Below are 111,601 nucleotides of genomic sequence, written 5' to 3'. Positions count from 1 at the left end.
GCGCTGGCTCCGGGCCACCAGGATGGCCCCCAGCGAGCACTGGCCCACCGCGAAGCGGATGACCGCACCGGCGCCGCCTGCCCGATAGTCCCTTGCGCGCATGCCCAGCAACTGCCCGGAAGCTTCGTAGAAGCGGCTGTTGGAGTTGAAACCCGCGCCATAGATGGCATCGGTGATCGAGGCGTCGGCGCTGCCCAGTTCCTCGCGCAGCCTCCGGGCGCGATAGGCCGAGCTGTAGGCCTTGGGCGTCAAGCCCGTTTCGGCCTTGAACAGGCGATGGAAATGGAACGGGCTCATCCCCACTTCGATGGCCAGATCGTCGAGCCGGGGTGGTGTTTCCGATGCCTCGATCACACGGCAGGCGCGGGCCACCAGGGCCGCGCGATCGACCGCCGCACCGGCCTGGCCGCCACGTGCGCGGCGGCGGCAGCGATAGCCCGCCGCCTCGGCGTCCCTGGCCGAATCGAAGAACTCCACGTTCTCGCGCTTCGGCAGCCGCGTCGTCGAGCCCGGCGGGCAGTAGACCCCCGTCGTGCGCACGGCGTAGACGAAGTGGCCAGCAGCGGCGGCATCGCGTGCCTGCACCGCCGCCCAGCGGTCGTCCTCGGTTTCGTAGGCGGGGGGCAGCGTCACGGCAGACGTCCATCCATCATCAGTCACACGCACAGGGTACGCAGCGCTTCCCCCGCAGGCACTCCGATTCTTGCGCGTGATGCCCGCTAGACCAAGCGGACGGACATGCCACCATCGACAATCATGGGGCTGCCGGTCATGAAGCTCGACCTGTCGGAAAGGAGGTAAAGGGCGCCCTGGGCGATCTCCTTCGCAGTCGCCATCCGCTTCACCGGGTGCAGGTTCGCGATGAACTCCATCGCGCCCGGGTCGCCTTCGCCTCCTGCCGGGGTGATCGTGCCTCCCGGCAACAGCGCATTGACGCGGATGCCTTCCGCCGCATGTCCGGAGGCCAGCGACTGCACCAGTCCCACCAGGCCGGCCTTGGATGCAGCATAGGCCGCCATGCCGGGCATCCCGCCATTGCTGTACCCCACGAAGGACGACGTGAAGACGATCGAACCGCCTCCCCGCTTCCTCAGGGCCGGTATCTGGGCCTTCGCGGCGAGAAAAGCGGCCGTCAGGTTGACCCGCATGACATCGTTCCAGTTGCCGATGTCCATATCCGGTACCGGAGCCATGGCGCCCACGATGCCGGCATTGTTGAACGCGCCGTCCAGGCCCCCGAACTCCCTTGTGGCGAGATCGACCAGGGCATCGGCATAGCCTTCATCCCTGACGTCGCCGGCCAGGCACACGGCCCTGCCAGTGCCGCTGTTGATCGTGTCCGCCAGCGCTTCCAGCTCCGCCGGGCGGCGCGCACCCAGCAGCACATTGGCGCCCTCGGCCGCGAACAGCAGCGCGGCTGCCGCACCGATGCCACTGCTTGCCCCGGTGATGATGATCGACTTGTTCTCCAGCTCCGTCCCGCTGCCGTTTTGTTTAGCCATTCGCCCATCCTCGATGCCTGTTCCGGAAGGGTCACCGGAACCATTCGATGACCATGGCGCAAGAATGGGCCGCTGGCTGCGCTTCGAAACTCCGATTCTTGCGGCTCGCACCAACCTGATGGACCGCTGGACATCCCCCTGCTTCCACGGCGGGCGGCAAACACTCCAACGGACTTGTTCCAGGGTGACGAACCAAAAGAAAAAGCGGGCCGAAGCCCGCTCATTCAATGCAACCCGGGCGCGACAGGCGCGCCGGTGCGGGCGCCGGCTTACTCGGCCTTGGCGCCCTCGCCTTCCTCCACGGCCTTCATCGACAGGCGGATGCGACCCTGCTTGTCGACTTCCAGCACCTTGACCTTGACCACGTCGCCTTCCTTGAGCACGTCGCTGACCTTCTCGACGCGATCGTTGGAGATCTGCGAAACGTGGACCAGGCCGTCCTTGCCGGGGGAGATCGTCACGAAGGCGCCGAAGTCCATCAGCTTGACGACCTTGCCCTCGTAGATGCGGCCCGGCTCGACGTCCGAGGTGATCTGCTCGATGCGGTCCTTGGCGGCCTTGCCGGCGGCGGCGTCGACGGAGGCGATGGTGATCGTGCCGTCGTCCTGGATGTCGATCTGGGTGCCGGTTTCCTTGGTGATCGCCTGGATGACCGAACCGCCCTTGCCGATGACCTCGCGGATCTTGTCGGGGTGGATCTTGATGGTGATCAGGCGCGGCGCGAAGTCGGACAGCTCCGAACGCGCGGTGGTCAGCGCCTTCGACATTTCGCCCAGGATGTGCAGGCGGCCCTGCTTCGCCTGCGCCAGCGCCACCTTCATGATCTCCTCGGTGATGCCCTGGATCTTGATGTCCATCTGCAGCGCGGTGATGCCGGCGTCGGTACCGGCCACCTTGAAGTCCATGTCGCCGAGGTGGTCCTCGTCGCCGAGGATGTCGGACAGCACCACGAACTCGTCGCCTTCCTTGACCAGGCCCATGGCGATGCCGGCGACCGGTGCCTTGACCGGCACGCCCGCGTCCATCAGCGCCAGCGAGGAGCCGCAGACCGAAGCCATCGACGAGGAACCGTTCGACTCGGTGATCTCCGACACCACGCGGATGGTGTACGGGAAGGCCTCCATCGTCGGCATCATCGCCAGCACGCCGCGCTTGGCGAGGCGGCCGTGGCCGATCTCGCGGCGCTTCGGGCCCATCATGCGGCCGGCTTCACCGACCGAATAGGGCGGGAAGTTGTAGTGGAACAGGAAGTGTTCCTTGTACTCGCCGGAGACGGCGTCGATGATCTGGCCGTCGCGGGCGGTGCCCAGCGTGACCGCCACGATCGCCTGGGTCTCGCCGCGGGTGAACAGCGCCGAGCCGTGCACGCGCGGCAGCACGCCGACCTTGCACTCGATCGGGCGCACGGTGTCGAGCGCGCGGCCGTCGATGCGCACCTTGGTCTTGAGGACCGACTGGCGCATCGTCTGGTATTCCTGCTCGCTGAACTCCTTGGAGAGGTCGCCCGCGCTCCAGGCCTTGGCCTCGGCCTCCGGGGCCAGCGCCTCGAGGATCGACTTCTTCAGCTTGGAGATCGCGTCCTTGCGCTCGAGCTTGTCGCGCACCTGGAAGGCGCCGGCCAGCTTGTCGCCAATGGCGGTGCGCAGGGCGCCGATGATGCCCTCGTCGGCTTCCGGCGCGGACCACTCCCACTTCGGCTTGCCGGCTTCGGCGACCAGCTCGTTGATGGCGCTGATCGCGACCTGCATCTGCTGGTGGCCGAACATCACGGCGCCGAGCATCACGTCTTCCGACAGCTCCTTGGCCTCGGACTCGACCATCAGCACCGCGTTGGCGGTACCGGCGACGACGAGTTCCAGGTCGGAATCCAGCAGCTCGGTCGCGGTCGGGTTCAGCAGGTACTGGCCGTCCTTGTAGCCGACCTTGGCGGCACCGATCGGGCCATCGAAGGGCGCGCCCGACAGGGACAGCGCGGCCGAGGCGCCGATCAGGGCGAGGATGTCGCCGTCGACCTCGGGGTTGAGCGACATCACGGTGGCGATGATCTGCACTTCGTTGCGGAAGCCGTCGGGGAACAGCGGACGGATCGGGCGGTCGATCAGGCGCGAGGTCAGCGTCTCCTTCTCGGTCGCGCGGCCTTCGCGCTTGAAGAAGCCACCGGGGATGCGGCCGCCGGCGTAGAACTTCTCCTGGTAGTCGACGGTCAGCGGGAAGAAGTCCTGCCCTTCGCGCGCGGTCTTGTTGGCGACCGCGCTGACCAGCAGCATGGTGCCCTCGCACGAGATCATGACTGCGCCGCCGGCCTGGCGGGCGATCTCACCGGTTTCGATGGTGACCGTACGGCTGCCGTACTGGAAGCTCTTGGTAACTTTCGCCACGTTGGTAATTCCTTGGAGTCTCTTGCGATGAACCGGCCGGGACCCATGCCCCTTGCCGGGTGGCATGCCCATGGCATGCCAGAAAAAAGCCGCGGCGCATTTCTGCGCCGCGGCGGGATACGTATCAGCGACGCAGGCCGAGCTTCTCGATCAGCGCCTTGTAGCGGGCAGCGTCCTTGCGGTGCAGGTAGTCGAGCAGGCTGCGACGGCGGTTGACCATCTTCAGCAGGCCGCGGCGGCTGTGGTGGTCCTGCTTGTGGACCTTGAAGTGGTCGGTGAGCTGCACGATGCGCGCGGTGAGCAGGGCGACCTGCACCTCGGTGGAGCCGGTGTCGTTGTCGCCGCGCTTGTTGTCTTCGATGATCTTGCCGGTATCGATGGTCATTGCCTTTTACCTTGTCTGGTGATGCGTGGACCGCAGGAACGCCGCCATGCCGGCAGGCATGGGACGCACCACGAGAACCGCCGCTTGCTGTGGACACGCCGGGCGCCCGGAGTTCCGGGCGCTGGATTGCTTGGGAATAAGCCGCGGAATTGTAACGTGCGGCCACCGGGCCGAACAAGGCGCGGCCTCAGCGCCGCGGCGGCGACTGCCCGGCCCCGGGCTGGGCGCAGGCCCAGCTGAACATGCGTCGGGGGCGCACGCCGCCCCCGCCGTCGGCGGTGCCCAGGCCCAGCACGCGGCCCTCCGGGCCGAAAATGGCGACCTCGCCAGCCGCGCCGGCCACGCCCTCGGCACCTTGGCCATGGGCCAGCCGGGCCGCGCCGGCGGCATCCACCTCCACCCGCGGCCAGGCGTCCATCCCCGCCTCGAGTGGCAGCAGGCAGGCCTCGAGGCTGCGTTCGCCGCGCTCGGCCAGGGCCTCGAGCTCGGCGAAGGTCCACATCCGCGGGTTCCTGAACGGGTCGACCCACAGCCGCCGCAGCACGGCCACGTGGGCGCCGCAGCCCAGGGCCTCGCCCAGGTCGCGGACCAGGCTGCGCACGTAGGTGCCCGAGCCGCACTCCACCCGCAGGCGGAGGATGTTCCCGGGCGCCTCGCCCTCGGCGACGTCGACCAGGTCGGCCGCCGACAGCAGGCTGAACCCGTGCACGTCGACCTCGCGCGGCTCGACCTCGACCTCCTCGCCCCGGCGCGCCTTGGCGTACAGCGGCTCGCCGCCGCGCTTGAGCGCGGAATAGATCGGCGGCCGCTGCAGGATGCGGCCGGTCAGCCGCTGCAGTGCGGCGTCAATTGTGGCGATGTCCAGCTGCGGCACCGGGCGCTCGCGCAGCACCTCGCCGTCGGCGTCGTCGGTGTCGGTGACCTGGCCCAGGCGGGCGACGGTGTCGTAGGCCTTGCGCGCGCCGAGCAGGCCGCCGGCGATCTTGGTCGCCTCGCCGAAGCACAGCGGCAGCAGGCCGGTGGCGAGCGGGTCCAGGCTGCCGGTGTGCCCACCCTTCTCAGCGCGGAACAGGTGCCTGGCGCGCTGCAGCGCCTGGTTGGAACTGGGGCCGCGCGGCTTGTCGAGCAGCAGGATGCCGTCGAGCTTGCGGAACTTCGTGCGCGGGCGGGCCTTCATCGGGTCATTCCAGCACTCTTTCGCCTGCCAGGCACCCGGGGGCGGTGCGGGCGCCGGCATGGCCGCGGCAGCGATCGCTCCCGCGCCAGGCGGTCAGTCCTGGCTCTCGGTGTCGGGCAGGTCGCGCAGGAGGTTGTCGATGCGCTCGCCGCGGTCAACCGAATCGTCGTAGTGGAAATGCAGCTCCGGCACGTGGCGCAGCTTCACCGCGCGCGCGAGCCGGTAGCGCACCTCAGGCGCCACCGCCTTCAGGCCCTTGACCGCCTCGGCGGCGCGCTCGGGCTGCAGGGCGGTGACGAACACCTTGGCGTGCGCCATGTCGCGGGTGACCTCGACGTCGGACACGCTCACCGACGGCAGGCCGTGCTCGGCCACCGCCTCGCGCACCAGGGTGCCCAGCTCCCTGCGGAGCTGGGCCGCCACGCGGTCGGTGCGATGGAAGGACTTCTGCGCCATCAGAGCGTGCGCTGCACTTCGACGCGCTCGAAGCACTCGATCTTGTCGCCCGGCTTGATGTCGTTGTAGGCCTTCACGCCGATGCCGCACTCGGTGTTGACGCGGACTTCGTCCACGTTCTCCTTGAAGCGGCGCAGCGATTCCAGCTCGCCCTCGAAGATGACCGTCTCGTCGCGCAGCACGCGGATCGGCTTGTTGCGGCGAACCACGCCCTCGATGACCATGCTGCCGGCCACGGCGCCGAACTTGGAGCTGCGGAACACCTCGCGGACCTCGGCGGTACCGATGATCTCCTCGCGGATCTCCACGCCCAGGATGCCCGAAGCCACCTGCTTCACCTGGTCGATCACGTCATAGATGATCGAGAAGTAGCGCAGGTCGAGGCCGTAGGTCTCCACGACCTTGCGGGCCGAGGCATCGGCGCGCACGTTGAAGCCGATGATGGTGGCCTTCGACGTCGCCGCGGCATTGGCGTCGGACTCGGTGATGCCGCCCACGCCCGAGCGGATGATGTTCACCCGGATCTCGTCGTTGGACAGCGCCGTCAGCGCCTGGCGCAGTGCTTCCACCGAACCCTGCACGTCGGCCTTGATCACCAGCGGCAGCTCGAGCTGCTGGCCGCCGCCCATCTGCGCCATGATGTCTTCCATGCGGTTGCCCGCGGCCTGCACCAGGCGCAGTTCGCGGCGCTTGGTCTCGCGCTGCTGGGCCACTTCCTTGGCCAGGCGCTCGTCGTCGACGACCACGAAGTCGTCGCCGGCGTCGGGCACGCCCGACAGGCCGAGCACCTGCACCGGGATCGAAGGACCGGCCGACGGCACCTGGCCGCCGGTCTCGTCGAACAGTGCGCGCACGCGGCCGTACTCCACGCCGCACACCAGGAAATCGCCCTTGTTGAGCGCGCCCTGCTGCACCAGCACGGTGGCGACCGGGCCACGGCCCTTGTCGAGCGAGGATTCGATGACCGTGCCGCTGGCGCGGCCTTCGGCCACGGCCTTGAGTTCGAGCACCTCGGCCTGCAGGTTGATCGCGTCGAGCAGGTCGTCGATGCCATCGCCGGTCTTGGCCGAAAGCTCCACCATCTGCGTATCGCCGCCGAAGTCCTCGGACACGATGTCGTGGCCGAGCAGCTCGTTCTTGATCCGCGAGGGATCGGCCTCGGACTTGTCGATCTTGTTGATCGCCACGATCAGCGGCACGTTCGCCGCCTTCGCGTGCTGGATCGCCTCGATCGTCTGCGGCATGACGCCGTCGTCGGCGGCCACCACCAGCACCACGATGTCGGTGATCTTCGCGCCGCGCGCGCGCATCGAAGTGAACGCGGCGTGGCCCGGGGTGTCGAGGAAGCTGATGACGCCCTTCGGCGTGTCCACGTGGTAGGCGCCGATGTGCTGGGTGATGCCGCCCGCCTCGCCGGTGGCGATGCGGGTGCGGCGGATGTAGTCCAGCAGCGAAGTCTTGCCGTGGTCGACGTGGCCCATGATGGTGACCACCGGCGGACGCGAAGTCGCATCGCCCTGCACGTCCTCGACGTGTGCCAGCAGCTCGCTCTCGGCGTCGTCGGCGGTGGCGCGCACGGCGGTATGGCCGAGTTCCTCGGTGACCAGCACCGCGGTGTCGTGGTCGATGGTCTGGGTGATGGTGGCCATCACGCCCATCTTGAACAGCGCCTTGACCACGTCGCCGCCCTTGAGCGCCAGCTTCTGGGCGAGGTCGGCCACGGTGATCGCGTCGCCGATCGCGACTTCGCGCACCACCGGGGCGGTGGGGCGGGTGAAGCCGGTGCCGGTGCGGGCCTGGTCGGGCTGGCGGCCACGCTGGGCACGCCCCTTCGAGCGCGAGGCGCCTGCGCCGCGGCGGGCACGATCGGCGGCGGACAGGTGCAGCTGGCCGGCGAAGCGCGCGGCGCTGTCGTCGTCCTCCACGCCGGCAACCATCGCGTGCGAGCCGCGGGTGGGCTTGCCCTTGCCGCCACTGCGGTCGTCGCGCGCCGGGGCCGGCTTCGGATGCCCGTGGCCGTGGGTCTTGCGCGCGGCGCCGTCCTCGACGGTGGCGACGGCCGAGGCGGCCGCCTCGGCCTCAAGGCGCAGGCGTTCGGCTTCCGCCTCCGCCTCGCGGCGCTTGGCGTCCTCGGCCTCTTCCACGCGACGGCGGTCGGCCTCGGCCAGGCGCTGCTGCTCGTCGAGGTTGCGCTGGCGCGACTCCTCGAGCTTGCGCAGGATCTCGGCGCGCTCGTCGTCCTCGCTCACCGCGCCCGCGGCGGCACCGCCTTCGGTCGGCTTCAGGGTGACCTTCTTGCGCACGACGACGTCGACGGTCGGCTTGTTGCGGCCGCCGCCCACGGTGAGCGTGCTCTTGCGCTGCAGGGTGATCTTCTTGGGCGCGACCGGATCCTCGGCGGCCTTTTCGGCACGACCGTGGGTGCGGCGCAGGAAGCCCAGGAGCTTCACCTTTTCGGTACTGGTCACGACCTGGTCGGGATCGTTGAACGGCATGCCCGCTTCGGACAGCTGTTCAAGCAGTTTCTCGACCGGCGTGTTCACCAGTGCGGCCAGCTTGCGGATGGTGGTTTGCTGCGACATTCGGATTCCGGTTCCTTTGGCGTCGGCACTCGCCGCGCTGTGGATGGATCAATTCTGGGTGCTTGCCATGCTCGGGGGCCGTGATGGCCCCGGCCTGTCAGCCCTCGGCCTCCAGGCGCGCGATCTCGCCCGCGCGCGCGGCCAGCACCAGAGCGACGGCGCGCTCCTGGTCCAGGCCCTCGATGCCGAACTCCAGCACCTCGTCGGCGGCCAGGTCGGACAGGTCCTCGGCGGTGCGCACGCCGTTCGCGGCCAGCGCGAAGGCGGTCTCGTCGTCCATGCCCTCGAGCGCCAGCAGGTCGTCGGCCGGCACGTTGTCGCCGATCTCCTCCTCGACCGCCAGGGCGTCGTTGAGCAGGGCGTCGCGGGCGCGGGCGCGCAGTTCCTCGACGATGTCCTCGTCGAAGCCTTCCACCGCGAGCAGCTCGCCGACCGGCACGTAGGCGATTTCCTCGACCGTGCTGAAGCCCTCGGCGACCAGGATGCCGGCGATCTCCTCGTCGACTTCGAGCTTCTCCTGGAACAGGGTCCGCGCCGCGGCCTGCTCGGCCTCGGTCTTGGCGGTGACCTGGTCCTGGGTCATCACGTTGAGCTGCCAGCCCGACAGGCGGCTGGCCAGGCGCACGTTCTGGCCGCCCTTGCCGATCGCCTGCGCCAGGCGGTCCTCGGCGACCGCGAGGTCCATCGAATGCTTGTCCTCGTCGACCACGATCGACTGCACTTCCGCCGGCGCCATGGCGTTGATCACGAACTGCGCCGGGTTGTCCGACCACAGCACGATGTCGACGCGCTCGCCGTTGAGCTCGTTCGACACCGCCTGCACGCGCGAGCCGCGCATGCCGATGCAGGCGCCGATGGGATCGGTGCGGGTGTCGTAGGCGACCACGGCGATCTTGGCGCGGTCGCCGGGATCGCGGGCACAGGCCTTGATCTCGACCAGGCCCTGGCCGACTTCCGGCACCTCGAGCTTGAACAGCTCCATCATGAATTCCGGCGCCGCGCGGCTGATGAACAGCTGCGGGCCGCGCGGCTCGGTGCGCACGTCGTACAGGTAGCCGCGGATGCGGTCGCCGGCGCGCACGACGTCGCGCGGGATGGCCTTGTCCTTGGGGATGAAGGCTTCGGCATTGCCGCCGAGGTCGACGAAGACGTTGCCGCGCTCGACGCGCTTGACCACGCCGGTCACCAGTTCGCCCACGCGGTCCTTCCAGGCGTCCACGACCTGCTGGCGCTCGGCCTCGCGCACGCGCTGGACGATCACCTGCTTGGCTGCCTGCGCCGCGATGCGGCCGAAGTCGACGTTCTCGATCTGCTCCTCGATGTAGTCGCCGATCTCGACGCCCTCGGCCTCGTCGACCGCGTCCATCATGCGGATCTGGCGATCCGGCGACTCCATCACCACGTCGTCGGCCACGACCTCCCAGCGGCGGAAGGTCTCGTAGCTGCCGTCCTTGGGATCGATCGCCACGCGGGTCAGCACGTCCTCTTCCAGGTAGCGCTTCTTGGCCGCAGTGGCCAGGGCCGCCTCGAGGGCTTCGAGGATCACCGATTCCGGGACGCCCTTCTCATTGGCGACCGCATCGACGACCAGCAGAAGTTCCTTGCTCATCTTCTCTATCACTCCGCACGGGACGGCTTCGAGGCCGCCGGCTTGTTGTTGGAATTCGTTTTCTTCCCGGGCTTGCCCTTGCCCGGGCGCGCGTCGCGCCCGGAGGCGTCCTTCGCGGGCCCGTAGCCGAGCGCCGCCCAGTCGGGCACCAGGCGCGCCTTGTCGATGTTGCCGGCGGCGACCGCGAGCGGCTGGCCGTCGACCTCGAACGTGATCGTGTCGCCCTCGACCGCGGCGATCCGGCCGGTCAACCGGCGGCGGCCGTCCTGCGGCAGCTTCAGCACGGCCTTGGCCTGCTCGCCGAGGAAGCGCTCGAAGTGCGCCGGCGTGAACAGCGGCCGGTCGACGCCGGGCGAGGACACTTCCAGCGTGTAGTTGCCGCTGATCGGATCCTCGACGTCGAGCTGGGCCGAGACCTCGCGGCTGACCGCCTCGCAGTCCTCGATGCCCACGCCCTGCCCTTCGGCGGACGGGTCGGCACCGGGGCGGTCGATGTACAGGCGCAGCGTCGCGCCGCCCGGTGCCGGGAGGTACTCCACGCCCAGCAGCTCCAGGCCCAGCGACTCGACGGTCGGGGAAAGGAGCTGCGCGATATCGGTGGACTTGTCCGTCACCTTGCCTCCCTGGTTCCTGGTGGATGCCCGGCACGGCCGGGGGCGTGAAAAACGACAAAGGGCCCGAAGGGCCCCTTGTCCGATGCTGCTGGATCCGGTGCCGGCGCGCCTCGATGCGCACCGCGCGAGCCCGACTCCCGCAATCGAAAAAAGCCTCCTGGGAGGCTCTCCGGCGACTGCGAAAAGCTTGCAGCGGGTGACGGATCCGGCGCCTGCTGCGCCTGAGCGATCCACACGGGTTCCGCTGAGCCGCTGGAGTATAGGCGCGGGGACCTTCTCCCGCAAGTCGTCAGGCCCGCTGCGGGCCCCGGCAGCGCGGCATCGGTTAACCTTGGCGGCTCCATGCATCCCGGTGCCCGGCCCCTGATGAAACGCTCACGCAAGACCGCCCTCGTGCTCATGGGCTCGGCCCCGCTGCTGCTGGCCGCCTGCGCGAAGCAGCCCGAGGTCCAGACCTCCGAAGGCCTGTTCACCTCGGTCGAGGCCTGCAGCACCGAGACCATGAATCCCGCACTGTGCCGCCAGGCCTTCGACGAGGCCCAGGCCCAGGCCCAGGCCGACGCCGTCGCCCCGCGCTACGCCTCCCGCGAGGCGTGCGAGGCCGAGTTCGGCGAAGGCCAGTGCGCGACCCGCCAGCACGCCGGCCACAGCTTCATCGGCCCGATGATGGCCGGCTTCGTGCTGTCGCAGATGATGAATACCCGCGGCGGCGCCATCGCCCCGGCACCGGGCGCGGGTCCGGCGGCCGCCACGCCGGGCGCCGCGCGCACCGCGCCGGCCTTCCTGTCGAACCAGTCCGGCTGGCTGCGCCCGCAGGCCGGCCCCGGCGGCGCCACCGCCCTGGCCCGCACCGGCCTGCAGCCCGACCGCGCGCCCACCGTCAGCCGCGGCGGCTTCGGCCGTTCCGGCGCGGGCCGCAGCGCCGGCGGCTGATGCGCCGGATCACGATCGAGGCGCGCCCCGACTGGCGCCAGCGCGCCGCGGACTGCGGCTTCGCCTTCCACACCATCGACGGCCAGCCCTACTGGGACGAAACCGCGTACTACGCCTTCGACCTGCGCCAGGTCGAGGACGACATCGAGGATCCCACCGCCGAACTGCACGCGATGGCGATGGACCTGGCCAACGAGGCCGCGGGCAGCCAGGAGCTGATGGAGCGACTGGCGATACCCGACCACGCCCGCGACCAGGTCGCCGAAAGCTGGCGGCGGCGCGACCCGCACCTGTACGGCCGTATCGACCTCGCCTACGACGGCCGCGGCCCGGCCAGGCTCTACGAGTTCAACTACGACACCCCGACCTCGCTGTACGAGGCCGCCTTCTTCCAGTGGGACTGGCTGGAGCGCCAGCGCGAAGCCGGCGTGCTGCCGGGCGACGCCGACCAGTTCAACGCGATCCATGAGGCCCTGGTCGCGCGCTTCGTCGAGATCGCCGGTCGCTTGCCGGCGCCGCTCTATTTCGCCGCCTCCGAAGGCAGCGCCGAGGACCAGGGCACCGTCGACTACCTGCGCGACTGCGCGGCGCAGGCGGGCATCGAATCGGGCGCGGTCACAGTCGAAGGCATCGGCCTGTCCGCCGACGGGCGCTTCACCGCCGACGACGACGCGGTGATCGCCAGCCTGTTCAAGCTCTACCCGCTGGAAGACCTGTTCGCCGACGAGTTCGCATCCGCCCTGCCCGGCTCCGGCCTGCGCCTGCTGGAACCGCCTTGGAAGCTGGTGCTCAGCAACAAGGGCGTGCTGCCGCTGCTGTGGGAGCGGCATCGCGGGCATCCGAACCTGCTGCCGGCGGAGTTCGACGATGGCGGCGAATTGCCGGGCGGATGGGTGCGGAAGCCCTTGTTCTCCCGCGAAGGCGCGAATATCGAGATGCGCTTTGAAGATGGGCGTCTGCTGCAGCAGCCGGGGCCCTATGGCGGGCCGGCGATACGGCAGGCGCTGCATCCGCTGCCCGACCACGGCGGCGCATATCCACTGGTCGGCAGCTGGGTCGTGGGCGACATGGCCTGCGGCATGGGCATCCGCGAGGACGACTCGCCGATCACGCGCGACAGCGCGCGCTTCGTGCCGCACGCGATCATCGGCGACGGCCGCAGGCGGATGGTGCTGGAAGCCTGAAAGGAGAACGGCGCGCCCTGGATCAGGACGCGCCGTTCGGACTGCTGCAATTTGGTAGCGGGGGCAGGATTTGAACCTGCGACCTTCGGGTTATGAGCCCGACGAGCTGCCAGACTGCTCCACCCCGCAGCAGAAGCGGAATTGTAACGGAGCTGATGATTTCTTACAAGCCCACCCGTGCATCGGGGTTCGGACACCGCGCCGCTACGCAGCCGTCAACGGCAGCTTCCCTTCCCCGGATCATGCTGCACGCTACCGTCATCCAGGCGCACCCGCAGCTCGCCCTCGTCCCAGGTCATCACGCGCAGGGCCTCGCCGCCATAGGTCAGTGTCGGCTTGCCACAGCGCCACCACAACGAGGACACCGAGGCCGGTGCCGCGGAGGCGCGCTTTCCGACCAGACCCGCCAGCGAGTGGCCGAACCGCAGCCCACCGTCGGCGTCGTAGACCCGCAGCACCGTGCCCTGGCCCATGCTGGCCCAGGCATCGAGCGTGACCAGCCCGCCGTCGTCGCCCAGCAGCACATCGACCGGGGCCCAGCCGTCCTGGAGTTCGTAGTCAGCCAGCTTGCGGTAGCCATCCCGCTCCGCGTCGTAGCGGTACAGCAGCGCCCGGGCATGAACCTTGCGATCGCCCGGAACGATGCGCGCGACGTAGTCGCCGCTCTCGCTGGTCACGACTCGCAATTCCGGCCGCACCCAGGAATCGGCATGGGCCACGCCGAAGGCCAGCAACCCCGCAAGCACCACCCACCCATGCCATCGACTCATCGCCCCATCCTCCCGGCTTCCGGCCACTCATGCCTATCATGGCCCGTCCCGCGGAAGACACGCCATGGCCCTGAAACACTGGTTCGAATACGACAGCGACTGGCGGCTGGCGCCGATGGCCTACTGGGTGCACATCGAACAGGAGGGCAAGCACTGGCTGCAGGCCGACACCTTCCTCCCTGCGCCGCCGCGCAAGATCACCGGCAAGGGCTATCCCGTGCTGTGCGTGGAAGTGCGCGACGTGGTGCTGCGCTTCTCCTCCCCGGCGCAGTTGTGCGCCTTCATCGAAACCCTCTCGCTGCGCCCACTGCCCTCCACCCGCCGGCTCAGCGATTGCCGCGGCACCGGTCACGGCCCCAACAGCCATTGGCTCAGCCGCCTGCCGGCATGGATGAAGCAATCCGGATTCCGCGACAAGACGTTGCCGAAGATCGCAGCGCTGGAGCGGCAGGTGGCGGATGAAGGCCGCAGTGTCGGGTGGGGTTAGAAAGAGTGGACGGGGGGTGACCCTCCCAGTCCCATTGCCCTTGCTAAACACGCCAATACTCAGAACTTGCGCTCGACCGGCTTGGAAGCGGGCGGCGGCACCGCTCCCAACGCCGCTGCTCGCGCGGCAGATTGCCGGAGATGTCGTTCCAGTACCACATCCTGGCGTCGGCAATCCTCACCAGCCGGCCATCCGTAACCGTATAGCCGCTGCCGCCCAGCCCGGAGGCCTAGCAAGGCACGGAGGAAGCAGCCATGACCCTGCCGTCAGAACCCCGTGTCGCTCAACCTTGGCTTGCAGGATTCCCTCAGAAAATTGAAGGCAGCAGCCATCCTCTGCGCATACTCCGGCGAGGTCTTCAGCTTCCGACTACCACCGCGCACCCCACCTTCGACGATGATCTCACCTGTCGCAGATGCATTGACGGAAGTCACGCCAGACCAAGCCACCTCTATATAGGTTCGACTCGAGTGGTCGACTCTTTGATTGAATTCTGTTCTGCAGCCAACCCCGCCGCCTTTCCTCCCCTCGCCGAACCCATCATTAAAAGCACTCACGGTAGGCCATGGTGATGTTCCGTCTGGGAACAGCGTAATCTGCCCCGCGCTCGCCATCTCAGCAATGAACCTCTGGGCGCTCTCTATGCTGCGACCGTCGTTTTCCTGTGCGCGCAACGATCCCGCGAAAGCGAGAACAACCACAAACACAATGACTCTCTTCACTACCAACCTCCTTGAACTGCCCGTCAGAAGAAACCGACGAAGAAGAACGGAAGAAGAGAACAACGGGGTCAGGTTAACCTGACGCGGGAAAAAGCTTCCAGGTGCAGCTCCCTTCGTTCCGCCCTCCACATCGCACCACGGCCAGTCGCGCTCGCTTTCAACCAGCCCCAGTTGCCCGTACACCGGTTCGGAGCCGGCGCCCGTACCGCGGAAGAAGCCCTCGGCGAAGCGCACCTGCTGCAATGCATACACCGATAAAAGCTACTTTCCTTATAGCAATCACCAATAGACCAAGACGACCGAGTTGCCCTTGCGTCGTTCCTGCTCGATGAAACGGCGGCGTGCATCCTCCGCATCGCTCTTGCTTTCGTAGTGGATGCCGCCGGGCGTCCCTACATGGGTCGCGCTCAGATTGGCCACGTTCACGCCTTCCTGCCCCAGTGCGCGCTGCCAACGGTCTTTCTGCTCGCGACCGCCGGTAGCGTCCACGGCGTTCACTTCCACCGGACCATCCGAAACATAAATCGTCGAAGAGCCGCGCAGATAGCTCCATGCGAACACGTATTCCTTCGCGCCCTGCGCCATTGACGCAAACGGAACCGCCAGCAGAATCAGGGCGATGAACAGATGGACGGCTCGATTCATTTCGTTTCTCCTACTGGCTGCGCATCAGAATTTCGTCGCTTTCGGCTTCGGCGCTTCGCCCGGCTCACAAGGACCAGTCTTTACACGGGGTAAATCCGTCTGATGGGCGGGGAGACCCGTCGAAAAACGCCAGAAACGGCGCAAAAGTGATCACGTCGAGGTCGATCAGGCGCCCTGGCGCTGAAATCCGAGCATCAGAGCGCTTTGATCAGACCTTCCCTAACGCCCCTAAAATTTCCTTGCTGGCAGCTTCGGCTCGATGGAGGGCGCGCAAGCGCCAGATACATCTCGCGCCAAAAAGGCACCTCTCCAAGATTCCTCGCTGTACTCCCCAGTAGTTCGGTCAACCATTCTGTAATAAGAATGGTCACTATCGCCCACTTTGACATCTCTTCGTTCGGATATTTTCGTTCTAGTCAAAACATGGACAGTAGGCTCACCAGACCAACGCCAGCCGTCGCCTTCTTGCCAGTATTGAAGCACATCATTATCCCATTTCAGGAAAACCTCTTCTTGAATGGTAATATTACGCCGCTTGTCGTAAGCAATAGTACAACGCAAGACAATTGGTGCCGCCGCGTCTTGCTCCACACTTTTATCGCCGTATGATGGCGCCATAATACGACCACCACCGTCTTGCGCGAATAATGAGCCAGCGAGAGCAAGGAAGACCGCGAGATCAATAACCTTATTCATCATCAATCTCCGAATTTCTCGACAAGAACGAAATCAAGGGCTATCGACCCCTTCCTGGCTGACGGCTGGCACCCAAACTCCGTCGATGGAAACTCCTTTCTCCACACCCAAGAAGCAGGCTGGACACCGCTCTGTGCACTCATCAGAACATGGCCTTGGGCTCTTCGGCCGGCCGGCAGACCCCACGCCGCATTGTCATGGAAGGCCTTCCTTGACTACTGAACACTTCCTCGACTTCACCTGTCGTTCGATCAATCGTCAGGTGTTCGTGAATGGATATCGCCTGCTGCCCCATGCGCTCGAAATTCTGTTCGGTCACGCGGTACGTGTAGGCGCCATGCCCCCTGGACCACCTTCCATCCCTCCAAATCCACAGATTTTTGCCATCCCACTTCATAAGATCCTCTTTCGCCCCGTCCCGGGCTACAAGATGGCTATATTCACAACGGACTACGAAAGCCCCTGATTCCTTGCCATCCTGCGCAAGCACCGGCCCCGCCAGTAACCATGAAAGCATCAGCGCGATCCACAAACTGACTGGCTTCTTCATTAATTTCTCCCAATAGTTCCACCACCAGACAAGAACGGGGCGGGCCGCTTTCCAATGATAGGAGAGCCCGACCCAGTCCTTGCCGCTATCGCTGTCCTGACCCGCATACCGTGCTTTCAGCAATTGCTGAAAGCGTATCTCGTACCCCAGTACCAACTGCCGTCACAACCACCGCCGAGAGGTGAGATGCATTCACGACTGCCCCATTGGATCAACCGTTTCATGCACTGCACATTTTGTCCAAACCACGCTTCACCGCCAACGTAATCACGAACACGAGAATCGGGTTTGCCACGTTTCCTGCAGCCATCAATGCAGTAACGAGGATCGCGACAAAATCCTTGCCGAAGAACGGGGTCAGGTTCACTTACTTCTGAGGTCCACTGATTCTGGAAAGTGAACCTGACAACCTGACCCCATTTTCCCGGCCGCGCGTTTCGATGGAGCGAGCACTCCAAGCTGCTCCAACCCGAGGGTCTTTATCGAAGTCGCGAACACTCGTAACTCCCCTATCGCAAGCCACAAGAACTCTCTCCCGCTCGAAGATCCTGACCGGACAGCCTTCACCCATCAAAACATGCCTGCATTTTGGCTACCCGGTACGGCCCCGGCAGGTGCGTCCAGTCGCCCGGGCTCAACACAGCGTCTGCCATCACCACGGCAAGTCCGTTCTGGTTCAGCCAGCCCTGATCTCTACCTGTTCTTACTGCCCAACAATCCGCCGCTTGCTCGTTCGAGCCGATCTGTGGGATTTGATGGGCGCATTCATGGGCGTAGACGAATATCTGGATCGGTGCAGGCAGGTTGAAGAATCCGGGACTCAAGTGGATTGATCCCGGAAATGCATAGGCAATGTCCGGCAGCTGATGATTGACGAAGGCGGGAACTCCATAGCAGGAAACCTGCACGCCCGCGATCACCGGGCTGACAGGATTCGAGCCGAGGGGTACAACTTGCGCTTGAGCTTGGCCCGAAGAAAACAAAACCAGTAAAACAAGTGCTGATGTCCTCATGGCACTCCTCCCCCATTCGTTTATCAGACGGCGCCAGACCTTACGCTCAGATTCGCCCGCCAAGAATGCACTGACCTAGGGATGCTCTGAACAACTCAACTCCGCGTCATGATCACGGAGGGACGAGCTTGGACTGACTACGCAAGTGATTGATCAGCGAAGAGATTGCTTGGCCATCGGCTGGTTCGGCGCAGGCTGACAAGCTCAAAACGTATTTGTTCAGACCTTCCTTAATTATTGGTCGTACCCGGCACGAAAATAGTCGTCAGTTACAATATCTCATATTCGTGACCCACACCTTCATGTCTTCGGGCTTGCAGGTCATCAGACCCGGATTAATTTCCTGCGAGTCGCCATAACAGCTGGCGCCCCCGACAAAATTCCTCAACGTCCCCTCCGCGTAGGCGTTGTTTGGCCCAGGACAACTGGCGCGGAAGTCGACGTCGATGCAGTGATTCACGTCCGCCCGCGTGCCTATGACAAAAGGACGGTTTCCGCCACCGGGGCAGGTCGTGGCGGACAGTCGAATTCCGTCCATCTGCTGTCCGAGGTACGGATCGGATGACCAATGTTGCGCACCCACCGCAAACGTCAACCCAAGCAACGAAAGAGCAATCAAACGCATATATTTGGCTTTCATTAGCAACCCCTGCACTCAGTGCCATTAATTTATCTTCAAACACAACGGAGAGAAATGAATGAAACGAAGTGAACTAATCCAGTTCAACTCCTCCCGAAAAACAGCGGCCGGATTGAATTGACCCTGCTTTCGCCGCAAATCTAGAATTTCGCTTTTGGCGCTTCAGGCTCAACTGCCTTTCGGCACTCCCCAATTCTCCTTGATGGAGTTCCATCTGGCGTGTTCTGTGCCATCCGCTCTTCCGATACGCCATTTACACGCCACATGCTTATCAAAACGTACTCTCCCGAGACGCGATCTATTCTGCTATCAGTCCAAAGGGTTACGTACTTCTCCGCCCCTCCCGAGTAACTGGCTCTTAATACGAACTTACCCGGGCTGAAATCACAGTGCCATCTACCCGTTGGCCCATCGGCTGGCCCGCCGGCGTGGCTCATATCACACTTGTTGTCCGACCACGAAATCTCCTCGTCGCCCCATTCCTGCCATGAAGGCTGATTAGTATCCGGATGAATTTTAATGAGTCTCGGCTTATTGCTTCCTTCCACTTGGCATGAAAGAACAACAGGCGCCGCTTGTGCATAAATTAGCGACGGAACTGCAAACAGAAGCAACGCGACCTTGTACTTCATTGCGATCCTCGGGCTAAAAGGGACGGAGGGAGCTGAATCCAGGCCAGTGGGGCAGTCCAGTCACCAACCAATTCCCGCGCCCCTCGTTGATCAAACACATCACCTACTCTCCAATTTGCCGGAAGAACGGATCAGATTAACCTGGCCCCGATCTTCATCCGCTCGTCATCATAGAACCTGACCTCGTTTCAAACATCAAAACTGCACTCCTGGAACAACAGGCTCGGCACTCTTCACGCAATAACCAAATTCCGGCGAATGCAGCGTGTATACGCCACGTTCCATGCTGTACTCCGACACCTCGTATATCCCCGTCCTTCTATTTATCTCTTGCTTACCAGTTCCGTACAGTCGGCGATCTTGATTTCGTTCCAAGAACTCACTCTTGTTCATGTAGTAATCCGGCGAAAAATTACAAACGTACCTCCATTTATGCCCGAAAGCAGAATCTTCAACACCACACGAATTCTCGGTCCAACGTTTTTTGTCAGGCATCCATACCTGCCACGATGGGGAATCGCTGTTGCCGCTGATTTTTATCAATGTAGATTTTTCTTCTTTTTCAATCTTGCACTCCAGAATAGCCGAATACTCCTCGGCACTGGCACTTACGGCAGCCACAGCCAGTAGCGCAAGAAGTCCGACCCCGTTGAACTTCTTCATTGCGAGTCTCCCTTAATCTGAAAATCAATCTTCACGGCCGCCACCGGGTGAATTCGACACTGCGTTGCGCACCATTGACGAAGCCGCGATTGCCGGCGGCATCCGCATCCCGCTCCGCCGCCGCATCGCGCGCGGTCTCTTGCCACGCGCAGAACGCGTGGCTGACGGAGCCGCCGCGACGCGCCACCAGCCAGTCCCGGAAGTGCATTTCGTAGCCGGACTTGGCCCCGGACCAGCCGCCGTCCCGGTCATCGCGATGGGCGAACACTTCCGAGTACCAGATGACGCGGCGCTCCAGCTCCTGCGCCTTGCACCAGACCGCCAGCGGCGGCGCATCTCCGGCCGACGCCAAGCCCGCCGCCACCCATAGCGCAGCCACGGCCAGCCACGAGCGGCCGCCGCCCACACAACGTTTGACCATCCCCCTGTTCATGCGCCCCGGCCCTTGCAGCCCGCCTGGATACCGCCCAAGTCTTGCCCGCCAGCGCAATATCCGGATACTCCAATACGGGGCTTGACAACAGGGGGAAAGCCTTGAGCGACGACCTATCCGGGTTGGAGGATCTGCTGGAGCCGCTGTACGCAGCAGTGCTGGATGCGGAGCGATTGGCGGACTTCAGCACGGCGCTGTGTGCGCTCACCGGCAGCCAGGTGGGTGCGGTGATGGCGCACGATGCGGGCCGTGCCGGGGGGCGGCTTGAACTGCTGGTCGGGGCGGATCCGGTGCACATGGCGGCCTACGAGCGCGAGTTCGCATCCGACAACCCTTGGATGCAGCGCGGCCAGCACCTGATGGCGGCAGGCGCCGTCGTGAACAGCGACGATGTCGCGACTCGCACCGAGCTCAAGCGCACGCGCTACTACAACGAATACCTGCGCCTGTACGGAATCGAGCAGTCGGTGGCGCTGTGCGCGCAGGCCGACGCGGAGGGCGTGGTGGTCGCCACGCTGTGCCGGACCGGCGGCGGGGCCTACACCGGGCGCGAGCTGGCGCTGATGCAGCAGGTGGCGCCGCACTGGGCCAACGCCTATGCGATCCAGCGCCGCATGAGCTGGCTGGAACACCAGGTCCGCAGCCTGGAAGAAGCGGTGGAGGCGTCACCGATGGCGATGCTGATGCTGGACGGGCGGCAGCGCGTGGTGCGGATGAACCCCGCTGCCGAGGATCTGCTGGCGCGCGGTGACGTGCTCCGGCTGGAACAGCAGCAGCCGGAAGCCTGCTTCGACCCGGGAGCGCTGCAGCAGGCACTGTACGGAGCGGTGTCGGGCCTGCAGCCCGATGGCTCGGTCGCACGGCGCGCGGGCAAGGTGGTACTGAAGGACGCGACGGGGCACGCGACGCTGGTCGCCAACGTGCATCCACTGACCGCGATCGGCCAACCGAGCGCCGCGGTGCTGTTCCTGGCGCCTGTGGGCACGGATGCCGTGGCGGAGCTTCCGGCCACGCTGCGGCAGTTGTTCGGCTTGACCGCTTCGGAAGCCGCGCTGGCCACGGCGCTGCTGCGGCAGGGCAGCCTGGCAGCTGCGGCGGAGGCCTGCGGCATCGCCGCGTCCACCGCGCAGACGCGGTTGAAGATGGTGTTCGACAAGACCGGGGAGCATGGCCAGCCGGCACTCATGCGCCTGCTGGCCGCGGTAGCCGGAGCCTGCCGCTGAGGTCTGGTCGCGTCGCTCGACTCAGGCGGCGAAGGCCGCCTGGCACCAGGCCATCACCGGGCTCCAGGCGATGCCCAGCACCAGCAGCGCCAGCGCGTTGGCCGCGAACAGCAGCTTCAGCGGGCCGCTGCCGCGCACTTCGATCGCATGGCCTTCCGGCTCGTCGAAGTACATCACCTTGATCACGCGCAGGTAGTAGAACGCGCCCACCACCGCGAACACGATGCCGACGATCGCCAGCCACATCAGGTCGCCGCCGATCGCCGCGCGCAGCACCACCAGCTTCGCCCAGAAACCGAGGAAGGGCGGCACGCCGGCCAGGGAGGCCATGATCACCAGCACCATCGCCGCCATCCACGGGCTGCGCGCGTTGAGGCCCTTGAAGTCCTCGATGCGGTCGGCCTCGAAGCCGCGGTTGGACAGCATCACGATGGCGCCGAAGCCGGCCGCCGACATGATCGCGTAGCTGATCGCGTAGAACATCGCCGCGGCATAGCCCTCGGCGCCGCCGCCGGCGAGGCCGAGCAGCAGGAAGCCAACATGCGACACCGTGGAGTACGCGAGCATGCGCTTGAGGTTGGTCTGCGCGATCGCGAAGACGTTGCCGACCACGAGCGACAGCGCCGCGATCAGGGCCAGCATGACCTGCCACTGGTCCTGAAGCGGGCCGACGCCGGCCTCGAGCAGGCGGTAGGCCATGCCGAACACCGCCAGCTTGGGCGCGGAGCCGATGAACAGCGTCATCGGCGTCGGCGCGCCGTGGTAGGCGTCGGGCAGCCACATGTGGAAGGGCGCGGCGCCGAACTTGAAGCACACGCCCGCCACCAGGAACACGGTGCCGGTCAGCAGCAGGGTGCGGGTGCCGCCTTCGACGGTCGCCGCGGCGTTCGAGATCGTCGCCAGGTCCAGGCTGCCGGTGGCGCCGTACACCAGCGACATGCCGAACAGCAGCAGGCCCGAGGCCAGCGAACCGAGCACGAAGTACTTCATCGCCGCTTCCGAACCCACCGGGTTGTCGCGGTCGATCGCGACCAGGGCGTACTGGCACAGCGCCAGCATCTCGAGGCCGACATAGATCGTGGCCAGGTTCGGCGCCGACACCAGCAGCATCATGCCGGCGGTGGCGAACAGCACCAGCACCGGCAGCTCGCCCTTGTACAGCTCGCGCTCGCGCATGAAGTGCCAGGCATAACCCAGCGACATCGCGGTCACTACCAGGATGAACAGCTTCAGCACGTCGGCCGCGGTGTCGCGCACGAACATGTCGGCCAGGACCATGCCCTGCCCGCCCACGCCGGTGGCGATCATCGCCGCGGCGCCCAGCAGCACCGCAATTGCCAGCGCATGGGTCACCACGCGGCGGCGTTCGTCGAGGAACAGGTCCAGCATCAGCAGCGCGAACGCGCCGATCACCACCACGAGCTCGGGCGCCAGCGGCGCGATGTCGGCCAGCGTACGGACGGGAGGGGTCATGGCTCCAGGCATCATCGCGTCACGTTCCTCAAAGCTTGCTGTTGGCGAGCATGCCCGCCAGCTGCGCGATGGACGGCTCCATCAGGTCGGTCAGGGGCTTGGGCCAGAGGCCGATGATCATGACGCCGGCGGCGAACACGCCCAGCACCAGGGCCTCGCGGCCGTTGATGTCCTTCAGCTCGGCGACGTGCGCGTTGCCGACCTCGCCGTACATCACGCGCTTGACCAGCCACAGGGTGTAGCCCGCGCCCAGGATCAGGGTGATGGCGGCGACGAAGGCGATCAGCGGGTGGCTCTGGAACGCGGCCAGGATGACCATGAATTCGCCGACGAAGCCCGAGGTGCCCGGCAGGCCGGAGTTGGCGAAGGCGAACAGCACGTAGAACGCGGCGAACCACGGCATCACGTTGGCCACGCCGCCGTAGTCGCGGATCATGCGCGTGTGCATGCGGTCGTAGAGCACGCCCACGCAGGTGAACATCGCGCCCGAGATGAAGCCGTGCGAGACCATCTGCACCATCGCGCCCTGCAGGCCCAGGCGGGCCGCCTCCGGGTTGCCGGTGTCGCGCACCAGGGCGAAGGCGATGAAGGTGCCCAGGGTCACGAAGCCCATGTGCGAGACCGAGGAGTAGGCGATCAGCTTCTTCATGTCCTCCTGGACCAGCGCCACCAGGCCCACGTAGACCACCGCGATCAGCGACAGCGCGATCACCAGCCAGGCCCACTCGTGGCCGGCGTCCGGCGTGATCGGCAGGCTGAAGCGCAGGAAGCCGTAGCCACCGATCTTCAGCATGATCGCCGCCAGGATCACCGAGCCGCCGGTGGGCGCCTCGACGTGCGCGTCCGGGAGCCAGGTGTGCACCGGGAACATCGGCACCTTGACCGCGAAGGCGATCAGGAAGGCGAAGAACAGCCACATCTGCTCGGTGGCCGTCAGCGGCAGCGCGTACAGGTCGGGCAGCTGCCAGCTGCCGGACTTCAGGTACAGGTACACCAGGCCGACCAGCATGAACACCGAGCCGAGGAAGGTGTACAGGAAGAACTTCACCGAGGCATAGACGCGGCGCGGGCCGCCCCAGACGCCGATGATGATGAACATCGGGATCAGCATGCCCTCGAAGAACACGTAGAACAGCATCGCGTCCACGGCCGAGAACACGCCGATCATCAGGCCTTCGAGCATCAGCATCGCCGCGAAGTACTGGCTGACGCGCTTGTCGATCGAGGCCCAGGCGCCGATCAGTACCAGCACCGTGACCAGGGTGGTCAGCACGATCAGCGCGACCGAGATGCCGTCCGCGCCCAGGTGGTACTGGATGTCATAGGCCGGGATCCACTCCCGGGCCTCGACGAACTGCATCGTGGCCACCGCCGCCGAGGCGTCGTAGCCGGTGAACAGCGGGATGCTGATGACGAAGACGACCAGCGCGATCGCGAGCGACAGCCAGCGCGCCGCGCTGGCGCGGTTGCCGAGCGCGATCACCGTCGCGCCACCGAGGATCGGCAGCCAGATGAGGATGCTGAGGAGAGGCCAGTTCGACACGTATCGTCTTCCGTCAGGTCCAGTAATGGATGAGCACGGCCAGGAGCACGATCAGGCCGAGGATCATCGCGAATGCATAGTCGTAAAGGCGCCCGGACTGCAGGCGGCGGACGACGCCCGACACCAGGCCGACCAGGCCGGCGCTGCCGTTCACCACCACGCCGTCGATCAGGCCGGTGTCCACCGCCTTCGAGGCCTTGCCCAGCTGCAGGCTGCCGCCCGCCAGGCCGCCGATCCACAGGTCGTCGGCCCAGTACTTCTTCTCCAGCACCTTCACCGGCAGGGCGAAGGTACGGCGCGCCTTCTCGGCAAGCTCCGGACGCCACCAGTACATGACGGTCGCGAGCGCGAAGCCGGCGAAGGTCAGCCAGAAGGCCGGGGTCAGGAAGCCGTGCAGCGCGAACGCGACCGGGCCGTGCCAGAGTTCGGCCGCCACGCGCGCCAGGGTGTCGTTCTCCGGCAGCAGGTCGATCGCGCCGAGGAAGAACGGCATCACCTGCTCATGCCCGCTCCAGTCGGTGCCGAACAGCATGGGGCCGGCGGTGAAGAAGCCGATCGCGATCGACGGGATCGCCAGCAGCACCAGCGGCAGGGTCACCACCCAGGGCGACTCGTGCGGCTCGTGCACGCCATGGTGGCCGTGGTCGTCGTGCGCATCGTGGCCGTGCCCGTGGTCGTCGGCGTGCGCGTCGCGGAAGCGCTCGCGGCCGAAGAAGGTCAGGTACAGCAGGCGGAAGCTGTAGAACGAGGTCACGAAGGCGCCCAGCAGCACGGCCCAGTAGCCGTAGGTACCGACCCAGCCCATGCCCTCGGCGCCGAACTTCGCCGCTTCGATGATGGTGTCCTTGGAGTAGAAGCCGCTGAAGAACGGCGTCGCCACCAGGGCCAGGGTGCCGATCACCATGGTGATGAAGGTCACCGGCATGTACTTGCGCAGCCCGCCCATGCGGCGCATGTCCTGCTCGTGGTGCATGGCGATGATCACCGAGCCCGCGCCCAGGAACAGCAGTGCCTTGAAGAAGGCGTGGGTCATCAGGTGGAACACCGCGGCCGAGTACGCCGACACGCCCAGGGCGACGGTCATGTAGCCCAGCTGCGACAGCGTGGAGTACGCGACCACGCGCTTGATGTCGTTCTGCACGATGCCGATCAGGCCGGTGAAGAAGGCCGTGGTGGCGCCGATGAACAGGATGAACTGCAGCGCGAACTGGCTCAGCTCGAACAGCGGCGACATGCGCGCCACCATGAAGATGCCCGCGGTGACCATGGTCGCGGCGTGGATCAGCGCCGAGATCGGGGTCGGGCCTTCCATCGAGTCGGGCAGCCAGACATGCAGCGGCACCTGCGCCGACTTGCCCATCGCGCCGATGAACAGGCAGATGCAGATCAGGGTGGCGACCGACCAGGCGTGGCCCGGCAGGATCTCGACCACCTGCCCGCCGCCGATGACCGGGCCGGCGTTGGCGAAGACCGTCGCGTAGTCCAGCGTGCCGAACCAGTACGCCACCGCGGCGATGCCCAGCAGCATGCCGAAATCGCCGACCCGGTTGACCAGGAAGGCCTTGAGGTTGGCGAACACCGCGGTCGGCCGCTTGAACCAGAAGCCGATCAGCAGGTACGAGACCACGCCCACCGCTTCCCAGCCGAAGAACAGCTGCAGGAAGTTGTTGGCCATGACCAGGGCCAGCATCGAGAAGGTGAACAGGCTGATGTAGCTGAAGAAGCGCTGGTAGCCCGGATCGTCGGCCATGTAGCCGATGGTGTAGACGTGCACCAGCAGCGAGACGAAGGTCACCACGACCATCATCATCGCGGTCAACCGGTCAACCATGAAGCCGACGCTGACCTCGAAGTCCGCGACCTGGAACCAGGTGTAGACGTTCTCGTTGAACGGCGCGGCACCCTGCACCACCAGCTGCCAGAGCACGAAGCACGACAGCGCGCAGCTCACCGCCACGCCGAGGATGGTGACCGCCTGCGCGCCGACGCGCCCGACCTGGCGGCCGAACAGGCCCGCGACGATCGCGCCGAACAGCGGCGCGAGCACGATCGCGATCAGCATCGCCTTGGAGATAACGATTTCCATGCCAGGCATCCCGTCAGCCCTTCAGCGTGTCGATTTCGGCGACGTTGATCGTCCGCCGGTTGCGGAACAGCGTGACCAGGATCGCCAGGCCGATCGCGGCCTCGGCCGCGGCCACGGTGAGGATGAAGAACACGAAGACCTGCCCCGCCGCGTCGCCGAACTCGCGCGAGAAGGCGACGAAGTTGATGTTCACCGAGAGCAGCATCAGCTCGATGCACATCAGCAGGATGATCACGTTCTTCCGGTTGAGGAAGATGCCGGCGACGCTGATGCAGAACAGCGCGGCGGCCAGCGCGAGGTAGTGGCCCAGCGCGAGGCCCTGTCCGAGGAATTCCATTACTTGCCCTCCCCGTCGGTGGCGGCATCGGCGGCCGGCGCGTCGTCGGCGACGTGCACCGAGGCCGGCATGTCGACCATGCGCAGGCGGTCAGCCGGGCGCGCGCGGACCTGCTCCCCCGGAACCTGGTGCTTGGTGCCGGGACGACGGCGCAGGGTCAGGGTGACCGCGGCGATCACGGCCACGGTCAGGATCACCGCGGCGGCCTCGAACGGCAGCAGGAAGTCGGTGAACAGCCGGCGCGCCAGCCAGACCGTGTTCGGCACGCCCTCGGCCTCGGCCAGATTCGGCGAGAACGGCGTCTCGACGAAGGCCATGATGCCGATCAGCGACAGGAGCTCGACCAGCATCACCACCGCGACCACCAGGCCCACGGGCAGGTAGCGCACGTAGCCCTCGTTGAGCGGCACCAGGTCGATGTCGAGCATCATCACCACGAACAGGAACAGGACCATCACCGCGCCCACGTACACCAGCACCAGGGCCACGCCGAGGAACTCGGCACCGGCGATGATCCAGGTGCAGGCGACGCTGAAGAAGGTCAGCACCAGGAACAGCGCCGAGTGCACCGGGTTGCGCGCCCCGATCACGGCGACCGCCGAGGCCACGGCGACCCCTGCGAATACGAAGAATGCGAGCTGTACGAAGTCCATGGCTTACCTGTATGCGGCGTCGGCGGCGCGGCGCTCGGCGATCTCCGCCTCGAGGCGGTCGCCCAGCGCCAGCAGCTGCGGCTTGGTGACGATGTTCTCGCCGCGGTTCTCGAAGTGGTACTCGTGGATGTGGGTCTCGACGATCGAGTCCACCGGGCACGACTCCTCGCAGAAACCGCAGAAGATGCACTTGAACAGGTCGATCTCGTAGCGCGTGGTGCGGCGGGTGTTGTCGGCGCGCTGCTCGGAATCGATGGTGATCGCCAGCGCCGGGCACACCGCCTCGCACAGCTTGCAGGCGATGCAGCGCTCCTCGCCGTTCGGATAGCGGCGCAGCGCGTGCAGCCCGCGGAAGCGCGGCGACTGCGGGATCTTCTCCATCGGGTACATCATCGTGTACTTCGGGCGCCACAGGTACTTGAACGTCAGCGCCATGCCGCGAAGCATCTCGATCAGCAACAGGCTCCTGGCCCAGGAAACGAACTTGCCCATCACGCACCTGCCTCGAACACGCCGAAGTACGCCATCAGCGCCGTGACCGCGATCCAGGCGATGGACAGCGGAATGAACACCTTCCAGCCCAGGCGCATGATCTGGTCGTAGCGGTAGCGCGGGAACGATGCGCGGAACCAGATGAAGCAGCTGGCGAAGAAGAAGACCTTGGCGAACAGCCACCACCAGCCGTCGCCCAGCAGCACCGAGACCACCGGGATGTCCGGGATCCACGCCGCGGGGATCGGCGACAGCCAGCCGCCCAGGAAGAAGATCGCGGTGAGGAAGCTCACCAGGATCATGTTGGCGTACTCGGCCAGGAAGAACAGCGCGAACACCGAGCCCGAGTACTCGACCATGTGGCCGGCGACGATCTCGCTCTCGCCTTCGACCACGTCGAAGGGCGCGCGGTTGGTCTCGGCCACGCCGGACACGAAGTAGATGACGAACAGCGGCAGCATCGGCACCCAGAACCACTCCAGGAAGCCGGCGTCGCCGGACTGCGCCATCACGATCTCGGACAGGTTCAGGCTGCCGGCGCCGACCATCACGCCGACCAGGGCGAAGCCCATCGCGATCTCGTAGCTGACCACCTGGGCCGCCGAACGCATGGCGCCGAGGAAGGCGTACTTCGAGTTCGAGGCCCAGCCCGCCAGGATCACGCCATAGACGCCCAGCGAGGTCATCGCCAGCAGGTACAGCAGGCCGGCATTGGCGTTGGACAGCACCATCTGCGCGTCGAAGGGCACCACCGCCCAGGCGGCGAAGGCCGGCGCGAGCGTGATCAGCGGTGCCAGGATGTACAGCGCCTTGTGCGCGGCGCTGGGACGGATGACTTCCTTGAACAGCAGCTTGAAGACGTCCGCGAAGGCCTGGAGGATGCCGAAGCCGACGTACATCGGGCCGTGGCGCACGTGCATCCAGCCGATCAGCTTGCGCTCCCAGACCACGTAGAAGGCCACGGAGATGATCACCGGCACCGCGATCGCGAGGATCAGCAGCACCAGCCAGATCACCGTGCCGATCGGCCCCAGCGAGTCGAGCCAGCTGCGGAAGGGTTCCAGCCAGCCGAGGAGCACGGTGGCGGTGTTGTTCGTCGTCGTGCTCATGCGGCCTCCACCCGCACCGTGCCGGCGCCGAGCGCCGCCGTGGCGCCGTAGCCGGATTCGATCAGCGCCGCGCCGCGGGCCACGCCGGGGCTGGTCGCCACCTGCAGGGTCGCGGTGCCGACGCCGTTGGCCACGCGGGCCATGGCGCCTTCGGCCAGGCCGGCCGCGAAGGCATCGTCGGGGTTGAGGGTGATGCGCGGGCCCACGGTCAGCGGGTGCGCCTGCAGCGCCGCGGCGCGGCGGGTGACGCCGTCGACGCGGTAGATCGCCGCCGACACCGCCAGCTCCAGGCCCTCGCCTGCCGCCGCCGGGGCCGCGCCGCGCGCGACTTCGACCTGGCGCGGCGCCACCAGCGCAAGCGCGCCGGCGAAGTCGATGAAATCGAAGCCTTCGATGCCGAGCTGGCCGCCGAGCGCACGCAGCGCCTTCCAGCCCTGGCGCGCCTCGCCCGGCAGCTTGCCGCCGGCCACGGTGCGCTGCTCGCGGCCGTCGAGGTTGGTCAGGCTGGCGTCGATCTCGGGCAGCAGGCCGATCGGCAGGATCACGTCGGCCACGCGACGCGTGGACTGACAGGCGAAGTGGCTGAAGGCCACGACCTGCGCGCCGCCCAGGGCCTGCATCGCCTTCGCCGGGTCGGCGAAGTCCAGGCCCGGCTCGATGCCGTAGATGACGTAGCCCGCGCGCGGCTGGGCCAGCATGGCGCCGGCGTCGCGCGAGGTCGGCAGCACGCCCAGGCGCGCCAGGCCGACCGCGTTCGCGCCCTGCGGCACGCGGCACAGCGCGGCGTTGGCACGGCTGGCGAAATCGGCGGCGGCTGCGCGGATGGCCGCGGCGTGGATGCCGCATTCGGCCACCGCGCCGACGATCACCACCGGACGCGCGGCGCTCTGCAGCGCGTCGGCGAGTTCGGCGGAACCCAGCGCGTCGGCGATCTTCGACGGCGCGACGATGGCCTTGTGGGCGATGTCGAAGGTGAACTCGAAGTCGACCGGGTTGACCACGTGCACCTTTGCACCGGCGCGCCAGGCCTTGCGCACGCGCTGGTGAACCAGCGGCAGCTCGGTGCGCAGGTTGCTGCCGACGATGACGATGGCGTCGGCCTGCTCGATGTCCTCCACCGGCATGCCGAAGGCTTCGGCCACAGCGCCGTCGGAGAGGTCGTGCTGGGCGATGCGGTGGTCGAGATTGCCGGTGCCCAGGCCCTCGGCCAGGCGGGCGATCAGCGCGCCCTCCTCGTTCGGGGTAGCCGGATGCACCAGGATGCCGAGGTCGTCGGCGGCGTTGTCGCGCAGGATCTGCGCGGCCTTCGCCAGCGCCTCGTCCCAGCTCGCCTCGCGCCAGTCACCGTCGTCGCCGTTGCTGGCCACGCGGATGAGCGGGCGCACGGCACGGTCGTCGGCGTACAGGCCCTGGTGCGAATAGCGGTCGCGGTCGGACAGCCAGCACTCGTTGACCGCCTCGTTGTCGCGCGGCACGGTGCGCATCACCTCGCCACGGCGGGAATGCAGGAACAGGTTGCTGCCGAGCGCGTCGTGGTACCCCAGCGACTCCTTCGCGATCAGCTCCCAGGGGCGCGCGCGGAAGCGGAACACCTTGTTGGTCAGCGCGCCCACCGGGCAGACGTCGATCACGTTGCCCGACAGTTCGGTGGTCAGCGGCTTGCCGTCGTAGGTGCCGATCTGCAGGCGCTCGCCGCGCTGCATGCCGCCCAGCTCGTAGGTGCCGGCGATCTCGGCGGTGACGCGGATGCAGCGCGTGCACTGGATGCAGCGCGTCATCTCGGTGGCCACCAGCGGGCCGAGGTCCTCGTCGGCGACGGTGCGCTTGCGCTCGGCGAAGCGGCTGACCGAACGGCCGTAGCCCAGCGACAGGTCCTGCAGCTCGCACTCGCCGCCCTGGTCGCAGACCGGGCAGTCGAGCGGGTGGTTGATCAGCAGGAACTCCATCACGTTGCGCTGCGACTTCAGCGCCTTGTCGCTGCGCGTGGACACGCGCATGCCATCCATGACCGGGGTGGCGCAGGCCGGCGCCGGCTTGCCCATCTTCTCCACCTCGACCAGGCACATGCGGCAGTTGGCCGCGATGGCGAGCTTGTCGTGGTAGCAGAAGCGCGGGATCGGGATGCCGGCCTTGTCGGCGGCCTGGATGATCATCGAGCCCTTGGGCGCGGCCATCTCGACGCCGTCGATGAAGACGGTGACGTGGTCGGGCGGCAGGTTCGGGTTCACGGGCTGCGCGCTCATGCCGCGGCCTCCGCGGGAGCGTCGACGATCGAGCGGCCGTGCTCGATGTAGTACTCGAATTCGTGCCAGAAGTGGCGCAGGAAGCCCTGCACCGGCCACGCGGCGGCCTCGCCGAAGGCGCAGATGGTGTGGCCTTCGATCTGGCCGGCGGAGGCGCGCAGCATCTCGACGTCGGCCATCGTCGCCTTGCCTTCGACCATGCGGGTCAGCATGCGGTACATCCAGCCCGTGCCTTCGCGGCAGGGCGTGCACTGGCCGCAGGATTCCTGGAAATAGAAGCGCGAGATGCGCTGGCAGGCGCGCACCATGCAGGTGCTGTCGTCCATCACGATCACCGCGCCCGAACCCAGGCCCGAGCCCGCCTTCTGCAGGGCGTCGTAATCCATGGTCAGGCCCATCATGGTCTCGCCCGGCAGCACCGGCATCGATGAACCACCGGGGATCACCCCCTTGAGCGTGCGTCCCGGGCGCAGGCCGCCGGCCATCTCCAGCAGCTCGGAGAACGGCGTGCCCAGGCGGATCTCGTAGTTGCCCGGGCGCTGCACGTGGCCGGAGACCGAGAAGATCTTGCAGCCGCCGTTGTTGGGCTTGCCCAGGCCGGCGAACCACTCGGGGCCGTTGCGGATGATCGCCGGCACCGAGGCGTAGGTCTCGGTGTTGTTGATCGTGGTCGGCTTGCCGAACAGGCCGAAGTTGGCCGGGAACGGCGGCTTGTAGCGCGGCTGGCCCTTCTTGCCTTCCAGCGACTCCATCAGCGCGGTTTCTTCGCCGCAGATGTAGGCGCCGGCGCCCAGCGCGTTGTGGATGTCGATGTCCACGCCGCTGCCGAGGATGTCCTTGCCCAGCCAGCCGTGCGCGTAGGCTTCCGCCAGCGCCTCTTCGATATGCTCGAAGGGCTCGTGGTGGAACTCGCCGCGCATGTAGTTGTAGGCCACGGTCGAACCGGTGGCATAGCAGGCGATCGCCAGGCCCTCGAGCACCGCGTGCGGGTTGTAGCGCAGGATGTCGCGATCCTTGGCGGTGCCCGGCTCCGATTCATCGGAGTTGCAGAGGATGTACTTCTGCATGTCGCCCTTGGGCATGAAGCTCCACTTCAGGCCGGTCGGGAAGCCCGCGCCGCCGCGCCCGCGCAGGCCCGACTGCTTGACGATCTCGACGATGTCGGCCGGCGGGATCTTCTCGGTCAGCACCTTGCGCAACGCCTGGTAGCCGCCGGTCTTGAGGTAGTTCTCGTACGACCACGGCTTGTCGAAGTGCAGCGTGGTGTAGACGGCCTGGTGCTCCTTCGGCGCGGGGCCGACGGGGCCGTAGCCTTCGGAGACGTGGGTGTGGTTGTGCGCCATGCCTGCGTCGAGCCTCACTTCAATCCGTCGAGCAGCTCGTCGACCTTCGCGGCGTCGAGCTTCTCGTGGTAATGGCCGTTGATCACGACCACCGGGGCGCCGCAGCACGCGGCCACGCACTCTTCCTCGCGCTTGAGGTAGACGCGGCCGTCGGCCGTGGTCTCGCCCAGCCTGCAGCCGAGCTTCTTCTCGGCGTGCGCGACCAGGTCCTCGGCGCCGTTGAGCCAGCAGCTGATGTTGGTGCAGAAGGCGACGTTGTTGCGGCCGACCTCCTTCGTCTCGAACATCGAATAGAAGGTCGCGACCTCATAGGCCCACACCGGCGGGATGCCAAGGTACTTCGCCACCGCGGCGATCAGCTCGTCGGTCAGGTAGCCGCCGTTCTGCTGCTGGGTCGCGAACAGACCCTGGATCACGGCCGAGCGCTTGCGATCAGGCGGGAACTTGGCCGCCCAGTGGTCGATGTGCGCGCGGGTATCGTCGCTGAGCGCGACCATCGGGTCGACGTTGCGCGCGTTCTCGAAGTTGCCGGTCGCTTTCATCGGTCCACTTCTCCGAAGACGAGGTCATAGGTGCCGACCATCGCCACGACGTCGGACAGCATGTGCCCCTTCACCACCGTGTCCATCGACGACAGGTGCGCGAAGCCGGGCGCGCGCAGGTGCACGCGGAAGGGCTTGTTGGCGCCGTCGCTGACCAGGTAGCAGCCGAACTCGCCCTTGGGCGCTTCGACGGCCTGGTAGGTCTGCCCGGCGGGCACGCAATAGCCCTCCGAGAACAGCTTGAAGTGGTGGATCAGGGCTTCCATGTCGTCCTTCATCTCCTCGCGGGAGGGAGGGGCGACCTTGAAGTTGTCGACCATCACCAGGCCGGGGTTGGCGCGCAGCCACTCCACGCACTGGGCGATGATCCGGTTGGATTCGCGCATCTCCGCGACGCGGACCAGGTAGCGGTCGTAGCAGTCGCCGTTGACGCCGACCGGCACCTTGAAGTCGACCGCGTCGTACTTCGCGTAGGGCTGCTTGCGACGCAGGTCCCATTCGATGCCCGAGCCGCGCAGCATCACGCCCGACATGCCCCAGGCCAGGGCCTGCTCCGGCGGGATCACGCCCACGCCGACGGTGCGCTGCTTCCAGATGCGGTTGTCGGTGAGCAGGGTCTCGTACTCGTCGACGCGCGCCGGGAAGTCCTTGGTGAAGGCCTCCAGGAAGTCGAGCATCGAGCCTTCGCGCCACTCGTTGAAGCGCTTGAGCTTGCCGCCCTTGCGCCAGGGCGACTCGCGGTACTGCGGCATCCGGTCCGGCAGGTCGCGGTAGACGCCGCCCGGGCGGTAGTAGGTCGCGTGCATGCGCGCGCCGCTGACCGCCTCGTAGACGTCCATCAGCTCCTCGCGCTCGCGGAAGGAGTACAGCATCACCGCCATCGCGCCGAGGTCGAGCCCGTTGGAGCCGATCCACATCAGGTGGTTCAGGATCCGGGTGATCTCGTCGAACATGGTGCGGATGTACTGCGCGCGCTCGGGCGCCTCGATGCCCAGCAGGGCCTCGATCGCGCGCACGTAGGCGTGCTCGTTGCACATCATCGACACGTAGTCCAGGCGATCCATGTAGCCGATCGACTGGTTGAAGGGCTTGGACTCGGCCAGCTTCTCGGTGCCGCGGTGGAGCAGGCCCACGTGCGGGTCGGCGCGCTGCACGACCTCGCCGTCCATCTCCAGGATCAGGCGCAGCACACCGTGCGCGGCCGGATGCTGGGGACCGAAGTTCAGGGTGTAGTTGCGGATTTCCTGGCGGGCTTCGGCCGGATTGCTGGCCAGCAGCTCGCTGGGGGGAACGATGCTCACTTGCTGTCTCCTGCGGCGGCCTGGCCGCGCACCCCGCCGACCTTGAGGTCGCGGGACTCACCCTGCGCGGTCGCGTAGCGGGCGTCGTCGCGGATCACGCGCGGCACCAGCACGCGCGGCTCGACCGAAGTGACCGGCTCGTAGACCACGCGCTGCTTCTCCGCGTCGTAGCGCACTTCGACGTTGCCGATCAGCGGGAAGTCCTTGCGGAACGGATGGCCGATGAAGCCGTAGTCGGTGAGGATGCGGCGCAGGTCCGGGTGGCCCGGGAACACGATGCCGAACAGGTCGAAGGCCTCGCGCTCGAACCAGTTCACGCCCGGCCAGACCTCGCACAGCGAATCGACCACCGGCAGTGCGTCGTCGGGCGCGAAGCAGGTCACGCGCAGGCGGCGGTTGTTGGCCACCGAGAGCAGTTGCACCACCACCGAAAAGCGGTTCTCGGGCAGCGGGATCGCGCCCTCGCCGTCGGGCTGCTCCAACTGCCGGGTGAAGGACTCGCCGTAGCGGAAGCGGCCCGGCCCCCTGCCCTCGACGCCGCGGCTGAAGCCTTCGGAAGACACGTTCGTGTCCCACTCATCGCTGCCGTAGCCGAGGTGGTCCACGCCGCAGAGATCGGCCAGGACCTCGAAACCGAATTCGTCGCGCAGCGCGCGGCAGGATTCGCGCCATTCCGACGCGGCCAGCACGATGCCGACCTCGCCACGCGGCAGCGTGACGTCGACGAAGGCCTGCGGGAATCGCGCGCGCAGGCGCGCGGCGAACGCGGTCGCGGACTCAGACATTGCGCTGCCCCGTCTTCTCGTCGCCGAAGTTGCTGCCGCGGCGGATCTTGCGCTGCAGCTGCAGGATGCCGTGCACCAGGGCTTCGGCCGTCGGCGGGCAGCCAGGCACGTAGACATCGACCGGCACCACGCGGTCGCAGCCGCGCACCACCGAATACGAGTAGTGGTAGTAGCCGCCGCCATTCGCGCAGCTGCCCATCGAGATCACCCACTTCGGGTTGGGCATCTGGTCGTAGACCTTGCGCAGCGCCGGGGCCATCTTGTTGACCAGGGTGCCGGCCACGATCATCACGTCGGACTGGCGCGGCGAGGGACGGAACACCACGCCGTAGCGGTCGAGGTCCATGCGCGCGGCGCCGGCGTGCATCATCTCCACCGCGCAGCAGGCCAGGCCGAAGGTGACCGGCCACATCGAACCGGTGCGCGCCCAGTTGAGGAGGATGTCCGAACTGGTGGTGACGAAACCCTGGTCAAGCACAGGATTCTCGCCCTCGGGGCGCAGGATGTCGTCGACGCGACCTTCCGACAGCGGGTTGCTCGCGGCATCCGCGAGGCTGCGGACCGCCTGGATCACTCCCATTCGAGCGCTCCCTTCTTCCACACGTAAATGAAGCCGATCAGCAGCATGCCGACGAAGATGCCCATCTCGATCAGGCCGAGCACGCCGAGTTCGCGGAACACGGTGGCCCAGGGCACGATGAAGATGATTTCCAGGTCGAAGACGATGAACTGGATGGCGATGAGGTAATAGCGGATGTCGAACTGCATCCGCGAATCCTCGAACGGGGCGAAGCCGCATTCGTAGGCGGAGAGCTTCTCGGCGGTCGGGAACTTCGGCCCGATGAGGTTGCCTATGACGATCAGGGCAACGCCGATACCGGTGGCCACGAAAAGAAACAACAGGGTCGGCAGGTATTCGGCCAGCACGGTGTTCTCTCGGCTACGGGCCGCTTTCGCGGCCCTTTGCTAGCTGGTGCCGGGCGGGACCGTTTCCGGCCCGCCCGACGCTTTGTATGGTGCCCAAGGGGGGACTCGAACCCCCACGACCTAAGCCGCTACCACCTCAAGGTAGTGCGTCTACCAATTCCGCCACCTGGGCAAGTTTTCTTCTTCCTGCCCCGTACCGTGGTACGGAGCCGCGATATTGTAATCGCTATCAGTCGCCCTGCGGGACTTCCTGCCCCGTTTCCCCCTGTGCGGGGGACGTTGCGGCGGGCGGCTGGTCCTCCGGCACCGCGGGAACCATCGGCTCCGCCACCGCGGGCGCGGCCTCCGGTGCCGCAGGCACCTCGCCGGATGCGGCCGGAGCCGCCGGAACCTCGGACATCAGGCCCAGGTCGGCCTCGACCGGACCCGTCTGGCGCGCCATGTTCGTGGCCTGCCACGCCATGAACAGCGTCAGCGCGAAGAAGGCGACGGCAAGCCACTTGGTGGACTTGGTCAGGAAGTTGGACGCGCCGCGCGCACCGAACACCGTGGCCGAAGCGCCGCCGCCGAAGCCGGAGCCGGCCTGGGCGCCCGCGCCGCGCTGCATCAGGATCAGCGCGATCATCGCGATGGCGATGAGTACGAAGGCAATGTTGAGGATGAGCTGCAGCATAGGTCCAGGATTCTCTTGTGCCCGGCGGTCAGCGGACCGCCGCGGCCACGATGGCCATGAAGTCCGCGGCCACCAGCGATGCACCGCCGATGAGGCCTCCGTCGACGTCGGGCTGCGCGAACAGCTCGGCGGCATTGGCGGGCTTCACGCTGCCGCCATAGAGGATCGGCAGTGAATTTCCAATCTTAGCATCCCTCGAAGCGACCTCGCTACGGATGAAGGCGTGGACGTCCTGGGCCTGCTGCGGGCTGGCGGTCAGGCCGGTGCCGATCGCCCAGACCGGCTCGTAGGCCACCACGGCGTTCGCGAAGCCCTCGGGGCCCACGAGGTCCAGCACCGGGCGCAGTTGGGCGGCGATCACGGCCTCGGTCGTGCCGGCCTCGCGCTCGTCCTTCGACTCGCCCACGCACAGGATCGGGCGCAGCCCGGCGGCCAGGGCCGCCGCGAACTTGCGCGCGACCAGGTCGCTGTCCTCTGCGTGGTACTGGCGGCGCTCGGAGTGGCCGACCAGGGCGAAGGCGGCGCCGGCATCGACCAGCATCGCCGCCGAGATCTCGCCGGTGAAGGCGCCCTCGGCGTGCTCGCTCACGTCCTGGCCACCGAAGCCGATGCCGCGGTCGCCCCAGGCACCCGCCAGCCCGGCCAGCAGGGTGGCCGGCGGCAGCACCACCACGTCCACGCCCTCGGCCGGCAGGCCCGCGGCCACGTCCGGCAGCAGGCCTTCGGCGAAACCACGGCTGCCGTTGAGCTTCCAGTTGCCGGCGACGATGCGCTTGCGCATTTCCTGACCTCGGGGTTGGCGGGGAGCGGGGATTCTAGGCCAACTTGATCTCACGCAGGCGCTCTTCCAGGTAGCCCTGGGCGGTGATCGGCTCGGGATAGCGGCTGGGGTTGTCCGCGGTCACGCAGGACGGCAGCACGTCGATCAGGAAGTCCGGGTTCGGGTGCAGGAAGAACGGCACCGAGTAGCGCGGCTGCCGCGCCAGATCGCCCGGGGGATTGACCACGCGATGGATCGTCGAGGGATACACGTGGTTGGTCAGGCGCTGCAGCATGTCGCCGATGTTGACCACGATGGTGTCCTCGTCCGAGGTGAAGGGCACCCATTCGCCGTCGTGCGCCAGCACCTCCAGGCCCGCGGCGCTGGCGCCGACCAGGAGCGTGATCAGGTTGATGTCGCCGTGGGCGCCGGCGCGCACGTTGGGGATGTCGTCGGCGGTGATCGGCGGGTAGTGGATCGGACGCAGGATCGAGTTGCCGAAGTCGGCCTTGTCGGCGAAGTAGTCCTCGGGCAGGTCGATGTGCAGCGCCAGCGCGCGCAGCACCTGCGAGCCCAGCTCGTCGAGCGCCTGGTACAGGGCGTAGCCCTTCTCCCGGAACCCCGGCACCTCGTCGGGCCAGAGGTTGGGCGGCATCACGTCGCGGTAGCCGGAGTCGTCCGGGATCTCGCGGCCGATGTGCCAGAACTCCTTGAGGTCGAAGTGCTTGGAATCCTTCGCGGTCTCGACGCCGAAGGGCGTGTAGCCGCGGGCACCGCCGCCGCCGGGTACGTGGTAGTTCTTCTTGGTCTCCTCCGGCAGCGCGAAGAAGTCCTTGAAGACCCCGTAGGCCTCGTCGATCAGGGACTGCGGGATGCCGTGGTTGCGGATGCCGGCGAAGCCCCACTCGCGATAGGCCGCGCCGAGCTCGTCGACGAAGGCCTGCCGGTCTGCAGGGCTCTCGGGATGGGTGAAGCGGCGGATGTCGAGGGTCGGGATTCGCGGGGCCATGGCTCACTCGTGGGCGCGCTGCCCCTGGCTGGGGCGCTGGCCCTCCATGATACCGCCCTGCCCTAGGCTGCGGCCTGCACGGCGGCGGCCAGCCGCTCCAGGGTCGCAGCCATCAGCGCCTCGTCGTCGGCTTCGACGGTCACGCGGACCACCGGCTCCGTGCCCGAGGGCCGCAGGAACGCCCGGCCGCGCCCCTCGACGGCGCGCTGCGCCTCGACCAGCGCCGCCTGCACGCTTTCGGCCTCGGCCGGTTTCGCGCCGTTGGCGATGCGCACGTTGACCGTGCGCTGCGGGAATTTGCGCAGTTCACGCAGGGCCTCGGCCAGCGCGATCCCGCGACGGTGCAGCACTTCCAGCACCTGCAGGGCGCTGACGATGCCGTCGCCGGTGGTCGCGCGGTCCAGGCACAGCAGGTGGCCCGAGGCCTCGCCGCCAAGGATGCCGTCGTGCTCGACCAGGGCCTGGTGCACGTAGCGGTCGCCCACCTTCGTGCGCATGAAGCCGATGCCGCGGGCGACCAGGGCCTGCTCCAGGGCGTAGTTGGTCATCAGGGTGCCGGCCACCGGCCCGCGCAGGCGCCCGCTCTCCTGCCAGTCGCAGGCCAGCAGGTAGACCAGGTCGTCGCCGTCGCGCACCCGGCCTTCGCCGTCGACGAACATCACCCGGTCGCCGTCGCCGTCGAAGGCGATGCCCAGCTCGGCGCCGGTTTCGCGCACGCGCTGCGCCAGGCCTTCCGGGTGGGTAGAGCCGACGCCGTCGTTGATGTTGGTGCCGTCGGGGTCGACGCCGATCGCGTCAACCCGCGCACCCAGCTCGCGCAGCACCATCGGCCCGATCTGGTAGGTCGCGCCGTGGGCGCAGTCGACGACGATGCGCATGCCCTCGAGGTCGAAGCTGCGCGGCACGGAGTTCTTGCAGGCCTCGACGTAGCGGCCGATGGCGTCGCGGGTGCGCACGGCCTTGCCGAGCTGCTCCGAGGCGACGGTGCGGAACGGTTCGTCCAGTGCGGCCTCGATGGCCAGCTCGGTGGCGTCGTCGAGCTTCTCGCCCATCGCCGAGAAGAACTTGATGCCGTTGTCGTGGTGCGGGTTGTGCGAGGCCGAGATCACGATGCCGCCGTCGGCGCGCATCGAATGCGTCAGGTGCGCGACGGCCGGGGTCGGCATCGGCCCCATCAGCTGCACGTCCACGCCCGCTGCGACCAGGCCGGCCTCCAATGCCGCCTCGAACATGTAGTTCGAAATGCGGGTGTCCTTGCCGATGATGACCATCGGCTTGCGCCATTCGCCGCCGGCCTTGACCCGCGCGGTCAACGCATGGCCGTAGGCGTTGCCCAGGCGCAGCATGAAATCGGCCGAAATCGGACCCTCGCCCACCCGGCCGCGGATGCCGTCGGTGCCGAACCAGCGGCGCTTGCCGCCGCTCACGGCGTCGCCGCCGAGTCGGCCGGGGGCGCGGGCTGGCGCATCAGCATCGCCAGCAGCGTGGCGATGCGGTCGCGCATCTCGCGGCGGTCGCAGATCTGGTCGATGGCGCCGTGCTCGACCAGGAATTCGGAGCGCTGGAAGCCTTCGGGCAGGGTCTCGCGCACGGTCTGCTCGATCACGCGCGGGCCGGCGAAGCCGATCAGGGCCTTGGGCTCGGCGAGGTTGATGTCGCCCAGCATCGCGAACGAGGCCGAGACGCCGCCGGTGGTCGGGTGCGTCATCACCGAGATGTAGGGCAGGCCCGCCGCGCGCAGGCGGCCGAGTGCGGCCGAGGTCTTGGCCATCTGCATCAGCGAGAACAGGCTTTCCTGCATGCGCGCGCCGCCGCTGGCGGAGAAATTCACGAAGGGCGAACCGATCTCCAGCGCGCGCTCGGCGCCGAGGGTGAAGCGTTCGCCCACCACCGAGCCCATCGAGCCGCCCATGTAGGCGAAGTCGAAGGCGCTGGCCACGATCGGGCTGCCCTTGAGCCGGCCTTCCAGGGTGACCAGGGCGTCACGCTCGCCGGTGGACTTCTGCGCGGCCTTGATGCGATCGGCGTACTTCTTCTGGTCGCGGAAGCGGAGCACGTCGGTGGGGCCCAGGCGGGCGCCGATCTCGGTAGTGCCGCCGGCGTCGAGGAAGGCGGCCAGCCGCGCGCGGGCGCGGATCGGCATGTGGTGGGCGCACTTGGGGCAGACCTCGAGGTTTTCCTCGAGCTCGGGGCGGTAGAGCACCGCGCCGCAGCTGTCGCACTTCTCCCACAGCCCCTCGGGCACGCTGCGCTTGCGTGCGGGGCTGCCCTCGGTGCGGATGCGGGCGGGCATGACTTTCTTCAGCCAGGACATGCGTTGGTCGTGATCCTTTGCGGCGGGGCCGCGAACCCGGGGAGTTTAGCCCACCGCCCCGGTGGCACCGGCGTCCAGTGCCCGGCGCAGGGGGGAGAGGAAGGCCGCGGCAGCCTCCGCGGCCCGGCCACTGCCGGCGGCCTCCAAGGCCTTCACCAGGGCGCTGCCGACCACCACGCCGTCGGCATCCACCGCCATCGCAGCGGCGCTGGAGGCATCGTGGATGCCGAAACCGGCCACCACCGGCACCGGGCTGCGGGCGCGGATGGCGCGCAGGTGGGCGGCGGCGGCACCGGTGTCCAGGCGCGAGGAATCGCCGGTCACGCCGGCAAAGCTGACGTAGTACAGATAACCCTGCGCAAGCTCGCAGAGCATCTCCACCCGCCCGGCATCCGTCGTCGGCGAGGCCAGCAACACCAGGGCGACGCCGTGGGCGGAAAAGGCCTGGCGGAACTCCGCGGCCTCCTCCGGCGGCAAGTCGACCAGGAGCACGCCGTCGACGCCGACGCCGGCGGCCGCGGCGGCAAAGGCCTCGGCGCCGCGGATCTCGACCGGATTCAGGTAGCCCATCAGGGTCACCGGGGTGTCGTCGTCGCACTGGCGGAACTCGCGCACGCGCTCCAGCACCCAGGCCATGCCGGCGCCGCGGGCCAGCGCACGCTCGGAGCTGCGCTGGATCGTGGGGCCGTCGGCCATCGGGTCGGAGAACGGCACGCCCAGCTCGATCGCGTCGGCGCCGGCCTCGACCATGGCGTGCATCACCGGGACGGTGTCCTCCAGCCCGGGATCGCCGGCGGTGATGAAGGGCACCAGCGCCTTGCGCCCCGCGTCACGCAGGGCGGCGAAGCGGCGCGCGATGCGCGGCGCGACCTCGACGGCGGCGTTCATACCTCGACTCCTTCGCGGGCGGCGATGGTGTGCACGTCCTTGTCGCCGCGCCCGGACAGGTTGCAGAGCACGATGGCGTCCTTCGGCATCCCGCGTGCGAGCTTGATGGCCTGCGCCACCGCGTGGCTGGACTCCAGCGCGGCCAGGATGCCCTCGGTCTTCGCCAGCAGGTGGAAGGCCTCCAGCGCCTCGTCGTCGCTCACACCGACGTATTCGGCGCGGCCGGTGTCGGCGAGGAAGGCGTGCTCCGGCCCGACGCCCGGATAGTCCAGGCCGGCAGACACCGAATGCGTCTCGGTCACCTGGCCGTCGTCGTCGCAGAGCACGTAGGTGCGGTTGCCGTGCAGCACACCCACGCGCCCGGCCGAGATCGAAGCCGCGTGCAGGCCGCTGCCGATACCCTCGCCCGCCGCCTCGGCGCCCACCAGGCGCACGCCGGGATCGTTGAGGAAGGCATGGAAGATGCCGATGGCGTTGCTGCCGCCGCCCACGCAGGCGGTGACCGCGTCGGGCAGGCGGCCGTGGCGCTTCAGCATCTGCCCCCGCGCCTCCTTGCCGACCACGGCGTTGAAGTCGCGCACCATGCGCGGATACGGGTCGGGGCCGGCGACGGTACCGATGATGTAGAAAGTGTCGCGCACGTTGGTCACCCAGTCGCGCATGGCCTCGTTGAGCGCGTCCTTGAGCGTGGCCGAACCGCTGGTCACCGGCACTACCGAGGCACCGAGCAGCTTCATGCGGAAGACGTTGATCTTCTGCCGCTCGATGTCGGTGGCGCCCATGTAGACCACGCACTCCAGGCCCAGGCGCGCGGCGACCGTGGCGCTGGCCACGCCGTGCTGGCCGGCGCCGGTCTCGGCGATGATCCGGGTCTTGCCCATGCGGCTGGCCAGCAGGGCCTGGCCGATGGTGTTGTTGATCTTGTGCGCGCCGGTGTGGTTCAGGTCCTCGCGCTTGAGCAGGATGCGCGCGCCACCGACGTGGCGGCTCAGACCCGTGGCCTCGTAGATCGGGCTGGGACGGCCGACGTAGTCGGCGAGGTCGGCCTCGAAGGCGGCGACGAAGTCCGGATCGGCGCGCGCAGCGTCGTAGGCCGCGGCCAGCGCCTGCAGCGGGCCGGCCAGGGTCTCGGCCACGAAGCGCCCGCCGTGGCGGCCGAAGTGGCCGCGTTCGTCCGGGAAGGCGTGGAAATCGGTCGGAATCTCGTTCATCACGCCCCTCCTCCGGGGCTCGCGTCATCGTCGGGGCGGCAGTCGGAGCGCCGGACTTCCTCAACGAAGGCGCGCATCAGGTCGCCGTCCTTCTGACCAGGCGCGGACTCGATGCCGCTGCTCACGTCCACGCCCCAGGGCCGGGCCAGGGCCACGGCGTCGTGGATGTTCGCCGGCGACAGCCCGCCCGACAGCAGGACCGGCCGCGGCAGGTCGCGCGGGAGCGCGGTCCAGTCGAAGCAGCGCCCGCTGCCGCCGTCATGGCCGCCGCCGTGGCTGTCGAACAGGAAGCCCGAGGCACCCGGCCAGCCAGCCACCAGCGCCGGGCCCTCCGGCCGCGCGCCCGCGCCCATGGCCACCGCCTTGATCCAGGGCAGGTCGAAGCGGCGGCAGAAGGCGTCGTCCTCGTCGCCGTGGAACTGCAGCAGGCTCGGGCGCACCAGCTTCGCCACCTCGCGCACCTCCTCGGCGGTGTTGTCGCGGAACACCGCCACCGAATCGACGAAGGGCGCCAGTGCTTCGCGCAGGGCGCGGGCTTCCGCTGGATGGACCTGTCGCGGGCTGCCGTGCGCAAACACGAAGCCCACCGCGTCCACGCCCAGCTCGCTGGCCAGGCGGACATCGCCGGCGCGGGTCATGCCGCAGAACTTGATGCGGGTACGGAACAGGATGCGGGGCATGTCAGGGGCGTGGCAGTGGAAGGGAAACGGCCGCACCGCCCGCCTCGGCCAGCGTGACCTCGGCGGGCAGGCCGCAATCGGCCGGGTACAGCGGTCCTAGGAACACCAGCCCGCCCGGGGGCGCCGTGGGGCCGGCGCGGCTGCGGTCGCGCGCCGCCAGCACCTCGGCGATCCAGCTTTCCGGACGGGAGCCGTCGCCGACCTCGAGCAGGGAGCCGACGATGTTGCGAACCATATGATGCAGGAAAGCGTTGGCCTGCACCTCGACCACCACCACCTCGCCCTCGCGGATGACGCTGATCGCCTGCAGGTCGCGGCGGGCATGCGGGGCCTGGCAGTGCACGGTGCGGAAGGAGCTGAAATCCAGTTCGCCGACCAGCGCCTGGGCGGCGCGGTGCATGGCGTCGGCGTCGAGCGGCTTCCGCGTCCAGGCCAGGTACTGGCGGCCCAGCGCCGGCCGCACCGGGCGGTTGAGAATGCTGTAGCGGTAGCGGCGCGCGCGCGCCGAGAAGCGTGCGTTGAAATCGTCGCCCACCTCGCGGCACCAGCGCACCGACATCGCCGGCGGCAGCAGCGAGGTCGTGCCCAGGATCCAGTTGCGCGGGCTGCGCGCAGCCCCGCTGTCGAAGTGGACGACGTTGCAGCGCGCATGCACGCCGGCATCGGTGCGGCCGGCGCAGGTGGTCGCCACGGGTGCATCGGCGACCTTCGACAGCGCCGTCTCCAGCGCCGCCTGCAGGGTGTCCGTGCTTTCGACGCCGGGCTGGGTCAGGCGCTGCCAGCCGAGGAAGTCGCCACCGTCGTACTCGATGCCCAGTGCGTAGCGCATGGCGGCGACAGGCCGGCCGCGCCGCGGGCAGGCCGCGGCGACGGCAGCGGCGTCAGGCGATCCCTTCCAGCAGGCGGGCGGCTTCCTCGCGGGCCGCGGGGTCGCCGGTCTCGGCCACCTCGCGCAGCAGGTCGCGCGCCGTGTCCACGTCGCCCAGGTCGATGTAGGCGCGCGCCAGCTCGATGCGCTCCACGCCGCCGGGCGCGGGGTTGAGCGAGGCGATCACGGCGGCATCCTCGACCGGGCCTTCGGGCGCCTCGTCAGGCGCCGGTTCCGCGCCGCGCGTGGCCGGCGACGCTGCGCTCGCCGCGGCGGGCGCGCCCGGCGGAGGGCCGGCATGCCATGCGGGCGCCGCGGGCGTGTCCGGGTCGGCTGCGGGCGCCGGCCTGTCCTTGGGCGATGCGGGGCCGGGTGCCGCCGCGGCCAGGGTGGCGGAATCGAAGCGCGGGCGCGGCGTCGGCCTGGGCGCACGCCGCATCAGCAGCCAGGCCACCACGGCCACCAGCAGCAGGCCCAACCCGATCCAGGCCCAGGGCATGCCGCCGCCGGCCTGCTCGGGGGCCGGCGTGGCCGCGGTGGCGGTTTCGGCCGTGTTCGCCAGGCGTTCCTGGGCGGCGGCCATCTCGCTGTCCTTCAGGGAGATGAGCTCCGCCTGCTGCGCCTGAAGGCGTTCCAGGTCGGCCACCCGGGCCTTGAGCTCGGCCACCTCGGCGTCGCGCGCGGCCAGGGTTTCCTGGCTCTGTTGCAGCTCCTGTTGCAGTTCCTGTCGCAGCATCTCGCCCTCGCCACCGGCCTGGATGCCGGATCGTATTCCTGCCTGCTGGCCGCCGGAGGCCGACGGCGGCACGATTTCCAGGCGCGCGTCGGCGGTCCGCGGCGCGTTCGCGGCGGCCTGGCGGCCGCCCTCGCCCTGGGCACCGGACTCCGCCGACGATGCATCGCCCGCAAGCGCGGCATCGGGCTGCGGTGCCGGCCGGGTCATGTCGCGCCAGGCCGCGTTCTGCTCGCGCATCAGCGCGCGCGACTCGGCCAGGTCCAGGCCGGCGATCTCGCCACGGTCGGGGATGCGCAGCACCGCGCCCTGGCGCACCAGGTTCAGGTTGTTGCCGATGAAGGCCTGCGGGTTGGCGCGGAACAGGGCGACGATGGCCTGTTCGCGGCTGACGCCGTCGCCGACCAGGCGCTGGGCGATCGTGCCGAGCGTTTCCCCGGCCTGCACCGGGCCGTATTCGTCCGCCAGCGCGGGCGCCGGTGCCGGCGGGGCCGGGGCCGGCGCAGGTGGCGGGGCCACGGGGGGCGGTGCAGGCGCAGGCGGCGGTTCGGGAGCCGCTTCCGCCACCGCTTCCGACGGCGCGTCTTCCCCGGCCGCTGCGGGCGGTTCATCCGCCGCTGTGCCTGCGGCCGGTTCCGGGCCACGGACGATGGCGTTGGAGGGCGCCGCCGTGGGCGCTTCGATCACCGGCTGCGCGCCCGAGGCCACCGTCTGCGGCGCATCGACCAGGGCCGAGTATTCGCGCACCAGCCTGCCCTGCCCCCAGTCGACCTCGACCAGGAAGGTCAGCGAAGGCTGGGTGACCGGCTCGCGGGTGGTGACGCGGATCACCGGATTGCCACGGACGTCCAGGGCCACCGTGAACTCGAGCCCGGCCACCACCGCATCGGGCGCATCCAGGCCGATGCGGCGGAAGGTTTCCGGCGAGGCCAGGCGCGCGCGCAGTTCGTCGAGCTCGGCCGGATCGCTCGAAATCACCTGGATCTCGGCCAGCAGCGGCTGCCCGGCGCGCGACTTGACCTCGATCCGACCCAGGCCGAGCGCCAGCGCCTGGCCCGCGAACAGGACCAGCGCCAGGCCGCACAGGGCGGCCCAGCGGAGCGCTCGCTTCAATCGCGGTGTCTTGGCCACGGCTTCCCCCGTCATCGCGTGGACTCTAGCGGCCCCGGCACGTGGATGGCAACGCGAAGGCGCTGCATCAGCCTTCGCCGACAACCAGTTCCGCGACCTGTACCGCATTCAAGGCCGCGCCCTTGCGGATGTTGTCGGCCACCACCCACAGGTCCAGCCCGCGCGGATGCGAGAGGTCCTCGCGGATGCGGCCGACGAAGACCGCGTCGTTGCCCGATGCATGGGTGACCGGCGTCGGATAGCCGCCACCGGCACGTTCGTCCACCACCTCCACGCCCGGCGCAGCCTCCAGCAGCTCGCGCGCACGCGCGGCGCTGATCTTTTCGCGAGTTTCCACGTGCACCGCCTCGGCATGGCCGTAGAACACGGGCACCCGGACCGCGGTCGGATTCACCTGGATCGACTCGTCGCCGAGGATCTTGCGGGTCTCCCAGACCAGCTTCATTTCCTCGCGGGTGAAGCCGTTGTCCATGAACTCGTCGATGTGCGGGATCAGGTTGAAGGCGATCTGCACCGGGAACCGCTCCGGCTCCGCGCCCTGGAAGCTGAGCAGCGATGCGGTCTGGCGCCCCAGTTCCTCCAGCGCCGAGCGGCCGGCGCCCGACACCGACTGGTAGGTGGCGACGTTGATGCGCTCGATCCCGGCCTCGCGGTGGATCGGCGCCAGCGCCACCAGCATCTGCATGGTCGAGCAGTTGGGGTTGGCGATGATGCCGCGCGGGCGCTGCCTGGCCGCTTCCGGGTTGACTTCGGCGACCACCAGCGGCACGTCGTCGTCCTGGCGGAAGGCCGAGGAGTTGTCGATCACCACCGCGCCCGCGGCGGCGAACTTCGGCGCGTACTCCTTCGAGATCGCGCCACCGGCCGAGAACAGCGCGATGTCCACGCCCGCGGGATCGAAATCGGCGAGGTCGCGCACCATGACCTCGTCGTCGCCGAAGGCGACCATCGCCCCGGCCGAACGCGCGCTGGCCAACGCCACCAGCTCCCGGATCGGAAACTGGCGCTCGGCCAGGATTGAAAGCATGGTCTCGCCCACCGCGCCGGTCGCGCCGACCACGGCCACCTTGTACTGCCTGCCCATCGGGAACTCCGTACGGTTCTCGCGCGGCCGCGCCGCGCAGCTGTTCATTATGTGCGGGAATCCGCGGCCGCGCGCAGGGACGGATCCAGCGCTACGCGCTCGTCGAAGACGAAGCAGCCGCCTTCGTAGCCGGTACCGCCCACCGCCTCGAAGTAGCCGAGGATCCCGCCATCGAGCTGCAGCGCGTGTTCGAACCCCTGCCCGCGCATCCAGCGCACCGCCTTCTCGCATCGGATGCCGCCGGTGCAGAAGCCGACCACGGTGGCATCGGCCAGGGCCTCACGGTGCGGGGCCAGCGCTTCGGGGAGGTCGGTGAAGTTGTCGATCGGCAGGGTCAGCGCGCCGGCGAAGCTGCCGTGCGCGACCTCCTCGCGGTTGCGGGTGTCGAGCAGCACCAGCCGGCGGCCGGCATCGTCGGTGCCCTGCGCGATCCAGCGCGCCAGGTCCACGGGCGCCACCGCCGGCGCGCGGCCGTCCAGCGGCGAAGCCCCGTCGCGGCGGAAACTGATGATCTCCGGCTTGACCTTGACCTTCAGGCGCGCGAACGGCTGCGCCTGGCTGCTGCTGTACTTCGCATGGATGGCTTCGAAGCGCGGATCGGCGCGCAACTGCGCGAGGAAGGCGTCGATGCCGCCGCGCTGGCCGGCGAGGAACAGGTTGATGCCCTCGCCCGCGACCAGCACGGTGCCGAGCAGACCCTCCTCCTCCGCCCGGGCGCGCACGCGCGCGGCGACGGTGTGCGGGTCGTCGATGGCGACGAAGTGGTAGGCGGCGATGCTGGTGAACATCGCCGCATTCTACGGAATGCTCCGGACGCCAGCGCGGATCAGTCGACCGAAACCGTCACCACCGCGTCGGCCCAGGCCCGGCCGTAGCGCGCGCGATATACGAAGCTGTCGTTGCCGGAGTAGCCCGGGGCCGGCGTGTAGGCCGCGATGCCGCCGCCCAGCACCACCCGGCCGTGCGCAGGCTGCGACACGATCTCGTAGGACACGTCCCCGCCGTTGCCGACCGCCGCCCGAAGCGGAATGAGGGTCTTGAGCCGGCTCATGCGTGCGCCGACGCGTACGGACACCGGCTCGGCCCTGAGCGGCTCGTAGAGGCGCAGGATGCGAACGCCACCGGCCACCGAGACCATCAGCAGCGAACCGTCCCCCGAAAGCTTCGTCCGCCCGGCACCGAACGCATGGTTCCCGATGTGGCCGAACACGTGTTCGAAATCGTAGCGGCCGACCTCTTCCAGGAACTCCATGTCGTAGACGCGGACCTCGCGGGTCTCCGCCCAGGGGAAATAGGCCAGGGCATCGACCGGGTGGTAGGCCAGTCCCACCGGCTGCGGACCGGCGTATTCGCCAAAGGTCGCCACGCGGGCGTAGTCGGCGTCGTACACGTGGGTCCCGAAATACGTCGGGATCGCGTACTGGCTGCCGTCGACGTTGGATGCAATTTCGTAGTTGAATGCCGAGGTGCCGTCCTCATACCATTCGCGGCGCACGATGTCGCCACTCACCGCGTCGACCACGCCCCAGCGACCGTCGGAAATATCGGATTCCGCGAAGGCGATCTTTCTGCGGTCGCCGCTCGCCGCAAGCATGGTGTCCTGCCGGACCGTCGCAAGCACTTCGGCCTCGCCGCCTTGCGACGGGAAGCGGCGCATCGGCGTCCAGCCCGAGCCCGCGAAGCGGCTGGTCACGAACAGGGAGCCGTCATGGGCGTAGCTGACCGTCCAGGTACCGGCCTCGTAATCGTCGGCGGGGGCTTCGATGCGCACCGCCTCCAGCGTGTCCAGGTCGATCGTGAACACCCACACCTGCCCGGAATCATGGCTGCGGTCGGCCACGGCCAGGGTGTCGCCGTCCGGCGAGATGTCGATCCCCTGCAGCATGCCGCCGAGCGCGACCGGCGCCAGGAACGTCCCGTCCTGCACGCGGTAGCGCAGGATCTCGTCGCCGGAGGCCACGTAGACCAGTCCGCGCCTGTCGTCATACGCCATGTCCGTCCGCGCGGGCGCAGGTATGAACGTCCCCAGCGCCTGCGCAGTGCCGCAGGCAAGCAACAGCAGTCCGGCCGCAAAACCGGCAAATCCTTTCGATTCCATCTCGATTCCCTTGTCCATGTTGGTCGGCCCCTGCGATTGCGCGGCCGGATTCCCGCCGCGCGGGACGCGGCAATATCGCCAATCCGGCAGGCCGTACGCAAGTGGAAACACGTGCGCCACAGCATCCGATGCACCCACCTGCTACGCGACCCGGCCGCGCCCGCCCCACCACAGCAGCACCAGGCCCAGCGCCATCGCGATCGCGACGTCGCGCAGCTCGCGGGCGCTGCCCTGCGCCAGCAGCCAGGCGATGACCGCCAGCGCCACCCCGACCGTAGCCAGGCCGCCCGGAGCCGTGAACAGCGCCGGCGCGACATCGACGCGGCGCCTCAGCACGGGCACCGCAGCGCAGGTCGCGGCATAGGCGAGCAGCCGGGTCAGGGTGCTGATCGCCACCGCCGACAGGAACGAGCCCGACAGCGTCAGCGCCAGCATCGCCAGCCCGGTCACCAGGATCGCCACGTGCGGGGTGTGGTGCCGTGGATGCGTGCGTGCAAACACCACCGGCAGTTGCCCGTGCCCGGCCATCGCGAACAGCAGCCGCGGCGCCGCCAGCAGCAGGCCGTTGAGCGTGCCGGCAATCGACACCAGTGCGCCGATCACCACCACCGCGGCCCCGGTGGTGCCGGCGAAGCGTTCCGCCGCGTCCGCCAGCGGCCGCGTCGATGCCGCCAGCCCCGGCAGGGTGCCGATGCTGACCACCTGCACCAGAACGTACAGCGGCACGATCACCGCCAGCGCGGCGAGGATCGCGAACGGCAGCGTGCGCCGCGGCTCGCGCACCTCGCCCGCGGGCACGGTGGCGGTCTCGAAGCCGGTGAAGGCGAACACCAGCAGCAGCATGCCGGCGGAGAAGTCGGCCACGCCCGGCGGCTCGCCCGGCACCAGCAGCGCCGGCTCCACGAACCACAGGCCGACGCCGACGAACAGCAGCAGCGGGACCAGCTTGCCGATCGTGAACACGTTGGCGACGATCGCCGCCAGGCGCACGCCGCGGAGGTTGATCGCGACGATCAACGACACCACCGCCGTCACCAGCAGCGTCCGCCACGCCGGGCTGGTGGCGGCCGGCCAGAACCAGGCGAGGTAGTCGAGCAGCAGGTTGCACAGCGCCGCGAACGCGGTCACCCGCGTCAGCCACACCAGCCAGCCGACCTGGAAGCCGGCCACCGGCCCGAAGGCCACCCGCGCGTACAGGTAGGGCCCGCCGGTGCGCTCGAAGCGGCTGCCGACCTCGGCGAAGCACAGCACGACCAGCAGCACCAGCAGCGCGCAGGCCAGGTAGGCGAGCAGCGCCCAGGGCCCGAGCAGCGCGTGCACGCGCGAAGGCAGGCCGAAGATGCCGGCGCCGACCACGGCGTTGATGAACAGCGCGACCATGCTGGCGCGGCCGATGCCGCGGACCAGGCCTTCTCCGGGAGGGAGGTGGCCGGCGCTGTCGTTCCCTCGCATGCGTTTTCCGTTGCGTCGCGGACGGCGCCGCAGCCGCGCTGATTATTGCCCGCGGGGCGCCGCGCTGCCCGCCGGCGGCGTGACCACGCTTGGCGGCCGGCCCGCGTCGGGGCCGAAGCCCAGCGCCGCGACAAGGTTGTCCACGGCCAGCGACACCATCGCGCGCCGCGTGGACAGGCTGGCGCTGGCGATATGCGGGGTCAGCACCACGTTGCGGCAGCCCAGCAGGCGCGGATTGACCGCGGGCTCGCCTTCGAAGACGTCGAGGCCGGCCGCGGCCAGGCGCCCGGCCTGCAGCGCGTCGGCCAGGGCGTCCTCGTCGACCAGGCCACCGCGGGCGATGTTGGTCAGGGTGGCGCCCGGCTTCATCTTCGCCAGCGCGGCGGCGTCGACGATGTGGTGGTTCGCGGCGCTGTACGGCAGCACCAGCACCAGGTGGTCGGCTTCGGCGAACAGCACGTCGCGCTCGACCCGGGTCGCGGCGCAGTCGCGCTCCACCGCCTCCGGCAGCCGGCTGCGGTTGTGGTACAGCACGCGCATGCCGAAGCCGCGCGCACGCCGCGCGACCCCCTGCCCGATCCGGCCCATGCCGAGGATGCCCAGGGTGCTGCCGTGGATGTCGGCGCCCAGCAGCTGGTGGAAGCCCCAGCCCTGCCAGTGCCCGCCGCGCAGCCAGCGCTCGGCCTCGGTGATCCGCCGCGCCGCGGCCATCATCAGCGCGAAGCCGAAGTCGGCCGTGGTCTCGGTGAGCACGTCGGGGGTGTTGGTGGCGACGATCCCGCGCGCGGCCAACGCTTCGACATCGAGGTTGTTGTAGCCCACGCCGACGTTGGCGATGGCGCGCAGCCGCGGCGCGCCGGCGACCTCGGCGGCGCCGATGCGGTCGTTGAGCGTGACCAGGGCGCCGTCGGCATCGGCCAGGCCCGCGGCGATCGCCTCCGGCGCATGGTCGGTGACCTCGGGCGTGCGTCGGACCTCGAACCACTCGTCCAGCCGGCCCTCGATGTCGCCGTACAGCGGCTGCGACACCCACACCCGGGGGCGCGGCTCAGCCATCGCCCTGCCCTCTGGCCGATGCCGGGATGCGCGGCGTGACGCCGCCGACGTCGCCGCACTGGGCGCGATGGCGCAGGGCCTGGTCCATCAGCTCCAGCGCCAGCATCGCCTCGCAGATCGGCGTGGCGCGGATGCCGACGCAGGGGTCGTGGCGGCCGGTGGTGACGATGTCCACGACCTGGCCGTCGACGTCCAGGCCTTCGACCGGCAGCCTCAGGCTGGAGGTCGGCTTGAACGCCACCGAGCACACGACCTGCTGGCCGCTGCTGATGCCGCCGAGCACGCCGCCGGCATGGTTGGACAGGAAGCCTTCGGGCGTCATCACGTCGCGGTGCAGGCTGCCCTTCTGCGCGACGCTGGCGAAGCCGTCGCCGATCTCCACGCCCTTGACCGCGTTGATCGACATCATCGCCGCGGCGATGCCGGCGTCGAGCTTGCCGTAGACCGGCTCGCCCCAGCCCGGCGGCACGCCGTCGGCGACCACGGTCACGCGCGCGCCGACGGAGTCGCCGGACTTGCGCAGCGCGTCCATGTACGCCTCCAGCTCCGGCACCTGCGCGGCGTCGGGCCAGAAGAAGGGGTTGGCTTCCACCGCGTCCCAGTCGTGGCCGCGCGGGGTCAGCTCGCCGATCTGCGCCAGGTGGCCGCGCACGCGCACGACGAAGCGCTGGTCCAGCCACTTCTTCGCGATCACGCCCGCCGCCACCCGCATCGTGGTCTCGCGCGCGGAGCTGCGGCCGCCGCCGCGCGGGTCGCGGATGCCGTACTTCTGCCAGTAGCTGTAATCGGCATGCCCTGGCCGGAACTGCGCCGAGATCGCCGCGTAATCCTTGCTGCGTGCGTCGGTGTTGCGGATGAGCAGGGCGATCGGGGTGCCCGTGGTCACGCCCTCGTACACGCCGGACAGGATCTCGATGGCGTCGTCCTCGCGCCGCGCCGAGGTGTGGCGCGAGCGTCCGGTCGCGCGGCGCGCAAGGTCGTGCGCGAAGTCTTCCGGCGCCAGCGTGATGCCCGGCGGGCAGCCGTCGACCACGCAGCCGATCGCCGGCCCGTGGGACTCGCCGAAGGTAGTGACGCGCAGCAGCTGCCCGAAGCTGTTCACGGCCGCGCCCCGTGCGTCTGGCCCGCGGGCAGGGGCATCAGAACAGGCTGCCCGGCTCGCTGCCGGGGGGCACGTCGTCGCCGTGCGTCGCGTCGGCGGGCGCGTTGGCGGCCGGCGCGGCCACCGCAGCGGCGGCCATCGACGGAGCTGCCGCGGCTAGCCCGCCCTCGCGCTCCGCCGCCAGGCGGGTGATGCGCGCGTTGTGGGTCGCCAGGTCGTGGCGCTCGACCACGAACACGCCCATCTGGCCGACCTTGAACTCCACCCACATCAGCGGCAGCTCGGGCAGCAGGCGTGCAAGCGCGCGCTCGGCCTCGCCAACCTCGCAGATCAGCACGCCGTCGTCGGACAGGTGCAGCGGAGCGTCGCGCAGGATCTTCAGCACCAGGTCGAGGCCGTCGTCGCCGGCGCGCAGGCCCAGTTCCGGCTCGTACGAGTATTCGCGCGGCAGCGCGTCGGTCTCGTCGTTGGTGACGTAGGGCGGATTGGTGACGATCAGGTCGTAGTGCTCGCCCTGCAGCGACGAGAACAGGTCGGACCGCAGGAAGCGGGTGTTGTGCACGTCCAGCCGGCGCTCGTTCTCCGCGGCGAGGGACAGCGCCTCTTCGCTGAGGTCGACGCCATCGACGTGCCAGTCCGGGTTCCAGTGCGCCATCGCGATGGCGATGCAGCCCGACCCGGTGCACAGGTCGAGCGCGCGGCGCACCTCGCGGCCGGCCAGCCAGGGCTCGAAGCCGGCCTCGATCAGCTCGGCGATCGGCGAGCGCGGCACCAGGGCGCGGTGGTCGCTCTTGAAGCTGAGGCCGGCGAACCAGGCCTCGCCGCAGAGGTAGGCGGCGGGGATCCGCTCCTCGATGCGGCGGATGAACAGGCCCAGCACGTCTTCCTTCTCGGCCTCGGTCACCCGCGCCTGGCCGTAGACCGGGCTCAGGTCGTGCGGCAGGTGCAGGGCATGCAGGGTGAGCTGGGTCGCCTCGTCCAGGGCGTTGTCGTAGCTGTGGCCGAAAGTCAGGCCGGCCGCGTTGAAGCGGCTGGCGCCGTAGCGGATGAGGTCGATGATGGTCTGGAGCTGGTGGGTGGTCATGGCGCGCGTTCGCGGCACTCTCCGCCGGGGCCCCGCAGTATAGGCGAAGCCATGCCCGCCCCCGCGCGCCAGCCGCTATGCTGTTGCGCCCCCGACGCGCCCGAGGCCCCATGTTCAACCGCAGCATCCTGATCGTGCTCGTGATCGCGCTGGCCGCCGGCCTGGGCCTGGTGGCGTCGCAGCACTGGTTCGGCGCCAGGCCCGCGCCCGCCGGCCCAGAACTCGAGACCGTGCGCCTGTTCCCGCAGCCGCGCGAACTTCCGCCCTTCGCCCTGCAGCAGTCCGATGGCACCCAGCTGGTGCCCGGCGAGCTGCACGGCCACTGGACCCTGGTCTTCCTCGGCTTCACCTCCTGCCCCGACGTCTGCCCCACCACCCTGGCCGAGCTTGCCCAGGCGCAGAAGCAGTGGGAGGCCCTGCCCGAGGCACGGCGCCCGCGGGTGCTGTTCGTCTCCGTCGACCCCGAGCGCGACACCCCCGACCGGATCGGCGAGTACGCCGCCTTCTTCCACCGCGACACCCTCGCCGCCACTGCCGACATTCCCTCGCTGGAAGCCTTCGCGCGCTCGCTGTCGCTGGTATTCATGAAGGTGCCGGGCCCCGACGGTGCGCCGGAGGACGCCTACACCATCGACCACTCCGCCGCACTCGCCGTGCTCGACCCCGAAGGGCGCATGGCCGGCGTGGTGCAGGCGCCGCTGCAGCCGGCCGCGATCGCCGCCGACCTCGCGGCGCTCACCGCGGCGGTGCGGCAGTGAGCCTGGTCACGGCGCTCACCTGGGTGCTGCCGCACAGGCTGCTGTCGTCGATGGCGCGGCGCCTGGCCTACTCGGACAACCCGCGGCTGCGTCGCTGGCTGATCGACACCGTGGTCCGCCGCTTCGGCGTCGACCTGTCCGAGGCCGCGCAGCCCGATCCCGCCGCCTACCCCACCTTCAACGCCTTCTTCACCCGCGCCCTGCGCCCCGGCGCGCGCGAGCCCGACCCGGATCCCGCCGCGATCCTGATGCCGGCCGACGGCCGCATCAGCCAGTGCGGGCCGATCCGCGAAGGCCGCATCTTCCAGGCCAAGGGCCGCTCCTTCACCGCCGCCGAGCTGCTCGGCGACGACACCGCCGCCGCGCCCTACGACGACGGCCTGTTCGCGACCGTCTACCTTTCGCCGCGCGACTACCACCGCGTGCACATGCCCTGGGGCGGGCGCCTGATGCGCACCGTGCACGTGCCCGGCCGGCTGTTCAGCGTCGGACCCGACGCCGTGGCCAGCGTGCCGCGGCTGTTCGCGCGCAACGAGCGCCTGGTCTGCCACTTCGCAACCGACTTCGGCCCGATGGCGGTGGTGATGGTGGGGGCGCTGCTGGTGTCAGGCGTGGAAACCGTCTGGAGCGGCGAGGAGATCCCGGCCTACGGCGACCGCATGACCGGCAAGGACTACGTCGGCGGCGCCACGGTCGAGCTGGCGCGCTTCAAGGAAATGGCGCGCTTCAACTACGGCTCCACGGTGATCGTGCTGCTGCCGCCGGGCGTCGCCGAACTGGCCCCCGGGCTGGGTGCGGAAACCCCGGTGCGGCTCGGCCAGCGCCTGGCCACGCGCCTGCCCTGACCCCGCGCAGGCGTCGCGAGGCGTAGAATCCGCAGCCCGCAAGGCCGTCCCGGCCCCGAAACGAGGCCGCAGATGAGTTCCGACACCCCCGCCCCGCTGTTCACCGACCTCGGCCTGCCGCAGCCGCTGCTGCAGGCGCTGGCCGCGGTGGGCTATGAATCGCCCTCGCCGATCCAGGCCGCCACCATCCCGCCGCTGCTGGCCGGTCGCGACGTGCTCGGCCAGGCCCAGACCGGCACCGGCAAGACCGCCGCCTTCGCGCTGCCGGCGATGGCGCGCCTGGACCCCGCCGCGCGCAAGCCGCAGGTGCTGGTGCTGGCGCCGACCCGCGAGCTCGCGATCCAGGTCGCCGAGGCCTTCCAGAAGTACGCCGCCTTCCTGCCCGGCTTCCAGGTGCTGCCGATCTACGGCGGCCAGGGCTACGGCCCGCAGCTGCAGGCCCTGCGCCGCGGCGTGCAGGTGGTCGTGGGCACGCCCGGGCGCGTGATCGACCACATCGAGAAGGGTTCGCTGGACCTGTCCGAGCTGCGCATGCTGGTGCTAGACGAAGCCGACGAGATGCTGCGCATGGGCTTCATCGACGACGTCGAAGCCGTGCTCGCACGCACGCCCGAGAGCCGCCAGGTGGCGCTGTTCTCGGCCACCATGCCGCCGCCGATCCGGCGCATCGCCCAGACCTACCTGCGCGACCCGGTCGAGGTCGCGATCAAGTCCGCCACCAGCACCGCGCGCAACATCCGCCAGCGCTACTGGATGGTCAGCGGCACCAACAAGCTCGATGCGATCACCCGCATCCTCGAGGCCGAGCCCTTCGACGGCATGATCGTGTTCACCCGCACCAAGCAGGCGACCGAGGAACTGGCGGAGAAGCTGCAGGCGCGCGGTTTCGCCGCCGCGGCCATCAACGGCGACATCGCCCAGCCGCAGCGCGAGCGCACCATCGCCCAGCTCAAGGACGGCAAGATCGACATCCTGGTGGCGACCGACGTCGCCGCGCGCGGCCTGGACGTGGACCGCATCAGCCACGTGCTGAACTACGACGTGCCCTACGACACCGAGAGCTACGTCCACCGCATCGGCCGCACCGGCCGCGCCGGGCGCAGCGGCGAGGCCATCCTGTTCATCGCCCCGCGCGAGCGCAACCTGCTGCGCGCGATCGAGCGCGCCACCCGGCAGCCGATCGAGCAGATGGACCTGCCGACGGTGGAGAACGTCAACGACGCCCGCATCGGCAAGTTCAAGCAGTCCATCACGGATACCTTGGCCACCGGCGAATTGGCCCTGTTCCAGTCACTGGTCGAAGACTACGAGCGCGAGTTCAACGTACCGGCGGTGGAAATCGCCGCGGCGCTGGCGAAGATGGCGCGCGGCGACGTGCCGCTGCTGATGGAGGCGCCGAAGCGCGAGCCCCGGCCGGCTCGCGGCTTTGACGGCGAAGATCGCGGTGGCCGCGAGCGCCCGGGGCGCCACGAGCGGGACGACCGCCCCGCCTTCCCGAAGAAGGAGCGCGTGCCGCGCCCGCCGCAGCAAGGCATGCAGACCTTCCGCGTCGAAGTCGGCTACGACCACGGCGTGAAACCGGGCAACATCGTCGGTGCGATCGCGAACGAGGCCAACATCGAGTCGAAGCACATCGGCCGGATCGAGATCTTCGAGGACCACAGCCTGATCGACCTGCCCGAGGGCATGCCGCCGCAGACCATGGCCCACCTCAAGGGCGTGTGGTGCGCGGGCCAGCAGCTGCGGATCACCCTGGACGGCGAGCCGCCGGACACCGCGGGCAAGTCGCCCGGCCGCAAGCCCTTCGTGAAGAAGCCCTTCGGCAAGAAGCCGTTCCCGCCGCGCAAGCCGCACCGCAAGGGCCCGCGCCCCGGATGACGGCTGCTGTGGGAGCGGCTATAGCCGCGATTGGCCTGCCGCGGCCCGGATCGCGGCTATAGCCGCTCCCACAAACGCGCGCTGCTCAGGGTCCGAGGACGTAGACGACTTCCTCGAGCGATGGCCAGCCGAACAGCGGCGCCAGCCACCAGTAGGCGGCGACCACGATCAGCACCCACAGCGCAAGCTTCAGCACCATGCCTGCGACCTTGAAGGCCAGGTACAGGCCGATGATGACCGCGACCAGACCAAGCCAACTCACGGGCGCACCCCGGCACGCACCGCGCGTGCCGCGGCGCCGGACTTCAGATCGCTGGTAGCAGGGGTCGTATCGCGCATCCGGGCATTCTACGTGGACTGCGCACTGCTGCACTGCGCGCGCGTGGCTGTGCGTGGTCGTGGTCGTGGAGAAGCCGTTTGCCGGCTTCGGGTGGGACGCGTGTCGCTGCGGGGTGGGTATGTACCGGCGAAGCAGCCATCCATGGCTGATTCGCCTACCGCGCACATCCTTGTGCGCTGTCCATACCCACCCCGCAGCGCCCCGCTCCGGCGGGATTGAAGTGGTTCGGCTTCGAAAGGCCGCGATCCTGCGGCCCCACGCCCCTACTCCTGCACCCCTCTACATCACAACGATTGAACGGATGCTGCCTTGCGGCGGCACTCGAACCGGAGAGTCGGGGCTGGCCCTCCTCCCCCGAAGCCATCGACGGTGGTGCGGGAGGTGGATGGCGGGGGGAGTGCGGAGAGTGGGCCATGGATGGCCCACGGCCCCGCTTCAGCCATGGATGGCTGACGGCGGGGCGGAGCACTCCCCCCGCCAGCCGCCTCCCGCAGCGCGAACCCACACGAGGCGACGCCCTTCAGAAAACGCCCCGATCAACCAGGCAAAGTCGAGCTGCCACCTGACCGGACGCAGCAGGCGCAAACGCCGGGCTATCCTTTCGCCATGACGATTTCCTGCGACGTGCTGGTCATCGGGGCCGGCGCCGCGGGCCTGATGTGTGCCCTCACCGCCGGCCAGCGCGGCCGGCGCGTGCGCGTGGTCGAGCGCTCGAACAAACCCGGCAAGAAGATCCTGATGTCTGGCGGCGGCCGCTGCAATTTCACCAACACCGGCACCACGCCCGCCAACTTCATTTCCGCCAACCCACACTTCTGCAAATCGGCGCTGGCGCGCTACACACCGGCCGACTTCATCGACCTCGTCGACCGCCACGGCATCGCCTGGCACGAGAAGGAACTGGGCCAGCTGTTCTGCGACGAATCCTCGAAGCTGATCCTGCGCATGCTGCTCGACGAATGCGCCGACGCCGGCGTCGACATCAGCCTCGACTGCCGCGTCGACGCCGTCGCGCACGAAGGCGAAGGCTTCCTGGTCGACACCGCCCAGGGCCGCATCGCCGCACAGTCCCTGGTCGTCGCCACCGGCGGCCTGTCGATCCCCACACTCGGCGGCAGCGGCCTGGGCTACGCGCTGGCGCGCCAGTTCGGCCACGAGCTGCTGCCTACGCGCGCGGGCCTGGTGCCGCTGGTGCTGACCGGCACGCATTCGGAGCGCCTCGACGGCCTCAGCGGACTCGCGCTGGAGGTCGAAACCACGAGCCGCGGGCAATCCTTCCGCAACGCGATGCTGGTGACCCACCGCGGCCTCAGCGGCCCGGCGATCCTGCAGGTGTCCTCGTACTGGGAGCCGGGCGAAGCGCTGGCGATCGACCTGCTGCCCGGCGTCGACGCGCTGGCCTTCCTGCGCGAACAGCGCGCCGCGCGCCCGGACAGCGAACTGCGCACGGTGCTGGCCGAACGCATGCCCAAGCGCTTCGCCCAGCGCCTGTGCGAACACTGGCTGGGCGATCGCCCGATGAAGCAGTTCGATGAGCCGATGCTCGCGCACGCCGCGGCCGCGCTCTCGGCCTGGCCTGTGGTGGCCAGCGGCACCGAGGGCTACCGCACCGCCGAAGTCACCCTCGGCGGCGTCGACACCCACGGGCTGTCCTCGTCGACGATGATGTCGCGCAAGGTGCCCGGCCTGTACTTCATCGGCGAGGTCGTCGACGTCACCGGCTGGCTGGGCGGCTACAACTTCCAGTGGGCCTGGGCGTCGGGCCGCGCCGCGGGCGAAGTGGCCTGAGTCAGCGCGCCGCCTCGTAGCTGGTCGCTGCGCACAGCTGCGTGTCCGTGGCCGTCGCCGCGGGGATGCCATCGCCCTGCAGGGCCATCAGCTTGACCACGCGCATGCCCGCTTCCTCGTAGCTCGCCAGCGCCAGGAACCCGGTCTTCATGCTGTTGCAGAAGCCCTGCCCGTCCGCGCCGCGCACCTCGTCGAGCACGCGGCGCAGTTCCACCGGGTGGCCGGCGTCGACCCGCATCACGTCGGCGTAGCGCTGGGCGGCGGCGAACTCGTCGCCGCCGCGGACGATGGCCACGCGCTCGGTGACGAAATCCGCGCCGTTGGCGCCGGTGATCCGCGAATCCGTGATGTCGATGTCACCGGTCATGGCCGCGGACACACGGTCGGCGGCGGTGAAGCGGCCCAGGGCCACCGGCTGCAGGGTCGGCGGCGCGGCCCGCTCGATCGGCGCGTTGGTGGTGTCGGGCTCCATCGAGGCGCGGGGCGCGGGTGGCGGGGCGCTGGTGGCGGGCGGTTGGGTGGCGCCGCCGGCAGCACCGGCGTCGTCGCGCGCGCAGCCGGGCGCGGCGATGCAGCAGGCCAGCGCGGCGAGGAGCAGGGAGTGACGGCAGGTACGCAGGTTCAATTCGGATTCCGGAACAGCGGAGCAGGACGCTGATGATAGTCGCCGGATGTTCACCGCGCGTCAGGGGTCGACCCGAGGTACGTCGGCCGTGGGCAGCTCGGGCGTGCTTTCGCTGAGGATGCGCAGGCTCTCCTCCTCGCGCCGGCGGCGTTCGGCGGCGGCTTCCGGGTCTTCCTCCGTCGCGGCCGCGTCGCCGAGGCTGCCGTCCGCCCGCCGCGTCACCAGCGGCCGGCCCGGGAACGGCAGCGGCATGCCGGTCACCGCTGCTGCATTGCCGGACAGACCGGCCCTGCATTCACCCTGCAGGACCGCTCCCGACACGTCGTCTCCGGCCACCTCCTGGACCCTCACCGCGAGGCCGGCGACATCGCCATGCGTCGCCAGCCGGCGGCAGGCCTCGGCAACGGTCGAATGCCCGGCGCCGCGCCCGGACACCAGCACCAGCATCGTCATCCGATCGATCCAGCCCGCGCCGCGCACCCCGCCCATGGACGCGACCTCGGCGCGCGCGGCCTCGCGACGCACCGCGCTGCCGCGGTCGGCCAGCAGCACCTCGCGGTGCATCTGCGCGCCCAGGTCCTGCAGCCGGGCGACCGCCGCCTCGCCGTCGCCGGCGCGCGCATCGCGGCCGATGGCCTCTACCTCCCGTTCGGCCACGGCCTCGCTGCGCCCGGTGGCGGCTTGCGGATCGCGCGGCGCCTCGGCCACCAGCGACGGCGCGGCCGCATGCGGCGCCGTCGCGGGTGCGGCCGCCGGTTCCGCGACGGCTGCCGAAGATTCCTCCGCGACCGTGGCTTCAACCTCCGGCTGCACGAACCAGTCGCGCACGTAGCGGTAGCCGAACCAGGGCAGCACCAGCACCAGCACTATCGCCACCTTGGACACGCGGCGCGCGGACATCCTCCGCCGGTATGCGGAACGGTCCGGCCAGTAGGGTCTCCTGCCCGGCCGGGACTCCGGGTTCACGCCCCCGCGCGCCACAGCAGCACCACCGGCAAGGCCACCAGCGCAAGCATGAAGACGATGCCCACCAGGATCCCGAGCACGCGCAGCGGCTCGCGGCGCAGGATGTCGGCGAAGGTTTCGGCGCTGCCGTCCTGCAGTTCACCGGCTCGCTCGGCGCGCGCCCGTGCCTGGCGTGCGGACTGGTACTCGTCCATCAGCCCGCGCGCACGCGGGTAGTCGGCATCCTCGGACACCCAGATGCCGCCGTAGGAAATGCCCCAGCGGCTGGGCCGGGTCTCGTGGAAGGCGATGCCGTGTTCGCGCAGGAAGCCGCGGACGTCGTCCGCCTCGTCGTCCGGGACCATCCTCATGTTGAGCAGCAGCTTGGCCATCGCGGCCAAGGATACCCGCGGACTGCTACCGGCGTGCGAAAACGCCGCGCCGCGGCTCAGCCGCCCTCGCCCACCGCCCGGCGCAGGTTGGCCCGCGCGGCGACGTCCAGGCGGTCATGGAAGTCGTCGCTCAGGTAGATGCGTTCGCGGCGCAGCAGGCCGCGCAGGAAGCGGCGACGGTTGATCCGGTACAGCCAGCGCGGCACCGCGTCGCGGTATTCCGCTTCGATCGCGCGATCGTAGGCGTCGAAGTCCGCCGCATCGGCGCCGAGGATGGCCATGTCGCAGTCGAGGAAGCGGCGCGCGTCGTCGCCATCGGGTCCTTCGCCCAGGTCCGCGGGCGACAGCGTGCCGTGGCGCGCGGTGAGCTCGATCAGCTCGACCACGCGCTCGATGTCCACGCCGGCATCGGGTATCCAGCGCGCGATCTCGGCGGCGGCCAGCGTCGCCGAGCGCGCCTCGTTGTCCCGGCGCCCCGCCTCGTAGACCGCGTCGTGGTAAAGCAGCGCCAGCCAGACCTCGCGCGGCCGCGCCCAACCGGGCCCTGCGGCGACCTCGTCGAAGTGCCGCATCAGGGCCTCGACGTGGCCGAAGTGGTGGTAGGCGCGCGCCGGCGTGGCATAGGCGGCGCGCAGCGCCTCCAGCATCCCGACGGGCACCTGGAGCGGAGCGTTCATGCCTGCCGGCGCCGTCGCAGCTCGCTGGCCACGCGCTCCAGTACGGAGGCCAGTTCGCGGCGTGCGGCGTCGGGCAGCGCCGCCTGCACGGCTTCCATGCAGGCGTCGCCACCGTCCGGTGCTCCGCCCGTCCAGGCGAAGGCGACGTGGTTGCTCATCTTCCGCTCGCTGACCAGGAGTACCTGCTCCTGGCCAAAGGCCTCGGCCAGGCGGGTGGCGTAGGGACCGGGGTCGTCGCAGTGCAGGTTGCTGGCGAGCACGCCACCCGGCGCCAGCGCCAGGCGGCAATCGCGGTGGAAGGCCGGCGTGGCCAGCGCTTCGGGGATGCCGCGGTCGTCGTAACCGTCCACCAGCAGCAGGTCGTAGCGGCCCGGGCGGGCAGCGATGAAGCGCGCGCCGTCGTCCAGGCAGACCTCGAGGCGGTCGTCGTCGTCGGGGATGCCGAAGTCGCGGCGCAACGCGATGACGCCCGGGTGGTTCTCCACCACCTCGATCGACGCGCCCGCAAGGTGCCGGTGCAGGAACTTCACCTGCGAGCCACCGCCCAGGCCGACGATGCCGATACGCGCGGGCCGCGGCTGCCACAGCAGCGCCGCGAGCATGGTCCGGGTGTAATCGACCAGAAGGACTTCGGGCCGGTCGCCGTCCATGCGGCTCTGGGTCTGCCCACGGCGGAACTGCAGGGACACGTAGCCGTTGTGCCGGCGCAGGCGTGCGGGTGGCAGCGACAACCCGGTCGGATCCACCACCTTGCCGCCGCGCAGGCGGGCCAGGCCCTCCGCCAGCTTCCCGAACCAGTTTCCGCTGTCCGCCACCGCCGCCTCCGTCGCCACCAGACGGGCAGCCTATCGCAGCGCAGCATGGCCCGACAGCGCCCGGGTAAACGCTTACAGCGCATCCCCGCTGAACGGGAACCCGGCGCAGCAGCGATTCTCAGAGCGCGTTAAGCAACTTCGTCGTGAAGTGCAGGCGTATCGCAGAGGGAATCACCGCCATGACATTGCATCCGACGTCCATTCTCGCCGCCCTGTTGCTGTCGCTTGGCCTGGCCGCACCCATCGCGGCCGATGCCCAGGATCGCTCCAGAATGCGCGAACCTGCGGCCGAGCGCGACGACCAGGACACCCGTCGCGGTGAAGCCCGCCAGCAGCGCGAGCGCCGGGCCGAGCAGCGCCAGGGGCCGCGCGGCAATGACGGACCAGCGCGCCACCGCGAGCAGCAGCAGCGCCAGAGACCCGCGACGCCCCGGCAGCGCCCCGACCCCCAACGCGGCGCGAACCCGCGCGCGAGCGAACAGCGCGAAGCAACCCAGCGCCGTGCGACCCAGCTTCGGGAGCAGCAGCGCCGTGGACAGGAACAGCAGCAGGCCGAACGCCGGCGCGAGGCCGAGCGGCGCCGTGCCGCGGACCAGCGCCGGAACGCGGAACAGCGGCGGGATATCGAGCAGCGCCGAGGCACCGAACAGCGCCGCGAGGCGGAGCAGCGCCGCATCGCCGAACAGCGCCGCGGCACCGAACAACGCCGCATCGCCGAACAGCGTCGAGCCGCCGACCAGCGTCGCCAGGCCCATGAGCGCGAGCGCCAGCAGCGTGATCGACGCGATGTCGACCGGCGCGAGCGCGAGCGGCGGGTGGCCGAACAGCGCCGCCGTGAGGCCGAACACCAGCGCCACCAGCGCGAGCTGCGCCAGGCCCAGCGACGCTACGAGCAGCGCCTGGCCCAGCAGCGCCGCATCCACCAGCAGCGCTACCTGCGTGACTACTACGCCCGCCTGCACGCGCGCGACATGCGCCGGGGCAGCTACAACGCCAGCTGGTACTCGGCACCGGTCATTTACCGCTACCAGCGCGACGGCCGCTACCACGACGTCAACCGCTACGCCGCCGACCTGCTGCAGCAAGCGGTCGACCTGGGCTACCGGGAAGGACGCAGCGCCGGCCGCGCGGACCGCGAGGACGGCTGGCAGGCCGACTATCGCAACAGCTACGCCTGGCAGGACGCGAGCTACGGCTACAACGGCTGGTACGTCGATCGCGACGAGTACGCCCACTACTTCCGCGAAGGCTTCCGTCGCGGCTATGACGACGGCTATTACGGCCGCAGCGAGTACGGCCGCCGCGACGACAGCGGCGACTATCTGATCCTGGCCGCCGTGCTGGGGGCGATCCTCGGCTTCCAGCAGCTCTGACCCGGGGTGGCCCGGCGGGCGTCGCGGATTCCGCGGCGTCCCGCCGGCTCAACGCAGCTGGCTGTCCTTGCTGCCGCGCCGGTTGTAACCGGCCTGGCCGGCTTCTTCCTCGTCCCTGGCCACCTGGCAGGCAAGGCACAGGCGGACCCCGGGCACCGCCTTGCGGCGAGCGTCGGGAATCGACTCCCCGCACTCCTCGCAGTCCGCCCGCCCCGGCCCGGTGCCCAGGCGGCTGCGCGCGCGCTCGATCGCGTCTTTCACGGTCGCGTCGATCTGGTCCTGTACGGCGCCGTCTCCGGCCCAGCCGGTGGCCATGTGCCTGCTCCGCTGATTGTCCTCGACAGATCCCTGTTATCGGGGCGAGAGGGCCGGCAGGCAAGCCCCGGGGCGACTCCAGCCACCATGGCATGTTCCTTGCGTGCGCTCGTGGCCGATGGCCTGCCCCCTTTCCAGCGCACCCAGCGTCCTCAGCCCGCCGCGCCTCGCCGCGGCGCTGGCGCTGATCGCGAGCCTGGCCTCCTTCGCACCGGCGAGCGCGGCGCGTCCGTTGGCCGCCGGCGACGGCGAGGTCCTCCGCCTGGAAACCCGGGGACCCGACCAGGGCCTCCCGCAATCCTCGGTCAAGGCGCTGGCCAACGACGACCAGGGCTTTCTCTGGGTCGGCACCCAGGACGGCCTGGCCCGTTTCGACGGGCACCGCTTCGAGGTATGGCGCGACGGCGACGGCGCGCGTGTGCTGTCGAGCGGCAGCATCGATTCGATGGTCTTCGATGCCGCGAGCCGGCACCTGTGGCTGGGCACCAACGATGCCGGCCTGGAGATCCTGCACCTGCCGACCTGGTCACGGCTGCGCATGGACCGCGACGATGGCCTGGCCCACAACCAGGTCACCGCCCTCGCGCTGGACGGGACTGACGGTGCCTGGGTCGGCACGGTCGGAGGACTGGACCACGTCGCCGCGGCCGGCACCCCGGGGGTCGTACACCTTGGCGGCGATTCGGAAACCATCGGCGTAGCCGCCCTGCCCGGGACCGGCGTGGCCCTGGCGCTCGGGCGCGACTGTCGGGTCTGGCGCGCGACCCGCGTCCGCCTGGACCTGCTGGCCACCCTGCCGGCACCCGCCGGAAGCTGCACCGCCCTGCAGGCAGGTCCCGAAGGGGCCTGGGCCGCGAGCGAACAGGGCGGAGTGTTCCTGCTCGATCCCGCCGATGGCCGGCTGTTGCGGACGCTGACGGCCGCCGACCTGGCCCCCGGCACCCCGCGGGTCACCGCCCTGCTGCGGCGCAACGACGGCAGCCTGCTCATCGGCCTGCGCGACGGCCGAGTGCTCCGCCTGCCCGGCGCGGCAAGCGTGCCGGAAGCGCTGCGCTTCGACCAGCCGCTGGACAACGCCGTTGACGTCCTGCACGAGGATCCCGCCGGCGCGCTGTGGATCGGCACCTATACCTCGGGGCTGCACTATGCGCGCCCGCTGTCCGCGGCGGTCCGCGTCGGCGGCGTCGAGGCCGGGCGCGACTGGCCGCGAGGAAGCATGCGCGCGATCTGGCGGCGCGGCGGGCACGTCCTGCTCGGCACCGACGAGGGTCTGCTGGAACGCCTGCGCGACGACGGGCAATGGCGGCAGGTGCCCGGCTTCGAGGGCCAGTCCGTGCGAGCGATCGCTCGGGCCACCGACGGCGGCTGGTGGATCGGCAGCCACGACGGCCTCTTCCACTGGCCGGGGCAAGGGCCGCCGCGCGCGATCACGGGCCTGCCCGACGCCCGCATCGACGCCATGCTGTTCGAGGGCGAGGCCGGCTGGATCGGCACCCGCGGAGGGCTTGCCCTGCTGCGGCATGGCCGCATCGTCGACACCCCGGAGATCGCCCCGCTGCGGCGCAGCCACGTGACCGCCCTCCTGCGCAGCGGCAGCCATCTTTGGATCGCGACCAACGCCGATGGTCTCTGGCGACTCGATCCCGGCAGCGATCCCGAACGGGTCTTCCCGGATGTCCTGCATCATTCCATCTGGTCGCTGCACGCCGATGACCAGGCGCTGTGGGCGGGAAGCTACTCCCACGGCATCTACCGCATCGACCGCGCCAGCGGGGAAGTCACCCGCACCACCCAGCACGACGGCCTCGGGAACAACGTCGTCTATTCCCTGCTCGCCGACGGCCAGGGCAGGCTGTGGGCCAGCAGCAACAACGGCCTCTCGGTCATCGACCTCGAAAACCGCACGATCCAGGTGCTCGGCCCGCGCGACGGCCTGGCCAACCGCGAGTACAACAGCGGATCGGCGTTCCGGAGCGACGACGGACTGCTCCACTTCGGCGGCACGCGCGGGGTGGACGTGGTGGATCCGTCCGGCCTGCCCCGGCACAGCCCTCCGGCACGGCCCGTATTGACCACCCTGCAGGCGCTTCCGCTGAATGCGGATGACAACGGTCCACGCGAAGTCGACATCGTCTATGCGCGGGACGCGCAGCTGGAGCATCGCGACCGGCTCGTCAGCATCCGCATGACCGCGATCGACTTCAGCGCTCCCGATGCCGCCCGGCTCCGCTACCGGGTCCTCGGCCTGCACCAGGACTGGGTGTATCCGCGGGCGCCCACGGCGGAGTTCTCCATCACCGCGCTGCCCCCGGGCCGTTACGCACTGGAGGTCGAGGCCGCCGGCCGCGACGGCCGCTTCGGCCAGGCCCGACGGCTGGAACTGCACATGGCACCGCCGTGGTGGCGGCATCCCGCTGCATACGCCGCCTACGTGGTGGCGATGGTGCTGCTGCTGGTCCTGATCGTCGGGCGCACGGCCGCGGCGATGCGCCGGGAGCGCAGCCAGGTCGAACTGCTCGAGCGCACGGTCGCCGAACGCACTGCCCAGCTGCAGCTCGCCAACCAGAGCCTCAGCCGGACCAATGCCCAGCTCAGCATCGCCACCCGCCGCGATCCCCTGACACGCATCTCGAACCGTCGCGACCTGCAGGAGTGGCTGGGCCGCGAAGCGGCCGCGCTGCGCAACCGCATGGAGACCGCCGACGGCGAACAGGAACGCCTGGTGTTCCTGATGGTCGACATCGACGACTTCAAGCGCATCAACGACGCCCATGGTCACCAGGCGGGAGACGAAGTCCTGGTGCACTTCGCCGACCGCCTGCGCCTGCTCAGTCGCGACGACGACCTGCTCGTGCGCTGGGGCGGCGAGGAGTTCCTGCTCGTGTCGCGCTTCGCGCGCGCGGAGGATGCCGCCCTGCTCGCCGAGCGCATCCGCTCCGCGATCGCCACCCAGCCGATCCGCATCGGCCGCGGGGTGGCCCTGGACCTGACCTGCTCGATCGGCTTCGCACCGTGGCCGTTCTCGCTGGACTGGCCCGCGCTCGGCGACTGGAGCGCCTGCCTGGACCTGGCCGATCGCTGCCTGTACCGGATCAAGCGCGGAAGCAAGAATGGATGGGCAGGCATGGTTCCGGGCGATGCGCCCCTCCCCGACGCCATCCAGTCGCTGCTGGCCGGCGCGGATCCGGACGGGATCGACGCGCGCACCGTGCGGCTGCTGCAGTCCGACCCGGCGTCCGCACGCCGGGCCGGCTGATCGAAGCTGGCGCATTCTTCACGACCGCATGCGACCATCGCGCCATGCGAGCCGATACGATCCGGACCCTTGCCACCTCCCTGTTGCTGTCGCTGGCCCTGTCGATGGGGGTGGCGCAGGTCCGTGCACAGGACACCGTGGACGAGCCCGGCGTCACCGCTGTCCGCGAAGCCCCGGAGGCGGCCGACGCGCCCGCAGAAGACTCCGCGGAGGGCATCGTCGAGAGCCGCCGCGTCGCGCGGCGCCTGCAGGAGGCCGACGGGCTGGCGGACGTCACCGTCACGGTGCGCGGTGGCGTGGCCGAACTGCAGGGCGTCGTGCTGTCGCCGGAAGACCGCGAACGCGCAGAGCAACTGGTGGCTCAGCAGCCCGGCATCGAACGGGTCGAGAACCGCGTGACCCTGAGCACCCGGCTGTCCGACCGCGTCGCCACCGCCACCGCGCTGGCGCTGGACAAGGTGGGACGCCTGCTGGCCGCCCTGCCGCTGCTGCTGGTGGCGATCGCGGTCGTGGGGCTGGCCTGGTGGCTGGGCAAGTGGATGGGCCGGCGCGTGGGCCGGCGCATCACGCGCCGCAACTGGCAGTCGGACAATCCCTTCTTCGCCAGCCTGGTGCAGCAGCTGGTGCAGTGGCTGGTGCTGCTGGGCGGCGTGCTGGTGGCGCTGGACCTGCTCGGCGCCACGGCGCTGGTGGGTGCGGTGATGGGTTCGGCCGGCGTGATCGGCCTGGCGCTGGGCTTCGCCTTCAAGGACATCGCCGAAAACTACGTCGCCGGCGTGCTGCTGAGCATCCGTCGTCCGTTCGCCCCCGGCGAACTGCTGCGCATCGACGGCAGCCACGAGGGCCGGGTCGCGGCACTGACCTCGCGCGCAACGGTGCTGGTCACCGCCGACGGCAACCGGCTCACCCTGCCCAACGCACTGGTGTTCAAGTCGGTGGTCCTCAACTACTCCAGCAATCCGAAGCGGCGGCTGGAGTTCACCATCCCGCTCGACGTCGAGGAATCGATCCGCAACGCGCAGGAGCTGGCGCTGGAGGCGCTGCGCGAGGTCGAGGGCGTGCTCGCCGATCCCGCGCCGTCCTGGACGGTGGACGCCTACGACGCCAGCGGCATCACCCTGCGCTTCTTCGCCTGGGTCGACCAGCGCCGGAGCGACCTGGGCAAGGTCCGCCGGGAGGCGATCCACGCCGTGCGCGCCCGCCTGGCCGAATGCGGCGTCAGCACGCCGCGCAACATCCAGTACACCGCCAACCTGGCCGACGCGCCGCTGCACCCGGCCGAGGAAGCACCTGCGCTGGCCGGCATGGACAGCGTGGCCGACACCTCGGTCGACCGCGACCTCGACGCGCACCTGGCGGCCGAACAGCGGGCGCATGCCGGCGAAGACCTGCTTCCGGCAGAAGACGGGGCCGACGCCGGCCCGGCCCAGGAACACGAGCAGGGGTAGGAATCTTCCTACGCCACATCAGGAAACCCGCCGACACCCCCCAGCCCGCGTCCGGAGCAAGCTGGAGATTGCCCCGGCAGCACGGCCCTGCACCGGTCACGGATGCCGCTCAGCAACGGAACTGGCCGCGACCTTGAGCAAGTCGTGAAGCTGGGCCGGGGCACACTCCCCACTCGCGGGCAGGTCCATGGTCGAGATCAAGAAGGTGGCTGCGGGCTTCGAGGTTTCGGGAGCCCGGTTCCACGAAGTCTTCCAGAACCGCTTCAAGGCGATCATGGCCGCCCATGCCGTCGCGCTGGGCGATGCCACCACCGCCGGACGGCCCGTGGCCATTGTCGTCCCAACGGACTGGGGCGAAACCGTGATCGTCGAGCCGGGCACCGCCGGCGACAAGCGCTGAGCCCGGACCGCGGGTTTACCCGAGCAAGGGATTGCCCCGGCTTTCCAACCCCCGTCCCCGCGTCTCCAATGGCCCTACAACCTCAGGGCAAACAGGGAGCCGGCCATGGAAAACCACCTCGTCAGCGCATCGCTGGTCATCAACGGCAGCGGCACCATCAAGCCCGCCGCCGACGCGCCGACCACCCAGCGCACCTCGGACGGCAAGGTGCAGTTCGAGAACGACAGCTACCGGATCACCGCCGGCGACGACAACCAGGTCCTGATCCAGAACAAGAACACCGGCGAGCAGTACCGCATCTGGGGCGACCCGCACGTCGAGATCGACGGCAAACAGGCCTTCGACTTCTGGGGCCAGACCACTTTCGTCCTCGACGACGGCACCAAGGTCACGATCGAGACCACGCCCTGGAACGAGGGCAAGAACGGCGCCACCATCGCCTCGAAGGTCACCATCACCGACGGCGAGTACACGGCCGAGATCAGCGGCGTCGACACCAACACCCGCGGCGACCTCGAGTTCCGCGAATTCCACGGCGTCCACGCCACCGTGCACGAACTCGCGACCCGCGACGGCAACGTGCTCTACGAGAACGACAAGGGCGCCGGCTTCGTCGCCCTCGATCGCAATGGCGACCTGGTCGGCGTGGACCAGGCCTTCATCAATGCCACCGACGAGGTCAAGCAGGGCGCGGTGTCGTTCATGCAGCACTACCGCGAGGCGATGCACATCTTCAAGAGCCTGGTCGCGATCGTGTTTTCCGGCGATCTGGTCTCGCACGAACGCGACAGCGATTCGCCGCGTCCCGACGTGCTGCCCGCGCCGGTGCAGATCAACAATCCGCTGCCGTCGGCGCCGGTCGCCGACGACGCCGGCGACTGGTCCTTCTCCTGGTCGTTCTCGTTCAACTTCTCGCTGGTCAACCAGGGCGGTTGACCGCTCTTCAGGCCCGCCCCTGCGGCGGGCCTAGTGTCCCGGCTCGCCCGGCGGCGGCATGTCGGCCGGACGCGCGCAGCCCGGGGTCGGGCCGATGCCGTCGATGGTCAGCTCGCCGGCCAGCGGAAACGTTGCGCCGGACATGCTGTCCTGGCACGGCCCCGGCAGCAGCGTGACCGAGATCGCGCCTGCGCCGTCGCTGGCATTGACCACCCTTGCGTCGTCACCGGCATCGTCGGTGTCGATGGTGAAGCGGCGGTTGTCGACGTCCGGGCCGTTGAGCACCACTTCGCCACCCTCAACGCGCGCCTGCCAGAAGGGTTCGTTGGTCGACACCACGAACTCGGCGGGAAGCGTTGACGTGCCTTCGCCGGGAACCGCGGGCGCGTCAACCACGGCCCCCCCAGCATCATCGTCAGGCATCGACGCGTCGGCCGGCGTTGCGGCACGGTCGCAGGCGACCAGGGGAATAGCCAGTACGAGCAGCAGCGGCAACAGTCTGCGATCCATCATTTTCCTCTCGGGCACGTATGGCCCCCAAGCATGCCGCATCGGCGTTCAGGTTTCGTCACGGCCACGCGGGGAATGCGCCAGCCAGCGCAAGGCGCCATCGGCGGCCACGCGAGCGCTGGCGAAGCAGGCGGTGAGCAGGTAGCCGCCGGTGGGCGCTTCCCAGTCGATCATCTCGCCTGCGGCGAAGACGCCTGGATGCGTCCGCAGCATCAGGCCTTCGTCCAGCGCTTCCAGGCGCAGGCCGCCGGCGCTGCTGATCGCCTCGACCAGGGGACGGGGGGCGCGCAGGCGCAGCGGCAGGCGCTTGGCGGCCGCGGCGAGGGTCGCGGGATCGTGCATGGCATCCGCACCCACCACCTCGCGCAAGAGGCCCGCCTTCACGCCGTCGATGCCCGCGGCGCGACGCAGGTGTTCGGACAGGCTGCGCTTGCCGCGCGGGCGCGACAGTTCGCGTTGCAGCCGCGCGGGTTCGCGGCCCGGGACCAGGTCGAGTTCGAGCACGGTGTCGCCATCGCGCGCGATGCGATCGCGCAGCATCGCCGACAGGGCATAGACCAGGCTGCCCTCGATGCCGTGTTCCGATATCACGCATTCGCCCTGCAGCATCTGCGCGCCGCCGCCGTCGTCGCGCCAGTGCGCGACCACTGGCTTCAGCGGCGCGCCGGCATGGCGCGCGGCGAAGTGCGGCGACCAGTCGACGTCGAAGCCGCAGTTGGACGGCTGCAGCGGCGCTACGTCGACGCCCGCATCGCGCAGCAGATCCTGCCAGGCGCCGTCGGAACCCAGCTGCGGCCAGCTGCCGCCGCCGAGGGCCAGGATCGTGGCGTCGGCTTCGACATCCAGCGCGCCATCGGGCGTTTCGAAACGCAGCACGCCGTCTCCATTCCACCCGAGCCAGCGATGGTGGACATGGACATGGACGCCCTGCGCGCGCAGCCGCCGCACCCAACCACGCAGCAGCGGCGCGGCCTTGAGGTCATCCGGGAACACCCGGCCCGAGCTGCCGACGAAGGTCGACACGCCGAGGCCCAGCGCCCATTCGCGCAGCGCGTCGGCGTCGAAGGCCTGCAGCCAGCGGGCGACCTCGTCGCTGCGTTCGCGATAGCGGCTGGCGAACAGCGCCGGCGGATCGGAATGGGTGAGGTTCAGCCCGCCCTTGCCGGCGACCAGGAACTTGCGCCCGACCGAACCCTTGGCTTCGAAGACGTGGACCTCGCAGCCCGCGGCGCGCAGCACCTCCGCGGCGAACAACCCGGCCGGGCCGCCACCGACGACGGCGACGCGGCGGTCGCCAGGCGACGCCGCATCGATGGCGGGCGCACCGTCCACCCCGCCCTCAGGCCTTGCGCAGGAAGCAGGTCTTCAGCACCAGGCCCTTGATCCTGTCCGAGTTCCCTTCGATGTGCTCGGGGTCGTCCTCGACCAGGCGGATGTTGCGGATCACAGTGCCCTGCTTGAGCGGGATCGACGAGCCCTTGACCTTCAGGTCCTTGATGACGACCACGGTGTCGCCGGCCGCCAGCGGATTGCCGTTGACGTCGCGCACTACGGTGCCTTCATCCGCGCCGCCGTCGCCGGCCGCCCATTCGTGCCCGCAGTCGGGGCAGATGAAGAGCGCGCCATCGGGATAGGTGTTCTCGAGGCCGCATTGCGGGCAGGCGGGAATGGCGGACATGGCGGCTCCTGATGTACTGGACCGCTCATTGTAGCCGCCGGCTCCCGGCCACCCGCGGACGCAGGACCTCGAAGCCGCGGCGCAGGCGCTGCCGCGGCGTGGGGTCCACCGGGCCGTCGTCGAGCAGCGCGTCGGCCAGCGCGCGCCGCAGCGGCGGCAAGGCCCGCCCCGCCGCGATGATCGCGCGCCGCAGCGGGCGCACCGGCAGGCGGTCGTCGGTGAACACCCGCACCACCAGGCCGGTGCCCAGGAACAGGGTCGCGCTGCCTGCGCGGTGCCGACGCTGGTAGCGGGCCAGCATCGCCGGATGCGCCGGATCGCCGTGGCGCGCGATCGAATCCGCCACCGCGGAAGCCAGGCGCTCGACGCTGGCCAGGCCGAGGTTGAAGCCGTGCGCGGTCACCGGATGCATGCCGACCGCGGCGTCGCCGACCAGGGCGAAACGCGGGCCGACGAAGCGGTGGGCCCAGGTCGCCACCAGCGGATAGGCATGCACCTCGCCTTCCAGTGCCATGGGGCCGAAGCGGCCGCGGTAGCGGTCCTCGAGCTCGCGCGAGAGCGCATCGGCATCCAGCGCCTGCAACCGCTCCGCCTCGACGCCGGTCACGGTGAGCACCGCCGAGGCCAGGCCGTCGTTGAGCGGCAGCAGCGCGCGCGTCTGGCCTTCGCCGAACCATTCCCAGGCCACGCCTTCATGGTCACGGCCCGGGCGTACGCGACAGACCAGCATGATCTTGCCGAAGTCGTGCATCGCCACCGGGATGCCCAGGGCACGCCGGGTCGACGAGAAGCGGCTGTCGGCGGCGACCAGCAGCGGCGCCTCGAAGCGCCGCCCGTCTTCCAGCACAACCTCGGCCCTGCGCGAGCCGGCCGCCACCGAGGCCACCTCCGCCTCGAAGTGCACCCGGATGCGCTCATCGCCCTCGACCACCGACCAGGCGGCGGCGCGGATGTCGCTGTTGGCCACCAGGCCGCCCAGCGCGGCCTGGCCGAAGGTTTCGGCATCGACCTCGAAGCCGTTGCCGGCGTCGCCGTCGGCCACCCGCGCGCGCCGCAGCGGCGACACCGCCGAGGCGTCGATGCCTTCCCATACCCCGAGCTCGCGCAGGATGCGCATCGAGGCCTGGGTCAGGGCGATCTCGCGACCATCGGGCGCGGGCGCCACCACCGCCGCGCGTGGCTGGCGCTCGATGACGTCCACGCGCAGCCCGCGCTGCGAAAGCGCACGCGCCAGGCAAAGGCCGGCGGGACCGGCGCCGATGATGATGATGGAAGACTCGGGCATGCCGCACTCCGGGAACGGGTGGATGCCGCCAAGCCTGGGGGACACGCGCGCAGTGCGCCCTGACCGGGGTCAAGCGGTGGAAAAGGAAGGGGGCGGTCGCCCGCCCCCTTCGCCACTCACCAGATGCGGACGCGATCGTCCGGCGCGATCCACAGCGGATCGCCCTCGGTGACCTCGAAGGCCTCGTACCAGGCATCGATGTTGCGCAGCGGCGCGAAGGCGCGGATGTGGCCCGGCGAATGCGTGCCGTTGACCAGCTGCTGGCGCAGGGCATCATCGCGCCACAGCGTGCGCCAGACCTGGGCCCAGCCCATGAAGAAGCGCTGCTCGCCGCTGAAGCCGTCGATCACCGGCGCTTCCTGGCCGCCGAGCGAGCGGCGGTAGGCCTCCAGCGCGATGGTCAGGCCGCCGAGGTCGCCGATGTTCTCGCCCATCGCCACCTTGCCGTTGATGTGCATGCCCGGCAGCTGCGGGAACTCGTAGGCCTCGTACTGGGCGCCGAGCTTCGCGGCCTGGGCCTCGAACTTGGCGGCGTCGTCGGCCGTCCACCAGTCGCGCAGCAGGCCGGCGCCGTCGGACTTGCGGCCCTGGTCGTCGAAGCCGTGGATGATCTCGTGGCCGATCACGCCGCCGATGCCGCCGTAGTTCACCGCCGGGTCCGCGTCGGGATCGAAGAACGGCGGCTGCAGGATCGCGGCCGGGAACACGATCTCGTTCTTCACCGAGGAGTAGTAGGCGTTGACCGTCTGCGGGGTCATGCCCCACTCGCCCTTGTCGACCGGCTGGCCGATGCGCGCGCGGTCGTAGTCCCACTCGAAGGCGGCCGAGCGCAGGGCGTTGCCGAGCACATCGCCGTCGCGGACCTCGAGCGCGGCGTAGTCGCGCCAGGTCTCCGGGTGGCCGATCTTCAGGCCGAAGCCGGCGAGCTTGGCGCGGGCCTCCTTCTTGGTGTCCTCGCCCATCCATTCAAGCTGGTCCAGGCGCGCACCCATGGCCGCCTTCACGTTGGCCACCAGGTCGTCCATCTTGGCCTTGGCGTCCGGCGGGAAGTACAGCGCCACGTAGTCGCGACCGATGGCCTCGCCCATCGCGCCTTCGGCGTGGGAAACGCCGCGCTTCCAGCGCTCGCGCTGCTCGGGCTGGCCGGAGAGGAACTTCGAGCGGAAGTCGAAGTGGGCATCGACGAAGGCCTTCGACAGCAGCGGCGCGGCCTGGTCGGTGACGTGGAAGGCCTGCCAGGCCTTCAGCGTGTCGAGGTCGGCGCCGGCGAAGATCGCGGCCAGCTTCGGCATCGCGCTGTCCTGGCGGACCACGGCGCGCGGCGCCTGGCCGACGCCGGAGGCGGCGAAGTAGCGCTCCCAGGCGAAGCCCGGCGCGGTGGTTGCGAAGTCCGCGCGCTCGACCGGGTTGTAGGTGCGGCTGCGGTCGCGGCTCTCCGCGCGGGTCCAGTGCGCCTCGGCCACGGCCTTCTCGAAGTCGAATACGCGCTGGGCGTTCCCCTTCGGGTCATCCCAGCCGGCCAGCTCCAGCATCTGGCCGATGTAGGCGACGTAGCGCTCGCGCTGCGGCGCGAACTTCTCGTCCAGGTACATCTGGCGGTCGCCCAGGCCCAGGCCGGACTGGCTCATGTAGAGGGTGTAGCGGTCGGGATCGCGCTGATCGTCGGAGACGCCCAGACGGAACAGGGTGGCGCCGGGGCCGCCGGCGGCCTGGCCCATCAGGTCGGCGATCGCGTCCTTGTCGGCGGCGGCGCGGATGGCGTCGAGGTGCGGGGCCAGCGGCTTCGCGCCCTGGGCTTCGATCGAGGCCTCGTCCATGAAGCTGCGGTACAGGGTGGCGACCTTGGCGGCATCGCCGGTGGCGGCGTCGCCCTGCGCGGCATAACCCTCGACCAGCCCGCGCACGCGCGCCTCGGACAGGTCGCGCAGCACCAGGAAGGAGCCGTACATCGACTTGTCCGACGGAATCTCCGTGTTCGCCGCCCAGGTGCCGCTGACGTAGCGGAAGAAGTCCGCGCCCGGCGACACCGTGGTGTCCATGCCGGCGGTATCGATGCCCCAGGTGCCGTAGCGGGTGGCAGCCGCGGCGTCCGCGCCGGCGGCGGCGCCGGCATCGTCGGCGGCGAACAGCAGGCGGGCGTCGCAGGCGATGTCGATGCAGCCGGCGTCGCTGGCGTCATGGGCGGCGGCGGGCGCGGCGAGCGCCAGGGCAAGCGCGGTGGCCGCGGCGAGGAGGCTGGTCTTCAAGGTCGGTATCTCCGTCTGGATGCGTGGATGGGCACCCGCGGGTGCCAACCCCGCAAGCATACCCGGGGGCGGTTTTTCACGCCGATCACGGCGGCCTGCGTACAACGGGGCGCCATGAATGCCCCACCCACCCCCGAATCCCCATGGTGGACGCTGCAGCGCAGCGACGACCGCGTGCTCGCCACCGCCATCCACGACGGCCACGGCCTGCGGCCGGAGATCGCGGCCGCGATCAGGCTCGACGAGGCCGGACGGCTGCGCGAGGAGGATCCGTACACCGGCCAGGCCGCCGCCGCCGCGCCGACCCACGTCATCGCCGGGCGCTCGCGCTTCGAGGTCGACCTCAACCGCGGCGAGGACGAAGCCTTCTACCGCACGCCCGAGCAGGCCTGGGGCCTGGACGTGTGGCGCGAGCCGCCCGCGCAGGCGCTGGTCGACGGTTCGCTCAGGCTGCACCGCGCCTTCTACGCGATGATGGGCCAGCTGCTCGACGACATCCGCGATGCCCACGGCGCCTACGCGCTGATCGACGTCCACAGCTACAACCACCGCCGCGACGGCGCCGACGCCGCACCGATGCCGCAGGACGATGCGCCCGACATCAACATCGGCACCTTCTCGATGCCGCGCGAGCGCTGGGCCTTCCTGCTCGACCCGCTGATGGAGGCGATGCGCGGCTTCGACTTCAATGGCCGCCGCCTGGACGTGCGCGAGAACGTCGCCTTCCAGGGCCGCGGCGCGCTGACCCGCTTCGTGCACGAGCGGCATCCCGAGCACGGCTGCGCGATCGCGCTGGAGTTCAAGAAGTTCTTCATGGACGAATGGAACGGCCAGCCCGATCCCGGCGAACTGGCGGCGATGCGCGGCTTCATCGCCCACGTCGCCGACACCGCACGCGGACTGCTCGATGCCCATGGCTGAGCAGGGACGGACAACGAAGCGCGCGAAGGACGTGGCGGACGCCGGCGCGGGCCACGGGCCTTTCCATCAGGCACTGCCCGACAGCGGCCGCGTCTACATCGACCGTCCGCTCCCCTTCCTCGTCATCCACCGCAGCGACGGCACCCCGCACAGCCTGGCCCAGCGCATCGCCGCGATCAGCCCGGCCAGCATGACCTGGTCGGCGGGCAAGGACGCCGACGGCGCGGCGCTGGAGTGCATCGACGCGATCGCCGCTCGCCAGTCCGCCGACGGCCCGCCGCTGCTGCTGGCGGGGCTGCACGACATCCAGGAGGACGACAGCCTCGGCGAGGACAGCGCGCGCCTGGAGGATTTCCGCTTCCTGATCGGCGCCAGCGACGACGCCCCGACCCAGGCCGCGGCCCGGGAACTGGCCTCGACCCTGTCTTCGCTGTGCGTCGACCTGCGCGAACCACGCATCGAGACGCTTCCCGCACCTTCCGCCGCCGCCCTCCCCGACCTGCGCCCGGGCGATGACCCGGACAGCCCGCGTCTGAGCCTGGGGCTGCCACGCATCCATCTGGTGCCGGGCGAGGACGGGCGCATCTATCCGCAGGTGTTCCACGAACTCGAGTCGACGGTGTTCGACGCCCTGCTCCGCGCCTTCGCCGCCTACCTGGCCGCGGCCACCGGCAGGAAGGCACCCCAGCACCGTTCGCTCGGCCGCAGCAGCTACATCGAGGCGGCGGTGGTCGCCGACCGCGAGCTGGCGCGCATCAGCCGCTCCTTCGACTTCCTGCTGGGCGTGTCGCCGATCAACACCGTCGAGCAGTTCGAGCGCTGCCGCGGCAGCGACCTGCCCGAGCCGGAATTCCACTACCGCCCGCTGACCGTCGATCCGGGCATGGCCAAGCGCGCGCTGTACGCCATCGACCTGCGCGCGGTCGAGGATCCGGTGCTCGAGACCCTGTTCCGCGAGAAGCAGCAGGAGCTGGATCTGCAGCTGACGATGCTGCAGTGCCGGAACACGCCGCCATTCCGCCATGCCTCGGTGATGCTGTACGGCGGCGTCGAGGCCGGCCTGCTCGCGGATGCGAAGGCGATCCTGGGGCGGGTGGACGACGCGCCGGCGCCCGGCGACTGCAGGATCGATGCCGGCGACGTGCGCGAGGCCGCGCAGTCGATGCTCGCCCGCTACCGGCGCAAGGTGCCGGAATTCAAGGCCGAGGTCTGTCTGCGCGAGGATCTTGCGCCCGGGCTGATGGTCAGCGGCAACAGCGTGCTGGTCTCGACCGCCACCCGCATGCGCCGCTCGCGCCTGGACGCCCTGCTCCAGCACGAGATCGGCGTGCACGTGCTCACCTGCATCAATGGCGATCACCAGGGCCTGGGCATCTTCGGCGCGGGCCTGGCCGGCTACGAGGGCATCCAGGAAGGCCTGGGGGTGTTCGCCGAATACCTGTCCGGCGGCCTGACCGCCTCGCGGCTGCGCCTGCTGGCCGCGCGCGTGCTGGTGGTCGACGCCATGCTCGCCGGCGCCGGCTTCGGCGAATGCCACCGGATGCTGGTGCGCGAACACGGCTTCGGCGCGCGCACCGCGTTCAACATCATCGCCCGCATCTTCCGCTCCGGCGGCCTGGCCAAGGATGCGATCTACCTGCGCGGCCTGCGCCAGGTCTTCGCCTTCGTGGCCGGCGGACGCGACCTGGCGCCGTTCTGGCTGGGCAAGATCGCCGAGGCGCACGTGCCCATGGTCGACGAACTGCATGCGCGCGGCATCCTGCGCGCGCCGCTCGCCACCCCCGAGTTCCTCACGCGCCCCGGCGCACGGGAGCGCATCGCGCGCATCCGTGCCGGAGGCGATTTCCTCGACCACCTCCAGGATCACCCGCCATGCTGATCGCCTTCTTCGTCAACGACCTCGAGACCGAGTACCCGGGCTACACCACCACCGTGCTCGCGCACGAGGCCTCGCGTCGGGGCCATGACGTCGCCTACGTCACCCCGGGCGACTTCGTGCTCGGCAGCGACGACGACCTGCGGGTGCACGCCCGCATCCTGCCCGCGGTCAAGGGCAGCAAGCGCGGGCGCCCGAAGTTCTTCAAGGATCTGCAGGCGGTCGAGCGCAGCAAGCTGATCGAGGTGTCCGACATCGACGTGCTGATGCTGCGCAACGACCCCTCCAACGATGCCGGCGAGCGCCCCTGGGCCGAGCACGTGGGCATGCTGTTCGGCCGCCTGGCCGCGGCGCGCGGCTGCCTGGTGCTCAACGATCCGGCGGCGCTGTCTGAGGCGATCAACAAGCTCTACTTCCAGTCCTTCCCGCGCGAGGTCCGCGCCGAAACCTTGATCAGCCGCTCCACCGCCGACATCCGCGCCTTCGCCAAGGCCCACGGCGGCAAGGTGGTGCTCAAGCCGCTGCAGGGCTCCGGCGGCCAGGGCGTGTTCCTGCTCGACGGCAAGAGCGGCAAGAACCTCAACCAGATGGTCGAGGCCATCGGCCGCGACGGCTACATCATCGCCCAGGCCTTCGTGCCGGGCGCGGAGAAGGGCGACATCCGCCTGTTCCTGATGAACGGCAAGCCGCTCCAGGTCGGGGGCAAGTACGCCGCGATGCGCCGGGTCGGCGCCGAGGGCGACATCCGCAGCAACATCCACGCCGGCGGCAAGGCGCGTGCGGTGCGGATCACCGACCGCGAACTGCGCGTGGCCGAAATGATCCGGCCCAAGCTGGTGCGCGACGGCATGTTCCTGGTCGGCATCGACATCATCGGCGACACGATCCTGGAGGTGAACGTGTTCTCGCCGGGCAACCTGGCCACGTGCAGCAAGATGGCCGGCGTCAATTTCGCCGCCCACATCCTGGCCTCGATCGAACAGAAGCTGGAGATCCGCCGCCAGTACCCGGGCCAGTTCGACAACCGTTCGCTGGCGGTGATGTAGCGCGCAGGATGGCGCCGGCATCCCGCGCCGCGCGGCGATCTGGGACAATCGCGCCACGCCGGCGGGGTGCCGGGCGGGAGTCGCGATGAGGGAACAGCTTCCGGTCTGGGTGCAGGAATGGCTGGGCGTGATCGTGCCGCTGGGCCAGGTGGCGCTGATCATCCTGGTGGCCTGGCTGCTGCGCCTGCTCGCGCGCCGCCTGGGCGACCGACTCTGGAAGCGCTACGACGCGCCGCCGGAACTGGTGATCGGCTCCCGGCGCGTGGTCACCTTCCTGATCTCCGCCGCCGCCTTCCTGCTGATCCTGCAGCGGCTGGGCGTGTCGGGCACGGTGCTGTGGACGGCCTTCACCGGCTTCGCGGCGGTGGCGGCAGTGGCCTTCTTCGCCGCCTGGAGCGTGCTGTCGAACATCTTCTGCACCATGCTGATCCTGGCCACTCGTCCGTTCCGGCTCCACGACCACGTCGAGATCCTGGAAAGCGGCGACAAGCCCGGGCTCGGCGGCCGGGTCACCGACATCAACCTCGTCTACACCACCCTGCAGGAAGTCGACGACGCCGGCGAGGCGCGGGGCAGCGTGCTGCGCGTGCCCAACAGCCTGTTCTTCCAGCGCAGCGTGCGCCGCTGGCGCAGCGCCGAGGACCGCCGCCGCGCGCTGAAGGCCGGGAAACGCCGCGAATCCAGCCTCGACGTCTGAGGCGCGTCGCAAAGGAAGATGTCCGAAGGGCGGATGGGGGCAAGCCTTGCGGCAGCCTACGTCCGCACCACCAGCAGATACCCCATGTAAGCCAGATAGGCGGCCAGCAAGGCGATCCCCTCCAGCCGCCCCACCCGTCGCCCGGTCACGAAGACCGGCACGCAGGCGATCGCCGCCAGCACCATCACCGGGATGTCGATCCGCACCAGCTGCGGGTCGATCCCCAGGCCCGTCGGCACCGAGGCCACGGTGATGCCGAGGATCACGAAGATGTTGAGCACGCAGCTGCCCAGCAGGTTGCCGATGGCGATGTCGCGCTCCTGGCGCAGCGTGGACACGACCGTCGTTGCCAGCTCCGGCGACGAGGTGCCGAGCGCGACGATGGTCAGGCCGATCACCGCCTCCGGAACGCCCAGCGAACGCGCGATGCCCGATGCGCCCTCGACCATCCATTCCGCGCCGACCACCACGATGGCGATGCCGGCCAGCAGCCACATCAGGTCGCTGAGCGCGGCGAAGCGGCCGCGCGGCTCCGGCAGCGCGCCGGCCAGCGCCTGTTCCCCGTACTCGGCCTCGAACTCCGCCTTCACCGCACGGCTCTCGTTGCGCGAGGTGCGCACCAGCACCGCGATGTAGGCCACGCCCATCGCCACCAGCACGATGCCCTCCCAGCGTTCCAGCCGCAGGTCCCAGGCCATCGCCAGCAGCACCAGGGCGGCACCGACCATCATCGGCAGGTCGAAGCGCAGGCTCTGCATCTGGATCGCCAGCGGCAGCAGCGCCGCGCTCAGGCCCAGCGTCAGCAGCATGTTCATGATGTTGGCGCCGACGATGTTGCCCAGCGCCAGCGAGGCGTGGCCATCGCCGACCGACCACAGGCCCACCGCCAGCTCCGGCATGCTGGTGCCCAGCGCGACCACGGTCAGGCCGATCAGCACCGGGCGGATGCCCAGCCGCGCCGCCAGGCGGGTGCCGCCGCGCGTCAGCAGCTCGGCGCCGGCGATCAGCGCAACCAGGCCGACCAGCAGCCAGAAGACGTTCGCGCTCATCCGTCGCCGCCCCCGGCGGCCGCCACCCGCGCGGCACCCGCGTCCCCCTCACGGACCACGAGGCGCAGCACCAGCTTGCGCAGCTCGTCGTACCAGAGCACCGAACTCGCCAGCGCGATGCACGCCAGCCACTGCCCCGCATCCAGCGGCACCGTGCCGAAGGCCGCGTTGAGCACGCCCAGGTTGACCACCGCCAGCTGCAGCAGCGCGGACAGCGCGATCGCACCCCACAGCCAGGCGTTGGAGAACAGGCCCCGGAACGCACTGACCGTATCCGAACGCGCGTTGAAGCAATTGAACAGCTGGGCGAACACGAGCGTGGTGAAAGCCGCGGTGCGCGCGTTGTCCAGGCTGCGACCGCCTTCGACCAGGCCACCGGGCAGGTAGATGTCCAGGGTCAGCAGGGTCGCCGCGGCCATCACCAGGCCGATCTGCAGCACGCCCGCCCACATGCGCCCGTCGATCACCCGGTCGTCCAGGAGCCGCGGCCGCCGCGACATCACGTCGTCGGCCGTCGGGTCCAGGCCCATGGCCAGCGCCGGCCCGGAGTCGGTGACCAGGTTGATCCAGAGGATCTGGGTCGCCAGCAGCGGCAGCACCAGGGCACCGTCCGCGCCGGACAGGCCGATCACGCCGGCCAGCACCACGCCGAAGAACACGGTGAACACCTCGCCCATGTTCGACGACAGCAGGTAGCGCAGGAACTTGCGGATGTTGTCGAAGATGCCGCGGCCCTCGCGCACCGCCTCCACGATGGTCGCGAAGTTGTCGTCGGCGAGGATCATGTCCGCCGCCTCCTTGCTGACCTCGGTGCCGGTGATGCCCATGGCCACGCCGATGTCGGCCGACTTCAGCGCCGGCGCGTCGTTGACGCCGTCGCCGGTCATCGCCACCACGTTGCCCTGGGCCTGCAGGGCGTCGACGATGCGCAGCTTGTGCTCGGGCGCCACCCGCGCGAACACCGCGGTGCGCCGCACGGCTTCGTCGAAGGCGGTGTCATCCAGTCCGTCGAGGTCGCGGCCCGAAAGCGCGCCGCCGCTCCCGGCACCGGCGATGCCGAGGTCGGCGGCGATCCGCGCCGCGGTGTCGGGATGGTCGCCGGTGATCATCACCACGCGGATGCCGGCGCGCTGCGCCTCGGCGATCGCGACCGCGGCCTCCTCGCGCGGCGGGTCGATGATGCCGACGGTGCCGACATAGGCCAGGCCCTGTTCGAGCCCTTCGTCGTCGGCGTCGTCCTCGCCCTCGCCGTCCGCCAGCGGCCGGTAGGCCACGCCCAGCGTGCGCAGCGCGTCGCGGGCCATGGCCGCGACGTCGCCCAGGATGCGCTCGCGCCAGTCCTCGTCCAGCGGCAGCGTCTCCATGCCCACGCGGACGTGGCTGCAACGGCCCAGCAGCACGTCGGGCGCACCCTTGGCGATCAGCACGCGCTCGTCGCCGTGTTCATGGTCGACCTGGATGGTCGACATCATCTTGCGTTCGGAGGTGAACGGGATCTCGCGCACGAAGCCGAAGCGGTGGCCGCGGCGCTCGTGCGCGCCGAGCTTGCGCTCCGCGACCAGGAAGGCGGCCTCAGTGGGGTCGCCCTGGATCTCCCATTCGCCGTCGTCGCCACGGCGCAGCTGGGCGTTGCCGGCCAGGCTGCCGCCGCTGAGCACCACGATGCCCTCGGCCCGCTGCTCCGGCGGCAAGGCCTCACCGTCGCCGGCCAGCACCTCGCCCTCGGGCGCATAGCCGACTCCGGTCACCCGGCTGGTGCCCGAACCGGTGGCCACGCGCTGGATGGTCATCTCCGAACGGGTGAGCGTGCCGGTCTTGTCCGAGCAGATCACCGAGGCCGAGCCGAGCGTCTCCACCGACGACAGCCGCTTCACGATCGCGCGCTGCTTCGCCATCCGCTGCACGCCCAGCGCCAGCACCACCGACAGGATCGCCGGCAGGCCCTCGGGCACGGCGGCCACCGCCAGCGAGACGCCGAGCAGGAGCACGGTCACCACGTCCTGGATGCCGTCGATGTCGGCGACGACGAACAGCGTCGCCATCACCACCACCGCGACCGCCACCACCGCGATGCCGAGCATCCGCCCCAGGCGCCCGACCTCGCGTTGCAGCGGCGTCTGCTCTTTGTCCGTGGCCTCGAGCATGCCGGCGATGGCGCCCATCTCGGTATCCATGCCGGTGGCGGTGACCAGGGCGCGCGCGCTGCCCTGCCCGACCGCGGTGCCCTTGAACACCATGCCGCGGCGTTCGGCCAGCAGGGTGTCGGCCGGCAGGGCCGCCACGTCCTTGGTCACCGGGGCGCTCTCGCCGGTGAGCGACGCCTCCTGCACCCGGAGCGCGGCGGCCGTCGCCAGCCGCGCGTCCGCGCCCACGGCGTCGCCCTCGGCCAGCAGCAGCACGTCGCCGGGCACCAGTTCGCGGCTGGGGATGCGCTGCGCATGGCCGTCGCGCAGCACCGATGAGGTCACCTCGGTCATCTTCGCCAGCTCGGCGACGGCGTTCGAGGCCTTGGCCTCCTGCACGAAGCCCAGCACCGCGTTGAGCAGCACAATCACCGCGATCACCAGCGCGTCCACCGGCCAGCCGTGCGCGCCCTCGACCGCCCATGCGACCAACGAGATCGCGATCGCGGCGATCAGCAGGTAGATCAGCGGATCGCGGAACTGGGCCAGGAAGCGGCGCCAGGAAGGAACCGGCGGTGTGCCGGCCAGCTCGTTGGGGCCCTGTGCGGCGAGGCGCCGGGCGGCTTCGGCCGTGCCCAGCCCGGATTCGAGGTCGCTGCCCAGGCGGGCGGCGAGGTCGCCGGGGGATTCGGCCCAGGGTGAAGCAACGGGGGGGATGCGCGTGTCCATCTCCGAACCTTAATCGCTGGGGGCCCGGGACACACCACCCCAACAGCACGAGCGCTAGACTCCCGTGGATCCAGGAGCCCGCCCATGACTTCCATCAAGCAGACCCTCGTCCTCGCCGCCCTCGCCCTCGCCTCGGCCTGCTCCTTCCAGGCCCACGCCACGCTGCAGCCCGGCGACGCCGCGCCGGACTTCAGCGCGCCCGCCTGGCTGGCCGGCGAAGCCTTCGAATACTCGCTCGCCGACGCCCTGCGAGACGGTCCGGTCGTCCTCTACTTCTTTCCGGCCGCCAATACCCCCGGCTGCAACATCGAGGCCTCGCTGTTCTCGCAGGCGATCGACGACTTCAAGGCCCGCGGCGTGTCGGTGATCGGCGTGACCGCCGGCAACACCGACCAGCTGCGCGAATTCTCCGCCGACAAGGCGACCTGCGCCGGCAAGTTCCCGGTCGCCGCCGACGCGGGCGCGAAAATCTCCGCCGACTACGCCGCGGTGCTCGAGCGCAAGCCGGAGATGTCCAGCCGCACCTCCTACCTGGTCGGCCAGGATGGCCGCGTGCTGGCGGTGCATTCGGACATGAACCCCGCGCAGCACGTGAAGCGCATGCTGGAGAGCATCCCCGGAGGCGACAGCGACAAACCGGCCGCCGGCGGCTGAGCCCAGCCGCGGGCGCGGCCCGCGCCCTGCCTCAGAGCAGCCGCACCAGCGCCGCCGCCGCGGCGCCGATGATCACCACCAGCAGGAAAGGCAGGCGCAGCGCCAGCGCCGCCGCGGCCGCCAGCAGCGAGGCCACGCGCGCATCGAAGGCCAGCGACTGGCCGTGGGCGAAGGTGTTGACCGCGGTCAGCGAAGCCAGCAGGCCGACGGTCAGCGCCATCGCCGCAGTCCGCGCGCGCGGCGCATCCAGCCAGCGCGGCGGCACCAGGAAACCCGCGAACTTGGTCGCGAACGCGGCCGCGCAGGCGAGCAGGATCCAGCCCCACTGCGACATCAGCCCGGCGCCTCCGCGCGCGAGAACCAGCCCCAGGCGGCGGCCACCACCGCCGCCACCAGGATCGGCACGCCCGGCGGCACAAAGGGCACGGCGACCACGGTGGCGAGCGCGCAGACCACGGCGATCGCCACCGGCTCGCGCGCCGCAAGCCGCGGCCACAGCAGGCCCAGGAACGCCGCCACCGCGGCGCCGTCCAGGCCCCAGCGGCGCGGGTCACCCAGGGCATCGCCCAGCAGCGCGCCGGCAAGCGTGCTCAGGTTCCAGAGCAGGTAGATGCCCAGCCCCGCGGCCCAGAACCCCCGGCGCTGCTCGTCGGGATCGCGCTGTCCGAGCATGGTCGCGGTCGACTCGTCGATGCACACCTGCGCCGCCAGCAGCCGCCGCCAGCCCCGCGGCCTGAGCGTGCGGTTGACCTGCATGCCGTAGACCGCGTTGCGCACGCCCAACAGGGTCGCCGCACCAAAGGCGGCGGCGCCCCCACCGCCGCCCGCGACCACGCCGATGTAGGCGAACTGCGAGCCGCCGGTGAACATCAGCGCGCTCAGCGCGACGACCTGCAGCACGCCCAGCCCCGCAGCCGCACCGAGTGCGCCAAAGGAGATGCCGTAAAGGCCGGTAGCCACCGCCACGGACAGGCCGATGCGGATCGCAGGGGTCATCGTGTTTCGCATGCAGGGATGGTAAGCCGCACCGGCAACGCCCCAACGGTGGCCAACCGTGCTAATACTCCCGACGGCCCCATCGGAAGCGGAACGGATGGAAGCGGACGGCAAGGGCAATACACGGATGCGCATGGCCCGGGGAGGGCTGGCGACGTGGGCATTGGCCGCAATGGCACTGGCATTCGCGTCGCCCGCGACGGCGTCGGGGGACGACGACGCGCGCGGCTCGCTGCGCTTCGGCGGTGACGCCGGCTACCCGCCCTATCACTTCCTCGATTCCCGCGGCCACGCCGACGGATTCGACGTCGAGCTCGCGCGTGCGGTCGCCGACGACCTTGGCCTGGAGCCGGTGTTCGAACTCGGCGACTGGAGCGCAGCGCTGGAACGCCTGGCCCGCGACGAGGTCGACATCGTGCCCATGTTCTGGTCGGCCGAACGCGAACGCCGCTTCCCGATGTCCGATCCGATCCTGCTCCGCCACCACGCCCTGTTCGGCCATTTCGAAACCCCCACCCTGGAATCGCTCGAAGGCCTGGCGAATGCGCGTGTGGCGGTGCAGCGTTCGGGGCTGGCCTGGGAGGCGATGCACGAGCTCGACCGCGCCGGCGTGACCCTGGTCGAACTCGACAACGAAGGCGAGACCCTGGCCGCAGTCGCCCGCGGCGACGCGGACTACGCGCTGGCTCCCACCGGCATCGGCTACCACGCGATCCAGCGCGACGACCTGCACGGCCTGGTCGCGCTCAGCCCGCCGCTGCTGGAGCGCAAGTATGTGTTCGCGGTCGCGCCCGAGCGGCCGGAACTGGTGCCTGAGATCAATGGCGCGCTGGAACGCCTGCGCCGCGACGGCGTGCAGAACCGGCTCTACGTCGAATGGATCGGCAGTCCCATGGCCCCGGGCACGGGCGACCCCGCCGGCACCGCGCACCCGAGCCGCCTGGCGGCGGTGGCCGCGGCCGGGTTCCTGCTGCTGGCCGCCCTCGCCCTGTTGGCCTGGCGGCACCGCCGGGCCAGGCACGCGGCAGCACCCTCCGCGCCCGCGGGCGCCACGCCGGCCGACGCGCCGCTCCTGGCCGAACTGCGCGAAGCGATCGCCCGCCATGAACTCGGCTTCGCCCTGCAACCGAAGGTCGACCTGCGCAGCGGCCGCTGGCTGGGCGCCGAGATGCTGGTGCGCTGGGAACACCCGAGGCTCGGCGCACTGGAACCCGACGACTTCGTGCCCCTCGCCGAACAGGCGAACGCGATCGGGGAAATGACCCTCTACCTGGTCCGCCAGGGCCTGGAGCAGTGCCGTAACTGGCCCGACACCGGCGATCCGCTGCACGTGTCGATCAACGTCTCCGCCAACGACCTTGCCGACCCGCACCTGGTCGACGCGATCATCGAGGCCAGCCGGGGCAGCGTGCCCGGGCTGATGCTGGAGATCACCGAAACCGAGGTCATGCGCGAACCCGGCCGCGTCGCCGAGGCCCTGCCTCGCCTGCGCGCGCACGGCATCCGCATCTCGGTCGACGACTTCGGCGCCGGCCATTCCTCGCTGGTGAACCTGCGCCGGCTGGCTCCGGACGAGCTCAAGATCGACCGTTCCTTCGTCCGCGCGCTGCCGGATTCGCACTCCGATGGCGCGATCGTGCGCGCCAGCATCCGGCTCGGGCACGAACTGGGCGCCAGTGTCGCCGCGGAAGGCGTGGAGGACGAGGCCATACGCCGCTGGCTCGTCGAAGCCGGCTGCGATGCCGGACAGGGCTTCGGCATCGCCCGGCCGATGCCGGCCGCGGAGTTCGTCGAGCTGCTGCGCCGCCAGGGCTGAACACGGGCTGGCTCCGCATGCCATGACCGGAAGGTTCCGTCAAGAACCCGCAAACACTTTGTTAATGCCCGATTTGTAGAATAGACGGCAAGGACGCGCCTACCGCGTCCTGGTCTGGCAGTACCCCCCCGGGCGCCGTCGCGCGCCGCATCCGCCCTCGGGGACCCCGCATCCCCACTGCCCATGGCCGCCCTCCGCAGGCCCGCCGGCGCTCGCGCCCGGCCGGACCCATAACGACAGGAGTCGAGATGTCCCGCAGCAGCACCCAGAAGAAGACCGCCACCCCCTCTCCCGCCCCGGCGCGCGCCGCATCCGCGCCGCTCCGCCGCAGCAGCAGCGGCAGCTCGGGCAACTCGGCCGCGCACCTGACCAGCCAGCGCATCGCGACCGACCTCGCTGCGTTCAAGAAGTCCGGCGGCCGCATCGAAGTGCTGGGCAACACCCCCCTGCGGCCGTACGCCGCGCGCAGCACCACCCGCAAGGCGAGCGTGACCGAAGCCGCTCCCGCGACGAAGGCCGCGAAGGTCGCGAAGGTCGCGAAGGCCGCGAAGAAGTAAGTCCCGGCACGCTGGCGGCGCGCGACCAGCGCGCGCCGCCCGACGTGCTCAGCCCCCTGCGCGGGGCTCCGCGGCCACGCCGCCGCCGACAGCGGCGGACAGGGTCGACGGCTCATCGACCACCGCATCGCGGCCCGAGGCCTGGCCGCAGGCCGCGGCGATGAACACCACGTCGGTGGACGAGTTCAGCGCCGTCTCCGCCGAGTCCTGCACCACGCCCACGATGAAGCCGATCGCCACCACCTGCATGGCGATGTCGTCGCCGATGCCGAACAGCCCGCAGGCCAGCGGGATCAGCAGCAGCGAGCCACCGGGCACGCCCGAGGCGCCGCAGGCGCCGATCGCCGCGACCACGCTCAGCAGCAGTGCCGTCGGCAGGTCGACCGGGATGCCCAGGGTGTGCACCGCCGCCAGCGACAGCACCGAGATGGTGATCGCCGCACCCGCCATGTTCACCGTCGCGCCCAGCGGCACCGCCACCGAGCAGGTCTCCTGGTGCAGGCCCAGCCGGCGGCACAGCTCCATGTTGACCGGGATGTTGGCCGCCGACGAACGGGTGAAGAACGCGGTGATGCCGCTCTCGCGCAGGCAGCGCAGCACCAGCGGCCAGGGATTGCGCCGGGTCACCGCGAACACGATCAGCGGATTGCCGACCAGGGCCACGAACAGCATCGCACCCAACAGCACCGCCAGCAGGTGCGCGTAGTCGAGCAGTGCGGACAGTCCGGTGTCGGCCAGGATCGAAGCGACGATGCCGAACACACCCAGCGGCGCCAGCCGGATCACCAGGCGCACCACGCGCGTGATCGCCTCCGAGAAATCGGACAGCACCCGCCGGGTGGCCTCGCCCGCATGGCGCAGCGCCAGGCCCATCGCGATGCCCCAGGCCAGCAGGCCGATGTAGTTCGCCTCGACCACGGCGTTGAAGGGGTTGTCGAACACCTTCAGCACCAGGGTGCGCAGGACCTCGCCGATGCCGCCGGGTGCGCTCAGGCCCGTGTCGGCCGGCACGGCCAGCGTTAGCGTCGTGGGAAACAGGAAGCTGGCGGTGACGCCCACCAGCGCCGCCATCACGGTGCCGGCCAGGTACAGCGCCAGGATCGGCCGCATCCGCGTGTCCTGCCCCTGGCGGTGGTTGGCCATCGACGCGGCGACAAGCACCAGCACCAGCACCGGCGCCACGGCCTTGAGCGCGGAGATGAAGACCGTGCCCAGCAGGCCGACGGCGGCCCCCGCGCGCGGCGAGACCAGGGCCAGGGCGACGCCGGCAAGCAGGCCGATCACGATCTGGGTGACCAGGCTGGGCCTGCGCAGGAAGGTCGGGAGGAAGGACATGGGCGGCACGGCTCCGGGCGGACTGCAGCCGGTCATCATAGGCCGCGGCCGTCCCGGGACGCACCCGCCTGACCCAGGTCAATGCGCGCACGGGTCCGCCCGGGCGACGCTGCACCGGTCCCCGCGACGCAAGGAGGAAACACCATGGGCGATGCCATTCCCGTCCAGCTCGGCGGCCCACCCGACATCGAGATCGACGGCGCCCTGGTGGCGCAGGGCCTGGGCCTGGACGTGGCGACCTTCCGCGAGCTGATGACGATCCGCAAGGTCGGCGTGCTGTGCGAGCGCGGCACCGGCGAGGACGCGGGCCTGTATCGCGCCAGCTTCTATCACGAGGGCCGGCGCGTCCGGCTGGTTGTGGACGCCTCCGGACAGCCCGTGGAGTACCCCACGCAACCGCACCCGGCGGCTGAACGCCCGGACAACTGTCATCACAACGTAACCATTGCGAGGTAGATGCGCCCTCGCCCGCTGCCTACGCTCCACGGCCGAACACCGCTGCGGTTCCCCCATGCTTCGCGCCACCGTCCTCTTCGCCGCCTGCCTGCTCGCGGCCGGCTTCTCCTCGCTCCCCGGCCTGCCGGCGACTCTCGCAGCGCATCTGGTCGCGCCCGACGGCACCTCGCCGCTGCTGCCGCCGGAGCCGATCGATGCGGCCCTGGCACGGCTGCGCGACCGCGACGGCCGCGTCACCACCCGCGACGGCGTCGAGGTCTACTGGCGCGCGATCGACCCGGCCGCCTACGCGCTGCGCATGTCCTGGCCACGGGGCCTGGGCGTGGCCGACACCTTCCCCGACCTCGACTTCGAGGTGCCCGACGCGCCCGCCGCCGCGCCGCGCGGCACCGTGGTCCTGCTGCATGGCTGGATGATGCACGGCGACTCGATGCTGCCCTGGGCGCTGCGCCTGGGCGAAGCCGGCTATCGCACCATCGCCATCGACCTGCGCAACCACGGCCGCTCCGGGCAGGCGCCCTCGGGCTATGGCACCCGCGAGGCCGGCGACGTCGTGGACGTGGTCGCCGCGCTACGCGCGCGCGGCGAGATCGTCGGCCCGCTGCACGTGCTCGGCGTGTCCTATGGCGCGGCCACCGCGATCTTCGCCGGTGCCGACCCGGCGCTCGGGGCCGAGAGCGTGGTGGCGATGGAATCCTTCGCCGTAGCCGACACCGCGATCCGCGACATGGTGCCCTACATGCTCACCGACGCACCGGCCCCGCCCTCGGCCTGGCTGACCCGACAGTGGCTGCGCTGGCGGCTGAGCGACTCGGTGCTCGACGCCGCGATCGACCAGGCCGGCGACGCGCTGGACCTGCCGCTGGACGGCGTGGACGTGGTCGCCGCGCTGGCCGAGGTGCGCTGCCCGCTGCTGGTGCACGGCGACGCCGACCGCCACGTGCCGGTGGCGCACGGGCGCGCGCTGGCGGCATCGGCGCCGCACGCGCGCTACATCGAGCTCCCCGGCGAGGACCACCTCAGCCTGCCGATGCAGCTCGACGAACTGGCCCCTGCGGTACTGGACTGGTTCGACCACCCCGGCTGCGCGCGGGACACCGGCATGGCCCGCTCATCCGGCCCGGGGGCGACAACGGCACCGGAAACGACATAGGCGAAACACTTTCCGGTGTACGTTCCGGGTCGGCGACGGGCTCCCGGCGGGGTTCGCGCACACCCCCCCGGAGGTGCCACATGCCCTACTACACCGGCCTGATTGCGGCCGTCCCCACCGCCCGCAAGCAGGACTACATCGACCACGCCGCCGCGAGCTGGCCCGTGTTCCAGGCCCACGGCGCAACGCGCATGGTCGAGACCTGGGGCGTCGACGTCCCCAAGGGCCATACCACCGACTTCCATCGCACGGTCGAGGCCGGCGACGACGAAACCGTGGTGTTCTCCTGGATCGCCTGGCCCGACCGCGCGGCCTGCGACACCGCCTGGCAGGCGATGGAGGAGGACGGTTCGATGGCCACGATCCCGGAGATGCCCTTCGATGGCAGCCGGATGGTCTTCGGCGGCTTCTCGCCGGTGTTCGACCAGGGCGAACCGATGGGCTCGGACTACTACCAGGGCTTCACGCTCGCGGTCCCCGGCTCGAACCGCGCCGCCTATGTCGACATGGCTCGGCAGGCCTGGGACATGTTCGCCACGCGCGGTGCCCTGGGCACGGTCGAGGCCTGGGGCGAGGACGTGCCCCACGGCAAGCGCACGGACTTCTACCGCGCGACGAAGGCCGAGGAGAACGAAGTCCCGGTGTTCAGCTGGATCAGCTGGCCCGACCGCGCCACCTGCGACGCGGCCGCGAAGGCGATGGAAGCCGAGATGGATCCCGCGGACTTCCCGTCCGAAATGCCCTTCGACGGCAAGCGCATGATGTGGGGCGGCTTCGAGACCATCTTCGACTCGGGCAACTGAGCCCGGCGGCGCGCGCGGCGCCGGACCGCGGCTATTCCGCTTGGGTGCCGCTGCCGGCGTCGTCGACGGAGATGCCTTCGGCCTCGACCATGACTTCCGGATCCGCCTCGGCCTGGTCGGCCGCGAACAGGTCCCAGGCGGAAATGAAGAGCGCCGCGATCAGCGGCCCGATCACGAAGCCGTTCAGGCCGAACAGCGCCATGCCGCCGAGCGTCGAGATCAGCACCACGTAGTCGGGCATGCGCGTGTCCTTGCCGACCAGGATCGGGCGCAGGATGTTGTCGACCAGCCCGATCACGAACACGCCGTAGGCGATCAGGACCAGGCCCTGCACCACCGAGCCGGTGGCGAGGAAATAGATCGCCACCGGGCCCCAGACCAGGAAGGTGCCCAGCGCCGGCAGCAGCGACAGGAAGGCCATCACCACCGACCACAGCACCACGCCCTGCACGCCCAGGATCCAGAAGATCAGGCCGCCCAGCGCGCCCTGCACCATCGCAACCACGATGTTGCCCTTCACCGTGGCCCGGATCACGGTGGTGAACTTTCCGATCAGCGCGCGCTTGTGGCCTTCGTCCAGGGGGATCGCGCGGCGGATCCGCGCCGCGAGCATGGCGCCGTCGCGGAACAGGAAGAACAGCAGGTAGAGCATGATGCCGAAGCTCACGAAGAAGTGCAGCGTGCCCTGCCCCACGCTCAGGGCCTGCGTGGCCACGAACTGGCTGACGCTGGCGGCGCCGCTGGCCAGCTTGTCCTGGAGCTCCGCCACCGAGCCCAGGCCGAGCCGGTCGAGCAGGTCGATCGCCCAGCCCGGCAGCACACCCATCACCTGCTGGAAGTAGTGGCTGAAGCCGACGTCGCCGGTGCGTGCGCGCTGGAATATCGCGCTTGCCTCCTGTACCAGAGACACCGCGATCAGCGTCACCGGCAGCACCGCGATCACCAGGCACACGAGCAGCGTGGCCAGCGCCGCCAGGTTCCGGCGCCGCGGCATCCGCGCCAGCAACCGCCGGTACAGCGGCGAGAACAGCAGCGCCAGGATCACCGCCCAGAACACCGCGGCATAGAACGGCCACAACACCCATCCGAAGGCCACGGTGACCGCCAGCAACAGGAACAGGAAGACCTTTCGCTGCAGTTCGATGGTTTGCATGGAGGAAGCCGTCGCCTTCGTCGTTGGAACCCGGAGTTTGACAGGGTTCGGTGCACGACCACAGCATCGGCGGTTGGAACCTCGAGGGGGACGCCATTGGATCGCCGCACCTTCCTGGCCACGGGCAGCCTGGCCGCGACCGCCTCGGTGCTGCCCGGCGCCGGCACCGCGGCACAGTCCGTCCGGGACGAACGCCTGTTCCAGCGCATCGACTTCACCTCCGACGGCCTGGGCCTGGATCCGCACGAATACGCCAGCCGCCTGCAGGCCATGGCCGGGCGCGACGGCTTCCTCGCGGACAATTACTCGCTTGGCGGCGAAGTCGCGAAGGTGGAGCAGGCGTTCGCCCGTCTGCTCGGCAAGCCCGCCGCGATGTTCGTGGCCACGGGCACCCTGGCCAACCTGCTGGCCGTGCGCCGCCTCGCAGGCGATGACCGCCGCGTGCTGGTCCAGGCCGAGAGCCACCTCTACAACGACAGCGGCGACGGCGCGCAGCTGCTGGGCGGGCTCAACCTGGTGCCGCTCGCGCCGGGCCAGGCCACGCTGCCGCTGACGGAGGTGCGGGACTGGGTGGAACGTTCGCGCAGCGGCCGCGTGCGCAACGACGTCGGCGTGGTCTCGATCGAAACGCCGGTGCGCCGCCGCGACCACACTGCCGCCGACTTCGGCGAGCTGGAGCGCGTCAGCCGCTACGCCCGTGCCGAAGGCATCCGCCTGCACCTCGACGGTGCCCGCCTGTTCGCGCTGCCGCAGCACTCCGGCCAACCCCTGCAGGCCTACACCGCGCTGTTCGACACCGTGTACGTCTCGCTGTGGAAGCATTTCAATGCGGCCAGCGGCGCGATCCTGGCGGGCAGCGAGGACTTCATCGACGGCCTGTCCCACGAGCGCCGCATGTTCGGCGGCGCTCTGCCCGCGGCCTGGCCGCAACTGGCGCTGGTGGAGGAATCCGCCGCCCGCTTCCAGGTGGACTATGCCGAGAGCTGGCGCGTGGCCGATGCGCTGCTGGGCATCCTCGAGGCCAGCGGGCGCTTCCGGGCACGCAGGCTTGGCGACGGCAGCGTCCGCTTCTACCTGTCGGTGGCCGGAACCGACCCGGCCGGCTTCGTCCAGCGCATCCGCCAGCGCGGCATCCGCATGGCAATGCCCGTGCCTGGCACGGGCGAAATCCCGATGCAGGTCAACGCCACCCTGCTGCGGGCCGCGCCCGACGACCTGGCGCGCCGCTTCATGGACGCGCTTCACGCCTGAATCGCGACCGGTATCGTGGCCTGCGGTCAGGCGTCGTGCCGGCCCGCATCCTCCAGTACCTCGAGCGCGGACCCGGGCAGCGCCAATTCCGCCGCACCCAGGATGTCCTCCATCTGCTGCAGGCTGGTGGCGCTGGCGATCGGCGCGGTGAGCGCCGGGCGCGACATCAGCCAGGCCAATGCAACCTGTGCCGGCGTCGCCTTCACCTCGTCCGCGACCTTGCGCAGCACGTCGAGCAGCTTCAGGCCGCGCTCGTCGAAGTAGCCTTGCAGGAAGCCTTCGCGCGCGGCGCCCTTGAGATCGTCGACGCTGCGGTACTTGCCGGTGAGGAAGCCGCTGGCCAGCGAGAAGTAGCTGACCACGCCCAGGCCGTGCTCCTGCGCCACGCCCGCCAGCGCCGACTCGAAGCTGCGGTCGTACAGGTTGTACGCCGGCTGGATGATTTCGTAGCGCGGCAGGTTGTTGTCTTCCGATACCGCCAGGGCTTCGCGCAGGCGCTCCGCCGTATGGTTGGACGCACCCAGGGTGCGTACCTTGCCCGCCTCGACCAGCCGGCCGAAGGCACCGAGCGTCTCCACCAGCGGCACCTCGGCATCGTCCAGGTGCGCGAAGTAGACGTCGATATGGTCGGTGCGCAGGCGCTTGAGCGACTCATCCACCGCGGCGGCGATGGTGTCCGCCGACAGGCCCTTGCGCGGCTCCCACATGCCGACCTTGGTCATCAGCACCACGTCGTCGCGGCGGCCGCGCTTCGCGAGCCAGTTGCCGATGACGGTCTCCGACTCGCCGCCGCTCAGGCCGGAGCCCCAGGACGAGTACACGTCGGCGGTGTCGATGGCGTTGAAGCCGCGCTCGACGAAGCGGTCGAGCAGCTTGAAGGAGGTGGCCTCATCGGCAGTCCAGTCGAAGACGTTGCCGCCGAAGACGAGGGGGGCGATTTCAGGGCCGCTGCGGCCGAGCTTGCGCTTCTGCATGATGGGTTGCTCCGAAAAATGTCTGGTTGTGTCGAAGGGAATCAGGCGATGGTCTCGACCGTGCCGCCGTCGACGCGCAGCGCCGAGCCCGTGGTGGCACTGGCCTGCAGCGACGCCACGTAGACGCTGAGGCTGGCGACCTCCTCCGGCGTCGCGAAGCGGCCCAGCAGGTTCGAAGGCCGGTTCTCGGCCAGGAACAGAGCCTCCATCCCGGCCGGGGTCACGCCGCGCTCGGCGGCCAGGTCGGCCATCATCTCCACCGCGCCCTCGGTGCGGGTCGGGCCCGGGAGGATGGTGTTGACGGTGACGCCGCTGCCGGCCAGGGCCTTGGCCAAGCCGCGCGACAGCCCCTGCAGCGCCGACTTGGTGACGCCGTAGTGGACCATCTCGGTCGGGATGTTGAGCGCCGACTCGCTGGAGACGAACTGGATCCGGCCCCAGCCGCGCTCACGCATGCCGCGCGCGTAGTGGCGGCCCAGGCGCACGCCGCTCATCACGTTGACCTGCCAGAACTCGTCCCACAGCGCGTCGTCGATATCGAAGAACTCGCGCGCACCGTAGATGCCGAGGTTGTTGACCAGGATGTCGGCGTCCGGGCGCGCGGCGATCAGCGTCGCGGCGCCTTCGGCGGTGCCGAGATCGGCGACCACGCCGCTGGCGTCGTCGCGGCCGCCGGCTTCGCGCAGCTTCGCCAGCGCCTCGTCCACGCGCGCCTGGCTGCGGCCGACGAGGGTGACGGCGGCGCCGGCCTTCGACAGACCGGTGGCGATGGCCAGGCCGATGCCGCCGGTGGAGCCGGTGACGATGGCGGACTTGCCGGAAAGGTCGATCTTCATTGGGGAACTCCTGTACGTGGGGCGGCTCTGGATCAGCCGAAGCGGAATGCGGAAAGCGTGGTCTTCATGACCTCTTCCGAGTAGACCTTGCGGCCCTCGGAGCCGGCGCCCGCGCCGGCGGCGACCAGCAGCGGCAACAGGTGCTCCTCGCCCCCCGGCGGATGGCTGTCGCGCGCATGCGGAGCACTCGCCCACTCGCGCAGCAGGGCCTCGCGCTGCTCTGTCGGGCTTTCGATCGCCGCGGTCAGCCAGGCATCGAACTTCGCCGAGACCGGCGTGTAGCGCGGATCACCGTAGCCGCGCATGTTGTGGAAGCTCATGCCGCTGCCGACGACCAGCACGCCTTCGTCGCGCAGCGCGGCCAGCGCGCGGCCGGCGGCGATGTGCGCGGCCGGATCCATGTCGCGGCGCAGCGACAGCTGCACCACCGGGATGTCCGCATTCGGGAACATCAGCTTGAGCGGAATGAAGACGCCATGGTCGTAGCCGCGCTGCGGGTCCACGCGCGCCTGCTCACCGGCCTCGCCCAGCAGCTGCACGATGCGGTCGGCAAGGGCCGGTTCGCCGGGCGCAGGGTAGGTGAGTTCGTAGGTGTGCGCAGGGAAGCCGCTGTAGTCGTAGATCAACGCCGGCCGGGCGCTGCCGGTGACGCTGAAACCCGGCTCCAGCCAGTGCCCGGACACCAGCACGATCGCCCGCGGCGCCTCCGGCAGGGTGCCGGCCACGCCCTTGAGGAAGGCGGCCATGCGGTCCCAGGTGTCGGCCGGGTTCCAGTCCATGAAGAAGCAGGGTCCGGCGCCGTGCGGAACGAAGAGCACGGGCATGCGCGCGGCACGGTCGGCGGCCGGCGCATTGCCGTTGCCGCTGGGGGAAGTGGATGCGTTCGTGTTCATGCCCGACAGTATGGTCTCCGCCCCGAAGGAACAGAATCCGGCACTACCGATCAACACTTGATACCCACAGTGTTAGATTGACGCAATGGACCGGATCACCAGCATGCGCGTCTTCGTCCGCGCCGCGACCGACGGCAGCCTCTCGGCGGCGGCCCGCCATCTCGGCATGTCGCCGGCGATGGCGACCAAGCACGTCAACGCGCTCGAGGCCCGCCTGGGCGTGAAGCTGTTCCATCGCAGCACCCGCCGCCTGGCGCTGACCGAGGCCGGCAGCGACTACCTCGACGCCTGCCTGCGCATCCTCCCCGAGATCGACGAGGCCGAGGCGGCGGCCGCCTCGCAGCGCATCAAGGCGACCGGCCTGCTGCGCATGAACGTGCCGCTGTCGTTCGGGCGCTGCTTCGTGGCGCCGCTGATCCCCGAGTTCTGCCAACGCCATCCCGAGGTGGCCGTGGAGCTGGGCCTGAGCGACGCCGAGGTCGACATCCTCGCCGGCAGCTGGGACCTGGCGATCCGCATCGGCCGCCTCGCCGACAGCGCCCTGCAGGCGCGGAAGCTGGGCGACAGCCCGATGCGGGTCTGCGCCTCCCCCGCCTACCTCGACCAGCGCGGCGTGCCGCGGCGGGTGGCGGAACTGGTCCAGCACAACTGCCTGGGCTACACGCTGTCCGCTGCCCAGGGCCGCGGGCACTGGGCCTTCGGCGCCAACGGCGATGTCCGCGTACCGGTCCGCGGCAATCTGATGGCCAACAACGGCGACGCCCTGCTGGCGGCCGCGATCCGCGGCCAGGGGATCATCTACCAGCCGGAGTTCATCGTCGAAGCGGCGCTCGCGCGCGGCGAACTGGTGGCGCTGGAGTTGGACCGCCCTCCGCTGGAGCTGGGCGGCATCCACGTGCTCTACCCGCCCGACCGGCGGCCGCCGGCCAAGGTGCGGGTGATGATCGATTACCTGGCCGAGGCCTTCGCCAGCGGTCGGCCGGCGATTCCTGCGCCGCGCTGAGCGCCACCGGCGCGGGCGCCGCACACACGCCAGTCAAAGCGTGGCGGTCACCTCCGCCCCGCGGGCGAAGAGGAAGTCCTTCGCCCGCTGCTGCTCATCGCGCGACAGGGCATGCACGACCACGGTGGTGCGGCGCGCGTCCATCGCATCGTGGGTGGTCTGGACATAGCGGTCGTGGTCGGGCCGGATCGACACCAGGCCGCCCAGCAGGAGCCCGCCGACCGCGCCGAACGCGACCGCGGCCAGTGCTGCTGCGACCGGCGAGCGCGCCACGAACGGCAGCCCCGCCCACATCATGACCCCGAAGGCGATCGCGCCGACCACGGCGCCGAGAATGCCCAGCCTCAGGTGAGCTGTCACGATGGTGCGCCAGATGCCGCCGCCCTCTGGCTCGAGCATGATGTTGGCGTCGGGCTCGTCCGGAGCGATCACCTTCACCTGCACGGGCTGGAGGCCCACGGTGGCGACCAGGGCCTCGGCGGCGTCGCGCGCGGCGGTGCCGCTGTCGAAGACCGCCGCGAGCTTGCTGTTGGAGACCTCTCCAGTGACTGGATTGTCGGACATGTCGCTGGCTCCTGCTGGCCTGCGACGATCATCCCAGAGCGGGCGTCCTCCTCACGTGAGCAAGCCGCGTCACCACCGTCATGCAGCCGCCATGCCCTTGCGCAGGCGCGGTGTCAGGCTCACGTCACCGCGGTCGCCGATCAGCTGCAGCGTGCCGTCCTGGATCATCGCGGTCAGGTTCATGCTGCGCTCGAGCAGGCCGGCGGCGGCTTCCACCTGCGCGGCATCGAGGTCCACCACCGCGAGGTTCCCGAGGCGCGAAAGGCCGTTGCCGACCTTGCCCCACCAGATCTCCGCGGCGCTGCCGCTGTAGTTGACCACCGTGACCTCGCGGGCGCGGCCGCAGGCCTTGCGGATGCGGCTTTCGTCGGGCTGGCCGAGGTCGATCCAGTGCTCGACGTCGCCGGTGTAGTCACGCAGCCAGAGGTCGGGGTCCTCGTCGGTGCTGAGGCCGCGGCCGAACTCCAGGCGCTCGTGCGCGTTCAGCGCGAAGGCGATCACGCGCGCCATCAGCCGCACCGGCGTCTCGGAAGGATGCTGGGCCAGCGTCAGCGCGTGGCCGGCGTAGTAGTTCCGGTCCATGTCGCTGACCTGGAGGTCCAGGCGGTAGATCGTGGCGTTGGGGGCCATGCGTGCGCCTCTTCAAGGGAGGCGCGAGTGTAGACCCTCCGCTAACGCGGCATCGCCGACAGTGGCCGCATCCCCGATGGAGCCGACCATGCGCATCCCCGCAACCCTGCTCACCCTCCTCCTTGCCGCCGGCTGCGCGCCCGGAACCGGCGACACCGCCGGCAATGCCGCTGATGGCGACGTAGCCGCCGCGCAGCCCACGGCTGAGCCCACCGCCGATACCGATGCCGGCATCCCTCCCGCGGACGGCCTGCCGGGAACGGTTCCGGAGCGCTTCCGCGGCACCTGGGCGGCGGACGCGGCCGCCTGCGCATCGCCCGGACATGAGTCGCACCTCGCCATCCGCGCCGACGAAATCGCCTTCCACGAAAGCTCGGGGCCGGTCACGGCGGTAGACACCGAGGGCAACCTGCTTGCGGTCACCATCCGCCTGACCGGCGAGGGCGAGACCTGGGAAGCGACACACGGCTTCGAACTGTCGGCCGACGGCCAGGCGCTGGTCGCCAGCGAAGGCGGCATGGCGCGCCAGCGCTGCGACTGAAGCAGCGGAACGATCGCGGTATCGTGGCGGGCACCGTCGACAGCATCACAGGAGCATCCGCATGAGCCGCCGCCTGACCGCCAGCGACTTCCCGCCCGAGCTGCTCGAGCTGTACGACGGTTACGTGCACGGCCGAATCAACCGGCGGCAGTTCCTCGACCGCGCCGGCACGCTGGCGATCGGCGGAATGACCGCGCTCGGCGCCCTCGCCGCGCTGAGCCCGAACTACGCGCTGGCACAGCAGGTGCAGTTCACCGATCCGGAGATCCGGGCCGAGTACATCAGCTATCCCTCGCCCAAGGGCCACGGCGAGGTGCGCGGCTACCTTGTCCTGCCCGCGAAGGCCGAAGGCCCGGTGCCGGGCGTGATCGTGGTGCACGAGAACCGCGGCCTCAACCCCTACATCGAGGACGTCGCCCGCCGCCTGGCCAAGGCCGGATTCGCCGCGCTGGCGCCCGACGGCCTGAGCTCGGTCGGCGGCTATCCCGGCAACGACGAGCGCGGGCGAGAACTGCAGCAGCAGGTCGATCCGGAGAAGCTGATGAACGACTTCTTCGCCGCCTTCGAGTTCCTGCTCGCGGACGCACGCACGACCGCCAAGATCGGCATCACCGGCTTCTGCTACGGCGGCGGCGTCTCCCACGCCACCGCGGTCGCCTATCCGGAGCTGGCGGCGGCCGTGCCCTTCTACGGCCGCCAGGCGAAGCCGGAGGACGTGCCGCGGATCAAGGCACCGCTGTTGATCCACTTCGCCGAGAACGATGCCGGCGTCAACGCCACCTGGCCCGCCTACGAAGAGGCATTGAAGGCCGCGGGCACCGACTACGAAGCGCACTTCTATCCGGGCACGAACCACGGCTTCCACAACGACTCGACGCCGCGCTACGACGAGGCCGCGGCGAAGCTGGCCTGGGAGCGGACGCTGGACTGGTTCCGGCGCCACCTACTCTGAGCGCGCCTATCCGAACGCCCTGAGCACGCCGGCGACGTTGCTTCCGATCTCCTTCACCGCGTAACCGCCTTCCTGCACCAGCACCGTCGGCAGGCGCATGGCCGCCAGGCGTCTGCCGATCATCGGGAAGTGCGTCTCGCCCAGGCGGAAGGCGCTGATCGGATCGCCTTCGTAGGTGTCCACGCCCAGTGCCACCACCAGGGCATCTGCGCCGAAGGCGGCGACCGCTTCCAGCGCGGTTTCCAGCGCGGTCGACCACGCGGCCCAGTCGGTGCCGCGCGGCATCGGCAGGTTGAGGTTGCAACCCTCGCCCGCGCCGATCCCGCGCTCGTCGGCAATGCCGAGGAAGTACGGGTACTCGGTCTCCGGCGTGCCGTGGATCGATACCGTCAGCACGTCGCCGCGCTCGAAGAAGATGTCCTGGGTGCCGTTGCCGTGGTGGTAGTCGACGTCGAGCACCGCGACCCGGTCGAAGCCACGGTCACGCAGATGCTGCGCCGCCAGCGCGCCGATGCGAAGGCCGCATCCCAGGTGCCCTCGACGATCGGCGTGCCGGCGTCGAAGGCGTAGTAGCCCATCGCGCCGTTGATGCCTTCGGGGATCCGGTCGCGGCGCAGGCTGCGCGCGGGGAAACCGCTGGGCAGCATGGAACCATCGCGCCCCTCATCCCGCCAGCGCGCATGCGCCGTGCGCAGGAAGTCGACGAAGGCCGGATCGTGCACCGCGTGCAGCACCTCGACGCCGAAGTCGCGCGGCTCGGAAAAGGCATGTCCGTCCGCCTGCAGTGCCTGGCGGATGTAGTCGACGCGCGCGGGCTGCTCGTAGCAGGGTACGAGTTCGCCGCGATGGAGCTCCATCCCCCCATCGTGGCGGAGATGCAGGGACGAATGGATGATCTGCATCACTGTCATGGTCGTGGGTGATCGCGGATTCTAGCCACTGGCAATGCCACGAGACTCAAGCCTCGCGCAACCGCAGCTTCCACGACGCGAACGCCACCGCCGCCAGTCCAACGACGGCGCCGGGCCAAGCACCCCAGACCAGCGCCGCGGCCAGCCCGGCGTACAGCGCGACGCCGCCCAGCAACACCGCGCCGGTCTCCCCGACCGCGGGCACCTCGCGCGTGCGCCGCAGTTCGAAGCGCACCACCAGCGCCACCAGTGGTGCGACCACCAGCAGGCACAGCGCGATCCAGCCCGCGCGGCCGAGCCAGAAGCCGGGCTCGCCGGGCAGGCCGGCGTCGATCGGCAGGCCCAGCTTCTCGCCCAGCCATGCCGCCGGCAGTTCGGCGAGCTTGTGCCACAGGTACAGCGGCATGCCCAGCGCGCCGAGCACCGCGATCGTGCGCCCCAGCGCGTGGCCGGCCAGCAGCCGTCGCGCCAGCGGTTCGAACAGCAGCACCGCGCCCACCTGCAGCCACATCACCCCGACCAGGGCCAGGGTCGGCGGCAGCATGTTGTTGCCGGCCAGGGCCACGCCGACCATCGCCACCGGATAGCCGCTGGCCATCGCCAGCGCCAGCCAGGCGGCACCCAGCAGCACCAGCGCGGCACCCGCGCCGACGCCGCGGAAGCGCCCTCGCTTCCAGGCGATGCCCAGCTGCTGCGGCAGCAGCCAGACCACCAGCATGTTCAGCCAGGCGATCCCCGCCGCGTTCTCGGACACGCCACGGCCCAGCCAGCGCAGCGCCGCGGGCGTGTACGCGCCCGCGCGGACCACGTCGAACACGGCCGCGACCGCCACCAGGCCCAGCACCGCGCCCAGGCCGAAGCGCGCGTCCAGCCGCAGGCACCACGGCAGCAGCGCCTGCACCGTGAGCAGCATCAGCAGGAACCACAGGTGGACGGTCAGCGACTGGTCGAACACACCCAGCAGGCGCCCGCCGGTCAGCAGCGTGAGCGCCGCCAGCAGCGCCAGCACCGCGAGGTAGGTCACCGTCGGCCGCGCCAGCCCCAGCGCGCGCGCCGCCCACCAGCGCGCCTGCCCGCCCTGCTCCACCCGGCGCAGCACGCCGTCCGCGCTCACCGCCGCGGACACGAACACGAACAGCGGCACCACCTGCACCACCCAGGTCAGGAAGCCGGCTGCATCCCACACCGCGAGCAGGTGGTCGGTCTCCACCAGCCGGCCATCGACCAGGCGTGGCAGCGTCGCGATCCAGTGCCCCAGCACCACCACCAGCAGCGCGCAGGCGCGGAGTGCGTCGGGATAGGGATCGCGTTCGGGCCGGTTCATGCGGTCGATGGGCTCTATGGAGGTGCGGCGACATCCTACCTGCCTGCGCCGAAACTGCCGCCGCTGCAGTCCACGCACAGGTGCGGCCGTACATGGCGACATCGATGGCTTTTGGCCTAACCTGCCCCACGCAAGGGCGTTCACGCGCCCGGAACGGCGAGGGGGAATGAAAGTGACGACGGCAGATCACGCGGCTGCACGACAGGAACCGGCGTTGGCGGGCGACATTCCGTCGCTGGACCGCCTGCTTCGTGACGACGCGCTGGCCGCCCTGCGCGCGGAGTACGGAACGACGCAGGTCACCGCGGCCCTGCGCACGCGACTCGATGCCCTGCGCGAAGCGGCGCTGGCCGGCACGCTGGCACGCGACGGACTCCGCGCCGAGGCCGTGGCCGAAGCCGTGGCCGAAGCACTGCACAAGGCCTCGCAGCCGCGGCTGCGCAGCGTGTTCAACCTCACCGGCACCGTGCTGCACACCAACCTCGGCCGTGCGCTGCTGCCGGACGCGGCGCTGCAGTCGGTGATGCAGGCGCTCACCTCGCCGGTCGCGCTGGAATACGACCTCGAACGCGGCGGCCGCGGCGACCGCGACGACCTGGTCGAAGGCCTGCTGTGCGAACTGACCGGCGCCGAAGCCGCGACCGTGGTCAACAACAACGCCGCCGCCGTGCTGCTGATGCTCAACTCGCTGGCCAACCGCCGCGAAGTGCTGGTCTCGCGCGGCGAACTGGTGGAGATCGGCGGCGCCTTCCGCATCCCCGACATCATGAAGCGCGCCGGCGCGAAGCTGGTCGAGGTCGGCACCACCAACCGCACCCACGCCGCAGACTACACAGGCGCCATCGGCGCGCGCAGCGCGATGCTGATGAAGGTCCACTGCAGCAACTACGCGATCTCCGGCTTCACCAGCAGCGTCGATGCGCCGGCGCTTTCGGCGATCGCGCGCGGGCACGGCCTGCCGCTGGGCGTGGACCTGGGCAGCGGTTCGCTGATCGATCCCGCGCGCTGGGGCCTGCCGCACGAGCCCACCGTCCGCGAAACCATCGAAGCCGGCGCCGACCTGGTCACCTTCAGCGGCGACAAGCTGCTCGGCGGCCCGCAGGCGGGACTGATCGTCGGCCGCGCGGACCTCATCGCGAAGATCCGCAGGAACCCGCTCAAGCGCGCCCTGCGCGTGGGCAAGCTGACCCTGGCCGCGCTGGAACCGGTGCTGGCGCTGTACCGCGCGCCGGAGCAGTTGCCCGAACGCCTCACCACCCTGCGCCTGCTGCTGCGCCCGCAGGCGGCGATGCAGGCGCAGGCGCAGCGCCTGGCCCCGCCGCTGCAGGACGCGCTGGGCGAAGCCTGGGCCATCGCCACGGCGCCCATGGCCAGCCAGATCGGCAGCGGCGCGATGCCGGTCGAGGCGCTGCCGAGCTGGGGCCTGATGCTGCATTTCAAGGGCAAAGGCAGCCGCGGCCGCGCACTCGAGCGACTGGCAAAGGCACTGCGCGATCTGCCGCGCCCCGTGATCGGCCGCATCGCCGACGACGCGCTGTGGCTCGACCTGCGCTGCCTGGAAGAAGCCGACGAAGCCGACTTCGCCACCCAGCTGAAGGCACTGCGCGCGTGATCGTCGGCACCGCCGGCCACATCGACCACGGCAAGACCACCCTGGTGCGCGCGCTCACCGGGGTCGAGACCGACCGCCTGAAGGAAGAAAAGGCGCGCGGCATCTCGATCGAACTCGGCTATGCCTATGCACCGCTGCCCGATGGCGGCGTGCTGGGCTACGTCGACGTGCCCGGCCACGAGAAGCTGGTGCACACCATGGCCGCGGGTGCCTGCGGCATCGACTTCGGACTGCTGGTGGTGGCCGCCGACGACGGCGTGATGCCGCAGACGCGCGAGCACCTGGCGATCCTCGGCCTGCTCGGCGTCGGACGCGGCGCGGTGGCGATCACCAAGGCCGACCGCGTCGAGCCCGCGCGGATCGACGCGGTGCGCGCCGAAGTCGCAGCCCTGCTGGCCGATGGCCCGCTGGCCGGCGCGCCGGCCTTCGCCGTCAACGCCAGCGCCGACGGCGATCCCGGCGTGGAGGCGCTGCGCCAGCACCTGCAGGAGCAGGCCCTGGCCGCGCCCGCGCGCAATGCCGACGGCCTGTTCCGCCTCGCGGTCGACCGCGTGTTCACCCTTGCCGGCCGCGGCACCATGGTCACCGGCACCGTCTTCGCCGGCCGCACCTCGGCCGGCGACGAGAATGCGCGGCTGGAGCTGGCGCCCGCCGGCAAGCCGGTGCGCGTGCGTTCGATCCACGCGCAGAACCGGCCCAGCCCGGACGCCCGCGCCGGCGAACGCTGCGCGCTCAACCTGGCCGGCACCGCCAGGGACGCGATCGGACGCGGCGACTGGATCGCCGATGTCCGCGCCTTCCTGCCCACGCGCAACGTCGACGTCGAACTGCGGCTGCTGCCCGACGCCGATGCCGCCATCGGCAACTGGGCGCCGCTGCACCTGCACCTCGGCACCGCGCGCCGCCTGGCGCACGCCGTGCCGCTGGCCGACGGCGGCATCGCGCCAGGCGGCAGCGGCCGCGTGCAGCTGGTCTTCGACGAACCGCTGTGCGCCGCGCCCGGCGACCGCTTCATCGTGCGCGATGCCCAGGCCAGCCGCACCATCGGCGGCGGGCGCGTGCTCGATCCCAACGCGCCCGCGCGCAAGCGCCGCTCGCCCGAACGCCTGGCCTGGCTGGACGGCATCGCCGCCATGCTCGACGGCGAAGGCCTGCAGGCGTTGCTGCGCCATGCCGGCCATGGCGTCGACGAGACCGCCCTGGTGCGCCTGGCCAGCCTGGCGCCAGAGCAGCTGCAACTGCCTGGCGACGCACGCTGGCTGCTCCCGCGCGGCGCGCCGCGCATCGCGATTACCGACCTGCACCGCGAAGCGCTGTGCGCGCGCATCGAACAGGCACTCGCCGACTTCCACCACGACTCGCCCGACGAACCCGGGCCCGAGGCCACGCGCCTGCGCCGCATCGCGCTGCCGACGGCCCCCGCCGCCCTGTGGCAGGCGCTGCTGGACGAACTCGCGCAGGAAGGCCGGCTGCAGCGCAAGGGCCCCTGGCTGCACCTGCCCGGGCACCGCGTCACGATGGATGCCGACGATGCCGCGCTGGCCTCGCGCCTGCTCGTGCGCCTGCATGATGGCGGCTTCGATCCGCCCTGGGTGCGCGACCTCGCCCGGATCGAGGCCCAGCCGGAGGAACGCGTGCGCCGGCTGCTGCGCATGCTCGCCCTGCAGGGCGACGCCCACCAGGTGGTGCGCGACCTCTTCTACCATCGCGATCGCATGCAGGAGGCGGCCGCGCTCGCCTGCGCGATCGCCGCGCGCGAGGGCTCGATCGAAGCCGCGAACTTCCGCGATGCCACGGGCCTGGGCCGCAAGCGCGCGATCCAGATCCTTGAGCACTTCGACCGAACCGGCCTCACCCGCCGCGTCCGCGACAGCCACCTGCTGCGCGAGGACAGCACCTGGCTGCAGGCGCTGCGCGCGGCGTCGGCGGCAGACGCGCCCGACGACTGAAACGCTGCGGTCCAGACAGCATCCGTCGCCACGCGATCCTTGTGATAGCTTGGCTGCGGCACGCGGCGCACCCCGCCGGCGCGGCCACCCATGGAAGGCAAGCGCGCCCGGTGGCGCGGCCGGGCTTCAAACCCGGTTGGGGGCGTCAGCCGCTCCCAGGCAGGTTCGACTCCTGTTGCCTTCCGCCATTCCCGCGCCGCCGCGCGGACGCACCGAACCAGCGAGTGAAGCATGACCGCAAACGCCGGCACGCCCGTAGCACAGCCCCAGACGCCCCGCCTGACGTCGCTGTCGCACGGCGGCGGCTGCGGCTGCAAGATCGCACCGGGCGTGCTGGCCGACCTGCTCAAGCGCGCCGCGCCGGCGCCGGTCTGGCCGCAGCTGATGGTCGGCAACGACACCGCCGACGACGCCGCGGTGTACCGGCTCAACGACGAGCAGGCGCTGATCGCCACCACCGACTTCTTCATGCCGATCGTGGACGATCCCTACGACTTCGGCCGCATCGCCGCCACCAATGCCCTGTCCGACGTCTACGCCATGGGCGGCACGCCGATCATGGCCCTGGCCCTGGTCGGCATGCCGATCAAGGTGCTGCCGCACGAGGTGATTGCCGAAATCCTGCGCGGCGGCGAGGACGCCTGCGCCGAAGCCGGCATTCCCGTCGCCGGCGGCCACAGCATCGACTCGGTCGAGCCGATCTACGGCCTGGCCGCGATGGGCATCGCCCACCCCGACCGCATCCGCCGCAACGCCGACGCGCGCGCCGGCGACCTGCTGGTGCTGGGCAAGCCGCTGGGCGTGGGCGTGCTGTCGGCAGCGCTCAAGCGCGGCGTGCTCGACGACGCCGGCTACCGCGCGATGATCGACGCCACCACCCGCCTCAACCGGCCCGGGCCCGCGCTGGCGGCGCTGCCCGACGTGCACGCGATGACCGACGTCACCGGCTTCGGCCTGCTCGGCCACGCACTGGAGCTGGCACGCGGCGCGAAGCTCACGGTGCGCCTGCGCCACGACGACCTGCCCTGGCTGCCGGGCGTGCAGGCGCTGGCCGCCGAGGGCGTGGTCACCGGCGCCTCGGGGCGCAACTGGGCCGCCTACGGCGACGGCGTCGAGCTCGGCGCCGGTATCGACAAACCCGCCCGCGACCTGCTCACCGATCCCCAGACCTCCGGCGGCCTGCTGGTGTCCTGCGCGCCGCAGGCGCTGGGCGAAGTGCTGGAGGCCTTCCACGCCGGCGGCTTCGCCGATGCGGCCGTGATCGGCGAGACCCGCGCCGGCGAGGCGCGCGTCGAAGTCGTCTGATTCGCTGGCGGGCGTGCGGGCCCGGCGATCATCGTCCCGACGAAGGGAGCCTGGCTCCACCCGTTACGCGCCTGCCCGCCAGGATCGCCAGCCACGCCATCGGCAGGTAGGCGAACAGCAGGTCGACGGCGATGAACCACGCCGGGGCCGGGATCATGAAGGCTGCGGCGATGCCGCCGGCCAGGAACACCGCGCCAATCACCCAGGCCAACGCCGCCTTGCGCCTGCCCGCGACCACGAAGGCCACGAACGCTCCCGCCAGCGTGCCCAGCGCATGCGCCAGGAACGGGGCCAGGAAATGCTTCGGTTCGAACAGGTGGATGCCCGCGGCCAGTCCTTCGGCGGTGGTCACGTCCACGCCCGCTGGCGGCGGCACCAGCGAAGGCCCCCAGGTCACGATCGCCATGTTGACCACGCTGCCCACGACCAGTCCCGCAAGGACCGCGGCGATGTTCCGAATCCAGTGCTTCATGCCCTTCCCCCGCGCGCCCTCCACGCGGAGGGCGTTGGCGATTCTAGCCACAACGGCAGGCCATGCGCCGCCATACGGGGGCGTTCACGCGCAACCGGCTAGGATGCAGTTCCCGCTTCCTGCGCATTGATGCCTACTTCCGCCACCATGCCAGCCGCCACCGAGGCCGGCGTGCCCCACTGTGCATCCTGCGATGCCGTCTGCTGCCGCATGACCGTGGTCCTGCAGGCCGGCGACCGCATCGCCGGCCACCTCACCGAGCACACAGACGCCGGGCTGCACGTCATGGCCCGCGACGAGTTCGGCTGGTGCGTGGCGGTGGACCCGGCCGGTGGCGGATGCTCGATCTACGAATCGCGGCCCGAAGTCTGCCGGCGCTTCGAGATGGGGGGCCCATACTGCCAGGCCGTACGCGAGGACTACGCCAACCGCAACGCCCGCGGGATCCCCCTGCAGATGTTCTGACACCGCGCCCGTCCCTGCATCCCGGCGGCAGTTCCTTGTCGGGCCGCCGGTGTCGCTGCGTTCACTCCCCGAGCAGGCGCCCGAGGTCGGCATCCTTCTGCGCCCACAGTCCGTTCATCCACTGCTGGAAGCGCGCGCGCACCGCGCGGTCGTCCTGGTAGCGGCCACACATGACTTCGGTCGGGATCGGGTGGTGGCGCACCCGCACCCGCACCTCGGGGATGCGCCCGCCCATCAGGTCCATCATGGTCGGCCGACCACCGGGATAGGCGATGGTCACGTCCAGCACGCCATGCAGGGCGTCGCCCATGGCGTCGATCACGAAGGCCACGCCGCCCGACTTGGGTTTGAGCAGATGCCGGTACGGCGAGGCCTGGCGCGCATGCTTCTCCGGCGTGAAACGCGTGCCCTCGACGAAGTTCATCACCGCCACCGGGATCTCGCGGAACTTCTCGCAGGCCCGCCGCGTGGCCTCCATGTCGCGCCGGCCCAGCTCGGGATTCTTCGCGATCTGCGCGCGGCTGTAGCGGCCCATGAAGGGAAAATCCAGCGCCCACCAGGCCAGCCCCAGCACCGGCACCCAGAACAGCTGGCGCTTGAGGAAGAAGCGCAGCAGCGGGATCCGCCGGTTGAACACCTTTTGCAGCACCACGATGTCCACCCAGCTCTGGTGGTTGGCCAGCACCAGGTAGTGGCCGTCGGCGACAAGCTCCCCGTCGCCCTCGACGTGGAAGCGCGTGGACGTGAAGTGGTCGATCATCGCGCTGTTGGCGCCGATCCAGCTTTCCGCAAGCGCCGCCAGCACCCTGTCGATGGCCCGCCTCAGGCGGGCGGACGGCAGCAGTGCCTTGAACAGGGCCGCCAGCAGCAGCGGCACCGCGTGCAGCAGCGTGCTGGCCACGATCAGGAGCAGCACCAGCACGGCGCGCAGTGAGGACATCAGGGCACCAGCCGGTCATTCCATCGAGCGAAGGCAAAGCGTAGCAAACCGGCAGCCGGAGCGTGACCAACGGCGGGTGCCGCCGCCCCGGGGGGTCGCTAGAGTCGTGGGTTTCGAGCGCCACGTCCCGGCGCGGAAGGAGTCCCGATGTTGAAGCCCTGCCTGATGCTGCTCTGCCTGGGCGCCAGCAGCCTGAGCCTGGCCAGCGAGCCGGTCGACCTGGACATGGTCAGCCGCATCCGCCAGGAGGCCTTCCACAACTCGCAGGTGATGGCGACCTTCAGCCACCTGACCGAGAACATCGGCGCGCGCCTGACCAACTCCCCGCAGATGGCCGAGGCCAATGCCTGGACCCGCTCGAAGTTCAACGAATGGGGCCTGTCCAACGTCCACGACGAAGCCTTCGACGGCTTCGGCCGCGGCTGGGAGTTCAGCTCGGCCAGCGTGGAGATGCTCGGCGAGCGCGTGCAGCCGCTGCACGCCCTGCCCAAGGCCTGGACGCCGGGCACCGACGGTCCGGTGGAGGGCGAACTGGTGCACGTGGAGATCAAGAAGCTGGCCGATCTCGACAAGTACCGCGGCAAGCTGGGCGGCAAGATCCTGCTGCTGGGCGAGGCGCGCGAGTACAAGCGCGGCACCGAGCCGGACTCGCACCGCCACGACGCCACCTCGCTGGAAGGCCTGCAGGAGTTCACCGTCCCGAAGGACAGCGCCAGCGACCGCGCCAAGCGGGTCAAGGAGTACAGCGAACGCGTCGAACTGGCCAAGGCCACCAACGAATTCTTCATCGCCGAGGGCGCGCTGGCATCCATCAGCATCAGCAGCTGGGACAAC

111 protein-coding genes, 3 tRNA genes and 1 pseudogene (2 of these 115 cut by a window edge) are annotated in these 111,601 nt (G+C 69.9%); 33 read left to right on the top strand and 82 right to left on the bottom strand.

Annotation, left to right across the window (positions count from 1 at the left end):
• The 9 genes from ada to rimP form a co-directional block, all read right to left on the bottom strand.
• On the bottom strand, nt 1-633 hold the 5' portion of the coding sequence (gene ada, locus E2170_RS13365) for a bifunctional DNA-binding transcriptional regulator/O6-methylguanine-DNA methyltransferase Ada (RefSeq protein WP_133001097.1). The gene continues 432 nt to the left of window position 1, outside the view; 633 of the gene's 1,065 nt are visible here — the first part of the coding sequence; it begins with the start codon at nt 631-633; its stop codon lies off the left edge, out of view.
• A gap of 86 nt (nt 634-719) precedes the next feature.
• Complete coding sequence (locus tag E2170_RS13360; RefSeq protein WP_133001096.1) at nt 720-1,502, bottom strand: SDR family oxidoreductase; 783 nt, start codon at nt 1,500-1,502, stop codon at nt 720-722.
• 269 nt (nt 1,503-1,771) lie between these two features.
• Entirely contained in the window at nt 1,772-3,880 is a 2,109-nt protein-coding gene (gene pnp, locus E2170_RS13355; protein ID WP_133001095.1) for a polyribonucleotide nucleotidyltransferase, read from the bottom strand.
• Nucleotides 3,881-4,004: 124 nt separating this feature from the next.
• Nucleotides 4,005-4,265 (bottom strand): 30S ribosomal protein S15, encoded by a 261-nt coding sequence (gene rpsO / locus E2170_RS13350; protein ID WP_133001094.1) that lies wholly within the window; start codon nt 4,263-4,265, stop codon nt 4,005-4,007.
• 187 nt (nt 4,266-4,452) lie between these two features.
• Nucleotides 4,453-5,442 (bottom strand): tRNA pseudouridine(55) synthase TruB, encoded by a 990-nt coding sequence (truB, locus tag E2170_RS13345; RefSeq protein ID WP_133001093.1) that lies wholly within the window; start codon nt 5,440-5,442, stop codon nt 4,453-4,455.
• A 93-nt stretch (nt 5,443-5,535) separates the two neighbouring features.
• Nucleotides 5,536-5,898 carry a 30S ribosome-binding factor RbfA gene (gene rbfA, locus E2170_RS13340; protein ID WP_133001092.1) on the bottom strand — a complete coding sequence of 121 codons (363 nt, stop codon included), beginning with the start codon at nt 5,896-5,898 and terminating at the stop codon, nt 5,536-5,538.
• Nucleotides 5,898-8,480 carry a translation initiation factor IF-2 gene (gene infB / locus E2170_RS13335; protein WP_133001091.1) on the bottom strand — a complete coding sequence of 861 codons (2,583 nt, stop codon included), beginning with the start codon at nt 8,478-8,480 and terminating at the stop codon, nt 5,898-5,900. Before infB ends, rbfA begins: the two co-directional genes overlap by 1 nt.
• A 97-nt stretch (nt 8,481-8,577) precedes the next feature.
• Nucleotides 8,578-10,089, bottom strand: coding sequence for a transcription termination factor NusA (gene nusA, locus E2170_RS13330; RefSeq protein WP_133001090.1), 1,512 nt, complete (start codon nt 10,087-10,089; stop codon nt 8,578-8,580).
• Between the two features lie 8 nt (nt 10,090-10,097).
• A complete protein-coding gene (gene rimP / locus E2170_RS13325) occupies nt 10,098-10,703 on the bottom strand; it encodes a ribosome maturation factor RimP (RefSeq protein ID WP_133001089.1) in 606 nt (201 codons plus the stop codon).
• 366 nt (nt 10,704-11,069) lie between these two features.
• Here rimP and E2170_RS13320 point away from each other — a divergent pair, with 366 nt between their 5' ends.
• Together E2170_RS13320 and E2170_RS13315 are read left to right on the top strand one after the other, a co-directional pair.
• On the top strand, nt 11,070-11,636 hold the full coding sequence (locus tag E2170_RS13320; RefSeq protein WP_133001088.1) for a DUF1190 domain-containing protein: 567 nt from the start codon (nt 11,070-11,072) through the stop codon (nt 11,634-11,636).
• Complete coding sequence (locus tag E2170_RS13315) at nt 11,636-12,820, top strand: glutathionylspermidine synthase family protein (protein WP_133001087.1); 1,185 nt, start codon at nt 11,636-11,638, stop codon at nt 12,818-12,820. The genes E2170_RS13320 and E2170_RS13315 overlap by 1 nt, the downstream gene beginning before the upstream one ends.
• Before the next feature lie 52 nt (nt 12,821-12,872).
• On the opposite strand, the gene E2170_RS13310 is transcribed toward E2170_RS13315, so the two are convergent.
• Together E2170_RS13310 and E2170_RS13305 are read right to left on the bottom strand one after the other, a co-directional pair.
• A tRNA-Met gene (locus E2170_RS13310) sits at nt 12,873-12,949 on the bottom strand.
• 86 nt (nt 12,950-13,035) lie between these two features.
• Nucleotides 13,036-13,590, bottom strand: a complete 555-nt coding sequence (locus E2170_RS13305; RefSeq protein ID WP_133001086.1) for a hypothetical protein — start codon at nt 13,588-13,590, stop codon at nt 13,036-13,038.
• A gap of 64 nt (nt 13,591-13,654) precedes the next feature.
• Between E2170_RS13305 and E2170_RS13300 the strand changes: the two genes are divergently transcribed.
• Entirely contained in the window at nt 13,655-14,077 is a 423-nt protein-coding gene (locus E2170_RS13300) for a hypothetical protein (protein ID WP_133001085.1), read from the top strand.
• Nucleotides 14,078-14,343: 266 nt separating this feature from the next.
• On the opposite strand, the gene E2170_RS13295 is transcribed toward E2170_RS13300, so the two are convergent.
• From E2170_RS13295 to E2170_RS13255, 10 genes are all read right to left on the bottom strand, one after another.
• Nucleotides 14,344-15,042, bottom strand: coding sequence for a hypothetical protein (locus tag E2170_RS13295; RefSeq protein WP_133001084.1), 699 nt, complete (start codon nt 15,040-15,042; stop codon nt 14,344-14,346).
• A 36-nt stretch (nt 15,043-15,078) separates the two neighbouring features.
• Nucleotides 15,079-15,444 (bottom strand): hypothetical protein, encoded by a 366-nt coding sequence (locus E2170_RS13290; protein WP_133001083.1) that lies wholly within the window; start codon nt 15,442-15,444, stop codon nt 15,079-15,081.
• Nucleotides 15,445-15,672: 228 nt separating this feature from the next.
• Nucleotides 15,673-16,143 (bottom strand): hypothetical protein, encoded by a 471-nt coding sequence (locus tag E2170_RS13285; protein ID WP_133001082.1) that lies wholly within the window; start codon nt 16,141-16,143, stop codon nt 15,673-15,675.
• 139 nt (nt 16,144-16,282) lie between these two features.
• Nucleotides 16,283-16,690 (bottom strand): hypothetical protein, encoded by a 408-nt coding sequence (locus E2170_RS13280; RefSeq protein ID WP_133001081.1) that lies wholly within the window; start codon nt 16,688-16,690, stop codon nt 16,283-16,285.
• A 220-nt stretch (nt 16,691-16,910) separates the two neighbouring features.
• Nucleotides 16,911-17,057 (bottom strand): hypothetical protein, encoded by a 147-nt coding sequence (locus tag E2170_RS13855; protein WP_165942238.1) that lies wholly within the window; start codon nt 17,055-17,057, stop codon nt 16,911-16,913.
• A 196-nt stretch (nt 17,058-17,253) separates the two neighbouring features.
• A complete protein-coding gene (locus E2170_RS13275) occupies nt 17,254-17,703 on the bottom strand; it encodes a hypothetical protein (protein ID WP_133001080.1) in 450 nt (149 codons plus the stop codon).
• Between the two features lie 265 nt (nt 17,704-17,968).
• Entirely contained in the window at nt 17,969-18,343 is a 375-nt protein-coding gene (locus tag E2170_RS13270) for a hypothetical protein (RefSeq protein ID WP_133001079.1), read from the bottom strand.
• A gap of 140 nt (nt 18,344-18,483) precedes the next feature.
• On the bottom strand, nt 18,484-18,975 hold the full coding sequence (locus tag E2170_RS13265) for a hypothetical protein (RefSeq protein WP_133001078.1): 492 nt from the start codon (nt 18,973-18,975) through the stop codon (nt 18,484-18,486).
• 195 nt (nt 18,976-19,170) lie between these two features.
• Complete coding sequence (locus E2170_RS13260; RefSeq protein WP_133001077.1) at nt 19,171-19,638, bottom strand: hypothetical protein; 468 nt, start codon at nt 19,636-19,638, stop codon at nt 19,171-19,173.
• Nucleotides 19,639-19,669: 31 nt separating this feature from the next.
• The gene (locus E2170_RS13255) at nt 19,670-20,071 is read right to left on the bottom strand and encodes a hypothetical protein (RefSeq protein WP_133001076.1); all 402 of its coding nucleotides are present in this window, start codon (nt 20,069-20,071) and stop codon (nt 19,670-19,672) included.
• A gap of 101 nt (nt 20,072-20,172) precedes the next feature.
• On the opposite strand from E2170_RS13255, the gene E2170_RS13250 reads away from it, so the two are divergent.
• Entirely contained in the window at nt 20,173-21,294 is a 1,122-nt protein-coding gene (locus E2170_RS13250) for a PAS domain-containing protein (RefSeq protein ID WP_133001075.1), read from the top strand.
• A 21-nt stretch (nt 21,295-21,315) separates the two neighbouring features.
• On the opposite strand, the gene nuoN is transcribed toward E2170_RS13250, so the two are convergent.
• The 32 genes and pseudogenes from nuoN to prmB form a co-directional block, all read right to left on the bottom strand.
• Nucleotides 21,316-22,767 (bottom strand): NADH-quinone oxidoreductase subunit NuoN, encoded by a 1,452-nt coding sequence (gene nuoN / locus E2170_RS13245; RefSeq protein WP_243708170.1) that lies wholly within the window; start codon nt 22,765-22,767, stop codon nt 21,316-21,318.
• Nucleotides 22,768-22,795: 28 nt separating this feature from the next.
• A complete protein-coding gene (locus tag E2170_RS13240; protein WP_133001073.1) occupies nt 22,796-24,310 on the bottom strand; it encodes an NADH-quinone oxidoreductase subunit M in 1,515 nt (504 codons plus the stop codon).
• A gap of 13 nt (nt 24,311-24,323) precedes the next feature.
• Entirely contained in the window at nt 24,324-26,396 is a 2,073-nt protein-coding gene (nuoL, locus tag E2170_RS13235) for an NADH-quinone oxidoreductase subunit L (protein WP_133001072.1), read from the bottom strand.
• A gap of 13 nt (nt 26,397-26,409) precedes the next feature.
• Nucleotides 26,410-26,733, bottom strand: a complete 324-nt coding sequence (gene nuoK / locus E2170_RS13230; RefSeq protein ID WP_133001071.1) for an NADH-quinone oxidoreductase subunit NuoK — start codon at nt 26,731-26,733, stop codon at nt 26,410-26,412.
• The gene (locus E2170_RS13225; RefSeq protein ID WP_133001070.1) at nt 26,733-27,386 is read right to left on the bottom strand and encodes an NADH-quinone oxidoreductase subunit J; all 654 of its coding nucleotides are present in this window, start codon (nt 27,384-27,386) and stop codon (nt 26,733-26,735) included. Before E2170_RS13225 ends, nuoK begins: the two co-directional genes overlap by 1 nt.
• Before the next feature lie 3 nt (nt 27,387-27,389).
• Complete coding sequence (gene nuoI / locus E2170_RS13220) at nt 27,390-27,878, bottom strand: NADH-quinone oxidoreductase subunit NuoI (protein ID WP_133001069.1); 489 nt, start codon at nt 27,876-27,878, stop codon at nt 27,390-27,392.
• The gene (gene nuoH, locus E2170_RS13215) at nt 27,878-28,987 is read right to left on the bottom strand and encodes an NADH-quinone oxidoreductase subunit NuoH (protein ID WP_133001068.1); all 1,110 of its coding nucleotides are present in this window, start codon (nt 28,985-28,987) and stop codon (nt 27,878-27,880) included. The genes nuoI and nuoH overlap by 1 nt, the downstream gene beginning before the upstream one ends.
• Nucleotides 28,984-31,230, bottom strand: a complete 2,247-nt coding sequence (gene nuoG / locus E2170_RS13210) for an NADH-quinone oxidoreductase subunit NuoG (RefSeq protein ID WP_133001067.1) — start codon at nt 31,228-31,230, stop codon at nt 28,984-28,986. Before nuoG ends, nuoH begins: the two co-directional genes overlap by 4 nt.
• On the bottom strand, nt 31,227-32,573 hold the full coding sequence (gene nuoF, locus E2170_RS13205; RefSeq protein ID WP_133001214.1) for an NADH-quinone oxidoreductase subunit NuoF: 1,347 nt from the start codon (nt 32,571-32,573) through the stop codon (nt 31,227-31,229). Before nuoF ends, nuoG begins: the two co-directional genes overlap by 4 nt.
• A 14-nt stretch (nt 32,574-32,587) precedes the next feature.
• A complete protein-coding gene (gene nuoE / locus E2170_RS13200; protein WP_133001066.1) occupies nt 32,588-33,115 on the bottom strand; it encodes an NADH-quinone oxidoreductase subunit NuoE in 528 nt (175 codons plus the stop codon).
• Nucleotides 33,112-34,416 (bottom strand): NADH-quinone oxidoreductase subunit D, encoded by a 1,305-nt coding sequence (locus E2170_RS13195; RefSeq protein WP_133001065.1) that lies wholly within the window; start codon nt 34,414-34,416, stop codon nt 33,112-33,114. Before E2170_RS13195 ends, nuoE begins: the two co-directional genes overlap by 4 nt.
• The gene (locus E2170_RS13190) at nt 34,413-35,201 is read right to left on the bottom strand and encodes an NADH-quinone oxidoreductase subunit C (RefSeq protein ID WP_133001064.1); all 789 of its coding nucleotides are present in this window, start codon (nt 35,199-35,201) and stop codon (nt 34,413-34,415) included. Before E2170_RS13190 ends, E2170_RS13195 begins: the two co-directional genes overlap by 4 nt.
• Nucleotides 35,194-35,781, bottom strand: a complete 588-nt coding sequence (locus E2170_RS13185; RefSeq protein WP_133001063.1) for a NuoB/complex I 20 kDa subunit family protein — start codon at nt 35,779-35,781, stop codon at nt 35,194-35,196. Before E2170_RS13185 ends, E2170_RS13190 begins: the two co-directional genes overlap by 8 nt.
• A complete protein-coding gene (locus tag E2170_RS13180; protein WP_133001062.1) occupies nt 35,772-36,128 on the bottom strand; it encodes an NADH-quinone oxidoreductase subunit A in 357 nt (118 codons plus the stop codon). Before E2170_RS13180 ends, E2170_RS13185 begins: the two co-directional genes overlap by 10 nt.
• 87 nt (nt 36,129-36,215) lie before the next feature.
• Nucleotides 36,216-36,300, bottom strand: a tRNA-Leu gene (locus E2170_RS13175).
• A 57-nt stretch (nt 36,301-36,357) separates the two neighbouring features.
• Nucleotides 36,358-36,801 carry a preprotein translocase subunit SecG gene (secG, locus tag E2170_RS13170; protein WP_133001061.1) on the bottom strand — a complete coding sequence of 148 codons (444 nt, stop codon included), beginning with the start codon at nt 36,799-36,801 and terminating at the stop codon, nt 36,358-36,360.
• Nucleotides 36,802-36,829: 28 nt separating this feature from the next.
• Complete coding sequence (gene tpiA / locus E2170_RS13165; RefSeq protein WP_133001060.1) at nt 36,830-37,582, bottom strand: triose-phosphate isomerase; 753 nt, start codon at nt 37,580-37,582, stop codon at nt 36,830-36,832.
• A gap of 34 nt (nt 37,583-37,616) precedes the next feature.
• A complete protein-coding gene (locus tag E2170_RS13160) occupies nt 37,617-38,570 on the bottom strand; it encodes an isopenicillin N synthase family dioxygenase (RefSeq protein WP_133001059.1) in 954 nt (317 codons plus the stop codon).
• 62 nt (nt 38,571-38,632) lie between these two features.
• Nucleotides 38,633-39,997 (bottom strand): phosphoglucosamine mutase, encoded by a 1,365-nt coding sequence (glmM, locus tag E2170_RS13155; RefSeq protein WP_133001058.1) that lies wholly within the window; start codon nt 39,995-39,997, stop codon nt 38,633-38,635.
• Nucleotides 39,994-40,884 (bottom strand): acetyl-CoA carboxylase, carboxyltransferase subunit beta, encoded by an 891-nt coding sequence (gene accD / locus E2170_RS13150; protein WP_133001057.1) that lies wholly within the window; start codon nt 40,882-40,884, stop codon nt 39,994-39,996. Before accD ends, glmM begins: the two co-directional genes overlap by 4 nt.
• 45 nt (nt 40,885-40,929) lie before the next feature.
• A complete protein-coding gene (trpA, locus tag E2170_RS13145; RefSeq protein WP_133001056.1) occupies nt 40,930-41,772 on the bottom strand; it encodes a tryptophan synthase subunit alpha in 843 nt (280 codons plus the stop codon).
• Nucleotides 41,769-42,983 carry a tryptophan synthase subunit beta gene (gene trpB / locus E2170_RS13140; RefSeq protein WP_133001055.1) on the bottom strand — a complete coding sequence of 405 codons (1,215 nt, stop codon included), beginning with the start codon at nt 42,981-42,983 and terminating at the stop codon, nt 41,769-41,771. Before trpB ends, trpA begins: the two co-directional genes overlap by 4 nt.
• Entirely contained in the window at nt 42,983-43,663 is a 681-nt protein-coding gene (locus tag E2170_RS13135) for a phosphoribosylanthranilate isomerase (protein WP_133001054.1), read from the bottom strand. Before E2170_RS13135 ends, trpB begins: the two co-directional genes overlap by 1 nt.
• 1 nt (nt 43,664) lies before the next feature.
• A complete protein-coding gene (gene truA, locus E2170_RS13130; RefSeq protein ID WP_133001053.1) occupies nt 43,665-44,492 on the bottom strand; it encodes a tRNA pseudouridine(38-40) synthase TruA in 828 nt (275 codons plus the stop codon).
• Between the two features lie 52 nt (nt 44,493-44,544).
• Nucleotides 44,545-46,377, bottom strand: coding sequence for a motility hub landmark protein FimV (locus tag E2170_RS13125; protein WP_243708169.1), 1,833 nt, complete (start codon nt 46,375-46,377; stop codon nt 44,545-44,547).
• An 85-nt stretch (nt 46,378-46,462) separates the two neighbouring features.
• Nucleotides 46,463-47,479 (bottom strand): aspartate-semialdehyde dehydrogenase, encoded by a 1,017-nt coding sequence (locus tag E2170_RS13120; protein ID WP_133001213.1) that lies wholly within the window; start codon nt 47,477-47,479, stop codon nt 46,463-46,465.
• Between the two features lie 47 nt (nt 47,480-47,526).
• Entirely contained in the window at nt 47,527-48,267 is a 741-nt protein-coding gene (locus E2170_RS13115; protein WP_133001051.1) for a sulfurtransferase, read from the bottom strand.
• Nucleotides 48,268-48,305: 38 nt separating this feature from the next.
• The gene (locus E2170_RS13110) at nt 48,306-49,472 is read right to left on the bottom strand and encodes an Ig-like domain-containing protein (RefSeq protein WP_133001050.1); all 1,167 of its coding nucleotides are present in this window, start codon (nt 49,470-49,472) and stop codon (nt 48,306-48,308) included.
• A 246-nt stretch (nt 49,473-49,718) separates the two neighbouring features.
• On the bottom strand, nt 49,719-51,029 hold the full coding sequence (locus tag E2170_RS13105) for an APC family permease (RefSeq protein WP_207914982.1): 1,311 nt from the start codon (nt 51,027-51,029) through the stop codon (nt 49,719-49,721).
• Nucleotides 51,030-51,071: 42 nt separating this feature from the next.
• Nucleotides 51,072-52,085, bottom strand: a complete 1,014-nt coding sequence (locus tag E2170_RS13100) for a 2-hydroxyacid dehydrogenase (protein ID WP_133001049.1) — start codon at nt 52,083-52,085, stop codon at nt 51,072-51,074.
• Nucleotides 52,078-53,187, bottom strand: coding sequence for a chorismate synthase (aroC, locus tag E2170_RS13095; RefSeq protein ID WP_133001048.1), 1,110 nt, complete (start codon nt 53,185-53,187; stop codon nt 52,078-52,080). Before aroC ends, E2170_RS13100 begins: the two co-directional genes overlap by 8 nt.
• Nucleotides 53,188-53,356: 169 nt before the next feature.
• A pseudogene (prmB, locus tag E2170_RS13090) lies at nt 53,357-54,271 on the bottom strand (50S ribosomal protein L3 N(5)-glutamine methyltransferase); the annotation flags it as partial.
• 110 nt (nt 54,272-54,381) lie between these two features.
• On the opposite strand from prmB, the gene E2170_RS13085 reads away from it, so the two are divergent.
• From E2170_RS13085 to E2170_RS13075, 3 genes are all read left to right on the top strand, one after another.
• On the top strand, nt 54,382-55,029 hold the full coding sequence (locus E2170_RS13085) for an SCO family protein (protein ID WP_133001046.1): 648 nt from the start codon (nt 54,382-54,384) through the stop codon (nt 55,027-55,029).
• On the top strand, nt 55,026-55,874 hold the full coding sequence (gene asd, locus E2170_RS13080; protein ID WP_133001045.1) for an archaetidylserine decarboxylase: 849 nt from the start codon (nt 55,026-55,028) through the stop codon (nt 55,872-55,874). Before E2170_RS13085 ends, asd begins: the two co-directional genes overlap by 4 nt.
• Nucleotides 55,875-55,946: 72 nt before the next feature.
• The gene (locus E2170_RS13075; protein ID WP_133001044.1) at nt 55,947-57,752 is read left to right on the top strand and encodes a DEAD/DEAH box helicase; all 1,806 of its coding nucleotides are present in this window, start codon (nt 55,947-55,949) and stop codon (nt 57,750-57,752) included.
• 85 nt (nt 57,753-57,837) lie between these two features.
• Here E2170_RS13075 and E2170_RS13850 read toward each other — a convergent pair whose 3' ends face one another.
• Nucleotides 57,838-58,014, bottom strand: a complete 177-nt coding sequence (locus E2170_RS13850; RefSeq protein ID WP_165942237.1) for a DUF4175 domain-containing protein — start codon at nt 58,012-58,014, stop codon at nt 57,838-57,840.
• A gap of 684 nt (nt 58,015-58,698) precedes the next feature.
• On the opposite strand from E2170_RS13850, the gene E2170_RS13070 reads away from it, so the two are divergent.
• Nucleotides 58,699-59,880: a BaiN/RdsA family NAD(P)/FAD-dependent oxidoreductase gene (locus E2170_RS13070; RefSeq protein ID WP_133001043.1), complete on the top strand. Its 1,182-nt coding sequence runs from the start codon at nt 58,699-58,701 to the stop codon at nt 59,878-59,880.
• A gap of 1 nt (nt 59,881) precedes the next feature.
• Here the strand turns inward: E2170_RS13070 and E2170_RS13065 are convergent, their stop codons facing one another.
• From E2170_RS13065 to E2170_RS13040, 6 genes are all read right to left on the bottom strand, one after another.
• Nucleotides 59,882-60,505: a hypothetical protein gene (locus E2170_RS13065; RefSeq protein ID WP_133001042.1), complete on the bottom strand. Its 624-nt coding sequence runs from the start codon at nt 60,503-60,505 to the stop codon at nt 59,882-59,884.
• Nucleotides 60,506-60,565: 60 nt separating this feature from the next.
• The gene (locus E2170_RS13060) at nt 60,566-61,405 is read right to left on the bottom strand and encodes a hypothetical protein (protein ID WP_133001041.1); all 840 of its coding nucleotides are present in this window, start codon (nt 61,403-61,405) and stop codon (nt 60,566-60,568) included.
• Between the two features lie 62 nt (nt 61,406-61,467).
• On the bottom strand, nt 61,468-61,842 hold the full coding sequence (locus E2170_RS13055; protein WP_133001040.1) for a DUF6164 family protein: 375 nt from the start codon (nt 61,840-61,842) through the stop codon (nt 61,468-61,470).
• A 56-nt stretch (nt 61,843-61,898) separates the two neighbouring features.
• Nucleotides 61,899-62,519 (bottom strand): HD domain-containing protein, encoded by a 621-nt coding sequence (locus E2170_RS13050; protein ID WP_133001039.1) that lies wholly within the window; start codon nt 62,517-62,519, stop codon nt 61,899-61,901.
• The gene (locus E2170_RS13045; RefSeq protein WP_133001038.1) at nt 62,516-63,334 is read right to left on the bottom strand and encodes a spermine/spermidine synthase domain-containing protein; all 819 of its coding nucleotides are present in this window, start codon (nt 63,332-63,334) and stop codon (nt 62,516-62,518) included. Before E2170_RS13045 ends, E2170_RS13050 begins: the two co-directional genes overlap by 4 nt.
• Nucleotides 63,335-63,462: 128 nt before the next feature.
• On the bottom strand, nt 63,463-64,191 hold the full coding sequence (locus tag E2170_RS13040) for a hypothetical protein (RefSeq protein WP_133001037.1): 729 nt from the start codon (nt 64,189-64,191) through the stop codon (nt 63,463-63,465).
• Between E2170_RS13040 and E2170_RS13035 the strand changes: the two genes are divergently transcribed.
• Nucleotides 64,150-64,707 carry a hypothetical protein gene (locus E2170_RS13035; RefSeq protein ID WP_133001036.1) on the top strand — a complete coding sequence of 186 codons (558 nt, stop codon included), beginning with the start codon at nt 64,150-64,152 and terminating at the stop codon, nt 64,705-64,707. The two genes, E2170_RS13040 and E2170_RS13035, sit on opposite strands and share 42 nt — an antisense overlap.
• Nucleotides 64,708-64,755: 48 nt before the next feature.
• Here E2170_RS13035 and E2170_RS13030 read toward each other — a convergent pair whose 3' ends face one another.
• Complete coding sequence (locus E2170_RS13030) at nt 64,756-65,022, bottom strand: DksA/TraR family C4-type zinc finger protein (protein WP_133001035.1); 267 nt, start codon at nt 65,020-65,022, stop codon at nt 64,756-64,758.
• A 118-nt stretch (nt 65,023-65,140) separates the two neighbouring features.
• Here E2170_RS13030 and E2170_RS13025 point away from each other — a divergent pair, with 118 nt between their 5' ends.
• The 4 genes from E2170_RS13025 to E2170_RS13010 all read left to right on the top strand — a co-directional run bounded on the left by E2170_RS13025 (nt 65,141) and on the right by E2170_RS13010 (nt 71,062).
• Nucleotides 65,141-68,278, top strand: coding sequence for a ligand-binding sensor domain-containing diguanylate cyclase (locus E2170_RS13025; RefSeq protein ID WP_133001034.1), 3,138 nt, complete (start codon nt 65,141-65,143; stop codon nt 68,276-68,278).
• A 44-nt stretch (nt 68,279-68,322) separates the two neighbouring features.
• On the top strand, nt 68,323-69,726 hold the full coding sequence (locus E2170_RS13020) for a mechanosensitive ion channel family protein (protein WP_165942236.1): 1,404 nt from the start codon (nt 68,323-68,325) through the stop codon (nt 69,724-69,726).
• Between the two features lie 187 nt (nt 69,727-69,913).
• A complete protein-coding gene (locus tag E2170_RS13015) occupies nt 69,914-70,126 on the top strand; it encodes a hypothetical protein (protein ID WP_133001032.1) in 213 nt (70 codons plus the stop codon).
• 105 nt (nt 70,127-70,231) lie between these two features.
• Nucleotides 70,232-71,062, top strand: coding sequence for a DUF1521 domain-containing protein (locus E2170_RS13010; protein ID WP_133001031.1), 831 nt, complete (start codon nt 70,232-70,234; stop codon nt 71,060-71,062).
• Nucleotides 71,063-71,092: 30 nt separating this feature from the next.
• Here E2170_RS13010 and E2170_RS13005 read toward each other — a convergent pair whose 3' ends face one another.
• The 5 genes from E2170_RS13005 to E2170_RS12985 all read right to left on the bottom strand — a co-directional run bounded on the left by E2170_RS13005 (nt 71,093) and on the right by E2170_RS12985 (nt 76,781).
• On the bottom strand, nt 71,093-71,572 hold the full coding sequence (locus E2170_RS13005; RefSeq protein WP_165942235.1) for a hypothetical protein: 480 nt from the start codon (nt 71,570-71,572) through the stop codon (nt 71,093-71,095).
• 48 nt (nt 71,573-71,620) lie between these two features.
• On the bottom strand, nt 71,621-72,904 hold the full coding sequence (locus E2170_RS13000; RefSeq protein WP_243708168.1) for a TIGR03862 family flavoprotein: 1,284 nt from the start codon (nt 72,902-72,904) through the stop codon (nt 71,621-71,623).
• Between the two features lie 7 nt (nt 72,905-72,911).
• Nucleotides 72,912-73,250 (bottom strand): zinc ribbon domain-containing protein YjdM, encoded by a 339-nt coding sequence (locus E2170_RS12995; RefSeq protein WP_133001029.1) that lies wholly within the window; start codon nt 73,248-73,250, stop codon nt 72,912-72,914.
• Nucleotides 73,251-73,275: 25 nt separating this feature from the next.
• On the bottom strand, nt 73,276-74,535 hold the full coding sequence (gene ubiM / locus E2170_RS12990) for a 5-demethoxyubiquinol-8 5-hydroxylase UbiM (RefSeq protein ID WP_133001028.1): 1,260 nt from the start codon (nt 74,533-74,535) through the stop codon (nt 73,276-73,278).
• Between the two features lie 116 nt (nt 74,536-74,651).
• A complete protein-coding gene (locus tag E2170_RS12985; RefSeq protein WP_243708167.1) occupies nt 74,652-76,781 on the bottom strand; it encodes a M13 family metallopeptidase in 2,130 nt (709 codons plus the stop codon).
• Between the two features lie 114 nt (nt 76,782-76,895).
• On the opposite strand from E2170_RS12985, the gene E2170_RS12980 reads away from it, so the two are divergent.
• The 4 genes from E2170_RS12980 to E2170_RS12965 all read left to right on the top strand — a co-directional run bounded on the left by E2170_RS12980 (nt 76,896) and on the right by E2170_RS12965 (nt 81,321).
• The gene (locus E2170_RS12980; RefSeq protein ID WP_133001026.1) at nt 76,896-77,702 is read left to right on the top strand and encodes an N-formylglutamate amidohydrolase; all 807 of its coding nucleotides are present in this window, start codon (nt 76,896-76,898) and stop codon (nt 77,700-77,702) included.
• Nucleotides 77,689-79,581, top strand: coding sequence for a peptidase MATCAP family protein (locus tag E2170_RS12975; RefSeq protein ID WP_133001025.1), 1,893 nt, complete (start codon nt 77,689-77,691; stop codon nt 79,579-79,581). Before E2170_RS12980 ends, E2170_RS12975 begins: the two co-directional genes overlap by 14 nt.
• A complete protein-coding gene (locus E2170_RS12970; RefSeq protein ID WP_133001024.1) occupies nt 79,575-80,624 on the top strand; it encodes a glutathione synthetase in 1,050 nt (349 codons plus the stop codon). Before E2170_RS12975 ends, E2170_RS12970 begins: the two co-directional genes overlap by 7 nt.
• A gap of 85 nt (nt 80,625-80,709) precedes the next feature.
• Entirely contained in the window at nt 80,710-81,321 is a 612-nt protein-coding gene (locus tag E2170_RS12965; RefSeq protein ID WP_133001023.1) for a mechanosensitive ion channel family protein, read from the top strand.
• A gap of 56 nt (nt 81,322-81,377) precedes the next feature.
• Here the strand turns inward: E2170_RS12965 and E2170_RS12960 are convergent, their stop codons facing one another.
• Together E2170_RS12960 and E2170_RS12955 are read right to left on the bottom strand one after the other, a co-directional pair.
• Nucleotides 81,378-82,370: a calcium/sodium antiporter gene (locus E2170_RS12960; protein WP_133001022.1), complete on the bottom strand. Its 993-nt coding sequence runs from the start codon at nt 82,368-82,370 to the stop codon at nt 81,378-81,380.
• On the bottom strand, nt 82,367-85,222 hold the full coding sequence (locus E2170_RS12955) for a cation-translocating P-type ATPase (protein WP_133001021.1): 2,856 nt from the start codon (nt 85,220-85,222) through the stop codon (nt 82,367-82,369). The genes E2170_RS12960 and E2170_RS12955 overlap by 4 nt, the downstream gene beginning before the upstream one ends.
• A gap of 84 nt (nt 85,223-85,306) precedes the next feature.
• On the opposite strand from E2170_RS12955, the gene E2170_RS12950 reads away from it, so the two are divergent.
• The gene (locus E2170_RS12950; RefSeq protein WP_133001020.1) at nt 85,307-85,876 is read left to right on the top strand and encodes a peroxiredoxin; all 570 of its coding nucleotides are present in this window, start codon (nt 85,307-85,309) and stop codon (nt 85,874-85,876) included.
• 31 nt (nt 85,877-85,907) lie between these two features.
• Here E2170_RS12950 and E2170_RS12945 read toward each other — a convergent pair whose 3' ends face one another.
• Both E2170_RS12945 and E2170_RS12940 read right to left on the bottom strand, forming a co-directional pair.
• Nucleotides 85,908-86,210, bottom strand: coding sequence for an AzlD domain-containing protein (locus E2170_RS12945; protein ID WP_133001019.1), 303 nt, complete (start codon nt 86,208-86,210; stop codon nt 85,908-85,910).
• Nucleotides 86,210-86,872 (bottom strand): AzlC family ABC transporter permease, encoded by a 663-nt coding sequence (locus E2170_RS12940; protein WP_207914981.1) that lies wholly within the window; start codon nt 86,870-86,872, stop codon nt 86,210-86,212. Before E2170_RS12940 ends, E2170_RS12945 begins: the two co-directional genes overlap by 1 nt.
• A gap of 172 nt (nt 86,873-87,044) precedes the next feature.
• Here E2170_RS12940 and E2170_RS12935 point away from each other — a divergent pair, with 172 nt between their 5' ends.
• Nucleotides 87,045-88,688, top strand: a complete 1,644-nt coding sequence (locus E2170_RS12935) for an EAL domain-containing protein (RefSeq protein WP_165942234.1) — start codon at nt 87,045-87,047, stop codon at nt 88,686-88,688.
• Nucleotides 88,689-88,936: 248 nt separating this feature from the next.
• On the top strand, nt 88,937-89,245 hold the full coding sequence (locus E2170_RS14280; protein ID WP_243708166.1) for a hypothetical protein: 309 nt from the start codon (nt 88,937-88,939) through the stop codon (nt 89,243-89,245).
• A gap of 48 nt (nt 89,246-89,293) precedes the next feature.
• Here E2170_RS14280 and sstT read toward each other — a convergent pair whose 3' ends face one another.
• Entirely contained in the window at nt 89,294-90,580 is a 1,287-nt protein-coding gene (gene sstT, locus E2170_RS12925; protein ID WP_133001016.1) for a serine/threonine transporter SstT, read from the bottom strand.
• Between the two features lie 144 nt (nt 90,581-90,724).
• Here sstT and E2170_RS12920 point away from each other — a divergent pair, with 144 nt between their 5' ends.
• The 3 genes from E2170_RS12920 to E2170_RS14275 all read left to right on the top strand — a co-directional run bounded on the left by E2170_RS12920 (nt 90,725) and on the right by E2170_RS14275 (nt 92,992).
• Entirely contained in the window at nt 90,725-91,036 is a 312-nt protein-coding gene (locus tag E2170_RS12920; protein ID WP_207914980.1) for a DUF6522 family protein, read from the top strand.
• Between the two features lie 55 nt (nt 91,037-91,091).
• Nucleotides 91,092-92,189 carry an alpha/beta fold hydrolase gene (locus tag E2170_RS12915; RefSeq protein ID WP_133001015.1) on the top strand — a complete coding sequence of 366 codons (1,098 nt, stop codon included), beginning with the start codon at nt 91,092-91,094 and terminating at the stop codon, nt 92,187-92,189.
• Between the two features lie 80 nt (nt 92,190-92,269).
• Nucleotides 92,270-92,992, top strand: a complete 723-nt coding sequence (locus tag E2170_RS14275) for a DUF1428 domain-containing protein (protein ID WP_133001014.1) — start codon at nt 92,270-92,272, stop codon at nt 92,990-92,992.
• A 31-nt stretch (nt 92,993-93,023) separates the two neighbouring features.
• Here E2170_RS14275 and E2170_RS12905 read toward each other — a convergent pair whose 3' ends face one another.
• Nucleotides 93,024-94,145: an AI-2E family transporter gene (locus tag E2170_RS12905; RefSeq protein ID WP_133001013.1), complete on the bottom strand. Its 1,122-nt coding sequence runs from the start codon at nt 94,143-94,145 to the stop codon at nt 93,024-93,026.
• Nucleotides 94,146-94,241: 96 nt separating this feature from the next.
• Between E2170_RS12905 and E2170_RS12900 the strand changes: the two genes are divergently transcribed.
• Nucleotides 94,242-95,396, top strand: coding sequence for a threonine aldolase family protein (locus tag E2170_RS12900; RefSeq protein ID WP_133001012.1), 1,155 nt, complete (start codon nt 94,242-94,244; stop codon nt 95,394-95,396).
• A 26-nt stretch (nt 95,397-95,422) separates the two neighbouring features.
• Here the strand turns inward: E2170_RS12900 and E2170_RS12895 are convergent, their stop codons facing one another.
• From E2170_RS12895 to E2170_RS12885, 3 genes are read right to left on the bottom strand one after another with little or no spacing between them, the layout of a single operon-like run.
• Complete coding sequence (locus tag E2170_RS12895) at nt 95,423-96,373, bottom strand: aldo/keto reductase (RefSeq protein ID WP_207914992.1); 951 nt, start codon at nt 96,371-96,373, stop codon at nt 95,423-95,425.
• A gap of 38 nt (nt 96,374-96,411) precedes the next feature.
• Nucleotides 96,412-97,206 carry an SDR family NAD(P)-dependent oxidoreductase gene (locus E2170_RS12890; protein ID WP_133001010.1) on the bottom strand — a complete coding sequence of 265 codons (795 nt, stop codon included), beginning with the start codon at nt 97,204-97,206 and terminating at the stop codon, nt 96,412-96,414.
• Nucleotides 97,207-97,238: 32 nt separating this feature from the next.
• Nucleotides 97,239-98,099: a DODA-type extradiol aromatic ring-opening family dioxygenase gene (locus tag E2170_RS12885; RefSeq protein WP_207914979.1), complete on the bottom strand. Its 861-nt coding sequence runs from the start codon at nt 98,097-98,099 to the stop codon at nt 97,239-97,241.
• Between the two features lie 103 nt (nt 98,100-98,202).
• Between E2170_RS12885 and E2170_RS12880 the strand changes: the two genes are divergently transcribed.
• Nucleotides 98,203-99,102 (top strand): LysR family transcriptional regulator, encoded by a 900-nt coding sequence (locus E2170_RS12880; protein ID WP_207914978.1) that lies wholly within the window; start codon nt 98,203-98,205, stop codon nt 99,100-99,102.
• Between the two features lie 33 nt (nt 99,103-99,135).
• Here E2170_RS12880 and E2170_RS12875 read toward each other — a convergent pair whose 3' ends face one another.
• Both E2170_RS12875 and E2170_RS12870 read right to left on the bottom strand, forming a co-directional pair.
• Nucleotides 99,136-99,666, bottom strand: a complete 531-nt coding sequence (locus E2170_RS12875; RefSeq protein ID WP_133001008.1) for a riboflavin biosynthesis protein RibA — start codon at nt 99,664-99,666, stop codon at nt 99,136-99,138.
• Between the two features lie 78 nt (nt 99,667-99,744).
• On the bottom strand, nt 99,745-100,296 hold the full coding sequence (locus E2170_RS12870) for a YaeQ family protein (RefSeq protein WP_133001007.1): 552 nt from the start codon (nt 100,294-100,296) through the stop codon (nt 99,745-99,747).
• A gap of 88 nt (nt 100,297-100,384) precedes the next feature.
• On the opposite strand from E2170_RS12870, the gene E2170_RS12865 reads away from it, so the two are divergent.
• Both E2170_RS12865 and yghX read left to right on the top strand, forming a co-directional pair.
• Nucleotides 100,385-100,837, top strand: coding sequence for a hypothetical protein (locus tag E2170_RS12865; RefSeq protein WP_133001006.1), 453 nt, complete (start codon nt 100,385-100,387; stop codon nt 100,835-100,837).
• Between the two features lie 61 nt (nt 100,838-100,898).
• On the top strand, nt 100,899-101,789 hold the full coding sequence (gene yghX / locus E2170_RS12860) for a YghX family hydrolase (protein ID WP_133001005.1): 891 nt from the start codon (nt 100,899-100,901) through the stop codon (nt 101,787-101,789).
• A 6-nt stretch (nt 101,790-101,795) separates the two neighbouring features.
• Here yghX and E2170_RS14180 read toward each other — a convergent pair whose 3' ends face one another.
• The 3 genes from E2170_RS14180 to E2170_RS12850 all read right to left on the bottom strand — a co-directional run bounded on the left by E2170_RS14180 (nt 101,796) and on the right by E2170_RS12850 (nt 104,024).
• Nucleotides 101,796-102,248 (bottom strand): arginase family protein, encoded by a 453-nt coding sequence (locus tag E2170_RS14180; RefSeq protein ID WP_279432871.1) that lies wholly within the window; start codon nt 102,246-102,248, stop codon nt 101,796-101,798.
• Nucleotides 102,179-102,646, bottom strand: a complete 468-nt coding sequence (locus E2170_RS14175) for an arginase family protein (RefSeq protein WP_279432870.1) — start codon at nt 102,644-102,646, stop codon at nt 102,179-102,181. The genes E2170_RS14180 and E2170_RS14175 overlap by 70 nt, the downstream gene beginning before the upstream one ends.
• 100 nt (nt 102,647-102,746) lie before the next feature.
• Nucleotides 102,747-104,024, bottom strand: a complete 1,278-nt coding sequence (locus tag E2170_RS12850) for an acyltransferase family protein (RefSeq protein WP_165942233.1) — start codon at nt 104,022-104,024, stop codon at nt 102,747-102,749.
• A 166-nt stretch (nt 104,025-104,190) separates the two neighbouring features.
• Between E2170_RS12850 and selA the strand changes: the two genes are divergently transcribed.
• The 4 genes from selA (at nt 104,191) to selD (ending at nt 108,890) form a co-directional block, all read left to right on the top strand.
• Nucleotides 104,191-105,636: an L-seryl-tRNA(Sec) selenium transferase gene (gene selA, locus E2170_RS12845; protein WP_133001003.1), complete on the top strand. Its 1,446-nt coding sequence runs from the start codon at nt 104,191-104,193 to the stop codon at nt 105,634-105,636.
• On the top strand, nt 105,633-107,585 hold the full coding sequence (selB, locus tag E2170_RS12840) for a selenocysteine-specific translation elongation factor (protein WP_133001002.1): 1,953 nt from the start codon (nt 105,633-105,635) through the stop codon (nt 107,583-107,585). Before selA ends, selB begins: the two co-directional genes overlap by 4 nt.
• A gap of 92 nt (nt 107,586-107,677) precedes the next feature.
• Nucleotides 107,678-107,773, top strand: a tRNA-Sec gene (locus tag E2170_RS12835).
• 43 nt (nt 107,774-107,816) lie between these two features.
• Nucleotides 107,817-108,890, top strand: a complete 1,074-nt coding sequence (gene selD / locus E2170_RS12830; protein WP_133001001.1) for a selenide, water dikinase SelD — start codon at nt 107,817-107,819, stop codon at nt 108,888-108,890.
• A gap of 28 nt (nt 108,891-108,918) precedes the next feature.
• Here selD and E2170_RS12825 read toward each other — a convergent pair whose 3' ends face one another.
• The gene (locus E2170_RS12825) at nt 108,919-109,362 is read right to left on the bottom strand and encodes a hypothetical protein (RefSeq protein WP_133001000.1); all 444 of its coding nucleotides are present in this window, start codon (nt 109,360-109,362) and stop codon (nt 108,919-108,921) included.
• Nucleotides 109,363-109,491: 129 nt separating this feature from the next.
• Between E2170_RS12825 and E2170_RS12820 the strand changes: the two genes are divergently transcribed.
• Nucleotides 109,492-109,827 carry a YkgJ family cysteine cluster protein gene (locus E2170_RS12820; protein ID WP_425477866.1) on the top strand — a complete coding sequence of 112 codons (336 nt, stop codon included), beginning with the start codon at nt 109,492-109,494 and terminating at the stop codon, nt 109,825-109,827.
• A 61-nt stretch (nt 109,828-109,888) separates the two neighbouring features.
• On the opposite strand, the gene E2170_RS12815 is transcribed toward E2170_RS12820, so the two are convergent.
• Entirely contained in the window at nt 109,889-110,767 is an 879-nt protein-coding gene (locus E2170_RS12815; protein WP_133000999.1) for an acyltransferase, read from the bottom strand.
• 147 nt (nt 110,768-110,914) lie between these two features.
• Here E2170_RS12815 and E2170_RS12810 point away from each other — a divergent pair, with 147 nt between their 5' ends.
• A protein-coding gene (locus E2170_RS12810; RefSeq protein ID WP_133000998.1) for a M28 family metallopeptidase crosses the window boundary here: on the top strand, nt 110,915-111,601 show its 5' end (the start). It continues 906 nt past the right edge of the window; the window shows 687 of its 1,593 coding nt (coding positions 1-687); it begins with the start codon at nt 110,915-110,917; its stop codon lies beyond the right edge, outside the window.

The sequence above is a fragment of the Luteimonas arsenica genome, assembly GCF_004352825.1.
In the GTDB taxonomy this organism is placed as follows: Bacteria; Pseudomonadota; Gammaproteobacteria; order Xanthomonadales; family Xanthomonadaceae; genus Luteimonas; species Luteimonas arsenica.
The sequence above is the reverse complement of the archived record's forward strand: the minus strand, read 5'-3'. Positions and strand labels throughout refer to the sequence as shown.

Excerpts from the sequence above, each read along its gene's own strand:
- E2170_RS12870 (WP_133001007.1), bottom strand. The coding sequence starts at position 100,296 with ATGGCCCCCAACGCCACGATCTACCGCCTGGACCTCCAGGTCAGCGAC.
- trpB (WP_133001055.1), bottom strand. The coding sequence starts at position 42,983 with ATGAACGAGATTCCGACCGATTTCCACGCCTTCCCGGACGAACGCGGC.
- E2170_RS12935 (WP_165942234.1), top strand. The coding sequence starts at position 87,045 with ATGGCACTGGCATTCGCGTCGCCCGCGACGGCGTCGGGGGACGACGAC.
- E2170_RS13085 (WP_133001046.1), top strand. The coding sequence starts at position 54,382 with ATGTTCAACCGCAGCATCCTGATCGTGCTCGTGATCGCGCTGGCCGCC.
- truA (WP_133001053.1), bottom strand. The coding sequence starts at position 44,492 with ATGCGCTACGCACTGGGCATCGAGTACGACGGTGGCGACTTCCTCGGC.
- E2170_RS13115 (WP_133001051.1), bottom strand. The coding sequence starts at position 48,267 with ATGTTCACCAGCATCGCCGCCTACCACTTCGTCGCCATCGACGACCCG.
- E2170_RS13120 (WP_133001213.1), bottom strand. The coding sequence starts at position 47,479 with ATGGGCAGGCAGTACAAGGTGGCCGTGGTCGGCGCGACCGGCGCGGTG.
- nuoF (WP_133001214.1), bottom strand. The coding sequence starts at position 32,573 with ATGGCGCACAACCACACCCACGTCTCCGAAGGCTACGGCCCCGTCGGC.
- nuoN (WP_243708170.1), bottom strand. The coding sequence starts at position 22,767 with ATGACCCCTCCCGTCCGTACGCTGGCCGACATCGCGCCGCTGGCGCCC.
- nuoL (WP_133001072.1), bottom strand. The coding sequence starts at position 26,396 with ATGGAAATCGTTATCTCCAAGGCGATGCTGATCGCGATCGTGCTCGCG.
- E2170_RS12975 (WP_133001025.1), top strand. The coding sequence starts at position 77,689 with ATGCCCATGGCTGAGCAGGGACGGACAACGAAGCGCGCGAAGGACGTG.
- E2170_RS13360 (WP_133001096.1), bottom strand. The coding sequence starts at position 1,502 with ATGGCTAAACAAAACGGCAGCGGGACGGAGCTGGAGAACAAGTCGATC.
- E2170_RS13255 (WP_133001076.1), bottom strand. The coding sequence starts at position 20,071 with ATGAACAGGGGGATGGTCAAACGTTGTGTGGGCGGCGGCCGCTCGTGG.
- E2170_RS13020 (WP_165942236.1), top strand. The coding sequence starts at position 68,323 with ATGCGAGCCGATACGATCCGGACCCTTGCCACCTCCCTGTTGCTGTCG.
- E2170_RS13135 (WP_133001054.1), bottom strand. The coding sequence starts at position 43,663 with ATGCCCCGCATCCTGTTCCGTACCCGCATCAAGTTCTGCGGCATGACC.
- nusA (WP_133001090.1), bottom strand. The coding sequence starts at position 10,089 with ATGAGCAAGGAACTTCTGCTGGTCGTCGATGCGGTCGCCAATGAGAAG.
- E2170_RS12865 (WP_133001006.1), top strand. The coding sequence starts at position 100,385 with ATGCGCATCCCCGCAACCCTGCTCACCCTCCTCCTTGCCGCCGGCTGC.
- E2170_RS12880 (WP_207914978.1), top strand. The coding sequence starts at position 98,203 with ATGCGCGTCTTCGTCCGCGCCGCGACCGACGGCAGCCTCTCGGCGGCG.
- E2170_RS13055 (WP_133001040.1), bottom strand. The coding sequence starts at position 61,842 with ATGGCCAAGCTGCTGCTCAACATGAGGATGGTCCCGGACGACGAGGCG.
- nuoE (WP_133001066.1), bottom strand. The coding sequence starts at position 33,115 with ATGAAAGCGACCGGCAACTTCGAGAACGCGCGCAACGTCGACCCGATG.
- E2170_RS13070 (WP_133001043.1), top strand. The coding sequence starts at position 58,699 with ATGACGATTTCCTGCGACGTGCTGGTCATCGGGGCCGGCGCCGCGGGC.
- E2170_RS13305 (WP_133001086.1), bottom strand. The coding sequence starts at position 13,590 with ATGAGTCGATGGCATGGGTGGGTGGTGCTTGCGGGGTTGCTGGCCTTC.
- E2170_RS12905 (WP_133001013.1), bottom strand. The coding sequence starts at position 94,145 with ATGCAAACCATCGAACTGCAGCGAAAGGTCTTCCTGTTCCTGTTGCTG.
- E2170_RS12980 (WP_133001026.1), top strand. The coding sequence starts at position 76,896 with ATGAATGCCCCACCCACCCCCGAATCCCCATGGTGGACGCTGCAGCGC.
- E2170_RS13025 (WP_133001034.1), top strand. The coding sequence starts at position 65,141 with ATGGCCTGCCCCCTTTCCAGCGCACCCAGCGTCCTCAGCCCGCCGCGC.
- E2170_RS14175 (WP_279432870.1), bottom strand. The coding sequence starts at position 102,646 with ATGGAGCTCCATCGCGGCGAACTCGTACCCTGCTACGAGCAGCCCGCG.
- E2170_RS13225 (WP_133001070.1), bottom strand. The coding sequence starts at position 27,386 with ATGGACTTCGTACAGCTCGCATTCTTCGTATTCGCAGGGGTCGCCGTG.
- trpA (WP_133001056.1), bottom strand. The coding sequence starts at position 41,772 with ATGAACGCCGCCGTCGAGGTCGCGCCGCGCATCGCGCGCCGCTTCGCC.
- E2170_RS12915 (WP_133001015.1), top strand. The coding sequence starts at position 91,092 with ATGCTTCGCGCCACCGTCCTCTTCGCCGCCTGCCTGCTCGCGGCCGGC.
- E2170_RS13280 (WP_133001081.1), bottom strand. The coding sequence starts at position 16,690 with ATGAAGAAGCCAGTCAGTTTGTGGATCGCGCTGATGCTTTCATGGTTA.
- E2170_RS13260 (WP_133001077.1), bottom strand. The coding sequence starts at position 19,638 with ATGAAGAAGTTCAACGGGGTCGGACTTCTTGCGCTACTGGCTGTGGCT.
- E2170_RS13075 (WP_133001044.1), top strand. The coding sequence starts at position 55,947 with ATGAGTTCCGACACCCCCGCCCCGCTGTTCACCGACCTCGGCCTGCCG.
- E2170_RS13160 (WP_133001059.1), bottom strand. The coding sequence starts at position 38,570 with ATGGCCCCGCGAATCCCGACCCTCGACATCCGCCGCTTCACCCATCCC.
- rpsO (WP_133001094.1), bottom strand. The coding sequence starts at position 4,265 with ATGACCATCGATACCGGCAAGATCATCGAAGACAACAAGCGCGGCGAC.
- tpiA (WP_133001060.1), bottom strand. The coding sequence starts at position 37,582 with ATGCGCAAGCGCATCGTCGCCGGCAACTGGAAGCTCAACGGCAGCCGT.
- E2170_RS13185 (WP_133001063.1), bottom strand. The coding sequence starts at position 35,781 with ATGGGAGTGATCCAGGCGGTCCGCAGCCTCGCGGATGCCGCGAGCAAC.
- E2170_RS13315 (WP_133001087.1), top strand. The coding sequence starts at position 11,636 with ATGCGCCGGATCACGATCGAGGCGCGCCCCGACTGGCGCCAGCGCGCC.
- E2170_RS12885 (WP_207914979.1), bottom strand. The coding sequence starts at position 98,099 with ATGAACACGAACGCATCCACTTCCCCCAGCGGCAACGGCAATGCGCCG.
- E2170_RS12960 (WP_133001022.1), bottom strand. The coding sequence starts at position 82,370 with ATGAGCGCGAACGTCTTCTGGCTGCTGGTCGGCCTGGTTGCGCTGATC.
- infB (WP_133001091.1), bottom strand. The coding sequence starts at position 8,480 with ATGTCGCAGCAAACCACCATCCGCAAGCTGGCCGCACTGGTGAACACG.
- nuoH (WP_133001068.1), bottom strand. The coding sequence starts at position 28,987 with ATGAGCACGACGACGAACAACACCGCCACCGTGCTCCTCGGCTGGCTG.
- E2170_RS13105 (WP_207914982.1), bottom strand. The coding sequence starts at position 51,029 with ATGCGAGGGAACGACAGCGCCGGCCACCTCCCTCCCGGAGAAGGCCTG.
- E2170_RS13005 (WP_165942235.1), bottom strand. The coding sequence starts at position 71,572 with ATGGATCGCAGACTGTTGCCGCTGCTGCTCGTACTGGCTATTCCCCTG.
- E2170_RS12995 (WP_133001029.1), bottom strand. The coding sequence starts at position 73,250 with ATGTCCGCCATTCCCGCCTGCCCGCAATGCGGCCTCGAGAACACCTAT.
- yghX (WP_133001005.1), top strand. The coding sequence starts at position 100,899 with ATGAGCCGCCGCCTGACCGCCAGCGACTTCCCGCCCGAGCTGCTCGAG.
- E2170_RS13030 (WP_133001035.1), bottom strand. The coding sequence starts at position 65,022 with ATGGCCACCGGCTGGGCCGGAGACGGCGCCGTACAGGACCAGATCGAC.
- E2170_RS12815 (WP_133000999.1), bottom strand. The coding sequence starts at position 110,767 with ATGTCCTCACTGCGCGCCGTGCTGGTGCTGCTCCTGATCGTGGCCAGC.
- nuoI (WP_133001069.1), bottom strand. The coding sequence starts at position 27,878 with ATGGGCAAGTTCGTTTCCTGGGCCAGGAGCCTGTTGCTGATCGAGATG.
- E2170_RS13060 (WP_133001041.1), bottom strand. The coding sequence starts at position 61,405 with ATGTCCGCGCGCCGCGTGTCCAAGGTGGCGATAGTGCTGGTGCTGGTG.
- E2170_RS12940 (WP_207914981.1), bottom strand. The coding sequence starts at position 86,872 with ATGACCCCTGCGATCCGCATCGGCCTGTCCGTGGCGGTGGCTACCGGC.
- E2170_RS13010 (WP_133001031.1), top strand. The coding sequence starts at position 70,232 with ATGGAAAACCACCTCGTCAGCGCATCGCTGGTCATCAACGGCAGCGGC.
- E2170_RS13275 (WP_133001080.1), bottom strand. The coding sequence starts at position 17,703 with ATGAGGACATCAGCACTTGTTTTACTGGTTTTGTTTTCTTCGGGCCAA.
- ubiM (WP_133001028.1), bottom strand. The coding sequence starts at position 74,535 with ATGCCCGAGTCTTCCATCATCATCATCGGCGCCGGTCCCGCCGGCCTT.
- E2170_RS13320 (WP_133001088.1), top strand. The coding sequence starts at position 11,070 with ATGAAACGCTCACGCAAGACCGCCCTCGTGCTCATGGGCTCGGCCCCG.
- E2170_RS13300 (WP_133001085.1), top strand. The coding sequence starts at position 13,655 with ATGGCCCTGAAACACTGGTTCGAATACGACAGCGACTGGCGGCTGGCG.
- E2170_RS12965 (WP_133001023.1), top strand. The coding sequence starts at position 80,710 with ATGAGGGAACAGCTTCCGGTCTGGGTGCAGGAATGGCTGGGCGTGATC.
- E2170_RS12920 (WP_207914980.1), top strand. The coding sequence starts at position 90,725 with ATGGGCGATGCCATTCCCGTCCAGCTCGGCGGCCCACCCGACATCGAG.
- E2170_RS13050 (WP_133001039.1), bottom strand. The coding sequence starts at position 62,519 with ATGAACGCTCCGCTCCAGGTGCCCGTCGGGATGCTGGAGGCGCTGCGC.
- secG (WP_133001061.1), bottom strand. The coding sequence starts at position 36,801 with ATGCTGCAGCTCATCCTCAACATTGCCTTCGTACTCATCGCCATCGCG.
- E2170_RS13015 (WP_133001032.1), top strand. The coding sequence starts at position 69,914 with ATGGTCGAGATCAAGAAGGTGGCTGCGGGCTTCGAGGTTTCGGGAGCC.
- E2170_RS13190 (WP_133001064.1), bottom strand. The coding sequence starts at position 35,201 with ATGTCTGAGTCCGCGACCGCGTTCGCCGCGCGCCTGCGCGCGCGATTC.
- E2170_RS12945 (WP_133001019.1), bottom strand. The coding sequence starts at position 86,210 with ATGTCGCAGTGGGGCTGGATCCTGCTCGCCTGCGCGGCCGCGTTCGCG.
- E2170_RS12950 (WP_133001020.1), top strand. The coding sequence starts at position 85,307 with ATGACTTCCATCAAGCAGACCCTCGTCCTCGCCGCCCTCGCCCTCGCC.
- nuoG (WP_133001067.1), bottom strand. The coding sequence starts at position 31,230 with ATGAGCGCGCAGCCCGTGAACCCGAACCTGCCGCCCGACCACGTCACC.
- E2170_RS13285 (WP_133001082.1), bottom strand. The coding sequence starts at position 16,143 with ATGATGAATAAGGTTATTGATCTCGCGGTCTTCCTTGCTCTCGCTGGC.
- selA (WP_133001003.1), top strand. The coding sequence starts at position 104,191 with ATGAAAGTGACGACGGCAGATCACGCGGCTGCACGACAGGAACCGGCG.
- rbfA (WP_133001092.1), bottom strand. The coding sequence starts at position 5,898 with ATGGCGCAGAAGTCCTTCCATCGCACCGACCGCGTGGCGGCCCAGCTC.
- E2170_RS14275 (WP_133001014.1), top strand. The coding sequence starts at position 92,270 with ATGCCCTACTACACCGGCCTGATTGCGGCCGTCCCCACCGCCCGCAAG.
- E2170_RS12890 (WP_133001010.1), bottom strand. The coding sequence starts at position 97,206 with ATGAAGATCGACCTTTCCGGCAAGTCCGCCATCGTCACCGGCTCCACC.
- E2170_RS13110 (WP_133001050.1), bottom strand. The coding sequence starts at position 49,472 with ATGGCGTATGACGACAGGCGCGGACTGGTCTACGTGGCCTCCGGCGAC.
- E2170_RS12820 (WP_425477866.1), top strand. The coding sequence starts at position 109,492 with ATGCCTACTTCCGCCACCATGCCAGCCGCCACCGAGGCCGGCGTGCCC.
- E2170_RS13265 (WP_133001078.1), bottom strand. The coding sequence starts at position 18,975 with ATGAAGTACAAGGTCGCGTTGCTTCTGTTTGCAGTTCCGTCGCTAATT.
- E2170_RS14280 (WP_243708166.1), top strand. The coding sequence starts at position 88,937 with ATGTCCCGCAGCAGCACCCAGAAGAAGACCGCCACCCCCTCTCCCGCC.
- accD (WP_133001057.1), bottom strand. The coding sequence starts at position 40,884 with ATGTCCTGGCTGAAGAAAGTCATGCCCGCCCGCATCCGCACCGAGGGC.
- E2170_RS12850 (WP_165942233.1), bottom strand. The coding sequence starts at position 104,024 with ATGAACCGGCCCGAACGCGATCCCTATCCCGACGCACTCCGCGCCTGC.
- E2170_RS13100 (WP_133001049.1), bottom strand. The coding sequence starts at position 52,085 with ATGGCTGAGCCGCGCCCCCGGGTGTGGGTGTCGCAGCCGCTGTACGGC.
- E2170_RS12955 (WP_133001021.1), bottom strand. The coding sequence starts at position 85,222 with ATGGACACGCGCATCCCCCCCGTTGCTTCACCCTGGGCCGAATCCCCC.
- E2170_RS13270 (WP_133001079.1), bottom strand. The coding sequence starts at position 18,343 with ATGAAAGCCAAATATATGCGTTTGATTGCTCTTTCGTTGCTTGGGTTG.
- selD (WP_133001001.1), top strand. The coding sequence starts at position 107,817 with ATGACCGCAAACGCCGGCACGCCCGTAGCACAGCCCCAGACGCCCCGC.
- E2170_RS12875 (WP_133001008.1), bottom strand. The coding sequence starts at position 99,666 with ATGTCCGACAATCCAGTCACTGGAGAGGTCTCCAACAGCAAGCTCGCG.
- nuoK (WP_133001071.1), bottom strand. The coding sequence starts at position 26,733 with ATGGAATTCCTCGGACAGGGCCTCGCGCTGGGCCACTACCTCGCGCTG.
- E2170_RS12970 (WP_133001024.1), top strand. The coding sequence starts at position 79,575 with ATGCTGATCGCCTTCTTCGTCAACGACCTCGAGACCGAGTACCCGGGC.
- sstT (WP_133001016.1), bottom strand. The coding sequence starts at position 90,580 with ATGTCCTTCCTCCCGACCTTCCTGCGCAGGCCCAGCCTGGTCACCCAG.
- E2170_RS12825 (WP_133001000.1), bottom strand. The coding sequence starts at position 109,362 with ATGAAGCACTGGATTCGGAACATCGCCGCGGTCCTTGCGGGACTGGTC.
- truB (WP_133001093.1), bottom strand. The coding sequence starts at position 5,442 with ATGAAGGCCCGCCCGCGCACGAAGTTCCGCAAGCTCGACGGCATCCTG.
- E2170_RS13290 (WP_133001083.1), bottom strand. The coding sequence starts at position 15,444 with ATGAATCGAGCCGTCCATCTGTTCATCGCCCTGATTCTGCTGGCGGTT.